Annotated in this window: 84 protein-coding genes and 2 pseudogenes; 23 read left to right on the top strand and 63 right to left on the bottom strand. The window is 48.8% G+C overall.

Features of this window, described 5'->3' with window-relative positions; genetic code table 11:
* Positions 1 to 226: 226 nt before the first annotated feature.
* The 3 genes from QW71_RS17825 to QW71_RS17815 form a co-directional block, all read right to left on the bottom strand.
* Positions 227 to 718, bottom strand: coding sequence for a hypothetical protein (locus QW71_RS17825; protein ID WP_235441490.1), 492 nt, complete (start codon positions 716 to 718; stop codon positions 227 to 229).
* The gene (locus QW71_RS17820) at positions 702 to 1,247 is read right to left on the bottom strand and encodes a PadR family transcriptional regulator (protein WP_039301257.1); all 546 of its coding nucleotides are present in this window, start codon (positions 1,245 to 1,247) and stop codon (positions 702 to 704) included. The genes QW71_RS17825 and QW71_RS17820 overlap by 17 nt, the downstream gene beginning before the upstream one ends.
* 404 nt (positions 1,248 to 1,651) lie before the next feature.
* On the bottom strand, positions 1,652 to 2,701 hold the full coding sequence (locus QW71_RS17815; RefSeq protein WP_039301254.1) for an NAD(P)-dependent alcohol dehydrogenase: 1,050 nt from the start codon (positions 2,699 to 2,701) through the stop codon (positions 1,652 to 1,654).
* 120 nt (positions 2,702 to 2,821) lie between these two features.
* Between QW71_RS17815 and QW71_RS17810 the strand changes: the two genes are divergently transcribed.
* A complete protein-coding gene (locus QW71_RS17810) occupies positions 2,822 to 3,229 on the top strand; it encodes a MerR family transcriptional regulator (protein ID WP_039301251.1) in 408 nt (135 codons plus the stop codon).
* A gap of 129 nt (positions 3,230 to 3,358) precedes the next feature.
* Entirely contained in the window at positions 3,359 to 3,562 is a 204-nt protein-coding gene (locus tag QW71_RS17805) for a hypothetical protein (RefSeq protein ID WP_039301248.1), read from the top strand.
* 64 nt (positions 3,563 to 3,626) lie between these two features.
* Here QW71_RS17805 and QW71_RS17800 read toward each other — a convergent pair whose 3' ends face one another.
* Together QW71_RS17800 and QW71_RS38080 are read right to left on the bottom strand one after the other, a co-directional pair.
* Positions 3,627 to 4,292, bottom strand: a complete 666-nt coding sequence (locus QW71_RS17800; protein WP_047013834.1) for a YitT family protein — start codon at positions 4,290 to 4,292, stop codon at positions 3,627 to 3,629.
* Between the two features lie 5 nt (positions 4,293 to 4,297).
* Positions 4,298 to 6,952 carry a glycoside hydrolase family 28 protein gene (locus tag QW71_RS38080; RefSeq protein WP_052770074.1) on the bottom strand — a complete coding sequence of 885 codons (2,655 nt, stop codon included), beginning with the start codon at positions 6,950 to 6,952 and terminating at the stop codon, positions 4,298 to 4,300.
* A 362-nt stretch (positions 6,953 to 7,314) separates the two neighbouring features.
* Between QW71_RS38080 and QW71_RS17790 the strand changes: the two genes are divergently transcribed.
* Both QW71_RS17790 and QW71_RS17785 read left to right on the top strand, forming a co-directional pair.
* A complete protein-coding gene (locus tag QW71_RS17790) occupies positions 7,315 to 7,641 on the top strand; it encodes a hypothetical protein (protein WP_039301246.1) in 327 nt (108 codons plus the stop codon).
* 221 nt (positions 7,642 to 7,862) lie between these two features.
* Positions 7,863 to 8,933 carry a hypothetical protein gene (locus tag QW71_RS17785; protein ID WP_152679793.1) on the top strand — a complete coding sequence of 357 codons (1,071 nt, stop codon included), beginning with the start codon at positions 7,863 to 7,865 and terminating at the stop codon, positions 8,931 to 8,933.
* 114 nt (positions 8,934 to 9,047) lie between these two features.
* On the opposite strand, the gene QW71_RS17780 is transcribed toward QW71_RS17785, so the two are convergent.
* Entirely contained in the window at positions 9,048 to 9,791 is a 744-nt protein-coding gene (locus QW71_RS17780; RefSeq protein WP_083442602.1) for an S-layer homology domain-containing protein, read from the bottom strand.
* 446 nt (positions 9,792 to 10,237) lie between these two features.
* Between QW71_RS17780 and QW71_RS42235 the strand changes: the two genes are divergently transcribed.
* On the top strand, positions 10,238 to 10,486 hold the full coding sequence (locus QW71_RS42235) for an S-layer homology domain-containing protein (RefSeq protein ID WP_083442601.1): 249 nt from the start codon (positions 10,238 to 10,240) through the stop codon (positions 10,484 to 10,486).
* Positions 10,487 to 10,536: 50 nt separating this feature from the next.
* Here the strand turns inward: QW71_RS42235 and QW71_RS39905 are convergent.
* From QW71_RS39905 to QW71_RS17735, 10 genes and pseudogenes are all read right to left on the bottom strand, one after another.
* Positions 10,537 to 10,657, bottom strand: a pseudogene (locus QW71_RS39905) (sigma factor-like helix-turn-helix DNA-binding protein); the annotation flags it as partial.
* The gene (locus QW71_RS17775; RefSeq protein ID WP_039301237.1) at positions 10,657 to 11,850 is read right to left on the bottom strand and encodes an MFS transporter; all 1,194 of its coding nucleotides are present in this window, start codon (positions 11,848 to 11,850) and stop codon (positions 10,657 to 10,659) included. The gene QW71_RS17775 and the pseudogene QW71_RS39905, both read right to left, overlap by 1 nt.
* A 71-nt stretch (positions 11,851 to 11,921) precedes the next feature.
* Positions 11,922 to 13,136, bottom strand: coding sequence for a Xaa-Pro peptidase family protein (locus tag QW71_RS17770; RefSeq protein ID WP_039301235.1), 1,215 nt, complete (start codon positions 13,134 to 13,136; stop codon positions 11,922 to 11,924).
* A 5-nt stretch (positions 13,137 to 13,141) separates the two neighbouring features.
* Positions 13,142 to 13,975, bottom strand: a complete 834-nt coding sequence (locus tag QW71_RS17765) for an ABC transporter permease (protein WP_039301233.1) — start codon at positions 13,973 to 13,975, stop codon at positions 13,142 to 13,144.
* On the bottom strand, positions 13,968 to 14,885 hold the full coding sequence (locus QW71_RS17760; protein WP_039301229.1) for an ABC transporter permease: 918 nt from the start codon (positions 14,883 to 14,885) through the stop codon (positions 13,968 to 13,970). Before QW71_RS17760 ends, QW71_RS17765 begins: the two co-directional genes overlap by 8 nt.
* The gene (locus QW71_RS17755) at positions 14,882 to 16,009 is read right to left on the bottom strand and encodes an ABC transporter ATP-binding protein (RefSeq protein ID WP_039301227.1); all 1,128 of its coding nucleotides are present in this window, start codon (positions 16,007 to 16,009) and stop codon (positions 14,882 to 14,884) included. The genes QW71_RS17760 and QW71_RS17755 overlap by 4 nt, the downstream gene beginning before the upstream one ends.
* 42 nt (positions 16,010 to 16,051) lie before the next feature.
* The gene (locus QW71_RS17750; RefSeq protein WP_039301224.1) at positions 16,052 to 17,206 is read right to left on the bottom strand and encodes a PotD/PotF family extracellular solute-binding protein; all 1,155 of its coding nucleotides are present in this window, start codon (positions 17,204 to 17,206) and stop codon (positions 16,052 to 16,054) included.
* Between the two features lie 73 nt (positions 17,207 to 17,279).
* On the bottom strand, positions 17,280 to 19,253 hold the full coding sequence (locus QW71_RS17745) for a hydantoinase B/oxoprolinase family protein (protein WP_039301221.1): 1,974 nt from the start codon (positions 19,251 to 19,253) through the stop codon (positions 17,280 to 17,282).
* A complete protein-coding gene (locus QW71_RS17740; RefSeq protein WP_039301218.1) occupies positions 19,253 to 21,295 on the bottom strand; it encodes a hydantoinase/oxoprolinase family protein in 2,043 nt (680 codons plus the stop codon). The genes QW71_RS17745 and QW71_RS17740 overlap by 1 nt, the downstream gene beginning before the upstream one ends.
* 26 nt (positions 21,296 to 21,321) lie before the next feature.
* A complete protein-coding gene (locus tag QW71_RS17735) occupies positions 21,322 to 22,065 on the bottom strand; it encodes an FCD domain-containing protein (protein ID WP_235441489.1) in 744 nt (247 codons plus the stop codon).
* 581 nt (positions 22,066 to 22,646) lie between these two features.
* On the opposite strand from QW71_RS17735, the gene QW71_RS17730 reads away from it, so the two are divergent.
* Positions 22,647 to 25,760: an amidase family protein gene (locus QW71_RS17730; protein WP_047013832.1), complete on the top strand. Its 3,114-nt coding sequence runs from the start codon at positions 22,647 to 22,649 to the stop codon at positions 25,758 to 25,760.
* 113 nt (positions 25,761 to 25,873) lie between these two features.
* On the opposite strand, the gene QW71_RS17725 is transcribed toward QW71_RS17730, so the two are convergent.
* Positions 25,874 to 26,056 (bottom strand): hypothetical protein, encoded by a 183-nt coding sequence (locus QW71_RS17725; RefSeq protein ID WP_052770071.1) that lies wholly within the window; start codon positions 26,054 to 26,056, stop codon positions 25,874 to 25,876.
* Between the two features lie 508 nt (positions 26,057 to 26,564).
* Here QW71_RS17725 and QW71_RS17720 point away from each other — a divergent pair.
* The 4 genes from QW71_RS17720 (at position 26,565) to QW71_RS17705 (ending at position 30,192) form a co-directional block, all read left to right on the top strand.
* Positions 26,565 to 27,260, top strand: a complete 696-nt coding sequence (locus QW71_RS17720) for a response regulator transcription factor (RefSeq protein WP_039301212.1) — start codon at positions 26,565 to 26,567, stop codon at positions 27,258 to 27,260.
* Position 27,261: 1 nt separating this feature from the next.
* Positions 27,262 to 28,317, top strand: a complete 1,056-nt coding sequence (locus QW71_RS17715) for a HAMP domain-containing sensor histidine kinase (protein WP_039301210.1) — start codon at positions 27,262 to 27,264, stop codon at positions 28,315 to 28,317.
* 208 nt (positions 28,318 to 28,525) lie between these two features.
* Positions 28,526 to 29,476 (top strand): ABC transporter ATP-binding protein, encoded by a 951-nt coding sequence (locus tag QW71_RS17710; RefSeq protein ID WP_039301208.1) that lies wholly within the window; start codon positions 28,526 to 28,528, stop codon positions 29,474 to 29,476.
* A complete protein-coding gene (locus tag QW71_RS17705) occupies positions 29,476 to 30,192 on the top strand; it encodes an ABC transporter permease (RefSeq protein WP_039301206.1) in 717 nt (238 codons plus the stop codon). Before QW71_RS17710 ends, QW71_RS17705 begins: the two co-directional genes overlap by 1 nt.
* 282 nt (positions 30,193 to 30,474) lie before the next feature.
* Here QW71_RS17705 and QW71_RS17700 read toward each other — a convergent pair whose 3' ends face one another.
* The gene (locus tag QW71_RS17700) at positions 30,475 to 32,799 is read right to left on the bottom strand and encodes a helix-turn-helix domain-containing protein (protein ID WP_039301204.1); all 2,325 of its coding nucleotides are present in this window, start codon (positions 32,797 to 32,799) and stop codon (positions 30,475 to 30,477) included.
* Positions 32,800 to 33,022: 223 nt separating this feature from the next.
* Here QW71_RS17700 and QW71_RS17695 point away from each other — a divergent pair, with 223 nt between their 5' ends.
* The 5 genes from QW71_RS17695 to QW71_RS17675 are packed head-to-tail and all read left to right on the top strand — an operon-like array spanning position 33,023 to position 38,479.
* The gene (locus tag QW71_RS17695; RefSeq protein WP_039301203.1) at positions 33,023 to 33,958 is read left to right on the top strand and encodes a sugar ABC transporter permease; all 936 of its coding nucleotides are present in this window, start codon (positions 33,023 to 33,025) and stop codon (positions 33,956 to 33,958) included.
* A gap of 16 nt (positions 33,959 to 33,974) precedes the next feature.
* On the top strand, positions 33,975 to 34,847 hold the full coding sequence (locus tag QW71_RS17690) for a carbohydrate ABC transporter permease (RefSeq protein WP_047013831.1): 873 nt from the start codon (positions 33,975 to 33,977) through the stop codon (positions 34,845 to 34,847).
* Positions 34,848 to 34,905: 58 nt separating this feature from the next.
* Positions 34,906 to 36,450, top strand: a complete 1,545-nt coding sequence (locus QW71_RS17685; RefSeq protein WP_052770070.1) for an extracellular solute-binding protein — start codon at positions 34,906 to 34,908, stop codon at positions 36,448 to 36,450.
* Positions 36,451 to 36,480: 30 nt separating this feature from the next.
* Positions 36,481 to 37,434 (top strand): DUF1861 family protein, encoded by a 954-nt coding sequence (locus tag QW71_RS17680; RefSeq protein ID WP_235441488.1) that lies wholly within the window; start codon positions 36,481 to 36,483, stop codon positions 37,432 to 37,434.
* A 34-nt stretch (positions 37,435 to 37,468) separates the two neighbouring features.
* Entirely contained in the window at positions 37,469 to 38,479 is a 1,011-nt protein-coding gene (locus QW71_RS17675; protein ID WP_039301201.1) for a glycoside hydrolase family 130 protein, read from the top strand.
* A gap of 50 nt (positions 38,480 to 38,529) precedes the next feature.
* Here the strand turns inward: QW71_RS17675 and QW71_RS17670 are convergent, their stop codons facing one another.
* On the bottom strand, positions 38,530 to 39,225 hold the full coding sequence (locus QW71_RS17670; RefSeq protein ID WP_152679791.1) for a hypothetical protein: 696 nt from the start codon (positions 39,223 to 39,225) through the stop codon (positions 38,530 to 38,532).
* A gap of 154 nt (positions 39,226 to 39,379) precedes the next feature.
* Between QW71_RS17670 and QW71_RS17665 the strand changes: the two genes are divergently transcribed.
* Positions 39,380 to 40,345, top strand: a complete 966-nt coding sequence (locus QW71_RS17665) for a nitronate monooxygenase family protein (RefSeq protein ID WP_039301197.1) — start codon at positions 39,380 to 39,382, stop codon at positions 40,343 to 40,345.
* 562 nt (positions 40,346 to 40,907) lie between these two features.
* Here QW71_RS17665 and QW71_RS17660 read toward each other — a convergent pair.
* Together QW71_RS17660 and QW71_RS17655 are read right to left on the bottom strand one after the other, a co-directional pair.
* The gene (locus QW71_RS17660) at positions 40,908 to 42,290 is read right to left on the bottom strand and encodes an MFS transporter (RefSeq protein ID WP_047013829.1); all 1,383 of its coding nucleotides are present in this window, start codon (positions 42,288 to 42,290) and stop codon (positions 40,908 to 40,910) included.
* A 3-nt stretch (positions 42,291 to 42,293) separates the two neighbouring features.
* Entirely contained in the window at positions 42,294 to 44,693 is a 2,400-nt protein-coding gene (locus QW71_RS17655) for a hypothetical protein (protein WP_047013828.1), read from the bottom strand.
* 217 nt (positions 44,694 to 44,910) lie between these two features.
* On the opposite strand from QW71_RS17655, the gene QW71_RS17650 reads away from it, so the two are divergent.
* On the top strand, positions 44,911 to 45,786 hold the full coding sequence (locus tag QW71_RS17650; RefSeq protein ID WP_039301195.1) for an AraC family transcriptional regulator: 876 nt from the start codon (positions 44,911 to 44,913) through the stop codon (positions 45,784 to 45,786).
* A gap of 156 nt (positions 45,787 to 45,942) precedes the next feature.
* On the opposite strand, the pseudogene QW71_RS39030 reads toward QW71_RS17650, so the two are convergent.
* The 6 genes and pseudogenes from QW71_RS39030 to QW71_RS17625 form a co-directional block, all read right to left on the bottom strand.
* A pseudogene (locus tag QW71_RS39030) lies at positions 45,943 to 46,059 on the bottom strand (sigma factor-like helix-turn-helix DNA-binding protein); the annotation flags it as partial.
* Between the two features lie 8 nt (positions 46,060 to 46,067).
* On the bottom strand, positions 46,068 to 49,040 hold the full coding sequence (locus QW71_RS17645; protein WP_373604776.1) for a chromosome segregation protein SMC: 2,973 nt from the start codon (positions 49,038 to 49,040) through the stop codon (positions 46,068 to 46,070).
* A 248-nt stretch (positions 49,041 to 49,288) separates the two neighbouring features.
* Entirely contained in the window at positions 49,289 to 49,921 is a 633-nt protein-coding gene (locus tag QW71_RS17640; protein WP_373604777.1) for a hypothetical protein, read from the bottom strand.
* A 25-nt stretch (positions 49,922 to 49,946) separates the two neighbouring features.
* Complete coding sequence (locus QW71_RS17635) at positions 49,947 to 51,392, bottom strand: hypothetical protein (RefSeq protein ID WP_200905935.1); 1,446 nt, start codon at positions 51,390 to 51,392, stop codon at positions 49,947 to 49,949.
* On the bottom strand, positions 51,377 to 52,519 hold the full coding sequence (locus QW71_RS37165) for a DUF2399 domain-containing protein (protein WP_083442599.1): 1,143 nt from the start codon (positions 52,517 to 52,519) through the stop codon (positions 51,377 to 51,379). The genes QW71_RS17635 and QW71_RS37165 overlap by 16 nt, the downstream gene beginning before the upstream one ends.
* Positions 52,520 to 52,866: 347 nt before the next feature.
* A complete protein-coding gene (locus QW71_RS17625; protein ID WP_039301186.1) occupies positions 52,867 to 55,950 on the bottom strand; it encodes a glycoside hydrolase family 2 TIM barrel-domain containing protein in 3,084 nt (1,027 codons plus the stop codon).
* Between the two features lie 139 nt (positions 55,951 to 56,089).
* Here QW71_RS17625 and QW71_RS17620 point away from each other — a divergent pair, with 139 nt between their 5' ends.
* Positions 56,090 to 56,938, top strand: a complete 849-nt coding sequence (locus QW71_RS17620; RefSeq protein WP_039301184.1) for an AraC family transcriptional regulator — start codon at positions 56,090 to 56,092, stop codon at positions 56,936 to 56,938.
* 87 nt (positions 56,939 to 57,025) lie between these two features.
* Here QW71_RS17620 and sigK read toward each other — a convergent pair whose 3' ends face one another.
* From sigK to QW71_RS17585, 7 genes are all read right to left on the bottom strand, one after another.
* Positions 57,026 to 57,727, bottom strand: coding sequence for an RNA polymerase sporulation sigma factor SigK (sigK, locus tag QW71_RS17615; RefSeq protein ID WP_038587424.1), 702 nt, complete (start codon positions 57,725 to 57,727; stop codon positions 57,026 to 57,028).
* Between the two features lie 260 nt (positions 57,728 to 57,987).
* A complete protein-coding gene (locus QW71_RS17610) occupies positions 57,988 to 58,950 on the bottom strand; it encodes a sugar phosphate isomerase/epimerase (protein ID WP_039301180.1) in 963 nt (320 codons plus the stop codon).
* Positions 58,943 to 60,028 carry a sugar phosphate isomerase/epimerase gene (locus QW71_RS17605; protein WP_039301178.1) on the bottom strand — a complete coding sequence of 362 codons (1,086 nt, stop codon included), beginning with the start codon at positions 60,026 to 60,028 and terminating at the stop codon, positions 58,943 to 58,945. The genes QW71_RS17610 and QW71_RS17605 overlap by 8 nt, the downstream gene beginning before the upstream one ends.
* Before the next feature lie 26 nt (positions 60,029 to 60,054).
* Complete coding sequence (locus QW71_RS17600) at positions 60,055 to 61,227, bottom strand: Xaa-Pro peptidase family protein (RefSeq protein WP_160311819.1); 1,173 nt, start codon at positions 61,225 to 61,227, stop codon at positions 60,055 to 60,057.
* A 20-nt stretch (positions 61,228 to 61,247) separates the two neighbouring features.
* Entirely contained in the window at positions 61,248 to 62,819 is a 1,572-nt protein-coding gene (locus tag QW71_RS17595) for an extracellular solute-binding protein (RefSeq protein WP_039301176.1), read from the bottom strand.
* A gap of 40 nt (positions 62,820 to 62,859) precedes the next feature.
* Positions 62,860 to 63,735, bottom strand: coding sequence for a carbohydrate ABC transporter permease (locus QW71_RS17590; protein WP_039301174.1), 876 nt, complete (start codon positions 63,733 to 63,735; stop codon positions 62,860 to 62,862).
* 21 nt (positions 63,736 to 63,756) lie between these two features.
* Positions 63,757 to 64,722 (bottom strand): sugar ABC transporter permease, encoded by a 966-nt coding sequence (locus QW71_RS17585; RefSeq protein WP_200905934.1) that lies wholly within the window; start codon positions 64,720 to 64,722, stop codon positions 63,757 to 63,759.
* 245 nt (positions 64,723 to 64,967) lie between these two features.
* Between QW71_RS17585 and QW71_RS17580 the strand changes: the two genes are divergently transcribed.
* Entirely contained in the window at positions 64,968 to 67,307 is a 2,340-nt protein-coding gene (locus QW71_RS17580; protein WP_039301172.1) for a helix-turn-helix domain-containing protein, read from the top strand.
* A 186-nt stretch (positions 67,308 to 67,493) separates the two neighbouring features.
* Here the strand turns inward: QW71_RS17580 and QW71_RS17575 are convergent, their stop codons facing one another.
* From QW71_RS17575 to QW71_RS17530, 9 genes are all read right to left on the bottom strand, one after another.
* Complete coding sequence (locus tag QW71_RS17575; protein ID WP_039301171.1) at positions 67,494 to 70,742, bottom strand: DEAD/DEAH box helicase; 3,249 nt, start codon at positions 70,740 to 70,742, stop codon at positions 67,494 to 67,496.
* A gap of 44 nt (positions 70,743 to 70,786) precedes the next feature.
* Positions 70,787 to 71,596 carry a protein phosphatase 2C domain-containing protein gene (locus QW71_RS17570; RefSeq protein ID WP_039301168.1) on the bottom strand — a complete coding sequence of 270 codons (810 nt, stop codon included), beginning with the start codon at positions 71,594 to 71,596 and terminating at the stop codon, positions 70,787 to 70,789.
* A gap of 170 nt (positions 71,597 to 71,766) precedes the next feature.
* Positions 71,767 to 73,047, bottom strand: a complete 1,281-nt coding sequence (locus tag QW71_RS17565; RefSeq protein WP_039301166.1) for a glycoside hydrolase family 27 protein — start codon at positions 73,045 to 73,047, stop codon at positions 71,767 to 71,769.
* Positions 73,048 to 73,175: 128 nt separating this feature from the next.
* Positions 73,176 to 73,781, bottom strand: a complete 606-nt coding sequence (locus QW71_RS17560; protein WP_039301165.1) for a pentapeptide repeat-containing protein — start codon at positions 73,779 to 73,781, stop codon at positions 73,176 to 73,178.
* Positions 73,782 to 73,894: 113 nt separating this feature from the next.
* Positions 73,895 to 74,230 carry a hypothetical protein gene (locus tag QW71_RS37160; protein WP_047013827.1) on the bottom strand — a complete coding sequence of 112 codons (336 nt, stop codon included), beginning with the start codon at positions 74,228 to 74,230 and terminating at the stop codon, positions 73,895 to 73,897.
* On the bottom strand, positions 74,227 to 77,094 hold the full coding sequence (gene uvrA / locus QW71_RS17550; protein WP_047013826.1) for an excinuclease ABC subunit UvrA: 2,868 nt from the start codon (positions 77,092 to 77,094) through the stop codon (positions 74,227 to 74,229). Before uvrA ends, QW71_RS37160 begins: the two co-directional genes overlap by 4 nt.
* A 224-nt stretch (positions 77,095 to 77,318) precedes the next feature.
* Positions 77,319 to 78,056 carry a hypothetical protein gene (locus QW71_RS17545; protein WP_039301162.1) on the bottom strand — a complete coding sequence of 246 codons (738 nt, stop codon included), beginning with the start codon at positions 78,054 to 78,056 and terminating at the stop codon, positions 77,319 to 77,321.
* A gap of 380 nt (positions 78,057 to 78,436) precedes the next feature.
* On the bottom strand, positions 78,437 to 78,847 hold the full coding sequence (flgB, locus tag QW71_RS17535) for a flagellar basal body rod protein FlgB (RefSeq protein ID WP_039301158.1): 411 nt from the start codon (positions 78,845 to 78,847) through the stop codon (positions 78,437 to 78,439).
* A gap of 148 nt (positions 78,848 to 78,995) precedes the next feature.
* Entirely contained in the window at positions 78,996 to 79,625 is a 630-nt protein-coding gene (locus tag QW71_RS17530) for a YfbR-like 5'-deoxynucleotidase (RefSeq protein ID WP_039301156.1), read from the bottom strand.
* 300 nt (positions 79,626 to 79,925) lie between these two features.
* Between QW71_RS17530 and QW71_RS17525 the strand changes: the two genes are divergently transcribed.
* Together QW71_RS17525 and QW71_RS17520 are read left to right on the top strand one after the other, a co-directional pair.
* The gene (locus QW71_RS17525; RefSeq protein WP_039301154.1) at positions 79,926 to 80,144 is read left to right on the top strand and encodes a PspC domain-containing protein; all 219 of its coding nucleotides are present in this window, start codon (positions 79,926 to 79,928) and stop codon (positions 80,142 to 80,144) included.
* 38 nt (positions 80,145 to 80,182) lie between these two features.
* On the top strand, positions 80,183 to 80,857 hold the full coding sequence (locus QW71_RS17520; RefSeq protein ID WP_039301152.1) for a PspA/IM30 family protein: 675 nt from the start codon (positions 80,183 to 80,185) through the stop codon (positions 80,855 to 80,857).
* A gap of 80 nt (positions 80,858 to 80,937) precedes the next feature.
* Here the strand turns inward: QW71_RS17520 and QW71_RS17515 are convergent, their stop codons facing one another.
* The 7 genes from QW71_RS17515 to QW71_RS17485 all read right to left on the bottom strand — a co-directional run bounded on the left by QW71_RS17515 (position 80,938) and on the right by QW71_RS17485 (position 91,269).
* A complete protein-coding gene (locus QW71_RS17515; RefSeq protein ID WP_047013825.1) occupies positions 80,938 to 82,566 on the bottom strand; it encodes an alpha-glucosidase in 1,629 nt (542 codons plus the stop codon).
* 5 nt (positions 82,567 to 82,571) lie between these two features.
* Positions 82,572 to 84,293, bottom strand: coding sequence for a glycoside hydrolase family 66 protein (locus tag QW71_RS17510; RefSeq protein ID WP_052770067.1), 1,722 nt, complete (start codon positions 84,291 to 84,293; stop codon positions 82,572 to 82,574).
* A 42-nt stretch (positions 84,294 to 84,335) separates the two neighbouring features.
* A complete protein-coding gene (locus QW71_RS17505; protein ID WP_039301148.1) occupies positions 84,336 to 85,910 on the bottom strand; it encodes an ABC transporter substrate-binding protein in 1,575 nt (524 codons plus the stop codon).
* Positions 85,911 to 85,992: 82 nt separating this feature from the next.
* The gene (locus QW71_RS17500; protein WP_039301146.1) at positions 85,993 to 86,871 is read right to left on the bottom strand and encodes a carbohydrate ABC transporter permease; all 879 of its coding nucleotides are present in this window, start codon (positions 86,869 to 86,871) and stop codon (positions 85,993 to 85,995) included.
* A 12-nt stretch (positions 86,872 to 86,883) separates the two neighbouring features.
* On the bottom strand, positions 86,884 to 87,813 hold the full coding sequence (locus QW71_RS17495; protein ID WP_039301144.1) for a sugar ABC transporter permease: 930 nt from the start codon (positions 87,811 to 87,813) through the stop codon (positions 86,884 to 86,886).
* Between the two features lie 75 nt (positions 87,814 to 87,888).
* The gene (locus QW71_RS17490) at positions 87,889 to 89,514 is read right to left on the bottom strand and encodes a helix-turn-helix domain-containing protein (protein ID WP_039301143.1); all 1,626 of its coding nucleotides are present in this window, start codon (positions 89,512 to 89,514) and stop codon (positions 87,889 to 87,891) included.
* Between the two features lie 3 nt (positions 89,515 to 89,517).
* Positions 89,518 to 91,269 carry a sensor histidine kinase gene (locus QW71_RS17485; protein ID WP_039301142.1) on the bottom strand — a complete coding sequence of 584 codons (1,752 nt, stop codon included), beginning with the start codon at positions 91,267 to 91,269 and terminating at the stop codon, positions 89,518 to 89,520.
* 381 nt (positions 91,270 to 91,650) lie between these two features.
* Between QW71_RS17485 and QW71_RS17480 the strand changes: the two genes are divergently transcribed.
* Positions 91,651 to 92,655 carry a LacI family DNA-binding transcriptional regulator gene (locus tag QW71_RS17480; RefSeq protein ID WP_039301139.1) on the top strand — a complete coding sequence of 335 codons (1,005 nt, stop codon included), beginning with the start codon at positions 91,651 to 91,653 and terminating at the stop codon, positions 92,653 to 92,655.
* Between the two features lie 96 nt (positions 92,656 to 92,751).
* Here QW71_RS17480 and QW71_RS17475 read toward each other — a convergent pair whose 3' ends face one another.
* The 12 genes from QW71_RS17475 to QW71_RS17420 all read right to left on the bottom strand — a co-directional run bounded on the left by QW71_RS17475 (position 92,752) and on the right by QW71_RS17420 (position 103,942).
* A complete protein-coding gene (locus tag QW71_RS17475; RefSeq protein WP_235441487.1) occupies positions 92,752 to 93,999 on the bottom strand; it encodes a M20 family metallopeptidase in 1,248 nt (415 codons plus the stop codon).
* On the bottom strand, positions 93,996 to 95,333 hold the full coding sequence (locus QW71_RS17470) for an LLM class flavin-dependent oxidoreductase (RefSeq protein ID WP_039301137.1): 1,338 nt from the start codon (positions 95,331 to 95,333) through the stop codon (positions 93,996 to 93,998). The genes QW71_RS17475 and QW71_RS17470 overlap by 4 nt, the downstream gene beginning before the upstream one ends.
* Before the next feature lie 29 nt (positions 95,334 to 95,362).
* Positions 95,363 to 95,854, bottom strand: coding sequence for a DinB family protein (locus tag QW71_RS17465; protein WP_039301132.1), 492 nt, complete (start codon positions 95,852 to 95,854; stop codon positions 95,363 to 95,365).
* Positions 95,851 to 97,032 carry an N-methyl-L-tryptophan oxidase gene (gene solA / locus QW71_RS17460; protein ID WP_083442603.1) on the bottom strand — a complete coding sequence of 394 codons (1,182 nt, stop codon included), beginning with the start codon at positions 97,030 to 97,032 and terminating at the stop codon, positions 95,851 to 95,853. Before solA ends, QW71_RS17465 begins: the two co-directional genes overlap by 4 nt.
* Positions 97,025 to 98,224: an amidohydrolase gene (locus QW71_RS17455; RefSeq protein ID WP_039301130.1), complete on the bottom strand. Its 1,200-nt coding sequence runs from the start codon at positions 98,222 to 98,224 to the stop codon at positions 97,025 to 97,027. Before QW71_RS17455 ends, solA begins: the two co-directional genes overlap by 8 nt.
* Complete coding sequence (locus QW71_RS17450) at positions 98,221 to 99,243, bottom strand: LLM class flavin-dependent oxidoreductase (protein WP_039301127.1); 1,023 nt, start codon at positions 99,241 to 99,243, stop codon at positions 98,221 to 98,223. Before QW71_RS17450 ends, QW71_RS17455 begins: the two co-directional genes overlap by 4 nt.
* Positions 99,244 to 99,254: 11 nt before the next feature.
* On the bottom strand, positions 99,255 to 100,007 hold the full coding sequence (locus QW71_RS17445; RefSeq protein WP_039301123.1) for an amino acid ABC transporter ATP-binding protein: 753 nt from the start codon (positions 100,005 to 100,007) through the stop codon (positions 99,255 to 99,257).
* Positions 100,004 to 100,714, bottom strand: a complete 711-nt coding sequence (locus QW71_RS17440; RefSeq protein WP_039301120.1) for an amino acid ABC transporter permease — start codon at positions 100,712 to 100,714, stop codon at positions 100,004 to 100,006. Before QW71_RS17440 ends, QW71_RS17445 begins: the two co-directional genes overlap by 4 nt.
* Positions 100,714 to 101,496, bottom strand: a complete 783-nt coding sequence (locus QW71_RS17435) for an amino acid ABC transporter permease (RefSeq protein ID WP_039301115.1) — start codon at positions 101,494 to 101,496, stop codon at positions 100,714 to 100,716. Before QW71_RS17435 ends, QW71_RS17440 begins: the two co-directional genes overlap by 1 nt.
* A 35-nt stretch (positions 101,497 to 101,531) precedes the next feature.
* Entirely contained in the window at positions 101,532 to 102,413 is an 882-nt protein-coding gene (locus tag QW71_RS17430; protein ID WP_039301112.1) for a transporter substrate-binding domain-containing protein, read from the bottom strand.
* Positions 102,410 to 102,934 carry a GNAT family N-acetyltransferase gene (locus QW71_RS17425; protein WP_039301110.1) on the bottom strand — a complete coding sequence of 175 codons (525 nt, stop codon included), beginning with the start codon at positions 102,932 to 102,934 and terminating at the stop codon, positions 102,410 to 102,412. Before QW71_RS17425 ends, QW71_RS17430 begins: the two co-directional genes overlap by 4 nt.
* Before the next feature lie 111 nt (positions 102,935 to 103,045).
* Positions 103,046 to 103,942, bottom strand: coding sequence for a LysR family transcriptional regulator (locus QW71_RS17420; RefSeq protein WP_039301106.1), 897 nt, complete (start codon positions 103,940 to 103,942; stop codon positions 103,046 to 103,048).
* Between the two features lie 280 nt (positions 103,943 to 104,222).
* Between QW71_RS17420 and QW71_RS17415 the strand changes: the two genes are divergently transcribed.
* On the top strand, positions 104,223 to 104,783 hold the full coding sequence (locus QW71_RS17415; protein WP_039301103.1) for a GNAT family N-acetyltransferase: 561 nt from the start codon (positions 104,223 to 104,225) through the stop codon (positions 104,781 to 104,783).
* A gap of 21 nt (positions 104,784 to 104,804) precedes the next feature.
* Here QW71_RS17415 and QW71_RS41390 read toward each other — a convergent pair.
* A partial coding sequence (locus QW71_RS41390; protein ID WP_039301100.1) for a hypothetical protein occupies positions 104,805 to 105,030 on the bottom strand: 226 nt, incomplete at its 5' end.

Raw genomic sequence — 105,030 nt, 5'->3', positions numbered from 1 at the left:
TGGTTGGACTTGCACCAACTAGATAATGCGTGCCTCTGGGCACGCCCTAAAATAAAGAAGCCCCGCATACACTGGGCTTCTCTGCTTATACCTTTAGATTGATGAAGAGTAGCTTACCTGCGTAAATACTGTTCTATGATAATACCATAAAATAGGGTTCTCAGTCTGGTCATTTGCTCATAGATTGTCGAACATTGTATGTGTATACATGTACTATCTCCCAAGCTCAGCGTGTACTGGCGTTGTTAAACTTCTTTTCAATATTTTCAGCAAATTTCACGCCCTCACCGGCCAAATGTTGTCTCATAAAGAACCCCCCAAGGCCGTTTATCCAAGCTGCCATGGCCAGCAACCGTGAGGGGAAGTCTGCACCAATCGTACAGCTGAATTCACAAGAGTTACGGTCAATAGGCGTAATCTTCATTTCCCATGGCACTCCGACAATGGCGGGTATCCACCGCATGATGTAGGCTTCTGTCCGGTCAGAGTAGAACCGCAAATGATCCTCTGCATGCTCTTTTAACTGATAGTGCTGAACAATCATCTCATTCCCCATATTCTCCACATTAACCATATAGAACTCACCCTCTTCAAAATAACTGCCCATTGCCTTGTGGCCCTTAGAGAATGATTCATATTCACCTGGAGTCATCTCCGTCACCCATTTGTACAAATCCACCTTGTCCGCTGCAATCTGCAATTTAAATTTCTTCGTCATTCTCATTGTTATCTTCCTTCTTTCCTGTAATTTCACTAATGAGTTCCTCATGCCAATTCATAATCATCTGATAATATTCTTTGCCAAACCTCAACGTCGCGTGTTCGTATACACCCATCTCTTGAACGTGCTTCTCTTCTATTAAAATAAGTTTGTTGTATTCACTGGCGACAGTAGTGCGGAAGCTGGCAATCAGCCGGGCAACCTCATGCTCGTCAAGATATTTATAGAAGAACAGCTTATTCAAATACTCATAATTGAACGGGGAAAAAGTACAGGGTGTCTTTAACCATTCCATAAACTCACCCTTCCCCTTTTCCGTGATCCCATAGGCTTTTTTGAATCTGCCCTCCTCTACCCCTTCTTCAGCCTTGATCAACTCCCCCTTTTCCATTTTCTTGAGCATAGGATAGATGCTGCCGAAGCTGGCATCAATAAAGTTGGAGGTGCTGCGCATCATCTTCTGCTTGATTTCATAGCCTGTCATATCCTTTTCAAACAGAAACCCGAGTATTACATATATAAGCATTCATTCCCTCCTTCCTCAGTACGACATATAGCGGGTTTATATATAATATGTTGATATATATCGTTTCGATATATTGAATATATGACTTGTTGGCGGGTTTGTCAATAGCATTTGCTGTGCATTAGTTCTGAGCATTTCAAAAAACAAAAAAATCCAAAAGGATCGTATCCCTTTGGATTTCATAAGCAAATATAACCAGATTGGTCTACACTTACACTGTATAGGCCCAAATGTTGTACGTACTGCAACTTAGCTGCCCAGATACCCGGGTGTTCAGACAGATTGTTGTATGAAATACAACAATTGTTTCGCTGAGCTGCTTGAAGAAGAAATGCTGCCTTTTATACAACAATACTGAATTTTAGCCGAGATTATATGGAAAATGTTGTATTATGTGCAGGATTTTATTCCTTACCCATCGTGCTGATATCAATGACAAACCGGTAACGGACATCGGAAGCGAGCACACGCTCCCAGGCTTCATCAATCTGGTCGGCAGAGATAACCTCGATCTCAGAGGCAATGTTATGTTCAGCGCAGAAATCAAGCATCTCCTGCGTTTCACGAATTCCGCCAATCATCGATCCGGCAAATGAACGGCGGTGGCCGATCAGCGAGAATACGTTAACGGCCAGCGGATCAGCAGGCGCACCAACATTGACCAAGGTACCATCCAGCGCAAGGAGCGATAGATAAGCATCAATATTAATCTGCGCGCTTACCGTATTTATGATCAGGTCGAACGAACCGGCAAGCTGCTTGAATGTCTCCGCATCGCTAGTCGCATAATAATGATCCGCACCTAGTTGCAAACCGTCTTCCTTCTTCTTCAGTGACTGTGACAGAACCGTAACCTCAGCACCCATAGCATGAGCGATCTTCACAGCCATGTGTCCAAGTCCGCCAAGACCAACTACAGCTACATTTTTGCCTGGAGCGGCTCCCCAATGGCGAAGCGGTGAATATGTTGTGATTCCGGCACATAACAGCGGGGCAGCGGCGTCTAGCGGAATAGCGTCTGGAATCCGGACCACGAAGTCTTCTGTCACCACAATATGGGTGGAATACCCGCCCTGTGTATAGTGACCGTACCGGTCGGTAGCTCCATAGGTACCCGTATTTCCATGCAGGCAATACTGCTCCTCGCCTTTATGGCAATTACTGCACTCTCCACAGGAGTCGACCATACAGCCTACCCCTACCCGGTCACCAACGGAATACTTTGTAACTCCGGAACCGACCTGGCTGACAATCCCGGCAATCTCATGGCCTGGAACGAGCGGATACTTGACTGGACCCCACTCCCCGCGGGCGGTATGAATGTCCGAGTGGCAGATCCCGGCGAATTTAATCTCAATCAGAACATCCTGCGGCTGAAGCTCCCGGCGCTCAATGGTCGTTAGCTTGAACGGGCCTTCCTGGCTGAATGTAGCGCGTGCATTAACTTGTATCATGGTGTAACCTCTCTTCTTGTTCATAGTAGAATCCGTAAGGACGACTTTACAAACCATATGATATTACTTAAAGTTAACTCTAAGTCAAGCACAAAATACAATTGAGACTGGAGATTCGTGATGAAGACATACTCTATAACTGAGGCTGCAGAACATTTTAATATGACACCGCATACTCTGCGTTACTATGACAAGGAAGGTCTGATGCCCTTTATCGAAAGGACCTCCAGCGGAAGACGTGTGTTCAAGGAAGCGGATATGGAAGCTCTAAAAGTAATTGAATGCCTGAAATCATCCGGGATGCCGATTAAGGAAATCAAACATTTCATTGAGTGGTGCTCTGAGGGAGATTCCACCCTGCAGCAGAGATATGACATGTTCCTGGAGCGGAAAGCCTCAGTAGAAGCACAGATGGAGGAGCTGAAGAAAACGATGGAAGTCATCGAACATAAATGCTCTTATTATAAGACTGCCTTAGACAGCGGTACGGAAGATATTCATAAAACCAAGAAGGTAACAAGCTTTTAACGGGAGGATGTGAATCGGGAAAAGCAGGATTTGGTGGTTCACCCGGCCGGGCGGCGGTTATCGTTACATAGAACGACTTTTATTGACGCATTCTATCACAGACGCTGCATACAAAAAGGAGATGGACAGATGAAGGACAATAAGGAAGCTCCGCTTGACGGGCGCAGCCCGGGCGTTCACCCTATACCTGAAGCCGATTCAAGCCTGAACGATGAAAAAGGGGCCGCTGGCAAGCTGGACGAAATTGTGGGTGCTCTGATGGGTGATGATCCGGAGGTGTCTGCTCCCGGTATTGCACCGGATCACAAGGATACAAGGGAACCCAAGGACTGAGTATACGACAAAAGGGTAGCCGGGCTTGCAATATTTTGCAGAGTCCGGCTACCCTTGTTTAATGTTAACTCAGCGAAATGGAATCTTCCTTTGCTGGCGGACCTTTTTTTGCCAGAAGCTTGTTCGTAAAACTCACATTAAAGAAATGAATGATCGGGCCAAGGCCCAATGCGGACACCAGCGTCCCCAAACCGATGATGCCTCCGAACAGGAAGCAGATCAAAGCACAAAAAGCGTCTGTAAACATCCGGTGCCAGAAATAAGAGATTGCCGGAAACTTATTCCTCATAATCAGGGACAGGCTGTCATAGGGAGCTATTCCCACATCCGACGTCTGATACATGGATACCCCGAAGCTGCAGATCACCACGCCAATCGCCACTGTAACCACCCGCTGCCACAATAACTGGGGTTCACCGAGCAGCTCCAGCCAGGTACTATGAAAGAAGGTAGCGATGTAACCCAGCAAAATGGCGTTTACGAAAGTTCCGGCTCCAATATACTTCCGTCCGGTAATAAATTCGATTACAAACAATACCAGATTCAGCAGGATTAGAAAATTCGCATAGGCGAGCCCGCTGGAGTCTGCAAGTGCCATCACCATGCCGCTGAAGGGGTCATTCCCCATCCCGGACAGTTTAAAAATGCTGATGCCCATCCCCAGAAACACATTCCCGATAAGCATAATGATCAATCGTTTGGGGTCTACTGAATTCATATATCTTTTCATATAGTTCATCCTACAACCTTAATGCTGACATTCATCTTGACTGGGATTATCCCGTCATCAGCAATAAAAGTGGCAGTGTAAGGTTCATCACGAACCGCAGCAGCGGCAGGAGTCCAGCTAAAGATACAAGCCTGGCCTGGTACAAAAGAGGAGGTGTCAAAAGTTGCCCCCTCAGGCAGATTGCCCGTTGTTAAAGTCATCGGCTCAGCAATCCCCTGTACTGCCGGGTCCTTATCCGGGCTGGTTTCATTATAAATCCTGCCATCCGTCTCCCGGGACGAAGTCTCGAATGCAGGCTGTCTGGCTACAACAGCAAAGGATAGCGTCTCACCTGCCTTCACGCTCTGTGCCGGAACAACTGTGAAGAAAGGCCGGAATACCGTCTGCGGCAAAGGATACACTTCGGTTGCAGACGGATATGTATAGCCGTTTCCGGGAATTGCAACAGTTTCATACGGATACAAGCTGTCCTTCGGCGTGCCTGGAGCAGGTGCCTCCACTTCTATCCTTTTGACGGACAGATTGCTGTCCATTGTCACATTCTCAACTGCTGTCTGCTGATACGGATAATCCTGCACATATTCGAGGCCTGCGGGCCGTTTGAAGCTGCTGCTTACCCGTACGACTTCTTCTACCCCCTGCGCATGGCGGGCATGGATATGCTCAATTGTGCCATTGACAACATCATCAAGCACAATGGGATGCCGGGTATCTTCCGTCATATAGCTCAGCTGAATCTCCTTCAGATACAGATTGTCCACATGTCTGGCATACAGACCGTAAGCCGGCAGGATCCCCCAGTTGCTGGGCTCAGGATACACCTCCGGCAGCTCTGGTACATTGAACGGCGCATCTTTCCACCCTTCTGATTGTGTATCCCATTCGACCCGGGGCAATAACCCTTCATTTTTCAGGAAAAAGGTGTTCACCAGCCACGGCAGCGACTGAATGCTGCGCTTCGGACTGCCGTACTGGGTATATTCCCAGTTCGTATTCAGCTGGCGTTGTTCCACCGCATGCTCCAGACTTAGACCGCCACGGTACTCCACTTGAATATTGGAGATCGAGACATTTTTAATCCGGTTCCCTGTCAGTCCCATCAGTTCAATGGGAAAGCGGGGGTCGACATTCTTAGCAGTAATATTGCGGATAATAATATCATGAACATTAGCCATACGGCCGCTCCCGTTCGCATTGGCATACAGCGGAAGCTCGCTTTCCTGTAATTCCTTAGTGTAGTCAGGCACATACTTCTTCGAGCGCTCATCATACCGCACAGCAAACCATCTGCCACCTTCTTCATGATAATTGGCAGGATTCAACCGGCAAGGCCGCTCAGGGTCTACAATATTAAAAGTGGACAAACCGTCCGCAGAAACTTTGCGCGTCCTGTTATAGGCTGGCAGATAACGTTTGGCTGGATATACCGGATACGGTTCCTTGGCCGGCAGCACCCAGTTAGACTGGTCCAATCTTACATTTGGTGCCGCATCTCCGGCCGCTATCAACTCTTCCCCGGTGCTATTTCCTGTGACAGGGAAACGTCCCCGGTCTCCTGCTTTGATGAAAATAGGCGAGCTGCTGATATCCTCCATCGTGGAGTCCTCAAAAATAATATGGCTTAAGTCCGCCCCGTCGACAGCCTCAAGGGCAAAACCTCTCGACCGTTTGAACGCTACGCGGCGGACCGTAACACAATCATACCCGCAGGTAGATTCCGTACCCAGCTTGACGCGGGCGGTAGGACCGCAGCGGTCTGTTGCAATCAGCTTGTCCTGTGTATACGTTCCCGCATATACGGAGCCTGTGTCGTAGCCGCTAACCACGCAGTCTTCAATCAATACATTGCGGAGCGGCATAAAGTTTCCGCCGCCATAGGAGGCCTTCAGCACAATGGCATCGTCCGTTAATGAATTGAAGGCGGATTGAACAATGGTCACATTCTCGCAGCAGTCCACATCAAACGCATCCCGGTTCGTATCCACGAGAATATGCCCGACATACAGATTCTTCACACAGGTTGCTATAATGGCAAAATGGCCGCCGGCCAGGATAGAAAAGTCGCAGAATGCGACATTCTCGCACCGCACCATCGCAATCGCCTTATTGCCGAACCATTCACCGCGGTGGCCGGGCTCGTCCCGGCGCAATGGCTCATGCGGGTCCCCGCCCATCAGAACCTGCTCCAGTTCTCCCTCATCATTCAAAGAACTTCCATCCAGCAGCCCGGGCCCATAAATCATCACATTCTGGATATCCGCGCCATAAATCAGGCTGTTGGCAAAGTACGTATGACCGTGATCCTGCAGACCAGCATATAGATTAACCTCAGGCTCATCATAGTTCCCGCCTTCCCCCATCTGCTGCTCATAGGAATGGCGGATATCTGTTCTTGCTGCAGAAAGTACGCTGCCTGCCGACAAGTACAAATTGACGCCGCTTAAGAGACGAATCGTGTACACCCTGAAGCTGCCTTCAGGAATTACCACAGTGCCCCCTTCTGCAGACGCAGCCTGAATGGCACTGTTAATTGCCTTGGTATTCTCCACAGGAGCATTCTCCGGACCCGCCCCATAATTGCGGATATCGAATGTATGCGTTTCCTTCATTAAATAGCCTTTGTCAAAAGGACAACCTGTTGCTTCCGTTACTTGAAACATAATAGCCTCCAATGGATTAGGGACCATCCGAACCGGATCATCCTGGCAGTTTTCTCTTATTATATCTTTTTACTACCGGATCTACAGCTTCATTCTTTATAAATATTAATAGAATCTACAACATTAGATACCTCCCTTGAACTGCAGGGGGAGCACAATTCATCGTCTAACAAAGATCATATCCCCCTAGGAGGCAAGACCATGCTGCTCGAAATCCAACAGCTGAATAAGCAATACTTGATTTTTCTGCAGAGGTCAACGACAAACCGATTATTGTCTATTTAGTGTTCTTTTGTAATATAATGGATCAAAGGTTCCTAAAAGGTGGGGGCTACAACTAATCCACAGGGAGGTTATAAATAATGAAACTTACCTTTCACAACAAAAAATCGCTCTTTTTATTGGTCTTATTGATTTTCCTTATGGGAATATACTTTATATTCTTTGGACTTCCGTGGAAGTCTAGCGCTTTAAAAAAGCAATTTGAAGTCTATTTAGAAAATAAATATCAAATCGATTTTAAGCTGGATAAGATGGAATTTGATTTTATTCACCTAACTTATAATTCTCATGCATACCCCGTGAGTGATCCCACTCTTTATTTTTATGTTGGTCAAGATATTGAAACCAAGAAAATTCATGATCTCTATGAATATGTAATCGAGAAACGAGAGGCTGGAAGAAAGTAGCACACTCATATGATTTAAGAGAAGCAAGGAATCATCCTCATTCGGCTGATCCCTTGCTTTTTTTAGCAGAAACTCATCAAGAGTTAGAATAGTCATAATTTTTCCCTATTTTTTATAATATGTTTGTTAAAAAAACAATATTTATGTTGCTAGCCCTCGTTTTTTTGGGTTCTGTTATATTAATTCCCTACCCGGCAAGTGCTAACAGTGAAATTATTCCAGTGGATACCGTTATTCAAGTTATTGAAAGCGATATCAAATCCTTAACTCCTGAACACGAATTCTATGGCCTATGGGATCATGTACAGATTGTTCATCGTGCAGATTTGTATGATATACATGATAATATTATGGGTTATTACTTCCAACTTCTTAATAACGGACAAAGTGTCGGATATTATATTACGGGAGCAAGATATGATATTACCCCCATATTGGAGTACAGCAGTGCACCTGCCAAAGAATCCTTGGAGTTAAGGGAAAACGGCAAGAAGCTATATTATTTCGGAGGTGAAAACCAGGTCTCAGCAGCAAATGCCAATGAACTCATAGCTCAAATTGAATTAGGGGTAAATACATTTAATGAAAAAATACAACAGCAAAAGAATATCTCTGATGTTTCTACACTCACTTTATCGAATGTACTTAAAGATTTGGACCTGAACGTGGACCCTAACTCTCCCCAATTGTGGCAAGAGAGTCTGCCTAATGCCGTTTCTTTAATGGCCTACCCAGATGCCTATTATTTGGCAGTCCCTTCTATGAATCAGTATCAACCAGGAGTAGATCATCCTAAAAGCGCCTGTGGTCCTACTTCACTGGCGATGGCAGTCCAATATCTGCATAGTTTAGGATTACCGGTCCATAATATGCAAACTTACTATAATAATTCACAAAGCGAAATGATTAATGGAATGTATTATTTTCTAGGCACTGGTATTTTTGGTACTTCTGCAGGAAATATGTCTTATTTGACCCCTAACTTGCTGAATAGACATATGAGCGGATGGAGTGCAGAAAATGTCGATGCTAATGAATCTGGAGCTATAGATAAATTTAAGGATCGCATTGTCAGCTCAAGACCTCCACTAGTAATGTGGGATCAACTGGAAATATTCTTTTGGCTTGATCCAAGCGTGACATGGCATTGGCAAACAGGTAATGGATACAGAACAAGTAATGGCGTCTTCCAATTTGGCGTTAAGGACCCTAGTAGTGATTACACCAACTCTAAATATTATAATTGGGTAGCCAATCAAAATTACTTTCAGTTTGTATCATATAGACAATAGTACTTGAAGTAAGAGCCAGATTGAATCATGGTACAGGTTGCTAAGAAAATAAAGAAAGAACGGCATCTCTGCCGTTCTTTCAATCGCCCGATCCAGGCTATAATTTAAATTCATTTATTTCAAGGTATCCAGCATGGTCTTGATTTGGCCGTTCAGGTTCAAGGCGTTCAGGATCATCGTTAATGCTTCCGCACGGGTAGCATTACCATCCGGTGCAAAGGTGCCGCCGCTGAAGCCACTGATGATTCCGGCCTGTGCCGCCTGCTCAATGGCGCTGGCCGCTTTGGCTCCTTGAATATCGCTGAAGCCGCCTTTCGCAGGATCTGTTGCCAGGCTTTCCAGGTTAATCACCCGGCTAAGCACGATCACCATTTCTTCCCGGGTAATCGTCTGGTTTGGCCGGAACTCGCCATTTGCATAACCATTGATGATGCCCGCAGCTGCAAACTGCTCAATTGCCGTTTTGGCCCAGCTGCTGCCCGTTACATCCTTGAACGATACAGCGCTTGTCCCTTCCACATCAAAGATGCGGGACAGGATACCCACAAATTCGGCGCGGGTAATGGCCTGATTCGGTTTCACCATTCCATCTGTGTAGCCTTTAATGATATTAAGCTTGAGGAGCATGTCGATTGTTTTCGCTGCCCAATGTCCCTTCACATCTGCCGGTTCTTGGAAGCTGGCGGCAGGTGTGGCCGAAGATACCAGAGTCTGTGCTTTGCTGACCACCGCTTGAGGACTTACTACCTTTGTGTTAAATACTTCAGTTACTGATGGAGTGGACGGCTGTACAGGCATACTGGTGTTTGCTATGCTGCGGGGGGAGCAGCTGATCCCAATAAAATTCCCATTGTCCATCCAGCGAAACGACCTGTTCTCCTTGAAAATCCCATGCGCTCAAATCTAGCACACCATGCCGAGCGGGAGCGGGGGCCTGGGCTTTAGTATCAGAGGCTTTCACTAGGCCGAATAATAAAGCAAAACATCCGAGGCCCACTATAATCAGGCCCATCAGAATTTTTCTCATCTTGAGGATCTACTCCGTTTCTCAGCCTATCTTTATTCATTTTTTAATGCAGGTTTAGTTCCATCATATCATCTGTACCATTTAGCGGCATGTCCTTTTCTTGCGCATGCTCTATTACGATTCTCTTAGAAACAATTCGTAGAAATTGTGAAGATTATGTAGAATCATGTGAATAATTACTTCTTGATGTAGAATTCTGTTGAAATTATCAAACCATTTAAATATTCAGAGGAGACCGCGAGTAGCCAGGTAATACGACTCGGCTTGGCAATAGGTAATGGTGAAATCAGCCGCGCTGAATTTGCCACGATTCTCTGGAGAATTCTCGGCGAACCAGCCCCAAATCCCTGATGTACAAGCTGACTGGTCTGCTCAAGCGATTGCCCAGCTCACACAACTTGGAATCATCAATGGCTACGGAGACGGGACCTTCCGTCCTGATGCATCCATCTCGCAAGCAGAAATGGTTACATTGCTGATGAGAATGCTTTTAACCCGACCCATAATGCATACAAATAACCAGTAGGATTGAGACTTCACTCTCTCATTCCTGCTGGTTATCTTTTAATTCTCCAGTTAACGCTTCGTCTTATAAAACTCATGATATAGCTTTCATGAGCGCCCTTTTCTCTATCCGCGACACATAACTCCGCGAGCTCCCCTGATCCTTCGTAATCTCCCGCTGTGTCTGGCTCCTCACCGCCGGTGTCCAAGCAGGCTCTTACGCACCAGGAAACTGCATAGCAACAGGCTTAATGCCACATAAGCTGCTATCATACTGATGATGCCTCCCCAGCCGAAATTTCCGTACAGCACTCCGCCACCCGTACCGCTGAAGCTGGAGCCCACGTAATAGAAAAAGAGATAAAGTGCGTTGGCCTGCGATTTATGCTCATCGGCCACCAGGCCTACCCAGCTGCTGGCAATGGAATGTCCTCCAAAGAAACCAAAGGCAAACAGCGCCAGACCGATGATTTTGACCCACAGGAAGGGATGCAGGGTGCAAAGCGCCCCCGTTAAGATAATGGCCAGCGCGAGCATGACCACACCGCTGCGGCCATATCGGTCAGCCAGCCGTCCCATCCAAGTGGAACTGAAGGTTCCCATCAGATAAACGACAAAAATGCTGCCGACCAGTGACTGGCTAAGGTTGTACGGTTCACCTGTCAGTTCGAAGCCAATATAATTGAATAAGGTGACAAAGCTGCCCATCAGCAGAAAACCCAGCCCATACAAGCATAAGAGCCGGGGATTGCGGCATTGTGACCAGAGCAGCGGAATAACCTTGCTTAGCTTGCCTGTCTGCTTCACGAAATGGCGCGAAGGCGGAATCACCAGCCAGAATATCATCGCTGCGGCCAGGCCCAACAAGCCAATCGCACCGACTGCCGCCCGCCACCCGAACCAGTCGGTGAGTAAACCGCTGATGATCCGGCCGGCCATCCCTCCGATGGAATTGCCGCTGATATATAATCCCATCGCATAACCCAGACTGGCAGGGTCAATTTCTTCCACCAGATAGGTCATTGCAATAGCCGGCAATCCGGCCAGTGCAATCCCCTGAAGGATGCGCAGCAGCAGCAGCGTAGGGAAATACGGGCTGAAGGCGGAAATAATGGCGATCACGGAAGCGGCGACAAGCGATGCTGTCATAATAGCTCTGCGGCCAACGGCGTCGGATAGAGAACCTATGAACAGCATGGTCAGTGCCATGGATATGGTGGTGACGGACAGTGTTAAACTGGCTTCTGTCGGCGTGATTCCAAACGCACCGGTAATTTCCGGCATCAACGGCTGCAGGGTGTACAGAAGCGCGAAGGTGACGAACCCTCCGGCAAACAGTGCAAGGCTAACGTTGCGGAACGATTTTGAACCCTGCTGAATCTTCATTGCGTCCAACCTTCTTCGCTGGAGAAGCTCCGGTTGTCGGAACAGGACCGGTTGACCGGAACCTTCCCTTGTTATTTGCGGAACAGCTTGCGTTCCATCTGTGTCAGAAATTCATAACCGTCCGCTGTCACTACAATGGTGTCTTCAATCTGAAACCCTCCAGCGCCCAATTCATAATAAGGAACTTCCACACAGAGTACCATTCCAGGCTCCAGAACGCGGTGATCCCCGGGCGACAGGGTGATATCGTCGTACAATTCCAGGCCGATGGCATGTCCCACATGCTGGCGCCGGTAATGAGGAATCCCTTCCTTCTGAACTCTGGCTACGGCTGCCTGGAAGACATCGGACGCTTTCACACCGGGACGGACCGTTTCAAGTGCCTGCTCCCAGCCGCTGCGTACCGCCTGAAAGTGATGTTCCATCCATGGGGTGGCTTCACCAAGCACAACCGTTCTGCCGGTATCTCCCCAGTAGCCTTCCAATTGGAGACACAGATCAAAACGGATCTGATCCCCCGGCTCGATGACGCGGAAATAATTCTCAATCAGGGGAAGAGCACTGCGCGGCCCTGCACCGACCGCTGTCATTGCGGGGGTGCCGCCTGCTCTCATCACGGCAAGCCGGTAATGGTCGGCCAACTCTTTCTCGTGCACACCTGCGGCGATCAGATCGATTAATTGTTGCTCAATGGCCTCATTCAGAACCGCAGACTGCCGCAGACGTTCGATTTCAAACGGTGTTTTGATCTGGCGGATTTGACGGAACAGTTTATAAGCAGGCATAGCTTGTCCGCCGGGAAGTCCACCGGCAAATTTGGCAAGCAGATCCGGAGCAATTCTCATCTCATCCACGCCGACCGCTTGTCCTTTGAGGCCAAGATGCTCAAGCGCCGCCTCCAAGGCTTCAATCGGCCCCGCATGGGTTGTCGTATTCTGCAGCAAGGAGTAAAAGAGATCAATATCCGGCGTGGATGGCTTGCCTTCGATAGATCCCTCCACAAAAAAGTCGCTATACACATATAAATCCGCGCCGGTAATCCCCATCTGCGCGATTACACCCAGCCGGTTGGTCGGAATAATGACACAGGGACGGGCTTCCGGTTCCTGTGGAAGTACCGCATAGATTTGCATGGTCCAGTTGCTGGCCCGCAGCTGAGAGCCTAGAATATAGTTGATATTCTCCGGTGTGGTTGCTACAAGAGCAGCCAAACTGCTGGCAGCCATCAATTCAGCGGCACGTGTCCGGTTCACTCCGGAAACAGGTATCGAAATTGGCTTGTCCATCAGGTTCAAGACCTCCTTTTATTCGTTCTGCTGCCGAGCATGTTTTCCACGCCCGGTGCGGAACGGATGACCAGTTTTATTGCAAAGAACAAAGCGAGCGCAAAGGCAATCAGTACGACGGAAACAACGGCAACCGTAGGATCCTGCCATTTTTCCATATACAGAAAGAGCTGAATAGGCAAGGTGTAATTTCCCTGACGCAGAATAAGCAATGCTGTCTCAACCTGATCGAAGGTGAAGACAAAGGAAATGGAGCCCGCCAGAAGAAGTGAAAGCCGCAGTTGCGGCAACGTAACCGTGAAAAAAATACGGAATGGACCTGCACCCAAATCTGCAGCAGCTTCGCGGTGTGCCGGATTCAGGTTGGCCAGAGCGCTGCCCACAATAGACAGTACAAACGGCAGAACGATGACCGCCTCCCCCAGAATCAGGGCAAACAGTCCTCCGGCGATATGCATCTTTGAGAACAGAATGAGATACGCCACGCCCAGTGTAATTTTGGGCATTACCATTGGTGACATAAAAAAGGCCCGCAAAAGCCCTCTGCCCGGAAAAGGATAATGAACAATGGCCAGCGCAGCCAGCGTACCTGTAATGAGAGCCAACAAGACCGCACCCGCTGAAGCGAGAATGCTGTTCCGGAAGGCTTCCATGAACTGCTTCTGATCTCCCAGACGGCTGTACCATTCCAGCGTCAGCCCTTCGGGCGGAAACTTGCTGGAGGTTCCGCTGCTTAAGGAAGTCAGCAGGATCATCAACAGCGGAAGCAGCAGGTATAGCCCAACCGCGCCGACACCTACATAGAGAACCCACTTATAATCCCGTGTTTTTTTAGGCATGGCTCTGTCCCCCTGCCCGGGTACGCCGGAACATCAGCCAGTCGGCTCCCTTGTTCACAATCATTGAGACGACGATCGACGAAACAAATAAAAAGAGGCTCGCCACGGCTGCCATCGGCCAGTTCGTATCCAATGTACGCTGATAAATCAATACCGGAAGCGTCATGACGCGCCCGCCTCCGATCAGCTGCGGGGTTGTAAATGCGGTCAGGCAAAGTGTAAAGACAATTTGCACTCCGCTGGCAATCCCCCGCGCGGACAAGGGCAGTGTAATGGTGAGAAACGTACGCCATTTGCCTGCACCCAGATCATGGGCCGCCGCCTTCAGCGTACCGTCAGACTGGGTCAGCACATTCAAGAGCGGAAATACCATAAACGGCAAAAAGATATGTACCAGTGCAACAACTACACCGGTCTCATTGTACATCATCTCAAAACCGTTATCCGTTAGGCCGAGCTCTACAAACAGCCAGTTTATGAAACCCTGTTTGGACAACAGCAGCTGCCATCCGTATGATCTGACAACAGCACTGACCAGAAGCGGAAGAAATGTGAGCAGCAAGAGAGTCTGCTTCAGTACCGCCCGCTTCAGTCCGGCAATACAGTAGGCCAGCGGATAGGCAAGCAGCAGGCTCCATAAAGTAACCTTAGCGGCAACTCTAAAGGTGGTGGCTATCAAGGTCCAATAATAGGGATCTCCAAGGAAAGCACGGTAGGATTCCAAATTCCAATCCCTGATCAGCCGCCCGTTCTCATAGAGATCAAAACTGTACCGGCCGAAGATCAGCAGACCGCCCAGATAGACGACACCCATTAGGACAAGTGCAGGCAGAAGCAGCAGCAGTTGTGCAGCCCAGGTACGGTTCCGATGGGAGAACAACCCTATAAGCTTGCCAGTTGCACGCATCATAAGGAACTCTCCTCGTAGGCAGGTGCCTCTATAGGCAAAAGCAGTCCATCTTCGGGATTGAATCCGATTTGCAGCGAATCTCCTGGAGCATACCGGGCATCTCCCCGCTGATACAGACTGCTGGCCTGCAGCTGGATATGACCGCCCATATCCAGCGTGTACCGGATGCTTGCACCGCCATACACACTCTCGGTGACGGTTCCTTCCAGACGGTTGACGCAGCTATTTGCCTCTGCACCTGTCCTTAGATACTCGTACCGGATAGACAGCGAAGCCTCGCTACCTGCAGAAATCGCCGGAAGTCCTTCCTGCGGCCGCACGGCAAGCTTCAAACCGCCTGCTTGAACCCAGACCCGGCCCTCTTCAGCACCCACTATCTTAACCTGCAGCAGGTTCGTATCGCCGATGAATTTGGCTACAAAGCTGTCAACCGGCCGTTCGTAAATTTCATCGGGCGTCCCGTATTGAAGCAGCTTGCCGCCACGCATGACACCAATGCGGTCCGACATGTTCATCGCCTCATTCTGATCATGGGTAACGAAAATGAACGTGCCTCCGAATTCGCGCTGTATCCTTTTCAGTTCCCGCTGCATATCCAGACGCAGCTGCATATCCAGTGCTGATAACGGCTCGTCCAGCAGGAGAACTTCCGGCTTGTTAATCAAAGCGCGGGCAATGGCAACACGCTGCGCCTGCCCGCCGGACAGCTGGGAAATGGCACGCCGGCTGTAATCACCGAGCTGTACCAGTTCCAGCATCTCCTGAACACGCCGTTTGATTTCGCTTTTCGGCGTTTTTCTGACCTTCAAGCCATAAGCGATATTGTTGAAAACATCCATATGGGGAAACAATGCCAGCTGCTGAAAAATCATATTCGTATTGCGGCCATAAGCCGGAATACCCGAGACATCCTGTCCCGACAGCAGTACTGCACCCTCATCTGGCTGCTCCAAACCGCCGAGAAGCCGGAGCAGCGTGGTTTTCCCGCAGCCGCTGGGCCCGAGGAGAGAGACGAACTCTCCCCGTTTCACCTGTAGCGATACCTGATTAACGGCAGTACTTCCCGCATAACGCTTGACCACGTCCCGCGTCTCGATTGCAATCGGCCCCACTCCGCCGCTCATTGTGCTCATCTCCTATCTATTCGGTTGATCACATCTGCCGGATTATAGCTCTGTTTTGACCAGACGGTCCCATAGATCCTTCCAGGCAGAGCTGTTCTTGGCCAACGTATCCCAGTCCGGATTGATCCCCTTGCCCTGTTCTTCAACGGAGAAGGATGGATCATCCTTGTATTTATCCGGAATCGCTGCAGCTGTACTTGTAACTGGAGTTCCTGTTACCTCGGCATACCGGGACAGCGCTTCTGCGCTAAGAAGCTCATTAATGATCTCGTTGGCCACTTTTTCCTGCTCTGGTGTGGAGCCTTTGACAACCTGCAGGGAATACGGGAAGGAAATCGCACCTTCCTTAGGATAAGCTACAGCCAGTGGGGATCCGCCATCGATCCATGTTTGTGCTACCTGTGCACTGAATGGAGCAATCAGCGCGTCGCCTGAGTCAAGCAGACCCTTAAGCTGATCGTTCGAGGTAACCAGCGTTCCGATTTGATCGCTGTTGTCTGCCCAGAATTGGAAGGCTGGTTCAGGATTGTCATAGGATGCGCCGAGCTCTTCCCCCTTCACAGCCAGAAGCGGGGAGAGATAAGAATAGAACATGTAATCCCACAACGCAGTTTTGCCTTTGAACTCTTCGCTTCCCCACAGATCGTTCCAGCTTGTGGGCGGTGTCTTCACCAGATCCTTGTTGTAGACCAGCGCAAAGCTGGATACTCCCCAGACGATGCCCTTGTTGTCTGTTGTATGGAAGGATTCGGGAATATCCTTCATATTCGTCACAATGGCCGGATCCAGCGGCTCCCACATATCGTCATTGAGGCCCTTCGCCGAAGCATCCGCATTGAAATACCCGAAGTTTACAATCGGATTGTCAGCATCGGCCTGCTTGCCTGCCAGCATTTTCGGATACATTACAGAATTGGAGGATTCTTCGAAGGTCACCTCAACATTCGGATGGTTTTTTACATATTCGGCTACGACTTCCTTAGGAACCACATCCTGATTGGAGCCGGCCCAGATAAACATGGTCAGCTTTACTTTTTCTCCGCTACCGGCTGCCGGGGAATTGTCCGGGCTTCCCGCAGCATTGTTTCCGGCAGCGTTATTCACATTGGTTCCCCCTCCGCAAGCCGAGAGTGCCAGCATCAGGGCAAGCGACACGGCAGGTAAGATATAGGAACGTTTAGGTTTTGGAATACTCATTGGTTTCTCTCCTCCAGGTTGTTTACTATTTGGTGTAATTTAGTTTTCTTGCGATCATCAGCGGCTGTAGTCATCAGCGCAGTCCTATTCCCCCGCGCAATTCTTCCATTATTCCTGGAACTGCTGAAGGTGAGACCGGATGGCCTGAGGCCACCCTACGCTCGGCTTCAGCCATTGTCTGTCGCTTCAAATAATCCCGAAGCGCCAGTGGATAGCTGCTCAAGGCAGCGTTCACGGCGAGCTGCATCTCATCCGTCCACAGGATTTCAAATTCGCTCCGGGCTTCCCCGAAGCTGAAGGCCTCCCCATTATTATGAAGCCCGCCACGCAGCAATCTTGTGAACACTTCATCTATGGTATTGGCATTTATCACTACACCGTAGCATTCACGAGCCTGCTCCACCGACAAAAGCCCTTTCTGCACATCGTTCAGTACAAGTGCCGGGTCCCGTTCATACGGACTTCCATATCCGCCGCCACCCTGGGAGAGGAAAGTCACGGTATCCCCCGGCTGGAGCAAAAGCTCGTCAATCCGGCCAAGGTTACGTTCATCTGCCCGGCCTTCATTCAAAATCGCTTCTCCATGTTCTCCTACACCGCCTCCCAGACGGCCCCAGGGCTGGAATTCCATCCGTTCCATATTTCTTGCGGTCATTACGGTATCCGGACTGAGGATTCTAACGCGCAAGTCAATGCCGCTGCCGCCTCTGAATTTGCCGGCTCCGGCTGAATCCGCCCGCAGGCCGTAACGTTCAATCAGCACCGGCATCTCCGCCTCAACGGTTTCAGCCGGGATGTTCCGCAAATGGCCTACGGCAAAATCCATCCCGTCAATTCCGTCCTTCATCGGTCTGGCCCCCGATCCGCCACAGACCGGCTGGATCACACCGACTTTGCGCTTGCCGTCGGAAGCATCGGTCATCGCCATCATGACAATACAGGCTTGGCCCGCTCCCGCAGCCGGCACTTTACTGCTCTGCGCCTGGCTCAGCGCACCGGTAATGACATCCATCACCCGGATAAAGGTCGCTGCTCTCGCACCTACCGCCGCCAGCGGTTCCGGATTAAGCACCGATGCCGGGGGCGCGTAGTTGCTCACCATCCTTACCATTCCGGAATTCCAGGGAATCGTCGGATCCAGGGTCCGGAAGTAGCGGATCAGCGCAGGCACAAGCATATAGTGACCCTGCTGGTTATGCGTCGGAATATTAAATGAGGCTCTAACCTGCGGGTCGGTTCCGCTAAAGTCCAGATGGATATCCGTTCCGGTAATTGTCATCCGGCAACGCAGCCGGATCGGATAGCCGCCAGGACCCTTTTCCAGGTAGTCCCAGAAGTCATAGGAGCCGTCGGGTATGTCCTGAATGATCGTCCGCGCTTTAAGCTCGGCATATTCAAGCAGATTCTCGATGCCTTGTTCCACTTGCTGTGCACCATATCTGACGATCAGCTCCTTCAAACGCTGCTCCCCTCTATTCAGCGCAGCCATAAGCGCCTTGAGATCTCCAAGGTTCTGCTCAGGAATCCGGCTGTTGTCCAGCAACAGCCGGAGCACCTGCTCATTAAGCTGGCCGGCTTCATACAGTTTGACCGGTGCTATCCGGATGCCTTCCATATGAATGTCATACGCGCTTGGCGACACACTTCCCGGAACCTTGCCGCCGACATCCGAGGAATGCACGAAGCAGAGGCCGAAGGCAATAATCCTGCCGTCATGGAAATAGGGTTTAATCAAGTGGATATCCGGCAGATGGGTAACCATTCCCCCCGTGGTATAAGGGTCGTTGCAGATGACCATATCGCCATCCTGCCAATGGTCGATTGCCCGGATGGTGGTAGCCGCTGGAATTCCCAGCGACAGGTTGTATCCCGTATCCAGCGGGGAACCGAACGTCTCGCCTTCCGGGGATAACAGATAAGTACCGAAATCTCCAGTTTCTTTGACGAAGGCGGTAAAGCCGGTTCGCAGCACGACGTTAGCCATTTCCTCTACGGCAGCCTGAATCCGGTTGTTGAAGATCTCCAGGAAGACTTTATCCGTAATCATTAATCTGCCTCCCCGATAATATTTCCGTAAAGATCACCGTGTATCGTGTAACCGGAAGGAATAAAGACCGTCGTATCATATTCCTCAAGGATAGCCGGACCGGAAACCCGGCTATCTGCTGTCAGATGCTCCCGGCTCAGCACCTTGGCCTGATATTCCTGTCCATCAAACGAGATTCTCCGGGCCTCAATAGGTTTCCCACTGCCTTCTGCCTGTGGAAGAACTGCCATGGTCTTGCCCGGCAGAAGTCCGACGATGCTTGCCCGCAAATTGACGAACATGACTTCCGCCTCGGGCTGGCTGATGCCAAAGACAGACTCATACTGCCCGTGGAACTTATTCTTGGCTTCTTCAGGTTCGGAAATCTCGGATTCGGAAAGCATGACCTCCAGATCAAATGCCTGTCCTTCATACCGCATATCGGCACTGTAAATAACATAGGTACCTTCCAGCTTCACTCCGCCCCGGGCCTCTTCTTCGATCCAGCGGCGGCCTTGCTGCTCCAGCGAGGAGAAACGGGTCTTGAGTTCATCCTCAGCCAGTCCACGGCTGCTCTTGTGGAGCGTGAAAACAAAGTCATTACGCAGGTTCGCAACCGTACAGCCCATTGCACAAAGTGTTCCGGGAGATGGTGGAATCAGCACCCGGCGGATGCCAACCTCGCGCGCCATCAGAAAAGCGTGCATCGGGCCCGCTCCGCCATAAGCCAGCAAAGTGAAGTCGCGGGGATCGACTCCCTTTCGCGCCATCAGCGGTGAGAATTGGGCATACATATTGGCGGTAGCCACATCCAGAATAGCTTGCGCAGTCTGCGTGGCACTCAGCCCAAGCTGGTTGCCCAAATGTGTAAGCGCCCGTTCAGCCAGTTCCGGGAAGAGGCGCATCTGACCGCCAAGAAAGCGGTCTGCCTGCAAAATGCCCAGATGGAGATAGGCATCAGTGGTTGTTGCCTGCTCGCCGCCCCGGTTGTAGCAGGCCGGTCCCGGCTTGGCACCTGCACTGCGCGGCCCTACCTTCAGTACCCCTACCGAATCAACCCAGGCTATGGAACCTCCGCCCGCACCGATAGCGGTCACGTCTATTGCCGGAATAATGACCGGAAAATCACCCACTTGATTCTCCGTAGAGTAGGCAGGTTCTCCGTCAATCAAGGCGACATCTACGCTTGTCCCGCCCATATCGAAGGTAACGACCTGACTGATCCCTGCCTGTTCCGCGATATAGGTTGCACCGATTACACCGGAGGCGGGTCCGGACAGGAGTGTCCTTACCGGTTCAGCTGCAGCACGGGCGGCAGTCATCATTCCTCCGTTCGACATCGTGGACAGCAGCGTCGCCGATACTCCGTATTGTCCAATTCCGGCTTGCAGACGGTTGAAATAAGAACCCATCCGTTCGCCTACATAAGCATTCATCACCGTGGCGAGTGTACGCTCGTATTCACGCTGCTGCGGCCAGATTGCGCTGCTTCTGCAGATGAACAGCTGCGGATGACGCTCACGGATCAGCTGTTCAGCCAGTTGCTCATGTCCAGAATTGGCATAAGAGTGCAGGAAACTGATTGCCAGAGCTGTAACTCCGTCCTTCACCAATTCGTCCACCGCCCGAAGCAGTTCCTCCGGGTCCAGCTCCGTCAGCACTCTGCCGTCTGCAAGCTGCCGTTCATTAATTTCTTTTACAAGCTGGCGGGGGACAAGCGGCTGCGTTTTATCCCCATAAAGGTTGGTGGTATTTTCAAGCCGCAAGCGGCGTATTTCGAGCACATCCCGGAAGCCTTTGGTCACCAGCAGCCCGGTTACAGCACCACTGCGTTCGATCAGCGTGTTTACCCCGAGTGTAGTACCATGCACGAAAAGTTTGATGCTGCGGGTATCTACTCCCTTGGACTGCAGTTGCTCTAATGTATGAAAAATCGCCTGTTCGGGAGCATCAGCTACGGAGGGTGTTTTTAGCGCAGCGACAACCTGCCCATGTCCGTCTGTTACGATGGCATCCGTAAAGGTTCCGCCGATATCGATGCCTAAGCGGTAATTAATTTCCACGAATTCCACTCCTTCATTTAGAGCATTTACAAACTATGCTGTTCCTGATTTTGTATAGCGTAATAACGTTTGACATCCTCAATCATTTGATTAATATGCATCACCATAGCTGCTTCCGCCTGTTCAGCAGAACCTGCAGCAACGGCATCCAGAATTTTACGGTGATCCACGACAAGCTCACTGCCCACCTTACGGCGGATATACGCGGTTTCCAGGAAATCCCTACCCGTCTGCCACACCAGCTGAGCCGCATGGAGCAGTACCTCATTGCGTGCTGCAAGCGCAAGTAAAGTATGAAATTCACGGTCTTCTTCATACGGAATAATATTCTGAGACAACAGTTCTTGCTGGGTGACAATAGAAGCTTCCAGCAGCTTTATTTCTTCTTTTGTCGCCCGCTGTGCAGCCAGTGAAGCAATTTCCCGCTCCAGCGCTCTTCTGGCCACAAGCACATCCAGCAGCGCGGATTCTCCAGAATTATTCAATAGCTGCAGGAGCTGAGAATTCACATTTTTCTGCTGCAGCACCTTTTCCAGATAGGCAACGCGACCGTTTCCCTTGTCCGTCAGAATACGCCCTTTTCGCCCTTCAAGAGCCGTGTAGCCCTCGATATCGAATTCCATCAGCTTGCGTCCGATGGTCGCTTGGCTGAGATTATATTTTTTCCCTAGCGTATGTACCAGGGTACTGGCGCCAAGTGGGGCTTCGGCTTTCCCCAGAGCCTTTAAGAATTCATACTCAAGCTGTAGAAGCTGCGATTCCAATGCCACTCTATTCATCCTTTCAGTGATACCTGGATTTCCGTTGTTACTCATTGATGATTAATAGGATTATAACTGCAAGAGAACAAATTATCAACTATTCACACCATTTTAGTATGAATAAATTTTATAATCTAGCTGACTATAGGCTATCTAGTTTAAAATAACAAATTCCTTTACCGGCCTTGCCTTTCAACTAACAATCTCAATTTCTTGTTTTGAGTAGACTCATACCGCTTAAGTATCCTGCATGGATGTTTTTTCATAACCTTGCATCCAAAATAACTGTATCGCTTTATCTAACACCAGATCCGTAGGCTACAACGATGCCTGCCCGAATCTACTCTATTTATAATGTACCCATGAAACAAAAGAAGAGACCTATCTACTATTAACATAACACTTTATGTCATTTAATACACCTACCAATTACCGTTAACATTACATATTTTAATAAATATAGTATTTATTCTTTGCTTAACCTCTAAAAATATATTAAATTTATAATATTTATTGACTGATAGGATCGTCAATGTTATATTTCCTAACATAAATTATCAACATACATACAGGAAAAGGAGATTGCCGAAATGAATAAGTTCAAACGTCTACGTAAAACTAAAAAGCAAGTGATGGCTACTTCCATTGCGTTATCTGTTCTTGCGTCGGGAGTCATTCCATTTCAAACTGCTGAGGCTTTAACCCGGGTGACTTCAGAAAGCGGCACAGTATGGGAGATTCACGATGTTTTTGCTCCCAGCTTAGACACGGGAAGTTTACGTACAGTTGGCACTACACAAGTACAAGGCTTCGGTAATATCTTTGTGAAAGTGTCATCGCCTTCAGCTTCACTGATGAATGGTCAAATGATGCGCGGGTTTAACTTGAAATACGATGGCGTTAATAAATTCACTTCGACTCAATCTGTAAATCTAGGAAATGTAACAGTTACTCGTGATGTGTACGTTGATACTATAAATAATAGAACGAGATTCTTTGATACTTTTACCAATAAAAATGATATGGCTGTAAAGGTTGATGTATCTTTCGGCGGCTCTTTAGGCTATGGTACAGCGGCAAATGCTTCAGTAGTCAAGGCAACCTACTCAGATGATCTTGAGGTGACAACAGATGATTCATGGATTGTTGTAGACAGCAGTGCCAAAGACAATAAGCCGCTAGGCGTTGCAGTCGGATCTCCCTATCCATTTAATAATGGATTAACTGCTCTGGGTAATCAGCAGCAGAATCCATTCACCACACCATTAGCTAAGTCCGGAAATGATGCGAATTTCTACGGGTTCATTAATACATTAAATATGGAGCCGGGTGAGTCGAAATCCCTGGTACATTATGTACAAGTTGGAGAAGCCGGTGAAGAAGGGTTAAAAAATCTGGTTACTATGCTAAATGGACTTAATAGCCATCTGGATGTAACCGGATTAACCAAAGCACAAATCCGTTCCATTAGTAACTGGGATATATCTGCTATAGAGGGGCTTAATACTGGAGATACCCTGGTTATTCCTGATGCTCCTGCAGCCAAAAAATTCGTAACCTCCTCCCCGTATGATGTTACGAATAAATCCATTGCAGAAATGCAGCAGGACATGATTAGTGGTAAAACTACTTCTGTACAAATTACTCTAGCCTATTTAGATCGAATCAAGGTATACGATGAAGGCCAATTTGGATTCCATGCCTTCCTGCATGTATCTGAAACTGCGCTCAACCAGGCAAAAGCTGCTGACAATGCCCGTGCACAAGGTGCAAAAGGTGATCTGCTCGGTATTCCAATTGCGATAAAAGATATCTATGATACCAAGGATATGCCTACTACAGGCGGCAGCAAAGCGCTTGAAGGCTGGCAGCCTGATTCGGATGCCTTCCAAGTGAATAAGCTGCGGGAAGCCGGAGCTGTCATTATTGGTAAAGTAAACACTTCTGAGTTCGCTAACAGCGGAAGCTTTAGTGAGAGCGGCTGGCAGCAGACATGGAATGCACTGTATCCATCCAAAACATCTTTTGGCTCTAGCGGCGGATCGGCCGTATCTGTTGCAGCTGATTTTGCAGCAGCAGCTATGGGATCGCAAACAGGGGTCTCTCTCTATGCACCTACTACAGGCGCCAGCTTAAAAAGCTTCCGTGGTACAGACGGTATGGCCAGCACTACAGGTGTACTGCCGCTCACTTGGGGACAGGATTATGCAGGTCCCATTGCCAAAACAGTAACGGACCTGGCCATTATGCTGAACGCTACAACGGGTACCGATCCACAGGATATTTTCACAGTGACTGCTGATGCAGATCATAAGCGTCCAGTGGACTGGAAGGCAGCTCTGGATGCTAACGGATTGAAAGGAAAGAAAATCGGATATATTCCTGCATCCTTTGTCTCTAATTATGCTGATGATGATACGGGACAAGCCGTAATGGATAAGTTCTCAGAGCTTCAAGCAGCGGGTGCGACAATGGTTGAGATGTCAAAAATACCATCGGCTCCTACCCGCCCTGCAGGCATCAACGGATCTACTGAAGGCTGGGCGCGCTATATTGAGCTTCATAAGGACTTCCCTTACCCGGATGGGGCAAGTGTACTCGCTTCAGATAAGGTGCTTATCTATAATCAGAGAGGATATACCGAGCCTGTGCGGATGACTGAACAGGCGGTACAAGATTACATCAAATATAGAACTGACTATAAGCAAGTTATTAAAGGCTGGATGGACGAGAATGGTGTGGATGCCTTGGTATATGCAGGTTTTATCAGTGACGTATATAACAATGACGCCTCAGCCTCTCAATTAAGCTCTGACCGCAACACGGGCGTATTAACGTCTACTGTCGGTCTCCCTACGGTAGTAGTTCCTGTAGGAACGAACGACAGCGGATATTCTATCTCTATGCAGCTTGTGGGCAGAGCATGGGACGATGCAACAATCTTAGGTATGGGCTATGCTCTTGAGCAGCAAAGTAAGGCCAGACTGCTTACAGCCTTCGCTCCAGCCCTTCAATATGTCTCTAACCCTGCCAATCCTGATCCGGTAGATAATGGACCAAGCAATCCAAGTCCTGGTGGAGGTTCCGTAACTCCCCCGGCAACAGCAACGCCTACACCAACACCGGCTCCTACAGCAACACCAGCACCAGCAGAAACCGCAACACCAACACCTAAGCCGGAGGTTGTCAGTTTTGCAGATACCCTTAATCATTGGGCCAAAGCAAGCATTGATGTGCTTATTGCCAAGGGGTTACTAACGGGTTATTCCGATGGAACCTTCCGTCCGGGTACAGGCTTGACCCGTGCCGAAGCCATTAAGGTCATTGCAACGTACATGGGACTTGAAGGGCAAGAAAGTAAATTCACCGATGTATCTGGGGCTCACTGGGCGAATAAGTATATTGGTGCAGCTGCCGGATCAGGCTTGATGAACGGATATAGTGATGGAAGCTTCCGTCCAAATGAGAAGATTAGCCGCAGTGAATTAGCGACACTAATCACCAGAGCCTTCAAGCTTACAGGTACAGGAAGCACATCCTTCAAAGATGTTAAAAGAAATGCCTGGTATTATAATTCCATTGATGCACTCGCATCCAATAATATCATCACAGGATACGCAGACAGCACATTTAAGCCTGAAAAAGACATTACAAGAGCAGAGTTTGCAACAGTGGTTTCCAGATTACTGGAGACTGTGAATTAAGAGGTTCAATCAGTAAAGACAAGGGGCTGACCCAAAAGTAAGTTTTCTACGGCGGAAGACAGTTCTCTTCATTCTTAATGCTACAAAAAGTGAGCAGAGCAGCGATTCTCGCGTTATTGGAGAAACGCTGCTCTCTGTTTTTGGTCCATTGCAGCTTGCTTCAATAGATTGTGGGCAAGCGAAAGCCAACCGACCTCAAGGCGCCACTTTCTCGATGCCGCGAAGCAGTAAGCGCCGAACCCCCGGTTGTTCTTCAGTTGTCCAAAAACACTTTCCGGCTCCGTCATAATGTACAAAGAAATCGCTCCTATTGAAATGGTTGGGTGGTACCTCCATTTTACCAAAGGGACGGTTTCTTTTTGTGATTTTAGAAAGATTTGAAGAACCTTTTCCCGCTTAAACAGCGGAGAGGACGGAACGATTGTGGAAAAGCGGAAGCGTTCGCCTTGGTCTCCGGATTTTCACCGCTAAGGGGAATGAAAAAAAATCTGGAGAGCACAGCGATTGGAACAACGGTCCGTTCGCGCAGCGTCCACCCAAGTGCTCACGTTGATCTTACTCCAAAACAAAGGGCTGTTTTCAAGCGCCTTGGTCTCCGGATTTTCACCGCTAAGGGGAATGAAAAAAAATCTGGAGAGCACAGCGATTGGAACAACGGTCCGTTCGCGCAGCGTCCACCCAAGTGCTCACGTTGATCTTACTCCAAAACAAAGGGCTGTTTTCAAGACATCCGGGCAAGCTTGCTCTGAGCGTATCTGGCGTTTAATGTCAGGGTTGCGGTATGATGAGGTTGGGAGGTGCAAAATGTCAAAAACGATATTAGTGGTAGACGATGATCAAGAAATCGTAAAACTCATCACCAAGAGTTTAAGGTACGAGCAATTTGAAGTCATCACAGCCACTTCCGGGGAAGAAGCCTTATCTGCAGTGGATGATAACCACATTGATTTCATCATCCTGGACATAGTCATGCCTGATATGAATGGACTTGACGTCTGCAGAAATATCCGGACTTCCTATAATGTTCCCATCCTTTTTTTAAGTGCGCGTGATCAGGATATTGATAAAATCGTCGGTCTCGAAATAGGGGCTGACGATTACATGACCAAGCCGTTCAGTATTCAGGAGCTGGCCTCCAGGATCAAGGCCCATTTCCGGAAAGTGGACAGGCTGCATAAAGAGTGGGATGAGCTTAGTCCCGGTAAAGAAAAGGCGGATGCTCCGCTTATTTTGAATGATAAAACGTTTGAAGCCTTCCTGCATAACCGGAAGCTCGACTTATCCGCGAAAGAATTTCAAATTCTGTCTATCCTTATGCGTCATCCCAATCAGGTACTCAGCCGTGAGCAGATCTATGAGAAGGTCTGGGGAGACGAGTACGGAGAAATCAATACCGTAACGGTTCATATCAAGAATATCCGTAAGAAGTTGGGGCCTGAACATAACTTCATTAAAACCATTTGGGGTATAGGCTATAAATATACGGAAAGAGAGCAATAGGATGAAACTGAAAATAAAACTTCCCCTCTTATTCCTGCTGATGCTTCTCATTCTTATGTTTTCCATTGGAATCTACCTGAAGTTTATCTTTGCAGTGTATTCTCCTATACGCACCACATTGCTGGACTCACGATATATAGCATTGCTGCTGCCCATCTTTGCCATCGCGGGTTGCATATTTTTCATTCTGATCATCTATATTTATAGAAGCATAGAGAAGCCCATCCGGCTTCTGAATACCCGGCTGGGGGAAGTCAATGTTGTCCATCCCCTGCCTCCGCTGGCTTCGAGAGGTAATGACGAGATCGGAGAGCTGTATAAGCACTTCAATAAGATGGAGCATAAGCTGCAACTCGCCCACAGAGAACAAACCGATATGATTGCAGCCATCGCCCACGATTTGAAGACACCCCTTACCTCTATTAACGGCTTCACCGAACTGCTGGCTACACATGGGGACTTACCCGACACTGAAAAGCAGGAATATTATGAATTGATTCAAAAGAAGTCAGCCTATATGGTTGAGCTCATCAATGATCTCTCCAGCTTCACCAAACAAAAGCTGGAGCTGGAATCCATGGTAGCCGGGCCTGTAAGGGCAACAGAGTTATTTGAAGACATTGCTTTTGAATATGAGGTTGAGCTGGCTGGACTTGACAACGAACTGACTTGCCGCCATTCATTCACGGACAGTATATGGCTAATGGTCAATGAACCGATGATCCGCCGGGTGTTCGGCAACCTCTTCAGCAATGCTGTAAGATATGGGGGGAAGAATAAGCTGAACGTGTATATGACCGGATACCTGAGGGAGCATCATGCCTATTTCCAAATCGAGGACAACGGAATTGGCGTGCCGGATAAGGATTTCTCTTCTCTGTTCCTTAAATTCTTCACGGTGGATAAATCGCGGCAAATCCAAAAGGGCGGCCTTGGGCTGGGTCTGGCAAGCTGTAAATCTATTATTGAGCATCACGAGGGAGAGATTATGGCCTTCCCTTCCGAATATGGCGGTTTGGGGATAAGATTCAGCCTCCCCCTGGCTTCATTTCACTGATTGTATGTAAGCACCTCTTCTTCAACAACCAAAGATTACAGGCTGCTGCCGGGTGTGACACCCAGGCAACAGCCTGTTTGTTTTTTAGCAGTTTATAGTTTTTTATATTCTCTTTATAAACATTTATTTTTCTTTTACAGAAGCTTCATCTCTACATGTGAAAATGACTTGTATATATTAGGGATTATCACAGGAGGAGTTAGCAGCTATGCAAATTTTATCAGAGAAAAAAAGAAGCAGCACGCCCGCTATACAAATTGACGGTGTGCACAAAAAGTTTGGCGACTATACCATATTAAACAATCTTTCGCTGGAGGTGAGCCAAGGAGAGATAATTGGATTCCTGGGGCTGAATGGCGCCGGGAAGACAACGACGATCAAGATGCTCCTGGCGATGCTGAGGCCAAACTCCGGCAAGCTCTATATGTTAGGTGAAAAGGTCGATGCCGGAAACTATGCATTATGGAGTAAGGTTGGATATTTGGAGGAGGCTACCTTTTATCCTGATCTGACTGTAGCTGAGAATCTTGACATCGCAAGGCGCATGCAAGGGGTATCTGACAAGGATGCCGTACATCAGGTGATCTATAAGCTGGGACTTGAGCCGCACCAAAAGAAAAAAGCGAAACATCTCTCTTTGGGTAACAAGCAGCGCCTGGGACTCGCCAAAGCGATGATTCACAATCCGGAAATTCTAATCCTGGACGAGCCGATCAACGGCCTTGATCCCGCAGGCGTGGCGGAGATACGGAATATGTTATATAATCTGGCAACCAATTTCGGCGTAACTATTTTTATATCCAGCCATCTGTTAGAGGAACTATCGAAAGTGTCCACACGCATTGGGATTATTCACGGCGGCCAGCTTGTTAAAGAAGTCGCAATGGATAAGCTGGAGCAATCATTACAGAAAAACCTGGTGGTGAACGGACTGAACAAACCTGCCTTAAAGAAGGTGCTGGAAGAGCATGGCTATACCTTTGAGGATACCTCGGACGGCTATATCAAACTAACCAACGAGCACGCGGCAGATCATCCTGAACGGCTGGCCGAGCTTCTGGTTCAACGCAATCAGCCTCCAACATCGCTCCGGGTGATTACGGAGGATTTGGAAGGGTATTTTCTCCGCACCATTGGGATGACCAGGGGGATTAAATAATGAATATTCTATCTGTGTTACATTGTGAGATTCGCAAGATTATCCGCTCCAATGTGTTCTGGATCATGTTTCTTGTGTTAGGCTTCGGGCCCATCATGATGGGCGTCGGAAATGTATTATCCAGTGACGCCGGCGGTGTCAACTGGGAGCAGTATTTAACCGGATTGCTTGATACACTTGCCCCGCTGGGACTTATCGGATATACCTTTGTTGCGGCATGGGTATTCGGACGGGAGTTTGCGGATAGAACCATCAAGGATTTGCTGGCAAAGCCCGTGTCTAGAGCGAAAATTGTATTGTCCAAATTCCTTGTCATTTTAGCATGGTGCCTGTTACTTTCCGTCTATATGTTTGCCGTAGGTTTTGCCGTAGGGGCGATCATGGGAGCCCAAGGCGGGTCCGCTTCCTTCATTTCGGGCTTGTTCTTTAAGTTCCTGATCACCTCGCTATTGTACATTTTTGTGACCGCACCAACCATTCTTTTGGCTAATGTGACCAAGGGCTACCTGGCACCCCTGGGACTCATCCTGATCATCGTCATTCTTTCCAATGTGCTCGCCTCATTTGGATTTGCACCCTATTTCCCTTGGACCATCCCGTCGGTATTTCAAAGCACCGGTACCTTACAGCTCAGCAGTATATTGATACTTGCGTATACAGGGATAGTCGGGATAGCCGGAACCTTTGCCTGGTGGAGATATGCGGAGCAGTCGTAAACGAACCGGATAGTCTCAGACCATACGATTGGGGCTGTCCCAAAAAGTAGATATTCTACTGACGAGTCAGATTCTCGAAGGTTTGTTGAAAAAAGTGTTTTCGTATCCCGCTTAAACAGCGGAGAGAACGGAACGATTGTGGAAAAGCGAATGCGTTCGCCTTTGTCCCCGGATTTCACCGCTAAGGAGAATCAAAAAAATCTGGGGACAACAGCGATTGGAACAACGGTCCGTTCGCGGAGCGTCCATCCAAGTGCTCACGTTGATCCTGCTCAAAAGCGATCACTCCTCATCATTCACAGTGCTCTTCATCGCCTCCTGTTCGCGGAACGCCGAAGGGGTCAGCCCGTACTTTTTCTTGAACAAGGTGGAGAAGTAAGTGATGTTGTATATCCCTACCGCTTCACTGATCCTGGCCGCAGTCTCAGAGGTAGAAGCAAGCAGATCCTTTGCTTTTTCCAGCCGGGTGTTGTTCAAGTATTCACTGAAGGATTGCCGGGTCGCTCCTTTGAACAGTTTCCCCAGATAGCTGGGTGACAGTCCGGCGATGCTCGACACCAGATCGAGGGATATGTTAGGCTCGGCATAATGTTCATGAATGTAATTCTGTGCTTTTTCAATAAGAATATTATGCTTTTGAGCATTCAGCCAGTGATTTTTGTCTTCAATTAATGTGCAGATGGTGCTGCAATAGCGGTTGAATAGGTTACGTATCTCCGTCAAATCTTCAGCCCGTTCAATATCGCTTACCGCTTGCAGGTAATCATTGAAATTAGAATCCGGCACATGCTGTAAATAGTCAAAATGTTTAAGCAAAGACAACATGAGTTGAGTGCTAAAGGTGATGACCTGATGAACTGAACCGCTGGATATTTTATCTATAAATTCTTCGATTGCGTTAACCATGGGTTCCGGCTTGCCGTCCTGCACAGCATCAATTAGCTTCTTCTCGTAGGCGCCGGGGTAACTCAAGGCTGTCAACACATGATGGCGTGTCGCTATAGCATCCAGAATCGCTTCCTTCCCATAGATGAGCCGGTATTTCACATACTGCTGCGCAGAAGTGTACGAGGACGGAATATTACCCTTTCCGCAGGATATATCTCCTATCCCAATAGATACTGTCACCTTGAAGTAGCGATTCAGGAAGCTTTGAATATTGCGCAAGGCAGGCCCCAGTTCCTCCGGAGGCTGATTGTTCGTGTATTGAAGGATGGCCACGGCTTCACTCCCTCCCATAATGAGAACATCACATGGGCCGATAGGCTCCAGCATCTCTTTGGCGATATTTCCAAGTGCGAAGCGCAGCAGGGACTGCTGTTTCCCCTCCATCCTCTCCCCTAGTGGTTCAAGCTCATTGATTTTGAACACCAGTACGCCAAAATACGGCCCTGCCACCTCCTCGCCGATATCCTTAATAATTTCGTTCGAAACCGAGTGCTCCAGTGAATGACCACGCAGCAAGGCATGCAGGTAATGCTCACGGACGGTCCGGGAAGAGTGGGTAATTACAAACTGCATCGACTTCTCACGTTCATGATAGGAATGGAACACCTCGGTCATCAACTTGTATTCATCAATAGGCGCCAACCCGGAGGCCGGATGGGCCGGGTTAGGCATGACTTTTTCGAGCAGCGCCGATAAGGGTCTATTCATGTTGGAGGTCAAAAGGACAGAGAGCAACAGACCTGCGAGTACAATTCCGGCTGTAACCAGCAGCGTAATCCCCCGGAGCTGGTCGATGTTAGAGATGAGCTCGGAATAAGGTGAAACGCTTACAAAATACCAGTCCAGTTCCTCTGACTTCACATAAGTGACCAGATTCCTTTGGTCTGAAATCGTTGTGGTGAAGCTGTTCTCCTTGTTGTTCTCGATTAATATCTTCCGCACATACTCCTCTTCGGATAAATCCTCCAGAAACAGATTGGAATCGGTATGAGACAGCACCTTACCTTCATTATTGATTACAAAAACATTATTAGCGGCGTCCGCACTGCTGATCTGGCGGATGGTCGTCAGAATGGACTGCTCCTCCACATTGATATAGATCAGCGGATTGCCTGTGGTCCGGGGTGAGAAATTCGGGTACAGCAGGAAGGTCAGGAACTGTAATGACTTGCCGTTGTTGCGGCCCGGAACCTTCAGACTGCGCGGATGGAACTCCATATATTGCTTCGCGCTGAGGGTGGTAAGCGAAGCATCAAACGGAAGCCCGGCTGTATCAATGGTAGTTCCTGTGGAAGGCCGGTGTATCCCGATACTGTGTATATAAGGGTTCACGTTTGTAATTTGTTCGATCTGTTGAAAAATATGATAATTGCTGACCTTGTCCTCCACCGTCTCATTCAGAAATGACAGGATCTCCGGTTGAATCAGCAGTGTATTCCCGATAGTGTTGACCTGATTATAGACTACATCGGAGGCGTAGGTGATCTGGGATAACATCGCCCGGGAATTACGTTCGATCTCCTTAATGGCACTTCTGGAGAATAGCGAGAAGAGTACACCGGATAGCAGGCTTACGGTTAGAAGAACGAGAAGGAAATATGAGATGGTGAGCTTTTGAAATGCCTTGTATCGAACAAGCCGGTTGATGGTTGTCCGCATGCTGAATTCCTCCCAATGCTGCTCGTTATCATTTCTAAACTATAGTACATTTTGGGCCGAAAAGGTACTGAATCAGGCGAAAATGAAAGCCATTCCGTTTTTTTGAAAGCCTTGTGTTTGAATTTGAAAGCGTTTTCCGGGTTTTGAAATAGACACTTTGTGATGCGTTGGCTAATCTGGAATCAAGGCAATCATCATTTATAACAAATGGGGGGAACAGGAATTGACAAAAAAACGGCGTCCGGGATTGAGCATCCTTTCTGACATCCGCAGGAATGGTACATCCTATTTGTTGGTTTTGCCGGCAATGGCATATACTTTTATTTTCGGCTATATGACGTATCCTTATATGATCATTGCTTTCCAGCGTTTCAATTATACCAAGGGAATATTTCATAGCGAATGGGTGGGATTCAAAAACTTTGAGTTTTTCTTCCGGTCCAACAAAGCGCTGACGGTCACCTTTAACACCATTTACTTAAATTTACTCTTTATTATTTTCGGTACGCTGATGGCGCTGGCCATTTCCCTGGTTCTAAACGAACTGCGCAAGAAGCTGTTTGTTAAGATCAGTCAATCCCTGATGTTATTCCCGAATTTCATCTCATGGATTGTCATTAGCTATGTGCTGTATGCGCTCTTCTCCATGGATATGGGAATTGTGAACAAAACGCTGAACCAGCTCGGCATGTCCTCAGTGAACTGGTATACCGATGCACAGTCCTGGCCGGCGATTCTTACCGTCATGCATGTGTGGAAGGGGGCCGGAATGAGTGCCATTATCTACTTGGCAACCATTACCGGCATCGACGAGACGTTGTATGAAGCAGCCGAGATTGACGGGGCTAACCGCCTGCAGATGTGCTTTCGGATTACGCTTCCGCTAATGCTGCCAACGGTTATTATTCTGACGATGCTCTCGGTCGGCAAAATTATGTACGGCGATTTCGGGATGATCTATGCGCTCATCGGTGACAACGGCACCCTATATTCCACTACGGATATCATTGATACGTATGTATTCCGTTCATTGCGTCAGATCGGCGACCCCTCCGAAGCCATGGCTGTTGGACTTTTCCAGTCGGTCATCGGATTCATCCTTGTCTTTGGGACAAATGCCATTACCCGCAGGTTCTTCAAAGATGGCGCATTATACTAAATCCGGAGGAGTAACTATGAAAAAATTGTCAATCAGCAAGACGGTCATGTACACGCTGACTGCGGTGTATTCGGCGCTTTGCCTGCTTCCGATGCTGCTCGTGCTGATGATCTCTATCACGGATGAGGATGCTATTCTTAAGAACGGCTACAGCCTCTTTCCGGAGAAATTCTCTCTATATGCCTATAAGCTGATCTTCACGGGCGGCTCCCAAGTCATTCAGAGCTACGGGATTTCTATCTTTGTCACGGTTGTCGGTACCACACTGGCTCTTCTAATTACTTCTATGGCAGGCTATACACTAGCGAACAAAAATGTGAAAAACCGCAATCTGCTGGCCCTTTACTTCTTTATCACCATGATTTTCTCAGCCGGCATTGTGCCCTGGTATCTGATGAACCGGTCGCTCGGATTAACCAATAATATCTTCGCCCTGATTATTCCGTCGCTCCTGTTCAGCCCGTTCAACCTCTTCCTTGTACGCAATTTCATGAACGGCATTCCCGATTCGCTGCGGGAATCAGCTACCATAGACGGAGCCAGTGATATTGTCATTGCTTTTAGGATTTACCTTCCGTTATGTAAGCCGGTACTCGCGACGATTGCCCTCTTCTATGGACTGGATTACTGGAACAACTGGTGGAATGCGATCATGCTGATTGACACCAAAGATTTGTACCCGCTGCAATTTATGCTTCTTCAGATGCAATCGGAGATCAGTATGCTGAACGATATGGCCATGCTGGCCGGAACAAGCGACGTTACGCTTCCTTCGGAGTCGGTCAAGATGGCGACAGCCATCGTGACAATCGGGCCGATCGTCCTCCTCTATCCGTATCTGCAAAAGTACTTCGTGAAAGGGCTGGTTATAGGTTCAGTTAAAGGCTGATGTCATCCCTTAGGGGTTAACATAAATAAGGCATAAAAAGAGGAGGTCCATATTATCCATGAAAAAACATTACGCAATTCTATGTGCTGTGGTGCTTGCCCTTTCTACACTGATCGGGTGCGGCAAGGCGTCCGACAGCCCTGCTGCAAACGGGGAAAATAATGCTTCATCCCCGAAGTCGGACAATATCGTCCGGATCAAATACGTGGTTCCCGGCACTGAGCCGAAAGACTACCAGAAGGTGTTTGAAAAAGTCAATGAGAAGCTGGCTGCAGATGGTGTCGGCGTTGAAGTGGAGAAAATCTTCATCCCCTGGGATGCGTGGGACCAGAAACTGAACCTGATGCTGTCCACGGGTGAAAATTTCGATCTGTTTCATGTCATGCAGGACCGCACTCCGTTCTCCAACTACTATACCCGGGGTGCGCTTGCAGATATCTCAGATGAAATTGAAAAGGTTGGAGCTAACCTGAAAAAACATATTCCGGAGGATATCTTCAACGGGGCAACCATCGGCGGGAAATATTATATCGTCCCCTCCTACTGGGTTGAAATGGCGAGCGAGGGACAATTCAATATCCGCCGCGACATTCTCCGCGAGAACAATCTGGAAGAGCCGGCAACTCCGGCTGAATTGATTAGCGCTTGGGAGATTGTGATGAAGAACTGGAAGGGCAAAAACAAGCCTTATCTCAGCACCCGGGCCGATTTTGACCCGATCTCCCTGCATACCTCTATCCTACACCGGAGTTATGACAGCTTCCCGTTCACCGTTAAGGATAAGTTCTTTTATGTCAATCAGAACGGAGAGGTCAAATCCTGGATTGAGACGGAAGAATTCAAGAAGGATGCCGCCTTCATGCGCGAGCTGTACACCAAGGAAATTACGAATCCTGATATCTTAGTCATGAAGCAGGAGCAGGTAGATGCTCAGCTCGACAGCGGGGAGTGGTTCGTACGCCTGGGAACCGGCGGAAGCCTGAACGGGCTCCAGAAATACAATCCGGAAGCTACAGTAGACGATATCGGAGTGGTATGGTTTAACCCGGAGAAAGAATATCTGCGTCCCCTCTCCTTCAAGAACGGAAATGCCGTACCGGTGAACAGCAAACATCCGGAGGCAGCCGTTAAATTCATGGATTGGATGCTGGCCAGTCAAGACAATTATGATCTGGTTCAATATGGCATAGAGGGTGAGCACTACACCAAAGATGGCGAAAAGGGCCTAAAGCCGATCAAAGATCCGAATAACAATAACAATCCAAGGTACAGGGGCTCCGACTCGCAGAACGGGAATGTGAACTTTATGCGCTTTGACCTGGAGAGTAGTATTCCTGACAATAACAAAGTCTTATTTGAGCCAAATCCCCAAGCGGTCAATAGTATTGCGGCCAACTTTATTTTTGATCCAACGAATGTGAGAACTGAATATACTAATATTCTCTCGGAAGCTTCAGCCAGCATCACTCCGATCTATATGGGGGTTCTGGACTACGATACAGCATTCACCGAAGCACTGGACAAAATGAAGAAAGCCGGCCTGGACAAGGTAGTTGCGGAATACCAAAAACAGTTTCAGGAATATCAATCTTCTCTGCAATAAAAAGAGCTGATACAATAAAGGAGTGCGGAAATGTTGAGCCTGCATAAGCAAAAAATAGAATTTGAAGCGTCAAAAACCATTTATGAAAGCGCAACCTTATCATTTAAAAACGTGGAAGGGTTTGATGTCTATAATATTTCGATTCCTTTTGAACGGGATGGCAAACGTTACTTGTTCGGCCGGGTAGAACGCCGCGAAGAATGGGCCCGCTCCTGGGTCCGCCTCTTCGAGGAGACCGGTCAGGATGAGTGGACCGTGGTAGATAATAGTATGATCTATACGCTGGAGGACCCGTTTATCAGCGAAATCGGTGATGAGCTGGTCCTGGGCGGAACGCATGTGCAATATCAAAGCGGCAAATACAGCACGTTTTTCGGATATTTTTACCGGGGGACTGACCTCCACAATTTGTACTACTTCACTACCGGTCCTAACAAAATGAAAGATATCCGCCTTGTTGCTCTGGCGGACGGCAGGATTGGCGTCTTCTCGCGTCCGCGGGGCAGCGAGATGAAAGGCCAATACGGCAGCGAATCCATGATCGGCTTCACAGTTATTGACAAGCTGGAAGAGTTGACTGCAGACGTCATTGAGAATGCACCTTACCTTCATGGTATTTTTGGTGCAGGCGAATGGGGAGGCGTCAATCAGGCTTATCTGCTGGACAGCGGCAAGATCGGGATTATCGGCCATATTTGTTATCAGGATAAGAATGAGGATGACAAGCTTCTAAAGGTATATTTGAATATGGCCTTTATCTTCGATCCCATCACCCGGGAATCCCATGACCTGCATCTCATTGGAAGCCGTTCCTGCTACCCGCCGGGACCCGCCAAGTTCCCATATTTGACGGACTGCGTCTTTTCTTCGGGGATCGTGATGCGGGGGGACGGCAAGGCCGATCTGTACAGCGGCGTGGGTGATTGCCAGGCCGGGCGTATTACGATCGACTATCCGTTCGCACCCTATGGAAGCATTGTCTAGAACGCAGTTCAACATCCAAGGAGGATATTTAGCGATGAATAATGCAAATACACCCATCATAGGAGCTTTGACATCCAGCCCGCTCATCCGCCGTCACCCGGCCAATCCTGTGCTGGATGCGGCCCAGGTCCCTTATCCCACCGCACTTGTGTTCAATGCGGGAGTGGTTAAGTTCGGCGGCCGGTATGTGATGGTATTCCGCAATGACTATGGCTCACTAGAGAAGCAGACCCTTGAACCGACTCATACAACGGATCTGGGTATCGCCTTCAGTGAAGACGGGATTCACTGGACGGCAGGGCCCAAGCCGGTGTTCAAGCTGAACGACGAAGAGGTTGTGCGCCCTTACGATCCGCGTCTGACGGTAATTGGCGGCCGTTGCTACATGTGCTTCGCTGTAGATACACGGCATGGTATCCGGGGAGGGGTCGCAGTTACGGATGACTTTGAATCCTTTGAAATATTGAGCTTGTCCACACCGGACCTGCGGAATATGGTGCTGTTCCCGGAGAAGATCAACGGCAACTATGTGCGGCTGGAACGGCCGTTCACCGTATACAGCCGCGGAGGCAAGGACCGGTTCGACACCTGGATCTCGGAGTCGCCGGATCTGATCTATTGGGGACGTTCGGATCTGTTGCTGGCGGTGGAGCAGGTACCGTTCGCCAATGACAAGATCGGTCCGGCAGCGCCGCCAGTGAAGACGGATAAGGGCTGGCTCACCACCTTCCATGCGGTGGATATTGATCCCGCCAGAGGGAAGCACGGCTGGGAGCCGTCCTGGAAGAAGCGGTATACCGCAGGTATTATGCTGCTTGACCTGGACAATCCGAAGAAAATTCTCGGAATGAGCGCATCGCCGCTGCTTGCACCCGAAGCCCCCTACGAAATAGACGGAGGCTTCCGCAATAATGTCATCTTTCCCGGCGGTATGATCCTGGAGGACGATGGAGAAGTGAAAATTTATTACGGGGCCGCCGACACAGTGGAATGCTTGGCTACCGCCCATGTAGATGATCTGATCAGACTTTGTTTGGGACAGTGAGACTGGCATCCTAACTAACAGAAGCGGGCCCGTTTTTTCCCTTGTAAAACTCATGATACAGCTTCAAGAGCTTGCGGTAACGTTCTTTCGTATTCCTTATGTAACACATAACGTTGGACGCCTCTCGAAGCGCTTACTGCTTCCCTCGCATGATTGATAGCAGTTTCACTGTTACCTGCTTTGAGTTCAATTTCTGCGAGCAGAGCTGATCTCATCCATTGCTTCCTGATTGATTCAAGATGTTCCCGCGCCTGAGCACTTTTCCCGTCCTCCAACAGCAGAGCCGTTTCGTAGTACGTCCGGTAATCCGAATAGCGGATATACGGCACGGCTTCCTGAACAGCAGCCAACTCTTTGCGGTAAAGTCCGTAAGCCGCCTTGAATGTTGCCTGTACCGCTACCTGCTTATATTTGCTCATTAGCTTCTCCATAACCGTTCTTGATTCATCGTCAAGTCTATTCGCAAGAACATACTGAATATACAGAGAAGGATTGTTTTTCTGGCTGCGTAAAAAGGACTCCACGCGGTCCATGCGTTTCTCCAAAACAGCAGGATAATAGAATTGGATTATAAAAGCAATGAGACAAGCCACCACAGCCCCAACTACTATCAGGATTGGTGAATAGTCGTTGAATAATACGAATAAGACAAACACGAACAGCACGAAATAAACTGCAATGCTCCAGCGAAAACGTTTCATTATAAATCTCCTTTGAATATCATCATTAACAAGCACAGCTTCCATTTAAAATATTGTATCACAAGTGGAAAGACATGATATTTAACATAGTTTGAGCATGTTTACAGTCACATCCGGGAATGACTTAACTGTGTTACGATATATCTTATTCCTCTAGAGGAGTTCTATAATGTCAACAACTTGCGAAAGAGGTGTGTAATTGAAACTTCCAACAATCCAATTCGGACATATTAAATCGAGAGTTCCTGTTATTCAAGGTGGAATGGGTGTAGGCATATCCTTAAGTGGACTAGCCGCTGCTGTAGCCAACGCAGGCGGGATCGGCACCATCTCTGGTACAGGAATCACTGCTGAAGAGCTGAGAATACATATTCGCAAAACAAGAGAACTCTCTAAAGGGATTGGCTATGTCGGTGTGAATGTACTATTCGCAGTGAAGGATTTTGCCGAAAAAATGAAGGTTGCTTTGGAAGAAAAGGTTGACTTTATTATTTCCGGAGCCGGAATTTCTAGAGATATTTATGCTTGGGGTAGAGAATATGGTACTCCTGTCGTAACTATTGTTTCATCCGCCAAATTAGCCAGAATTTCCGAAAGACTTGGTGCCTCCGCAGTCGTTGTGGAAGGGTTCGAGGCCGGGGGACATTTAGGTACAGACAGACCCATGTTTGATATCCTTCCTGAAGTCTTAGAGGCCGTTTCGATTCCGGTTATTGCTGCGGGCGGGATTCTAACAGGGGATGATATCGCAAAAGCCCTTCGGATGGGCGCATCTGGTGTTCAAATGGGTACCCGTTTTGTGGCTAGCCATGAGTGTGATGCTCCCTTAGCCTTCAAGCAAAAGTATGTAGATGCTCAGCAAGGAGATACAGTCCTAATCAAGTCTACTGTGGGTCTAGAAGGAAGAGCGATTCGAAATGAATTTACGGACCGGATCAGTAATGATGCCAAATTAAAGATAGTCAAATGCTATGATTGTCTAAAGGTTTGTTCACATCGCTTCTGTACAATGGAATCCCTGCTCACTTCCCTTAGGGGAGATGTTAAGAACGGATTGGTTTTTGCTGGGTCCAGAGTTCATGAGATTACAGAGATTTTGTCCGTACAGCAGATTATCGACAATTTAATGAATGAGTATCAAGGGGCATTGAACCCGACAATTTAAGGTTGTTCTAAGATTCAAAAGCACGATTAACCACTTAAGCAAGCTTGGGATTTTCGAGCATAAGTGGTTTTTTTTGCTTGATACTCAAATTTAGTTATATTTAATAAGCTTTTGTGTTGTATTTAACTAAAGATTTCCGTACCTTTCTTCTTAATTGCAGCAACAGCCTCTCCCTTTCTCATGTATTATTATGAAGATCTCAACCCAATTTCCAATCCGAAAGTCATACAGATTAATGTTTAATTTTAAACAATTCTATCGCGTGAAAACGAATATATTATATACATTCTCTTGCTTTATTTACTCACTTATCAAATGAGAAGCAACCTTATAAAATTAATTGTAAGCGTTATTAAGTTAATAAATTCGGCACCTGGAAAATTGAACTATCATCATATCATTGTACTTTATCCTGCTGTTTCTACATCTCGTATACGGGTTCAAATCAAGGTATGTTCTAAAAAACCGATTCCGGACGCTAGCGATTTGCCTGCGCCGAAACCGGTTCTATACGGTATACAATAAGCCGTAATATTTCGGTCATATCGTCCCATCACATCTTTTATTTTCCCAATCTTGCCTGCAGTTCCTGTCTGATCTTGCTTTCATTTTTTTCATATTTAACATATTTAAACATAATAAGTCCGCCAACCGCAAAGAAGATTGCCGGTAGCCAGGTGAAGCAAAACTTAATAGCTGCTAATGATTGAGCCGTCTGTGTCACATTTGCTTCATAACCTGCAGAATCTAAAATGACTGAAGGGATAAAACTGCCTAATCCCGCCCCCAGCTTAATACAGAAAGAAATCCCAACCGCTGTCAAAAATCCACTGGCTCTAATACCACTCTTCCACTCGCCGTAGTCGACTGTATCTGAAAGCATCGCAAAAGGCAAAGTAACTGCTATACCCGTCCCTAATGAAGATACTGTCCATCCAATTATTATCAACGTGAGCTCACTTCCTGCGAATCCAATAATGATTTGACCTAAGGCTGCCAATGACAAGCCAATAATTTGTGTATGAGACTTTATGAAGCGTTTTACTAGAAAAGGTAACAGTGTTATAGAAACCATTTGAACAACCACTAGACCATTTAGTATAGATGCCCAATTCTTATGCCCCAGATTATACTCACTATAATAAATTACTGTTGAAGCTCTAGCCGTATTTCCTAACCAATAAAAAATGAATACTAATACTAATGTAATCCATGGCCAGTTCCCTTTAATCGCACGGAAGCTGTCACGAATAGAAATGGATTTAGCCTTTTGTGAAGTACCAATTTCGTTCGTTCCGCTAAATGCGAAGAGAAGAAGCAGAATGCCTACGACTGCAAAAATCCCTACAGTAACACTAAACCCTAATTTATCATTACCTTTTCCAAAAAAGTCTACCAACGGAAGCGCAAAGGAAGCAGTAATTAGGTATCCGATCATTCCCCCGTTACTTCTCCATGAATTCAAACGGACTCTTTCATCAGAGTCATATGTCAAATTTGGAAGCGCCGACGACATTGATGCACTGATCCCCGTATATATAACACCAGCTAAAATATATGTTATTAATGCATAAATCGTTTTTGCACTTGTTGATATATCAGGAACTAGAAATGCTAAGAAAACGGAAACCCCAAAGGGAATAGAAAGCCATAGCCAATATGGACGGCTTTGCCCCCATCTTGTACGTGTATGATCAATAACAATTCCCCATATTGGAGCATCAAGAGCATCAAAAAATCGCGCTATGAGTAGAATCATTCCAGTTGCTGCTACAGAAATCCCCATTACATCCGTATAAAAATACATGATATAGCTTGTCAAAGTACAGTACAGTAGATTTCCTGCTGTATCAGTACTGGCGAAAGCCAATATTCGCTTTAATGATAGCTTCGAGGACTTTGAATTGTCGTCAACAGTTTTTTCTATATTAATTGCATTTTGCATCTCTTATCTTGCCTCCTGCAGTTTATTTATATTTATAAACCGGCCGTCGGAATAAAGAATTTCTTTCATAATTTCTCCATTCGGAGAAATGAAATGTGAATCAGCCTCATAAAAATGATATTCTGTTGGGTATGGAGCGTAGCTATGAATTAAAAGTCCTTGATCTGTGTATTCAATACACCCATTGATTACTTTGATTTGATTGTCTTCTTCATATAAGAAGGTTTTTTTGCCAAATCCATCAAGATACGCTGTAAGTTCTTCTCCCATATCCCAGTCAGAAGTTTCTTCTTCTTTGTTGAACAACTTCGAAAAGATTCCGCCATCTCTATAAAATGTTGATTGACCAAACCGGTTTCTTGATAAGTCAGGACGGTTGATATTTGGCCCCCCGACACTGTATGTTGATGCTGCTTCTCCGGTATTCAATCTCAGATCAGTAGCTTTCGCATCAGTATCATAACAATATAAAATCCCTACAGTAGCTCTATAAGCAGCCTTCAGATAACGAGTATCATGTAATTCCTCGTATACTTTTAGAGTGGCAGCTGCAGTTAATCCACCCCACAAGGAGTGAATCATATAAGAGAGTGATTCCCACCAGCGGTCCGGATTCTGTGCTCTAAAGTCATTTGAGAAACCTATGTTGGCAAGCAATAACTCTCCATACTTTTTAGCAGCATTACTATGGCCGGAACTTGCTAATGCGCCAGCTGCCGGACCAAATCCAGCGTTATCATAAAAATGTTCAGTAACCGCCGCATTATAAGTTTCACTGTCTTTTGCGACTTTCGCAGCCAGGTCAGACCATAGTGCACATATTTCATTATACTTTTCAGTTAATCCTCGGTTTTTCAATTCATCCAGTAGACCATTGATATATAAGAAGAAAGTCCCCAACATTTGAGCTTCTTCTTTCCCCCTGGCCGTCTGATGCAAATCAGGATTCACACGCAATCTGAATACTTCTGCCGCCCACTCCAAGTAAGTATCAGGATTGTTGTACTTTAATATATTGTGGTCAAACCGCGATAACAAATAGAAAACATGGCCTATATATTCGAAATCCATGCATCGATAGAATTCACCATAAAGGAAAGCAGGCTTTAAAAAATCCCCATTAACAAACCATTTCGGCCGAATGTAGTTAACACAACTTTCTTCTACTTTCTGCACCTCGGAAACGTCAGGGCTGTCAACCAGTAAATTCTTTTTCAAGATAAAGCTCAGTTTCCCTAACGACTCACCTTGATTAGAAATCGGGGAATAAGAGTACGGAATGTCCCCTTCATTACCGCTGTAGAGCACATTGCTGATATAGTGTGCTCTATTGGTAAAAATACTTCGTATTGGCCTCATTACATTAATAATAATGCTGTCAATTTTACTGTTATCCAGTACTATTGAAACTTTATGTTCACCTGGTTCTTCAAAAATCAAAGCGGAGTTATAATTACTTCCATTGTTATTGATATCCGACATTAGGTTCCGTACGTTACAGACATCATTTGAATCTCTGAACTCTATATAAGCATCCTTTAAAACTGTATTGGAAGGTAGACTAAAAGAGAAATCATAAGGTTGATTTGTTATGGCAAGCGGTTCAAAATTATATACAGGATGTCCATATTTCTTACCTATCTGATAAAAATCCTCTTGATCAGCAAATGACTCAAGTATAAATTGCCATTCCTTTGTTGTATCCGCTTTCACTGAAAATCCATCTTTAGAATATATCCAATCGGAATTAGAAGATCCTTCAGGATATCCACCTGCAAAAACTAATTGATGGAACAAAATTCCATCTAGTGAAGGAGAAACGTTTTCATAAAATAGATTTTCATATTCACAATACGTTCCTACTGACTTAGTTTCGCCATCCAACTGATAGATACCCAGATGTGGAGCATTATTGCTTCTTCTCATACATGCCATTTTAGTAAAGTTCTTGGATATGGATGGAAAAACGGCTGTTGAATGTCTTGTTTGCATATTTAAATCGTTAATGCGATACATGACATAAGCAAAGGATGACCATACTCTAAAATCAGAAATGTTGACATCACTATTTGTACGATTGATTAATTGAATCGTCCAATTTAAAGAGTCCTCTGATTGGCTCAAATCATACGTAAAATGAATTTCCACATCATCCAAAATATATGTTACCGTTGCCAATTGTTTTGACAAAATCAATTCCCCATGACTCTTAGTACTGTTATACTTTTTATCGTTTATAGATATACTGAAATTTCCGAACAATTTATCCTTATCATCATAATGTACTTTTTCTAAATAACTTTCATCGACAACCCAATTCATCTTGTGGGGATCATTTTTCAGAATTAGTTTTGATACATTTCCATTTGAACAGAAATCAAGTATAAATCTTTGGTTTTCCACCAAGTAGCCTCCTTTTTTATATGTGAACATAGAGATTAGCACATTTAATAGGTAATTTATTGATTTAAAAACTATTAATGCAATCGCTTACTATTAAGTATAATATAAATCATTAATAATTGAATAAACGATTACAATATCTTTTTACACTTTTTCACTTTTGATGATATTATTTAATTATTACGACAACATACATAAGGGAGGGAACAATCAATATATGAATGATAATTTATTTGTATCTATTGCTATTCCACCTTTTCCTATCTTCATTGAAGGGAACTTAACAGAGTATGGAATAGGCACTTTGCATCCTGACCGAAAGAATCTGGAATATTTCGATATTATCTTTGTTAAAGAAGGGGCTTTGTACATAGGAGAGGAGGGGAGAGATTATACAGTCAGAGCAAATGAAATGTTAGTCTTGTTGCCAAATAAGCATCATTATCCATTAAAACCAACAGATGAAATAACGAAATTTTATTGGATTCACATTTTCACAACCGGAAACTACGAACAGAGTAATCAATCAAGACAACTGGAATCCAATATTCCTATTCCTTCACTTCACTTTCATAATAAATTTCATACTATCCATCTCTCCAAAAAATCCCATCTTATTGATACAGATGATATTTACGAAAAAATTCAAGAATTACTAGTTAATACAACGAAAAAAGATACAAATATAAAATTCTGGGATATTCAACAACGATTTTTTTCTCTGCTAAATCTCTTGGATGGGCAAAATAATGCAAAAGATATAAGCGTTTTAATTGCTGAAAAAGTAGAACAATTTATACGTGCGAATTTTAATAAAGATATTACAAATGACACTTTAGTTGCTAAATTCAATTTACATGAGAATACTCTCGCCAAATATTTGAAACAATATTACGGATATACACCAATGGAATATTTAAAGGAATACCGGTTGAAACAGGCTAGAGGTTTATTGCTTAAAACTGACTATTCTATAGAAAAAATAGCTGAACTTTGTGGGTATAATTGGGTTCCCTACTTCTCCAGATCTTTTAAAAAAAAACATGATATTTCGCCACTTCAATATCGTAAGAAGCATATTGGAAAAAATTAGAATTCCAGGCATCCCCCCCGTCAAGAATACAAGGAGCAGCACGTCCTTTGCAGAAGCTTACCAAAAAATGCTCCCCATACAGCAACAGGTTTTTATTATTTCGCCTGTTTACTGTATGGGGAGCATATCATTTTGAAACCGCCTCTTTCCAATCCCCTAACGCTTCACCTTATAAAACTCATGATACAGCTTCATCAGCGCTCTCTTCTCAATCCGCGACACATAACTCTGTGGGATCCCTAAGTCCTTCGCAATCTCACGCTTCGTCCGCTCTCAAGCTCTCATTCACGCTTTAGAATTAACCCCGTCACTTTACTCCAAGGTACAGTAGGATCATGATGCACAATGTACGCTTTGGAGAAACGATCCAGGTAGGAGTTCTCATGCGACTTCGGAGACAGGATAATTAATTTGCGCTTTAGCTCGCTGGCATAAAGATCAAATACCTTTAACTTTCGCTGCTCATCTAACGCACTATCGAATTCATCCATCACAATAAAGCCGGGGGCCGTTTGCAGATTCTGTAACAAAGCGAGTGCAAACAAAAGTGAACTAAGCGATTCCTCTCCGCCAGAGACACCTTTGCCCACTCTTCCTCCCCGTGCCTTTACACTGACATCCTCTAACGTTCCGCGGTGCCCTTCCTTACGGGCTCGTATGAATAAATGGAACAGTACCCGTCCCTTGCGATCCTCTTGCTGCTTCCAATCAATCTGCCCCTCGAATTGAAAACCGCTCATATAGTTCTTGAATCGCTGCTGAATTTCCAGCACTCTCATATTGATGGTTGTCTCCAATTGATCCCTGAGCGTCTCAGCCCGTTCCTGATTCTCTTCAAACAATAAGCTTGTCCGCTTATACTCATCCTTCAGCCGGAGAACCTCTTCTTCAATGACTTTGTAATTGTCAGGTGCCGCAGGATCAAGACCCGTTTCATATCTGGCATTATTAAACGTAACTTTCCCAGACTCATACTCTTGGCGAAGCTTGACCAGCGACTGCTTTTTTTTTACATTATTAGGTTCTGGTTCAAGCTCGTTAATCAGCTCATCATAAATAAATCGGGCCGTTCCTTTGAAATCCTCAATTTCTTCGATAGCCGTAAGCAGATTTATTTGTGATGCATCAAGCGCCTCATTTGTATCTTTTAATTGAACATTCACTTGCTGTAACGTACGCGTTACCTGTTCAGCATCGTCATGATTCTTGGCCTGCTTGCGGTTAAGCCTGCGTTCATTGTCTGCTATTTGATCAAGCTGTTCTTCAAGTGTGTCAGATTGCTGCTTCATCATATCCTGTTGCGCAGTTAGGCTCTGGCGGTGTTTCGCCTTTTGCTGCAGCATTTCATACTGTTCCTTCTGCTGTCCCAAGCGCACATAAAAATCCGCTTCCTGCTGCAAAATATCCCGCGTATGCTCCAGCTTGACCTGTTTCTCGATACACTTTTTATGCACAACCTTTAGTTCCTGAAGCTGCAGCTTCTGCTCGTCAAGACGCAGCACCTCTGTGGTATATTTCGCGGCCCTGCCTTCACGTTCATGCTTCCTGGTGAGGAAAGCTTCTGATTCACGAACAGATTGAATAATCGCATGCAATTCCTGCATAGTCTGCGTATCACTCTTAATGGAGTCTTCGATATCCGCAAGCACTGTATTTAATTGGCCAATGTTCTTCTGAATTTCCTCTTTACGCTTCTGCAGAGCCTTCTGGCTTAGGATATAGTTCTTCTTCTCCTGTGGCCCGCGAATCCCCCTCGGATCAATCAGCAGACCCTTCTCTACACGTATTTCTCCTGCCTGATAGAATTGCTCTACCCACCATAGAGCTTTAACTGCATGCGGAAACACATCATCTCTGATGCCTTTTTTCACATGAATCTGAAGCTCCTCAATGTCAGTAACCGATCGATCCGGCACGATACTCCGCAGAGGAACATGATACAAATCATTCGGAGCCTGTACATGCATACCATCAAAAAACACTGTATATTTAATAGCTTCGAATTGCTCCTCTGCTGCCGGCCGGGCGGACTCGTCTAATTCAACCAGCTCATTTAAAGTATAAGCACGCACCCCATTCGCTTGAAATAGCGCAAGTGATTCTCTTTGGCGGTCCGACCATAATCTATTATGCTCAAGCTGAAGTCCCTCTTCTGTTAATTCCTGAAGCAGCTTCACTTTCCTGTCCTGCTCATGCTTGAAATCGCCAATTCTTTGCTCTAATGCTGCAATATTCTTATTCACATCATAACTGCTGTGATATTGCCATAACCGACCCTGGTGTTCATACTCCAGTGCCTTATCCTGCTGAATCTGCGCATGCAGAATATAGCTTGAATTCATTAAGTCTTCTATAACAGCCTCAGATCCCTGAATGTCAGCTTCGGCTTTCCCTGTGTCATTATTCAACGCTTGAAGCTGTAAAGTGATGGCCGCGAGCTGCCCCTGTACCTCTTCTTCAGTCCGCGTAATTCCAGACTTTTCTTGATTCAGCTCCTTCAGCTGGTTGTTCAATTCATTAATAACGTTCGTGGTGTCATTTATTTCATTGTTTACAACAGATAGCTTCTCCTGCAATACAATGATTTCCTCATTAATCCGCTCATTTTCTGTTTGGACCTGCGACAGCTCATAATTAATCCGTTCGGCTTGTTCCTGCAATAGGTCAAGGCTATCCTTCGCTGCTTCCTGGTCCACGAGCAATTGTTCTTGCTTCGCTACTAAATGCTGTTGTTCCTGCTTGTAAAAGCTTTCTAATTTCAGCAGTGCTCCAGCGTACATCCGGCCTCCTTCTACAAGGCGCTTGCGATTATCCTCATATCGTTCCAGCGCTACCTTCGCCATCCCAAGCCATTGCTTTTTATTGGCCACGTTTATATCCGCTGTTCTTAGACTCTCCTGTACTTCCTTCAACTTCTCCATACTTTCTTCCCAGTTGTGCTGTACCTGATCAATGCCATGCATTTCAGCAAAAATACGAAACCGCTCCTGCGGGTCCATGACCGCGAATTGATTGACCTCCTGCTGATACCAAATCAGGTAGAACAGATCGGGATCAATTTTGTATTTGTACTGGAGGTCCTTCTTGTACGTAGTGAAATTGTATTGACGGTCACCGGAAGTATACTTAATAGTCTCATCCCATTGCTCCGGATCATCCCCCGATTGAATGATAAATTCCTTCTTCGCGGGCTGTCCCGGTTCCTGCAGAATATAAATCGAGAATTCGATAAAAGCAGGGGCATCAATGCGCATACTTCCCTCGTTCTTAAACAATAGCCGAATATGAGCTTTCCACGTATCATCCGGAAGGAGATTGCGGGATTTCAGACCATCTATATCTACCTTGGAAGAATACAAAACAACCCCCATGCAGTACGTTATGGTAGATTTCCCTGCTCCATTAGGGCCGGTGATCAAGATATGTGATTCTTTTCCTGACAAGTCCATCATCGTTGGCTGATAATCCCGAATGCCAGTAAACCACATTTTCCAAGGTATCATTATTCTTCGTCAGTTCCTTCCTGATACAGATTATATCTTTTGAAAAACTTCAGAACTTCCTCTTTGTTTAATTGATTGGATTGACTAAATTCAACCGTACGCCGCAGAAAGGAATCCGAGAACATATTAGCACCAATTCCAGTGATGGTATACGCCTTCTCATTTGAATTTGTATCATATTCTTCGAGTGCCCCGATTTTTTTTAATTGGTCAATATTTAGAATCAAACGCTGATTTGCCTTTGTTGTCTCATGTCCAAGAGCATTTAGCAACTGATCGAATAGCGTGAACTCATGCTGCAACACTTCTTGCTGATAAAAGATAAACAAGAGAATGGCCAGACTTTCTTTGGACAACGTACTACGTGCCGATCGGGCAGGAACCCGCATCATCACGATCACCTGATCTCTTTTCACATCATAGATTACTTTAAAATACCGGCTTACCGCCTGATTCACCCGTATTAAAAACGAATTGAACTGTTCGCCATCATCAGAGATCTTTAATTGCTTCTCCACCTCGCGCCGGGATAAGCCGAAATTGCCCACACGTATTGTTGCAGAGGATGAGAATAAAAGATTCATAAACACGATCTCTTCCGCCTCGGTCAGCATGCCTTTGATTGCCTGCATGACATTAAGCGGATTTACATTTAATTCATCCGTCAAGCTCATCGTCACTCCTTTTCTGCATGTTCATTGAAGATTTGTTATGTTTAACTACTTGATTAATATCCTCCGGATTCATCCAGTCCCATTCTTTGTCGTATAGCGGGGCCTGGAATTCTGAATTCTCTGCAGCTTCTTCCATCGTCAACTTCTTGCTGCCTACTAACGCAGATAACGCCGTAAGTGCATTAATCGCATCGCCCCACTCCGCAGATGTTGCTTCAATGATTACCGTCTCTAGCGGAGCTTGCTCCACTTCCTGCATGAATAGTTCAATGGCGTCCGTCTCAATCATAGATTTAGTCAGCAACCACTCTGAATCTCCCATCATATCCTCTAATTGTGTAATATCAATTTCCTCATGGATATATTGGGTGTCCTGGATATCTTCCTGCATCCTGTCCACTAGCGGCTCATAGTCCTCCAGATATTGAATAGCTTCACTAATGGCTACACCGGACAGCGAAGCGGCGAATTTAACAGGCATCCACAGACCATCCATGGACTCCCCCTCGTATTCATTCTGCTCCATAAAGCTCATAATCTGATGAGCATTAGGAATATCTGATTCTTGAGGCGGGTCATACATTTGTGTAATGAACATCCTGACTTTTTCCGGATTAATCGAGGACAAGAGCATCGTTTGCTTCATCATCGTAAATTTGAGATATTTATTAATCATTCCCATACTCAGATTCGTGCCATCGGCAAGTGCAGAAGTTCCTGCCTGCATTAAATGACTGAGCACAAGACTGTCCTCTAACGTATGAAATTGACGGAAACGCTCCGTCAGCTTTATTTCAAGCTCCTGCATCAACTGATGGATGATCTCTAACTGAGGCAGTGCATTACGGTCGGCCAGCATTTCTAATTCACGTTCTTTCATCAGTTGTATAGCATTTTCCACATTACGAATCATACTGGCTATTTTGTTGCCGCCGGAAATGCCATGATCATCATAGGCTTCGCTAAGCTCGGCATCCCGTCTGGCCTGGAATAACGATCGGCCAATATCATCATGCATGTAATAGGCTAAAGAATCATTGGCAAGTCGTATGAGCGTATCCATCATCCGCTTCCCTACATCACGCATTTTTAGCTGCCTTGTTTGTTTGGATATCCAGTTATACTTCACCAGGACATTTACAATCTGTTCAACCTTTTTCTTGCTTGGCGGGTCAAGGTCCTTATAGCGGTTCCGGTAACGAAAATACAGTGTATCTACGTTCTCAATCGGTTCATCCAGTCCCAAGGCCTCCTCATTGATCAGTTGAATAATACGTAAGAACCGTAATATTTCGATAGGTGTTTGCAGAAAGTTTTGTGAGTTAAGATCATTCAGCACTCCTGATAATAGTGCAATATCCCTTAAGGCCTGATGCATTTCCGGTTTGGATTCGTTCGTCTGAAATATCGAAATTAATGGTTGATCCATCTTCTCCAATCCTCTGCCTCCCCTAACACAATCTCTTGTTCAGACTTCATATATTGCAGCAAAATCCCCATGTGCTGTTGATAATCCGGCCAACTTGTTATTATGGAGTGATCAGGACAGACCCATTTATGCCGCACATTATGTCCCCTAAGTGACTGATATATTTCCCTTGCAATTTGCAGCCCCGCCTCATCATAATCACTCCACAAGATCACTTGGTCGATTGAGCTACTATTCATTAATTGTCTGATAAAATACCGGTGCACACTCCGCAGATGGCCGTCTACGCATACGATTAAAGAATTAGTCTCCTGCAAGAAAAGAGGTTCTGCTGATATTCGCGTCAAAACAGCCCGGTTCTCAACTAACCATAGCGTTGTTGCTGCGGTTGAATACTGGTCTTGGGAAACTGAAACATTTGTTAAGGCATGAACAGGACCTGCCTGGAAATTTGACCATTTCCCTTCAAGCGTGCCAGCGAAATAGATGGGAGTAATCTGCCCTCCGCTTATCATTCCTAATGCTTCCGCTGGCTGACCGCTTATCGTCTCTAGAATGTTAAGAAACTCTATTTTAGACAGATCAAATGCCTTGGAGCCTCCGATACCCGGATAATACTGCGCGCCAATTTCTTTCCAGTCAAAACTATCTTTGGTACAGGATATCATGCTAAAAGCCAGTAAAAAGTGTAATGAATGGATTCGTTTGGATACACTCCAATTCGCAGGGAAAACAGCCTGATCCTTCAGAGTACTAAGACTCCACGCTAAACTATCCGCTAAGAATACTGTCAAACCCTTTAACTGAAGCAATCGTTCGCCCGGTACACGCATGATTTCTTCCATTCTCCGGGCAGCTTCTGACTGATATAACGTAAATTGATCTATTACATCCCGTTCTGCGTCTTTTTGCTTATTTATCAATTGAACATATAATAAATACCCCATACGGTAATATATCCGGTCTACCGATTTCCCATCTTGCTTGAAACGGACCTCCTTCACAATCCATCCCTTTCTCAGCCAGTCAAAAGTTTGTTGATTGTCTTCTAATAGGCGCGCTTCCCCACTGTCCAGCGTAACAGCAGCTGCTCCGGAGTTTCTTGAGCACTTAAGCCATACTGCCATGCCATTGTAATGATCCCTACTCTTCGTAGCGTACGGGCAGTCCTTTTTACAATATTTATATCAATAAGAGAATCATCACTTATTATTGTTGGCATCTCCAGTTGCTCATCTTTTTTCAAATAATTTCGGCTTATAAACGAAAGGATATCATCTGAAGTTTGCACTTTTGCCTCCTATCTGAAGCTCTTTAATGGCATATTCAAGCTACTTAGATAAGTATAGCGGAAAGTAGAATGCTCTACGATGATACCCAAAATTTGTTCATGATATAGAAACATAAATAACCTGCAGGAATGAGACGTTATTCTCTCATCTCTACAGGCTATTATCCTATATATTAGTTTTTCTTAAGAAATGATTTCTATAGTTACCGTGTAAACATAGATACCTTTCTTAATTTTATATGGATCGTGAATATTTCTGGTCCAGCCGGTATCTCCGCCAAGACCTGCATGTTTGTAATCAATATTAAGAAAAACAGAATCTGAATTTCCCAGCTCGTCTTCATAGGCGGCGTTGTCATATTGCTCAATACTGTGCCCATGAATATCAAAATGGAAATGTCCCGCTGCCGATACTTTTACTTCTTGTTCTTTGGATGACAAATATAAATACCGGACATCCTCCTTACCACCGCATTCTACCGGTAAGATATAGGGTACGTGCTGCTGTTCTACAGTGCTTTCATATACTCCAACGAATGCGGCAGATTTACGATCCGCGTAGTTTTCCCATGGCCCACGACCATACCATTTCACATTCTTCCAAGCATCAGAGAACTTAAAGCTAAGCCCAATTCTCGGGAGGGTGTCGACCTTGGCATTGTTCACAACTGTATTTGTGATTTCTATACCTTTGCCGCCGACGGTATAATTGGTTTTTGTTTCAATGCATCCATGATATATACAATGAACTTGAATGATAACAGCAGCTGGTGCTGCAAATACCCGAATATTCTTGATTTCTTTTTGATTGGAATGGAGCCCGAGTGCTTTCCATTCATCTGCATAATTGGACGATTCAAGATGAATACCTGCATCAATTCCTGTTGGAGGGCGATAGAAGTTATTTGTTCCTCCCGTGAAATAATTCTGGTTATTGTATTTTACAGAAATGAACTCTGCGGTTTCTTTCGAGAAAAGAACCGTTGTATTTTCATTATAAATATGAATTTCATTTGTCGTTTCATCATACTTCAAACTATCATTTTCTATATCTCCGGTATGCACTTTATTAACAGAATCTTTAATCTCTATCTGGCATGCATAAATACAGGCTCCCTTATTAGAATAAAAGGTGTCCTCGTCCAAATAAGCATAGAAATTAAGAAAAGCTTCACCGGAGACTTTAGACGAATCGTATGGCGCTTGAAGCTTATCAACGGATCCGGGTGCTGTGTGATATCTAGGCAAACTACCGCTTTCAATCACATTTCCATCGCAAACCAGCTCCCAAACCATATTCAAATGGCTTAAATCCCGATGCGTGTAATGATTATAAATTCGATAGCCATCATTCCCAGGCATGTAATCCATTTGGATAGGAGATTGAACATTTTTTATTTCATTCGCAGCCGGCTTGAGAGTGAGATCAGGGAAAACAATACCATTCAGGCACATATCAGGAGCAGGATCAGTAACTTCTTCCTGGAATGCCCCGCCATAGACATACTTTTTATTTCCGTCTTTATCATGCTTAACAAGCGCTTTATCCTGAAAATCCCAAATAAATCCTCCTTGAAACCGCGGGAATTTATGAATGAGATCCCAAAATTCCTTAAAGTTTCCGTTACTGTTACTTTTCGCGTACGCATATTCACACATAATAAAAGGACGCAAATCTTCGCTTTCAGCCATGACATCCAGAATCCAATCTTTCTGAGGGTACATAGGCGCCACAATATCGGAGATATTTGCCGGAGGACTCATAGATTCATACTGAACATACCTTGTTTTGTCATACTCCTTAATCCAGCCGTACATCGCAGCATGATTCGCTCCATAACCGGATTCATTACCCAGAGACCAGAGAATAATGGATGGATGATTTTTATCTCTCAGAACCATCCGTGTAGCCCGTTCCATATACGCATGTGTCCATTCGGGGGACGCGCTTAACTGGCCGCCAAGACCGTGTGTTTCAATATTCGCTTCATCTACCAGGTAAATACCCAGTTCATCACACAGGTCATACCATTCGATTGCGTGGGGATAGTGACTTGTTCTTACCGCATTGATATTCAGCGATTTCATGACCTTGATTTGCTCACGCATATATTCTGTTGTTACGGCTCGTCCTGTTTCAGGACAAAAGGCGTGAAGATTGGTTCCCCGTATAATGAGACGCTTCCCATTAATTCTCAGGATGCCTTTTCGATCGATCTTCACTTCACGGAAGCCGACATTCGCGCTCTCAATATCAACTACATTTCCAGAAAAATCAATCATTTCTAACACCAATTTATAGAGATAAGGGTTCTCGTCGCTCCACAAGTGAGGATTTGAAATGGTTTTAGTAACCTTTGCTACATATTTTTCTTGCAGATAGAATCCACAATCCGCAAACTTTGGCGTTTCAAACTCAGTAACCAATTTCTGATCGCTATCATACAGGGACAACCGCACATGGGCCTCACCATAACGATTCGCTTGATTATTAGGTACAACCGTCACGGATAATTCGGCATTGTTGTAATTACCTGAAAAGAGGGTTTCGATCTTATAATCATGGATGCGCATCTGTGGTTTTGCATAAATGAGAACATCTCTGTAGATCCCCGAGAGATGCCAGTAATCCTGATCCTCCAGATAAGTACCGGCTCCAAACCGCATAACCTGAACAGCTATACGGTTTTGTCCCTTTTGAATGTAATCAGTGATATCAAAAGAAGCGTTAAGCTTACTGTCCTGAGAATAACCAACCAGTTTGCCGTTTAACCAAAGATAAAAACACGATTCTACACCTCCAAAATCGATAAATATATCCCTTTCGTTAAAATGTTCGTCAACTTCAAACGTTCGGACGTAACAACCGGTAAGGTTACTATCTGGCACATGAGGCGGATTCAAAATGTATTCATTATTCTTGAGTTGAATTTCGTGATGTGAACCCTCCCCTTTTTGAACAAAGGGATACAACATATTGGTGTATACAGGTTTTCCATACCCCGAAAGCTCCCAATTGGAAGGAACAGGAATATTATCCCAATGGGAAACATCATGTTCAGGACTATAGAATTCATTCGTTACTTCATCGGGAGACCCAAACCATTTAAACTTCCACATTCCATTCAGGCTATTTACGTATTTAGACTTTCTCCGGTCTCCACTTAAAGCCTGTTCAACGGTTTCGTATACTCCGTAGGGCTCATGCATGGGATAACGGTTTTTTTGAGTAACATATTGATTTTCCCAATCTCTGTTCGGCTTCATTGGCTTAAATAACACTCCCATCCATTGTTCTAATTGGTTGATCCTTCAATGTAGATACCCTTATAATATAAGGAAAATCCCTTATATTAAATGTTGAGTATGGTATTTCATTTATCCATTTTGGTAGGAGTGTGAATATATGAATTTTGAAGACATTAATGAAAATGATGTAATCTACCGATGTATCGGCAAAGATTTTAATCAGGGTATTTTATCTTGCGGCTTTATGCGGAAAAGATCAGCAGAGCGTTCTCAATATGATTTTAAGATAGGATATTACAGCTGCTTTGTAGTATTGCAAGGCAGTGGAACGTTTATTTCTACGGACGGTACCGTTACTCATATGCAAGCAGGTGATCTTGTTCAACGTTTACCTGAACGTTTGCACTCTACTGCAATTGAACCAGATGGTAATTGGATCGAGTTTTATATCAGTGTCGGGTATCCTGTCTATTCATACTTAAAGACACTTGGAATTATTAATTCCGATAAGGTAGTTCAATCGACACAGCATACGAATGATTTTTTCTTTGATTTTGTTTCCTTGCTGAAAGCCTTGAAAAGTGCAACAGATGAAAGTCTTCCCTCCCTGCTATTGAAGTCTCAGGATTTGATTATCAGATTACACAGTAGCATTCATAATGCTCATAGCAATGAAAATGAAAGTAAAATAACAAAAGCCTGCGAGCTTATTAGTGTTTCCAATGATATTCACTTTGATATTCAGGAAGTGGCATCTGCCGTGAATATGGGCTACGAGAACTTTCGGAAATTTTTTAAAGATACTACGGGGATTTCCCCTAAGCGATATCACACTGAACATTTAATGAGACAGGCAAAAATGATGCTGCTATCTGGACTTCCCATCAAACACGTAGCCGTTAGTCTTGGTTACGGGGATATATATTCATTCACCAAACAATTTACTAAGTCAGAAGGGGTATCTCCAGGACGATATATTCGTAAAACAAAACCTATTCAAAATTAAGTTTGAAAAACAAAAAGCAACTCATCCGCAGACAAGTTGCTTTATAAATGCTCTATTGTTAACGGATATTACCTTGTGATTATGAGTTTACCTTTTCGCCTTATAAAACTCATGATACAACTTCATGAGCGCCCTTTTCTCTATCCGCGACACATAACTCCGCGAGATCCCCAGATCCTTCGCGATCTCCCGCTGTGTTCGTTCTTCCCCGCCGGTATCTAAACCAAACCGCCCTACCACGACTTCCTTCTCCCTCTCGTCCAGAATGTCGAGATTACGGTAAATTTTGCTCTTCTCGATCTTCAGATCCACCTCTTTAATCACATCATCCGCCTCGGAACCGAGGATATCGATCAGCGTAATCTCGTTGCCTTCCTTGTCTGTCCCAATCGGATCGTGCAGGGACACGTCCTTACGTGTCTTTTTCAACGAACGCAAGTGCATCAGGATTTCGTTTTCAATACATCGGGCCGCAAAAGTGGCGAGTTTCGTTCCTTTGTTAGGGCGATAACTCTCAATCGCTTTGATCAGCCCGATCGTACCAATGGAGATTAGATCCTCCATATCTTCACCCGTGTTATCGAATTTTTTCACTATATGGGCAACGAGCCGCAGATTATGCTCAATTAGCAAATTTCGAGCTTTGGCGTCCCCCTCGGCCATCATCCCTAAGTATTTGCTCTCATCCTGCTCCGATAGAGGCTGGGGAAAAGCATTGTTCCTTACGTAAGATACCAGCAGCGTCAGTTCTTTGATCAGCAGCGCAATCGTGCTTATGATTCCTGGCAACTTGGGACACCTCCCGTACATGTACAATGAAACCGATCTGTAGTTGAGAACTACGGGTTCATGGTCCTTTTATTGTATGTGGGTAGATGCCTAGAAGTGCATGTACGCGAGAAATAGGTACGGGCTAAGGAGCGCTTCCCCTTAAACTCATTTCCAAAGGGAACCCGGCCACGAATACAGCAGTCAGCCTGCAGTAAAGCAAAGCCAGCCACGGTCACCGAATAAAGCGGACCGGAGCTGGCTTACACTCAGTTCATTTATCAGTGATAATCAAGAAATGCCAACAGGGCGTCTACCCGACCGGCTCTTGAGCCGACAAGAGATTCAGGAGCTGCGGTCAGCGGCTGTGCGCCGCCAAGCCAAGACGATACTTCCTCCAGCATGATATCGGGATGGTCAGTGAACCAGCCCGGCGACAGGAAGGGCATCACCAGTTCGGCTTGATGAAGCTCCCCCCAGTACCAGGCATCGGGATCGCTTGCCCGGACCTTCATAATGAGCTCCGGCCAGCGGATGCAGCCGCTTCCTATCGGACACAAGGCCCGGGCCAGCCCGCTTCCCCTCCATTGCAGCCGCGCGTCATCGAGGTGAACCTGGCCTATGCGGCCGGCCAGCCGTTCCGCCGCCGCCAGCGGATTCTCCATCCGCACGATCAGATTCACGGGATCGAATGCGGCTGCGAACAGTTCAGGATCGAGGCTGTCCAGCAGCCGGATCACCTCCCATGATGTGATTTCCTGATGGGTTTTGATCAGAATGCGTGAGCCGAGGGAGCGGACATCCGGGGTGATCCGCCGCAGGAAGCCTACGACCGCCTTGAGCTGCTCCCCCCACTCTACCGAGCGGTTGAAGCGGTCGTATTCCGTGCCGATGACCAGCATCACCTCCCGCTGGCCCAGGCACCGTGCAGCTTCGATCAGCCTGAGCAGCCCCAGGGCCCAATCTCCGCTGCCCGCCGCAAGCGCCTCCTCCGAACGCCCGGGCTGATAAGGATTGAGCATCCCGGCAGAAATGCCCAGGGTCACCCCCCGGCTCCCGGCGAACTGCCCGGCCTCCGCCAGCTCGGCAGGATTCAGCTCCGGGCTGATGCTGCGCGGAGAACCCAGATACAGGCCGCCGATTCCATGGCTTTCTGCTTCCATAACCGCCTCTCTGAACGGAGTGGACGGACCTGGCAACTCTTTGGTGAATATCCCCTTGCGGCCGGAAGGAATCCTAGACATGGGAAGAAACCCCTTCACGCTTGATCCCCAGCTCCCGGCAGAGCCTGTCCATATAAATACGGGAGGAAACCACCGCTTGAACAGCCTCCTCCTCTTCAAACCGTTCCGCATTCAGCGTCTGCCAGCTCTTGAACTCTCCGCTGCGTATCCCCTCCGTATAATTCCTTGCCAGCTCATAATAAGCCGCATAATCCTCCCGCGTCAGATCCGGATGCCCCTGAATCCACTCCGGATCATAGATTTCAATAAGCATCGGTTCTCCGGGTATCCGGCCATTCCGCGAGACCTGGGCCTCGAAGGATAACGTCACATCCGGGTTATAGCGGTTCAGCTCCGTGAGTACTGCGCGGAAATCTACCGCACCGTTCCCTTCGCCCGGCATTGCGCGCTGATACACACCGCCGTCGGTCAATTCAAGGTAAGCATCCTTGATATGCGACTGGCGGACATAGGGAGCGAGGCGTTTGGCCGCGAGTACCGGATGCTCCCCGCGGATCATCACATTGGCTGTGTCAAAAACAACACCCATCACTTCGGACCCGACGGCTTCAATCAGGCGCACAATTTCATAGGAAGTGATTTCTTCATGGGTTTCCATATTCAGATGAAGCCCCAGGTCGAGGGCAATGGGCTTCAGCTTCAGCAGCAGCCGCAGCGTCGCTTCCAATTGCTCCTCCCAGAGCACATCGGTACGGAACCTATCGGTCCCGAATTTCCCCTTATAGGGCTTGGCCCCCCCGGTGGAAATCCACAGCTCCCGGATATCCACCGCCGCTGCGGCCTCCATCATCCGGCGGAAGCCCAGCAGGACATCCCCGTCGCCGGCCGCCCGCAGCTCCGGCGTTTCAGGATTCGTATAGGGGTTCACCCGGCCAAGCCCAGCCTCCAAATACAGGCCGAGCTCCTGCGCTTTCTGCTGCACGGCCCCGATTTGCAGGCGGTCCAGCTTGGGGCTGATATCAAGAATGGTACGGAAGAATAATCCCTCTAGGCCCAGACTATGGGCATATTCAAGCTTCTCTACCGGATTCAGATTTTGCCCTCCCGGCAGATATTTCCCATCGGCACCAATGCGCATATCTTATGTCCCCCTCGGTTATGATTTTATGACAGGCGATAAATGCCCCGCGGCGTCTTCGACAGCCAGGCTCCCCCGTTCTTCCCCACGACGGCTGTATCCCCGTGACAGACATGTCCCAGCTCGGGCATCGTGAAATTGGGATGCACCTCAAAGACCATGTGTTCCCGCACCGGCGGCGAACCGGCATCCAGCGATTTATCCCGGCCCGCATTCAGAAAAGGCGCGACGCCAGGCTCACTGTAGCTGTTGCCCATACCGTGTATCGACTGGAAACGGAAGGGATCGGTTGTCCTTGTATATGAACAGTGGGCATCGATCATCTCTTCGAGCACATCGACAAGCTCATGAACGGGTGTCCCCGGCACCATTTTGGCCAGAGCGGCATCCTGCATTTGGATAATCGCGGCAGAAGTGCTCTGCAGCTCGGGCGAAGGCTCACTGAACATTCCCATCCGCAGCACCTGGGAGTAGTATCCGTCCAGGCATACCGTCGTTCCGATCTGCACCCTGGAATGGGGACCGACCGGCTCGACCAGCTCAAACAGCTCAAAATAGGTTTCCGGCGGACGTTCGCCGATGGCCAGCCAGCAGGAGGACGAGTCCGCCCCCAGCCTTCTCCCAAGATATTCGACCTCTGCCATAATCTCCGCCCCGGTGATTCCCTTCACCGAAGCGATGCCCATGGCATGGGCCACCAGCTTATCGGCGATTTCAGTCGCTTTGCGGTGTTTGCCGGCTTCATACGGCGTGCGTTCAAGCCGCTGGACATTCACAATAGCGTTTCCGTCCAGCCTGTCGTATTCACTCAGCAAGGCAAAGAATTCTGCCGATTGCTTAACCGTAAAGTCGGCGTCCCCAGTATAGGCCACCACTGTGCCGGCAGGAACCAGCCGCGAGAGCACCTCTTGCAGAGAACCGTACAAATCCGTTGTTTTCACAACCTCGCCCGCTGCGCCGAACCGCATCCGGAACGCCCGCGCCCTGTTCTTGTCGGCGGATACAACAACCGCTCTCCCCTTGGCCGGAACCACCAGAAATACCTCAGAATTAAACGGCATCCAACCGGTCAGATACCTCACCGTGCCGGCACCCTCGCGTGTGCCATTGGCAAAAGCAACCAGCGCGCCTATCCCCCGGTTGACCAGAGTTGTCTGGAGAATGGCTATTCTTCGCTCCGTTTCGTTGGCTATCATCATCAGCTCTCCTTTGGGCATTCTTATTCGTGCAGCGAATCGTTGTACATCTTCTTCAGCTTGTCGACTCCCATGGAGTTCATTTCCTTCACATAAGCATTCCAATCACTCTCTATGGATTGGGTGCCATATACGAACTGCTCCGTCATTTTGGCAAAATAGTCATTGACCGAAGCGTAGATCAAATTCTCTTCCTCCCGCTGCGCCGAGGATAGCGAAGGCACTTTGGTCACATCCGCGAACCAGTTCTCGCTGTTGGCGACTTCCGTCATTGTCTCAAAATCCGGATCGCCCAGCACTGCCGCAAACCACTTGTACGGCCAGAGCATCACGTAGGAGCCATTGGCGGCGCCGATTTCCCACAGGGCCCGGTTCAGATTGTCTTTATGCAGCATCTCTTCGGTAAATTGCTTCTCCCCATTGACCGCCGTATATGTCTCCCCTTCGATTCCCCAGGTCAGCAAATCGATACCTTCGTCAGAGTAGAGATAATCAATGAAATTCAACAGCTCATTGAAATACGGCTTGTCCGCTGCCGAGGCCGGAATCACCATCCCGTTCGAAATACGGTCACCGACCAGCATTTTTTTGCCCGCCGGACCAGCGATAGGCTCAAGCATGGAAATTTCGAATTCCGGTCCGCTGTTTTCCTTGCCCAGCAGATTGATCGCGCTCTTGTGCTCGCCATTCCAGTAGAAATAGACAAAGCTCTTGCCTGTCGATACTTTTTGCATCAGCTGATCACTGGTGGATGTGAACATTTCCGGATCAGCCAGCCCTTCATCGATCAGCCGGTTCAGGTAGGTGAGATAAGCCTTGTACTTGTCGCTGGTAAATAAATACTCATATTGCCCCGCAGCTTCGTCAAAGATAAAGCCCTTGTAGTTCGCATCGACTCCCCAGGCCGTGCCGAACATGGTCCGCAGGTCCTCTGCACTGGTTCCGGTCAGAGGATAGCTGTCCGGATAAAGCTCTTTTAATTTTTTCAAAAGCGTGTACAGCTCATCCGTATTCGCCGGCGCCTGAAGCCCGTTCTGCTCCAATAGATCCGAACGGATCAGCGGCGAACGGTTATAGTTGGCATAATCCTTCATGAACGGAAAGACATACAGCTTGCCGTCTGTGCCTCTCCAGTTGTCCAGCTCCTTTTCAATCCGGAACTCTTCAATCCGGCTCTTGAGATGTGGAAGCCTGTCCAGATAATCACTGACCGGGAGCAGCACCCCGGTTTCGCTCATCTCCAGAACTGTAGGCTGCTGCACACTCGTCACCATATCGGGGATTTTGTCCGAGCTTAACACGATCTTGGCTTTGCTCTGATAATCGGAAGGGACCGCCTGGACATCCAGCTTCACATTCGTTCTATTCTCCAGTTCGACCAAGGTCGGCCAATCCTTGCTGAACGGAACTCCGCCGTCTGCCAGCAGCATGGATAATGTTGCCGGCCCCCCGCCCTCGGCCCCCGCCTTCTGATCCTGTGTGCTTGCGGAGTCCCCTCCGTTCGAGCAGGCAGTCAATGCAGACAGAACAACCAGCAACGCGGTCCCTGTTTTCTTCCATCTTCCGAAGCTCTGCACTCCCATGAGTCGTTTCATATGCTTCTCTCCTTTTCCTATGGGCCTTCTCTTGCCGAACTCAACCCTTAACCGCTCCGATTAAGGCTCCTTTTGTAAAGTATCTTTGGGTAAACGGCAGCAGGCAGAAAATCGGCAGCGATGTCACCATAATGGAGGCTGCCTTCAGCGCTGCGGAAGAGAGATATTTGGTCGCTTCCTTCCCTCCTACCCCGCCATTAATCAGCTGCTGCCCCTCCAGAATATTGCGGACAATCAGCATAATGGGATACATGCTCGTCCGGTTCAAATAAATCAGCGAGCTGAACCAGTTATTCCAGTAGAACACCATCATGAACAGGGCCATCGTCACCAGGATCGGTTTCGACAAGGGCAGCACAATCCGAAACAGAATTTGAATCGGATTCAATCCGTCGATAAGGGCCGCCTCCTCAATAGCTTCAGGAAATTGCCGAAAGAAATTCATCATCAGCATTAAGTAATAGGGGGTAATACAGAAGGGCAGAATGACAGCCCAGATAGTATCCAGCAGCCCCAATCCCTTAATCATCATATACGTAGGGATCATGCCGCCATGGAAAAGCATGGTAAGCATAATCAGCCAGACGAAAAAGGGCTGTCCTTCAATCTTTTTGGATAGCGGATAGGCGCACATTGTCATCAAAAGGAGGCTGATCGCCGTTCCGACCGAGGTCTGCAGGATAGAGTTGCGGAATCCGGTAAGAATATCCCGGTGGGTCAGGATAAATTGATAGGCCACTGTATGAAACCCGATCGGACGGAACATTACCTTCCCGCTGGCATTGGCTGCGGAGCTGCTGAACGAGACTGCCAGCAGATGGACAAACGGCAGCAAGACCATACCTGTTACCGTTATGGCGAACAAAGCGATAAACAGCTTGAATATCCGTTCCTCAAGGGATGCAGCATGACGCATAACAGACTCCTTCCTTCCGGATCAGTATAAAGAATACCGGGTATATTTCTTGGAGAGATAATTGGCCGCAACCACGATCAGAAGTCCCAGGAGACCGCTGAATAAGCTGATGGCCGTAGAGTAGCTGTAATTGGTTCCCTGAATGCCGATGCGGTAGACGAGCGTCTCAATGACATCGCTTCGTTCCGAATTGCTTGGCGTATACATGAGGAGGACCTTCTCAAAGGCAACGCTCATCAAATGCCCCAGGGACATAATATACACGACAACAATGGTCGGCATAATCTGCGGCAGGGTCACATGCCATATTTTCTGCAATCTTCCCGCGCCGTCCATATCCGCCGCCTCATACAGCTGCTTGTCGATCGAGGTGATGGCTGCAAAGAATATGATGGAATTCCAGCCTGTGAACTGCCAGATCTCCGAGGAGATATACAAGGTGCGGAACCAATCTGCGTTGTTCAGAAAGAAAATAGGCGAAATGCCGAGCTGGCCGAGCAGCTCGTTGACCAACCCGTAAGTTGGCGACAGCAGCTCTGTCATTAAGCCTACAACGACGACAATCGAGAAGAAATTCGGCAGATAGGAGATTGTCTGCACTATATTTCTCATCCTGACGGAATGGATCTCATTCATAATCAAGGCGAACAGGATCGATACCGGAACGGTGAATACTAAATGGTAAATATTCAGCAGCCAGGTGTTGTGGAAGGCTCTCCAGAAGCTCGCCTCTCCGAGAAACATTTTGAAATAGCGAAGCCCTACCCATTCCTCCCCGTAGATGGAACCTCCCGGAACATACTTGCGAAAGGCTAGGACATTGCCGATAATCGGCCCGTAGCTGAACACCAGAATATATAGAAGCGGTATAAGCAGCAGGATATAATAGTGGATATTTTTCCTGATGATTCTCCTGACTCTGTTCATCCGTCCCTCCCTTCTTATCGTGGCCGTCCGCACCTTGCCCATTGCGATCACCCGATTCATCAAATCACCTCCCCTTGTGGTTTATATGTCATATTAAAGAACATTCATCCTCATCCCGAAAGAGACAAAAGTGAATATATGTAATACTTAATGACATAATTATATTTTATTCGACATACTTTTTTTATAAATGTCTCAATTTTAGCCTTTTATGTTATTATATCTACCACAGATATAGCCTTTCATTGTTTTTTTCTACTATTATTGATCCAAAGATATCCGGAGTCCTGGAGGGGGAGACACAAGTGAGAGGGAGAGTAGCTTCATTTATTAAAGGCAGATTCCGCAGCATCCTGTACCGCTTTTTCTTTTTCTTTCTAATTCTTGCATCCATGACCCAGGTGGTTAATCTGATTAACTACCGGATCAATCTATGGTATCTGGAGACCCGGATGCAGGAGAATTACAACACGGTTCTGAACAATATTGCCGACAGGCTGGACAAGGTATTCACCGAAATTTACAGCTTTAATTATCTTCTGGCGCTGGACGAGGCCACCATGCAGGTCTTTTCCTCGAATTTCACCGTGGATAATCACGCCAAATACTCATATGTCTCCCACAGCATTCGCTCACTCGGACGGATTCGGCTGATGAACGAATATGTGGACAATGTTTTTATATACAAGAAGCGGGATGCTCTAATCATAAGCGACCAGGGAACCTACTCCGCTGCCGATTTTTTCGGCAGAAGCCACCGGCTGGAGCTGTACAGTGAGGATTTCTGGCAGGCTTACGGCTCCCAGCAGCGGCCGTTCCAGATTCTCCCTCCCTCCAGATCGCCTTCACAGAACGGGGCCTATATTCTCCCTATTGTGCAGACGGCCATCGCCGAATATAAATCCAACGATTTATTTGTCATCAATGTAAAGGTCGATTCCATTGTCCAGCTGCTTCTGGACTTCAAGCTTACCCCCAACAGCAAACTGTTTGTTTTGGACGACAACAGGCAGGTGATTTTTTCCACAGAGATGGACAGCCCGGAAGCGGAGACCCGCCAATTCATTAAGAAATTCCAGACCGGGGAAGAATCTAATCTCAAAACGGTAATTAACGGGGAAGAGGTGCTGGCCATCCAGAAGAATACCCGCTTTGTTTTCAAGAATCTGAATATGATTTCCCTTGTGCCCGTAGCGGATATTCAGGACAGCATGAAGGTGATGAAGTTCTGGGGGAATTTGTTAACCATGCTTGCGATGATTCTCTCCATTGTAATATCCTTCCTGCTCAGCAGAAGGCTGTATGCGCCCATTCAGTCTCTGATCGTCAAGCTTCCGCGAACCTCCGGCGGACCTCCCTCCAACGAATACAAGCTGCTGGACAGGGAATTCCACAGGATGCTCGATGATGTCAGCAGTCTGAACGACAAATTGTCGTTCATTTATCCCCTTGCCCTGGAGCGGTGGCTTGTGAACATTCTTCGCTTCAAGCGTCTTCCCGATCAGCAGGAGGTCGAGGATTTTCTGGATAAATGCGGCTTTGCCTTTGAGCATCCGTCCTTTATCGTGGCCTTGATCCGCATCAAGTTCACGGAGTCCTTCCATTCGCAATACAATGCAGCCGAACAAAATGCGGTGCGCAGGCGGATTCTGCAAATGATGAAATCCCATGTGCCGGCGGCAAGACAATGGATCATCGTAGAAATAGAAACCAATGTACTCGGTTTGTTGGCCAATGCTCCGCAGCTTGCCGAACGCCAGAAGGAATTGGAGCCGTATTTTGCATATCTGGAGGCCGGTGTCCGCAGCATTGAAGAGGTTCGGACCTTATCTGTCGGAGTCGGGCAGATTCATAGAGGATTCGAGGGGCTGCAGCAGTCCTATCTGGATGCGATGAAGGCCATGTGGCGAACCTCCCCATCCCAGAAGGAACGAATTCATTATTCAGGGAGCGGGGCAGCACAGACGGCGGCAACGCTGCTCACCCCGGAAGACAGCAGAAAAATATTCAATTTGCTGTGCTCGGCCAAAAAAGAGGAGCTGTTTGTGCTGCTGGGAACGGTCCTTAATGATAAGGCGCCCGGAGGAATTAGCGATATCGGGCTGAAGGAGCTTTTATTACAGCTGTTCGTAATCGGTTCCCAAGTGCTGAAGCATAAGGACGCCGCCTTGTCCGAAGTCGTCTACCGGGATTATATCCGGGTGATCCTGTCGGATGCGGCGCTGTCAATGGATGGAGCAGCGGAGTTCATCGCCCGTTTCTTTACTGCAATCATGGATACCCTGAATCCGGAGGCCAACCGGCAGGAGTACCTCGTCTTCAAGGAATATATCGATACGCATTATCAAGAGGATATTCATCTGGAGCTGCTGGCCGGCAAATTCCATACGACCTCCAATTACATGTCCCGGTTGCTCAAAAAAGAACTGGGGCGTCCGTTTCATCAGTATTTGCAAGAGCTGCGGATTGGAAAAGCGAAGGAGCTGCTGGCCCAATCAAGCATGCCGATCCAGGACATCTGGGCTTCGGTCGGGTTCAACAACCGGAACTCTTTCATCCGTGCGTTCCGCAAGCTGGAAGGGATTTCCCCGACCGATTACCGCAGCCAGTATACGCAAGCGGCGACGCAGGCCAAGCTCCCTTAACAGCTCTTTCCAACATTGAACCGTGCGTTTTCTTCTGCGCTGGAGGCAGAGTTGTTGACCGAGTTTTCAACCATTCTACAGGCTTACGTAAGATACCAGCAGCGTCAGTTCTTGGATCAGCAGCGCAATCGTGCTTATGATCCCAGGCTAGAAGTGCATGTACGGGTAAAATAGATACGGGCTCATCTACATCCTAAGCAGCTCACGGATATCCTCTTCCGACAGCCGGGTGGTCTTGTTCTCTCCAGCTTCGATGACTTCTTCGATGAGATCCTTTTTGCGCTGCTGCAGCTCTAGAATCTTCTCCTCGATGGAGCCTTCTGTGATAAGCCTGATCACCTGCACCACATTCCGTTGCCCCATCCAGTGCGCTCTTCCGATGGCTTGCTCTTCTACTGCCGGATTCCACCACAGGTCATATAAAATAACGGTGTCCGCGCCGGTCAAATTAAGGCCCGTTCCGCCTGCTTTGAGCGAGATCAGGAATACTTCGCCTTCACCTTCATTGAAACGCCTGCACAGCTCCACCCGCTCCCTGGCCGGAGTCGAGCCATCCAGATAAAAGGGCTGAACTCCCGCATCCTCTAAGCTCTGCCGGATCAGCTGCAGCATGCTGGAAAACTGCGAGAACACCAGCATCCTTTTACCAGAATCGCGGCATTCCTGCACGGTTTCCAGCAATTGCTCCAGCTTGCCTGAGCCGCCCGTATAATTCTCGATGAACAATGACGGATGGCAGCAGATCTGCCGCAGACGGGTGATTCCCGCCAGAATCTTCATCCGGCTCTTTTGGTAGCCTTCGGTTAGCAAATCCTGTTCGGTATCGTCACGGAGCCTGGATAAGTATGCGAGATACACTTGCTTCTGCTCATCCAGCAGTTCTGTGCGCTGCACGGTATCGATGCGGTCCGGCAGCTCCTCCAGCACATCTTTTTTGAGCCGCCGCAAAATAAAGGGAGATACGATACTGGCGATGCGTCCGGCAGGCAGCTCCTTAAAGGCCGATCGTCCGGCGAACAGCGACGGGAATACTGTACTGAAGATAGCCTCCAGCTCATCTACCGAGTTCTCAATCGGTGTTCCGGTCAGAGCGAACTTCCGCGCAGCCATAATAGATTTAACGGCCTGGGCCGTTTGGGAAGCTGAATTCTTGATCGCCTGGGCTTCATCCAGAATTAGCGCATGAAAGGTGGTGCCGGAATACAGGTCAATATCTCTCCGAAGCAGGGGGTACGAAGTAATAATCACATCCGCTTCCTCCATGGCTTTACTCTCCAGCAGTCCGCTGCGCTCCTCCTTCTGCCCTGCCGCCACCAGCACTTTAACCTCCGGAGCAAACTTAGCAAACTCATTGCTCCAGTTATAAGTCAAGGATGCCGGACAGAGAATCAGCACCGGAGCTTTCACCTGCATCTCAGTCTCTAGCTCAGCCAGCTCGGAGCAGATATAAGCGATACTCTGAATGGTTTTGCCCAGTCCCATATCATCCGCCAGAATCCCGCCGAATCTGAACTTCGACAACGTCTTCATCCACTGGAAGCCTCTGGCCTGATAGTCACGGAGCACAGGCTTCAGCTCAGCCGGCAGCTCGAACTCCAGACTGTCCGGTTCCCGCAGCTGCTCCAGGAATACCCGGAGAGACTTGCCCCACTTCGTATGCCTGAACCCTTGCCCCCGCTCCGGAAGCTGCAGCGCTTGAACGGAAGGCAGGCGTATCACGGATTGCTTCAGATCTTTCCGCTTTAGATTCAGCCGCTCGGCCACATTGCCGAATTCGCTGAAGCTTTCATCTGCAAGGGACAGAAAGGCCCCGCTGCTCAGCCGGACATATTTCTTTTTCTCCACAATAGCCTGCATGACGCGAACAGTCTCCTGTTCATCCAATCCCTCCAGCTCAAAAGAGATATCCAGCCAGTCCAGGCCCTCATTTAAATTCGCTTTGACTTTGGGATAAGATTTACGCTCAAGCACAAGTCCCTGAACAGCCGGGGTAACCAATAGTTCTGCATAGTCTTCCAGAACTGGAATAACCTCATATAGCGCCTCATAAAGGACCAGCTCACTTACTGAAGCCCAGTGCTGCCGTTCCCGCCTGAGTGGAGAATTATCCAGAACAGCAATGATCTTATTTTCCTGCTGAACATTTCTGATAAGGATCTTCTGCTCGCGGACTGCGTCATCAGGTTTCTCTTCCAGCGGGTTGATAATAATCTCGTCATAATGAAATTCCAGCCGAAACGTCAATGTGCCGTCCACATAATCCAGATACAGCTTTGCCTGCATGTCCGGTTCCACAATTTGCTCGCTTACTGCCTGTTCCACCCTTACTTTCCCTAGCTTTCTTAAGGCTGGTAGTACCTGCTGAACGACCGATTCGATTTGTCCGGGAGCAATCTCAATGTTCTGTGATGCCGTAAACTGCTGCTTTAATAGTGAAAGCATACTTATAACAGTACTGTTTATTGAATATATCTTCCCGTTCATGATCATAGTGGAGTAGTCCGGAAACAGCATCAGATGATCCAGTGCTGAAGCTGACAGAACATAGTCCTGCTTTTTCCCTGGTCCAATCGTAAATTCAAGCGGAGGTGCCTCTTCTGCAAGCTGAGCCCGAATCCCCGGGTTCCCCGATCCCCCCATAATGACATTCACCTCCGGAAAAAGCAGTTTAAGCTTGTCCCAGGCCAGCGGGGTGACGACAATTGTTTTCCCATCCTTTAAGGAGTTATTATAATAGTTGGGGAGATCATTTCTATAAATTTTCTCAGTGTTCTTCATTAGAATCAGCAGTTCAAGGAATTTCATATCCGCAGGATTAATGTGCTGGTTTTCAGAATCAAAGGTAAATATACTCTTGAAGTATAACGGCTTACGCTGCTCGAAATGCTCTAGAAACTCGTTTATTTTGGACACTACATACAGACGTTTGATTCCCACACGCATTTCAACGGAGAATCGCGGATTGCTATTGTAACCACCATGAACGTTAAGCGTGAACTCAAACTGCAGCGGCTCTACATGACCGAATAGCACAGGCTCACTCTCACGGTTAAGAACCGATTTCTGAAAAGAAGAAATAAGCTGCTCGGTCTGGTTGTATTTAGACTTATTTACGCGTCTGGATGCAGCAGCTTGTGTATCGGTAGGCTCCTTCATCTGCTGCATGTGTATAGCAATAAGTGTTGCCGCCACATGTTTACAGCAGCCATAGTTCTCATAGGCAGGACAAGAACAGTCTGCTTTGAAGGTATCGGTACGATCATAAATATAAATATTCACCTCGTATACTTTCCTTCCCTTCACCTGTGCTTCATAGCTGCTATCGTCCGGGTAAAAGGTAAGGCTGCGGACACACCCCTGTTCATAATAAGACTTCCCCCGGTTATAAAAGTCAGTCCCGCAGAAATCTCTAATTGCTCTCATAGTAATCTTCATAATAATCACCTTCTCAATATAAAATTCACCTTCATAATTTACAGCTAATCACTAGGCAGCGCACCATTCCTGCCACTATCATAACTCCAGGCAACAACTGTAGCGCTGTCCCGGCCTAACTGCTGATGCACATCTGTCAATACATCTTGTACACACTTCTCCAGATCCTCTTCACCTGTAAAAGCAACATAAAGCCTGTCCGGGTCCTCAAGTACTCTTGCTCCAACCTCCAAAATACCGTCCGTAGTCATCACGATCACGTTATGGCCCTGCCGCAGCTCACGGATTCCTGAAGAATAGCAGGCAACCGGCTGGTCGAAGGTGTTCACGAATCCGATCCATTCATAGTAATTGCGCTGGTTCAAAACATATTGCCCGCGGGCGGCCAGATCCGGATGAAGCAGATACAGCGAATTATCTCCTACAGAGAACCACCAGATGTAATTCTCCATACGCACGCTAATCAGACACGCGGTCTCCCCTGTAACCTGCCTGCACTTCCTTATGAAATCCTCTGACTTGAAAATAGACAACAGAAATTCCTCCAGCGCATGAAACGCCTGATGTACCGGCAGCGAGAGAAGTCTGATGATTTCACCAGCTCCACTGTCGATTGTGCGGATCATCAGTTCCGCGCTTTCTGCAGTATTATGGGCATCCAGGAGCATGACGAATTCCCAGCTGCCGCCTGGTTCATTTAATACGTAGGCACCATCCTCATTCTTATCAGCACCTGCTGTTGTGTTCCCGCCGTAACGGCCGATCACCGTACTCTTATATGTAACTGTTACCGGATTATCGAGATGCATCTCGTCACTGCCCGTCCAGCTGAACTTAAATATCTCCCGTTCCATCCTGACTCTCCCCGCCCTTCCTAGCAGATTCTATGTTTATATAATTATACACTTTCTGCAATGTCAGCTGACTTAAGGATTCTCCTATTTTCTCTAACCCGGTCACGCCAAAAAAGAGACCAGCACCCTGCTGCGTCTCTTCGTAATGTGAACTCTTTATCTATATAAGCTTACTCAGCCGCAACTCTGAACAACGCTGCTCCATGGGGCGGAATGGCTGCACTCAGTGTATCTGCAAACAGGCCGGTTTGCTTCCCGGTCCACAGCTCCTTGGCCTTAACCCCGCTGCCCATTCCCAGATCGGCAATAGATACAGACACTTCCGCCAGTAGCTCGCCTGTGTTGAACAAAGCTACGAACCGCTCGCCTTCAGGACCTTCGGCTAACCACACAATCTGATCGCCGCGACGGCTGATCTGCCGGGCGCCATAACTGTGACGGTGCATGTTCAGCACATCCTGGTTCGTCAGAAGAGACAGCGTCCATTCATCGTTATCGCGCATCTCACCGCCGAACATGAGCGGGGAACGGAAGAGGGTCCATAATGTCATCATCGTTACTTGCTCGTCCTTCGTGAAGTTGGTCCAGCGGTCATACTGTACACCGCGTATTCCGATACGCCCAAGCGGCAGCATATCACAATCCGGCCAGCAGCCGGGTTTAGGCCGGCCTTCCCAAGTGGAACAGCGGTCGAACATATCCAGCAGGAGCGGCCAGCGGTCCCAGAAATCATCCGTCATTCTCCATACATTCGCGTGGTTCTCCAAGAAGTCAGCATGCTTCACAGGTGCTGGTCCCGGCGACAGGCTAAGTACAATGCTGCGGCGGGTATGGTCAATGGCTTTGCGGATCAGCTCGATCTCAGCCAGATGGGGGCCGCCATGCAGCCAGGAATCTGCGATATCATCCACCTTGATGTAATCGACATCCCATGACGCGTACAGCTCGAACAAAGAATTGTAATATTCCTGGGCACCTTCCTTGGAAGCATCCACACCATACATATCCGTATTCCAGCCGCAGAAGGAACAGGTATGCGCGATATCACGCGCAGTTACCGCCGTTCCCTTGATTGGTGTATTGTCGTGAACCGCCTGACGGGGAATACCGCGCATAATATGAATCCCGAACTTCAGGCCAAGACTATGTACATAATCAGCAAGCGGTTTAAACCCAAGACCGCCTTCTGCCGAAGGAAAACGGTTCACCGCAGGAATCAGCCGGGAATATGCGTCTGTCTCCAGCCGGACAAAAGGACGATACTGGTCTGACACGGCCCCGGGCTCATACCACTGAATATCAACCACTATATATTCCCAGCCATGCTCCTTCAGGTTGCGGGCCATGTATTCAGCATTCCCCCGTACCTCTGCCTCCGTCACCGAAGCACCATAGCAATCCCAGCTGTTCCAGCCCATTGGCGGTGTAGGGGCAAATTCCCAATGATTCATAAGTTATGTGACCTCCATTTGTGAATGAATTGTATTTTATTGTGGATACAGAATCATTGTATTGGCTATTACTGTCTGTTTCCACCGTAAAATTGAATCACAAATAGCACAAAATTGCTGTCCAAGGTTCAATCCACCTTCGCACCATAGGAACGCATAAACAGAGCAGCCTGTTCCAGATCCATCCGCGCGCCTTTCACATCCAGCGCCTTCAGGTCAACCCCCTCCAGGTTCGCCCCCCGCAGGTCGGCCCCTGCAAGCTTGGCCCGGCTCAGTGATACCCGCTCCAGATTGCAGTCCCTTAGATCCGCCTTCGTCAGATCGGTATCGGTAAGGTCAGCCTCGAAGAAGCGCACTCCGCGCAGGTCCTGCTTGCTCAGATTGGCATGCCGCAGATTCGTGTACGACCAGTCTCCCCCGTCAATCGTAATGCCGTCCACCTGGGCGCCAGAGAAGTCCGAGCCGGTCATTTTGCAGGAGATAAATTTGGAGACGAAGAGATTCGCACCGTTAAACTTGCAATTCTCAAACGCAGACTCGTTATGAATCGAGGAATTCAGGCTGACACCCTTAAAGTCGCATTCAATGAACCGGCAGTAGCTGGTATCGATCTCCTCCATAGAAGTGTTCATAAAGGTGCATTTCTCAAAAGTGCAGCTAATCAGCTCACCATAACGCAAATCCTGCCCGTCAAAATGGACATGGGTAAATTCGCGGTCTTTATATTGATACATGGGTTAACCCTCCGGTATATAGTATTTATTGTGTACAAAAAACTTGGCGGCCCTCACCAGAGAACTCCCCGGAAAAGACCGCCGATGCTTATTAAAATTATGTTCCGTCTCTATTATAGAACGCTTTTAGCCTTCCGCCGCGATTTGCTCTTGTCATTTTTTATTCGAAGCTTCTCTTCAGCAAGTCTTGCATGCTCTGCCTCCCGCTGCTGTTCCTGCAGGAGTTGATCTGCTGCCCGCTGCGCAGCTTTCAACTGCACTTCCTTGCCAATCTGAGCCTGCAGCACCGGATCAAGAATGCGCAGATGCTGCTCAAAAGCCTCCGGGTACAAGAAGCTTTTCTCGCCCGTATCTCCGGAGAAATCAATGATAATCCGCTCTTCCACATGACCTACGACAGTTCCCGCTCCATATTTGCTATGCTCAACCTGCATCTGGATTAAGTTCATCTTCTCCCCATCTCTTTGTTCAGATATTTGCCCGTATAGCTCTTCTCATGCACCGCAACCTCTTCAGGAGTTCCTGTACAGACGATCTCTCCCCCGTCCGCGCCGCCCTCCGGGCCGAGATCAATAATGTAATCAGCATTCTTGATCAGCTCCAGATTATGTTCAATGACCACTACGGTGTTGCCGGCATCGGTCAGGGAATGCAGTACATCAATTAACTGGTGCACATCGGCAAAATGCAGTCCAGTCGTCGGCTCATCCATCACATATAGCGTGGAGCCGGTAGCAGGCTTAAGCAGCTCTGCCGCCAGCTTCACCCGCTGCGCCTCCCCGCCTGACAAGGTTGTGGAGGATTGGCCAAGCTTGATATAACCGAGGCCAACGATGCAAAGAGCCTCAAGCTTTTTACGGATCTTCGGAATATTACCAAAGAACTGGACACCTTCCTGAGCGGTCAAGTCCAGCACATCCGCGATGCTTTTACCTTTATAATGCACCTCAAGCGTCTCCCGGCTGTATCTCCGTCCTCTGCAGATGCTGCACTGCACATACACATCCGGCAGAAAATGCATCTCCACCTTGATCAGTCCGTCCCCCGCACAGGCTTCACACCGGCCGCCCTTGATATTGAAGGAGAACCGCCCCGGGCCGTAGGCACGAACCTTGGCCTCATTCGTCAGCGAGAACAGTGTGCGGATATTATCGAATACTCCGGTATAGGTGGCCGGATTGGAACGCGGAGTTCGCCCGATCGGCTTCTGATCAATATTAATAACTTTGTCGAGATGCTCTATCCCATCGATACTCTGGTGCTCTCCGGGAATAGTATGAGCCCGGTTCAGTGTAGAAGCCAGCTTCTTGTACAGGATTTCGTTGACCAGACTGGATTTACCTGAGCCGGAAACCCCGGTCACACAGGTTAACGTGCCTAAGGGAATAGACACCGTGATCCCCTTCAGATTGTTGGCGGCAGCTCGGGTAATGGTCAGATGTTTGCCGTTTCCGCTCCGCCGCTCTTCCGGGACGGATATTTGTTTACTGCGGGACAGGTACTGGCCGGTGATCGAGCGGGATTCGGCCAGTATATCTGCAAGGGAACCCTGCGCTACAACCTCTCCGCCGTGTATTCCGGCATTTGGACCTATATCGACAATCCAGTCCGCCTGGCGGATCGTATCTTCATCATGCTCCACTACAATTAGCGTATTGCCGAGGTCGCGCATCTTCTTCAGAGCCAGCAGCAGTCGGTCATTATCCCGTTGATGCAGGCCGATCGACGGCTCGTCAAGAATATAGAGGACACCCATAAGACCGGAACCGAGCTGTGTGGCTAGACGGATGCGCTGACTTTCACCGCCCGATAACGTTCCGGCAGCTCTCGAGAGCGTCAGATAATTTAGTCCGACATTATTCAGGAACCGGAACCGGGCATCAATCTCCTGCAGGATGGTACCGGCAATCTCCGAATTCGCAGCAGTCAGGCTAAGACCGGCAATAAAGTCTGCTGCAGCCTCCACCGGTAAATGGCAGAACTCTGCAATGCTTTTACCGCCGATCTTCACACCAAGCACAACAGGCGACAGACGGTCACCGTGACAATGGGGGCAAGGCAGAACGGACATGTATTCCTCCAGTTCCTTCTTCATCGCTTCGGATGGAGTTTCCCGGTAACGCCGCTCCAGGTTGTTGACAATACCTTCGAAGGCTTCTTTGACATATTTCCGGAGCGCATCACTGGGATGGTGCACTTCAAGCTTCTCGCCGTTAGTCCCGTACAGCAGCGCGTTCATGGCCTCTGGCGGCAGCTCCTGCAGTGGTGTGCTGAAGTCGAAGCTGTACTTTTTACCCAAGGCCTCATAGTACATTTTGCAAAAAGAGTTGGTCTTTACATTATTCCAGCCGTTCGCGATAATCCCGCCGGATTGGATGGAGCGGCTGGTATCCGGCATGATTTTATCCGGATCCACCTTCAGATGTGAACCCAGACCTGTACAAGCCGGGCAAGCCCCTTCATGGTTATTGAAAGAGAACATGCGGGGGGATAGCTCCGGCAAAGACACTTCACAATGCGGGCAGGCGTAACTCTGCGAATACGTTACCTCTTCACCGCTGGCACTCTGGTGAATGATCACCAAATCCCCTGACAGGGCAAAAGCATGCTCCAGAGAATCGGCCAGCCGCTGAACATCAATGTCTTTCACGATCAGCCGGTCGATAACAATTTCGATGGAGTGCTTTTTATTCTTGTCCAGGGAAATGGGGTCTGTTACATGATGGACCGCACCGTTCACCCGGACACGGACATATCCGCCCAGCTTAGCCTGCTCGAATATATGCTGATGCCCGCCTTTTTTGTTCCGGACCATGGGCGCCAACACCTCATATTTGGTTCCTTCCGGCAGCCCCGCAATCTGCTCTACAATCTGGTCCACGGATTGCCGCTGAATGATCCGCCCGCAGGACGGGCAATGCGGGATTCCGATCTTAGACCATAACAACCGTAAATAGTCATAAATCTCTGTTACTGTTCCTACGGTGGAACGCGGATTGCTCGAGGTGGTTTTCTGTTCAATGGCGATGGCTGGTGACAGCCCGTCAATGGCATCCACATCCGGCTTGCCCATTAGTCCCAGGAATTGCCGGGCGTAGGATGACAAAGATTCAACATAACGCATCTGTCCTTCGGCGTAGAGCGTATCAAAAGCCAGGCTTGATTTACCCGAGCCGCTCACTCCGGTGAACACTACTAACTGATTACGCGGAATGTTAAGGCTGATATTCTTCAGGTTATTTTCTCTTGCTCCGCTTACCGTTATATATTGATGCAATAGTAGTCCTCCAGTATTGACCGGAAACCCGGCCATTTCAGTTCATCTGCTGCTCCCAGGCCATTTGATAATAATCACCTATAAATAAATTGTATCATATGCCTGTCAAGTTATTTTTCCATATAATGTTATAAAATCGATAATTATTTTCTCCCTTCTGTTCTTTCCCTTCTCTGTAATTCCATTGTAATCCAGCACTCGCTTATAAACAGATATGACCACAGCAAAGTGGGGGGGCCACTTTATGTTAGTAGATTGAGTCAACCTTCACTGCCGTCTTTCTCCATGTACTCTATTTTCTCCCGGTTGATCTTGTAAGTCTTGACAGCCTCCAGCGGATTCAAGCTATCGCTAACAAGCAGAAATTGTCTGTCACTATCCCGCAAAAGATGTACCCCGGTTATGATTTCTCCGCCCGTCAGCTTAATACTCACCTTGGAAGCCTTGTAGCGGCTCAGCGCATACCAGGAGTAGAACGGCCGCATGAGCAGTTTGCCGATCACGAAATAGAGAACAACCACAATCAGCAGCAGCGCGTAGACCACCGCCCGGTCCTGCCCGTAGACGAAATAGAGAATATCGAACTGATTCGTCATATTTAGGTTGTAGGTAACAATGAGCTTACCCATCAGCAGCATGCCGAACAGCAGATAGAATAAGACTCCAAGCAGCAGATGAATCAGCAGGATTACGGGGCGGTTAGGCCAGCGCTGCTTATGCATTCCGGAGGTCAGGAAATACGTCACGAGTAGCCCCGCAGCAGTCAGAGAGATTAGCAGTTGATTACTCATCGGATGAAGTACATACAAGAGTAACCCGTTAATTCCTGCAAAAATGAGAAGTTCAGCCATTATACCTTTAATCCGCTCTCTGCCGCTGATTGCCGGGAGCTGAACAAGGGAGCCACTCTGAAGGAAATCTACGACACACACAATTAGCATTAAAACACTAAACCAGGCGACCGTAACGGAGAACGGCACAAGATTCAAATACAGCAACTACTACACCACCCTTATTTTTCCTTAACCATAGCATTCCGGCCGGTCTTCCTGCCGTAACATTCATCTCCTTCATTTTTGTAATAAATGTAATAGATTTCAAACTGCAGAGCTGTAAGAATCAGAAGGAGTTCTGAACACACTTTCACTACTACCGGAGGGTAACCACTTATGCTGTTGCTGGAATCATGCGTTATTGCGTTATTGCTGTCTTTTTCATACAAGATAATCGAGAGAATACTGCGGGTTGTATCTAAACAGCAGGAGCGTTATACAATCTATTATTGGGGGGCGGCGATGGTTGGAGTAAGTGTTCTCTGGAAAAGCAAAAAAAGAGCACAACCGCATCTCGCGCAGCTGACTCTTTTTTGAAGTAACAATTATTTAAGATCCTGCATGAGCGTTCTTATCTTGGAATAATGACCGCTTACCCGATCGGCCAAGTAATTGTACATTAGCTGATTTTCCGCAAGATTCGCCATCTCCATATCCATGTCCACATTATTGCCGTTATTATTCATCGCCGTATGGTTGTTCGTAATAATGCGGTAAGGGATTAAGGGGGCATCAGCATCCTTGATCTGCAGATGTTTGTGATGGGTCTGCTTTATTTCCAGGTCATCCTGAGTGTCATTCTGGATAGCGCGTCTGAGTTCCTCCTGGAACTCAACGGTTTTCTTCTTGTAGTTGGGGGTGTCTGCATTGGCTATATTCTCGGCTATCGCTCTGTGCCTTACATTGAGTACATTTAATAGGGATTCGTTAATTTTTGAAGAGCTGCTCTGAATCAAAGTTGAACCTCCTTCTCCGTCAATTAAGCTGTATAGTTTAAATTTAAAATAACACCCTTTTATCTTACAATACCATGACCCAAATATAAAGCAGCGTCCAGCCGGGCACATAACCATTTATGTATAAGAAAAAAGAGCCACAGCTCATCTACAGAGCCAGCGCCTCTTCCGTAATTCTTTTAATATCAATGGATGACAGTGTTTCTTCATTCACCATATCCGGCAGGATTTCTGCCAGGAAGTAATCCACACATCTCAGCTCAATGTTCTTGATCTTGATCAGGGCATTGCGGTACATCACCACAAATTCCTTCTCCGTGTTCCCTCTTTGCAGCTCGGCAAAAGCTTCATATACCTGATCCATCTTGTCGGCAACCTCCAGAATCAAGCCTTCAATCGACTCGTCCTTGCCCTCGCGCAGCTGATGGTAGAAGATGCTTTTGAACTCATCCGGGATATGCTCCTTGATGAAGTTGTCGATCATGCCCTCCTCAACCTGCTGAATCAGCGACCTTAGCTGGAGTGAGGAGTGCTTCACCGGAGTTTTGATGTCCCCGATAAAAATCTCTCCGTAATCATGGCTGCTCGTAATCTCGTACAGCTTCTTCCAGTCGATCACCGCACCGTGTTTCTCTTCAATATCTGCCAGTGTTTTGGCGTATTGTACGACCTTCCAGGAATGGGCCGCTACGCTGTGCTCCTCGAATTTGAATTTGCCCGGACAGCGGATAATGCGTTCCAGTTCATTCAGTGAGCGAAAATACTTGTGAATTCCCATGAGGCCAGTCCTCCCGTATGTTTGGATATGCTCTAGATTAGAGTGTAATCCTCCAGTGTTATCCCCGGATGAACAACAAGACCTCTTTGTGTAAAGAGTCCGTGTTTTTCCTGGATTAATCCGTGTTTTCCCGGCCTCTCCCCGTCCTATTGCGGTCAGCATCCCCGACTAAGGTCGGGAACAAAGAACAGTCTGCAGGCTGTTTTGCTGCGCGGGATTAATTCGTACAATACATACATAGACAACGCAGTGAACACGCCGCGAACGGGCGATCACCATATAAGAGAGGAAGATATCACTATGACAAAAAAATTAACCCGCTCCGTAACAGACAAGAAGCTCACAGGTTTATGCGGAGGACTGGCACGCTATTTCAACGTTGATACGACACTTGTAAGATTGCTTGTTGTTGCCGCTACGTTTTTCAGCTTCGGTACTGTTATTTTTCTCTATATCATCGGCAGTCTCATTATCCCTCAGGAATCCTACGGCGGATTCGATGACAGCTTCAACTACTAACCAAACCAACTAAACCAACATTAAAGGAGATCATAACCATGAGTATATTCCAAAGAATCACTACGTTAACCAAAGCAGCTATCCACGAGGGACTGAACAAACTTGAAGATCCGATGCTGCTTACCGGCCAGTATCTGCGGGATCTGGAGGATAAAATCTCCGATGCCGAGAGCAAACAGCGTGAATTCAAAGCCGCTGCCAGTGTGCTGGAGCGCCGCATCTATGAATATCAGGTGCTTGCGGAGCGCAGCGAAGCGGAAGCCGTTCAAGCCATGAGCGAAGGCAATGAGCCGGCAGCCCGCGCTGCGGTAATGGCTAAACTGCGCTATACAGAGAGCGGACAGGAATGCACAGCCGGACTGCAGGAGACTCAGGCCACACTCGCCTCACTTGAGGTTCAACTGGCGAATGTGAAGGAAGAACATAAACGCCTCAAAGCCAAAAGAGCAGAGCTGGCGGAACGCGCCCGCAAAGCTGCTGAAATCAAACATTCGGCTCAAGCCAACGCCTCCAGCACCCCCGGTGGATACCGCGGCCAGGTCTTGAACGCCGGCAGCGCATCCCGCGGCTTCGAACGGATGGAGGACAAGATTGCCATGCAGGAAGCCCTCGCTGAGCAATCCGGACTGGCCGCAGCAGCAGCTGCCGCTCCTGAATCTCCGCTGAATAGCGCGGTTGAGGCTGAGCTTGAGCGCCTGCGTAACCGCAAATAAGCTGACGGTCTGAGGTCAGCAAGACAACAAAGACAACAAGGATGCCTCCCTTTCTTAAGGGCGGCATCCTTGTTTGGTGTCTATGCGAGTATGACAGCAAAGGCTTCGTAAGGCTGTAATTGCAATTGCTTAAAGTCCACATCATCTCTGGAATAGTTGCCGATGATGAATCCGGCCTGACCCAGCTCCGGCAATTCCAGCGTGATTGGCTCCCCGCTGAAGTTGGCCGTCACCAGCCAGGTCTGTCCTTCATAGCGGCGGAAGTACATGAACACTTGATCCGGCACGCCGGTCACCAGTTCGAAATCACCCCATACAACAATCGGGTTGTTCTTCCGCAGTTCAATCAGCTTACGGTAGCAATGGAACACAGAATCCGGGTCCTTCAGATTTGCCTCCATATTAATTTCCTTATAATTCGGATGTACAGGCAGCCATGGCTCTCCGGCTGTAAATCCTGCGTTACGGGTGGCATCCCATTGCATCGGGGTCCTGGCGTTATCTCTTCCCTTCGCATTAATGGAATGAATGATAGCTTCCTTGGCATAGCCTTGCCCGATCCGTTCATGATACATATTGATGGCCTCAATATCCTGCGCTTCGCTGATATCCTGAATCGGATAATTGGTCATTCCGAGCTCCTCGCCCTGATAAATGTAAGGCGTGCCCTTCATCAAATGCAGAAGAATGGCGAACATTTTGGCGCTCTGCACACGGTACTGTTTATCATTGCCCCAGCGCGATACAATTCTCGGCAAATCATGATTGTTCCAGAACAGACTGTTCCAGCCCTCGTTCCCCAGCTCGGTCTGCCATTTCGCCAGCACCTGCTTCAATTCGCTTACATCCAGGGGCTTCAGATCCCACTTCTCTCCCCCGTCCTGCTGATCCAGACCGATGTGCTCGAACTGGAACACCATCGACAGCTCCTTGCGGTCCGGATTGGAATAGAGCTTGGCTACTTCCGGAGTCGCCCCCCAGGTCTCTCCCACCGTCAGAACATCATGGGCTCCGAAGGTCTCCCGGTTCATCTCCTGCAGATATTCATGAAGCTTCGGACCATTTCCTGTGATCTCCTGATCAGGAATTTTGCCGACCAGATCAATGACATCCATGCGGAATCCGCCAACACCCTTATCCAGCCAGAAATTCATCATGTCCCATACCTCTTGACGGACCTTGCTGTTCTCCCAGTTCAGATCCGGCTGTCGGCGGCTGAACAAGTGCAGAAAGTATTGGCCGCTCGCTTCGTCAAGCTCCCAGGCCGACCCGCTGAAGGTTGAACGCAGGGAGTTGGGAACGCCGCCGTTGACCGGATCACGCCAGATATAATAGTCACGGTACGGGTTATCCCTTCCTTTACGGGCTTCAATGAACCATGGGTGCTCGTCCGATGTATGGTTGACGACCAGGTCCATAATAATCCGGATATTGCGCTGCTTGGCATTCTCAATCAATTCATCCATGTCATCCATGGTTCCGAATTCGGTCATAATATCCTGGTAATCGCTGATATCATAGCCGTTATCGTCATTGGGTGATTTGTATACGGGACTAAGCCAGATTGCGGTAATGCCAAGCTGCTCCAGATAGTCCAGCCTGCTAATAATCCCCCGGAGATCGCCGATTCCATCCCCGTCGCTGTCTTGATAACTTCTGGGATATATCTGATAAATTACAGCGGTCTGCCACCATTTCGTATTGTTCAACCCATTCACTCCTGTAAGCTAAATTTAACTACAACCATGGACCAGATGCTCAGGGACGGCAAAGTGAATCTGGCCGCAAGTCCTTGCCCGTGCGGAACCACCTCGTAATCCAGGACAATCACTTCCTGGGCCTGATCATCCGGGCTGGCCGTGTAGATGCATTCAATCGGCTGTTCGATTAATAGTGTGCAAACCACACCATTTTGAGCTTCAGGCCGCTGTTTCTTGCCATGCTCCCAATAATCATCCTCAAGCCCGGCAAGATTAATCAGCTGCAGGATCTGATAACCCGGCTTCCGCTTAATGATCGTCCAGACAGAATCAATATCTCCGTTCGGTGCAAAAGGCACATTGCCTTCGAAGGTAATCTCGGTGTTAACCCCGGCGGTATAGGTATAAGACACATCTTCCAATTGCGCATCATGTATCAGCACTCCAAAACGCACGATGAAATCATAGTAACGTCTGACCTCAATGGCAAATTCAGGCCGCATCACTGCATAATCGGGATAGTATGGCATAGTCAGCATTCCATGATCCTCACCCAGCAAGAGGTGATATCCCCCGCTGGCGAATATGGAAGCCATCGTCAGCAGCGCCCCGTTCTCAGCCCATTCCTTGTCATGTCCGGCTTCCGGATAGAAAGAGGGCAGATAGGCGGAGAGGATCACCGGCTTGTGCGGGTCCAGTGAACGCGCATTATCAATCAGTCCTTTAAGCTCACGCAACCGGACTACAGGCGGCCACACTTCAATATAAAGCGCCTCCTGATCCGACGAGGCCGTCTTGTTTATAGGATAATTACCCACATTATTGAAAATAACCCCGGCCTCTGCCTTGATTTCCTTTACGGCCGCATGGGTCCGGTTGATCAGTGCCGGATAACATTCCGCCAAATCGACCTGTTCTTCTTTTCCTGCGATCCGGCGCACGGCTTTCTTGGGAAAGCCGTATTGATCCATATGAATTCCGTCGAATCCGGCCTGTACGGCCTGACGAAACTGTTCAACAATATGATCGGTCCAAGGAGAACCCGGTGTAATATCCATAATATAGAACAGATCTATTAATTGAAACGGATCTCCCTGGCGATTATACAGTCCCCATTCCGGACGTGTCTGCAAGAAGTCCTTAAGACTTGCATATACCGCTCCATAGGCCATGGCAGCCATCCCTTTATCGTGTACGGCTGCGACTTTTTCACGAACCACCTTATAGGACATCGTCCGGCCCATCGGATCAATAAATTCATCCTCTTTTGGAACCAGATCATCATGCCGGTACATCCAGTCATAGAACTGTATGACATTCAAGTGGAATTTGTTCATGCTGTCGACGTCACGGGTGTCTCCGGATTCTTCACTCCGGAAATCGCTTAGAAATCCATACCGCGGCGCCCGGCCCCAATGATCGGCAATATCGTATGAGGTATAGGCGGTTGACACTACAGCTTCATTGCAGATAATTGCAGCCTTGACCCCATAACCCGCCCACTCTGTAGCTTCAGTGAACAAGGGAACAGGTATTCTCTGTCTCAAGCCTGGTTCCGTACTGATGCTAAGTCTTTCTTCAGCAATCTGCTGCTCCAGCTTGTAGAAGCCGACAACCAGCTGCAGAGCCGCTTTCTCCCGGGTCTCCACTTCAATGATAATGCTGCCTGATTGACCGGTCTTGTACTGGGCTTGATCTGGATATATATCTATATGCGTCAATACGCCATTGTCCATATGAATACTCCATTCCATGTAGATTGAGCTTAGCCATTCCGCTTATTTCTTGCCGTTTTCAGCCAGCCAGGCATCCAGCTGCTTTTGCACTTCCGCGAGTACTTTGTCTGCTCCAGCCGCTTTTTGTTTTTCCAGCATTTTAGGAAGAGACTCTTCCGGATCGAGCTGACCGGACTTCAGACCGTCAACAAAGGTTTTGTTGGCGTTGTCGATCGAGATCAATTCATTTTTTACCGGCTCCGGATCGAAGACAAATCCAAAGATCCGCGAAGGATTAGAAGAAACCTGTTCGTTGAACTTCTCGTAGTTCTGGTATTTATTCGGATCCTCGCCTACACGGGTATAGTTGAGCATTTGATTGCCGAGCTGCCACATAATATCGTGATAGTAGCCGACATTATCTGTAGTTTTGCCTTCCGGCAGCGCAATTTGTCCGTCTTTGAGCACATAATGGGTTCCCTCAATCCCGAAGTTGAAGAGGGTCAGCAATTCCTTGTCCTTATAGAAAAGGTTAAGCAGCATCATGGCACGTTCCGGATCTTCAGAGCTTTTTGCAATCGAATACATGGTTGCTGTCATTTTCCCTGTCTGCAAACGGTCAATATTGAGCGGAATTTGCAGCATCTCACGGCCCGCTTTAATCGAACCATTCGGTGATAGGGCTGCTTTGCCGATCTCCATATCCGCGATAATATCCATATCAGAGACAAAGGCGAAGCCTTTACCCGCTTGAATCTTCTTCCAGGCGTCCAGACCAGGTGTCAGTGCATCCTTGTTAATGTATCCTGCCTTGTACCATTTGTTGGTAAGCTTGGCAAGCTCCATATACCGCGGAGTCGTGTAGGAATTGATGACTGTATAATCATCTGCCGCTGTTCCCACGGTGTTAATCGCTGCAATACTCACAATAGAATCCAGGTTCGTGGATGAATAGTACGCTTCGAGAGGAAAGCTCGGTGCCACTAAAGGCGTAATCCCCGGTTCGTTCTCCTTGATGGTTTGAAGCATAGGCTCCAGATCCTCGACTTTACCAGACTTCAGTGCAGTCAGATCAAAGTTATATTTGTCCACAAGCTCTTTGTTCAAGTAGACCCCTTGTGCACCGCCCAGCTCCTGGTGGGTATGAATACCGTATAGCTTGCCGCCGCGTTTAGCCGGCCCGTGATAGTCCTTCTCTACAGCTTCGATGTCCGGGCCGTATTTAGCGAGCAAATCATCCAGCGGCAGCAAGCCCCCTTTGGTCACCTGTTGCTGGAACCCGAGCCAATCCGCTGTAAACAGCAGGTCCATTTTGTCGCCGGAGGCCATCATCAGGTTCGTTTTATCACTCCAGGCACCCCAGTCGATAGGATTCAGCTTGACCGTCATGTTCATTTCCGGATAAGTCTTCTTCAGATAATCATTCATCGCATCCTGTACCCGCTGATTATCATTTTGCGGCGCATCGGGGAATACCATTACAACTTCGTAGGGCTTCAATCCGGAGCTGGCCGCGCCTCCCGGCTGGACTTTGCCCGCCGGTGAATTAGCACCATTATTCCCGCCGCAGCCGGCTGCTACAACTGAAGTCAGCACAAGCGATGTCAATACAACAGAACTCTTTTTCAACCACTTCATAAATAGTAGACCTCCCTGGAATCCTTCTGTATTCTTCCTCATCATTCTGAACTTGCTTATACTAATCCGGTCTTTACCGGGATCAGCCTTTCACAGCGCCTACGGTAAGGCCTTTGACGAAATACTTCTGCAGGAAAGGGAATACCAGCACCAGCGGTCCGATTGCAATCATCGCCATCGCCATCCGGATGGATTCAAGCGGCGTTGTGACCTGTGCGGTTGAACTGTAAGCCTTATTGGCAATTGTCTGCAGGAACGAAGCATTCATTAAGGTTTTGGTCAAAAGATATTGCAGCGAGAACAGCTTCTCATTCTGGATGAAGACCAGGCTTGTAAACCAGTCGTTCCAGTAGGATACGGTGGTGAATAACCCGATTGTGGCCATTACAGGCAAGGACAGCGGCAGAATAATGCTGAAGTATGTCCGGAATTCACCTGCACCATCGATCTGAGAGGAATCAATCAGGGAAGGCGGGATGCTGTTCGTGAAGAAGGTCCGCATGATGATAACGTTGAAGCCGCCGATCAGACCCGGAATGATAAGCGCCATCAGCGTATCCTGAACATGCAGGAACCGGGTGTAGACAAGATACCAGGGCAGCAAGCCGCCCGAGAACAACATCGTGATCAGGATGTAGAAGCTCAGGGCACCTCTGAGCGGGAACTCTTTCCGCGACAATGCATAGGCCATGGCCGAAGTCACAAACAAACTGACGACGACTCCTATGAGCGTTACCGAGGCAGAAACACCATAAGCCCGCAATATTTTTCCGGCATCTTCAAACAGATACTGATAAGCGACAAGACTGAATTTGCCGGGCCAGAAGCTGTATCCATTCGCAGTTACCCAGTCTTCATCAGCAACCGAGATCATAAATACAAGCCAGAACGGGATCAGGCAGGCAAGGCTGAACAAGGACAGGACAATAAGGATCAAGGGATTCGTTCGTTTTTTCTCCATGATGTTCTCCTTCTAGAACAAAGCATTTTCTTTGCTGAATTTACGGACGGCCAGGTTGACGGTAATGACAAGGGTAAAACCAACTACCGATTGCAGCAGCCCTGCCGAGGAGGCGAGCCCCGTATCACCGGTAACCATTAATGCCCTGTAGACATAGGTATCGATAACATCCGTTGTCTCTTTGATCATGCCGGAGGCCATGGTTGCCTGATAGAACAGACCGAAGTCAGCGTTAAATATCCGGCCGATCGCCAGCAGTGTCATGATGATAATGATCGGTGCAATCAGCGGAATCGTAATTTTCGTCATTTGCTTCCAGCGTGTGGCCCCGTCAATGACGGCCGCTTCATAATATTCAGAGTCTATACCGACAATGGCTGCCAGATAGACAACGGCCGAGTAACCCACACCCTTCCAGGTGTTAACAAGGGTCAGGATATAAGGCCAATGCTCTGCTTCCGCATACCAGTTCCTGGGATCGATCCCGAAGGGCTCCAGAATGAATTTGTTGATGAAGCCCAGCTCCGGATTGAGAAATCCATACACGATATAGCCGACAATGACCATGGAGATGAAATTGGGCAGGATTACTGTGCTCTGAAAGAACTTGGAGGCGAATTTATTTTTGACCTCGTTAAGGAGAAGCGCCAGCAGCACTGCGAGTATCGTATTGATGATCAGGAAGCTAAGGTTGTACAGTAAGGTATTCCTGATGATCAGCCAAGCGTCGTTCGAAGCAAACAGAAACTTGAAGTTGTCCAGTCCGATCCATTTGCTGCCCCAGATTCCTGCCGTATAATTCAGGTCCTTGAAGGCCAGGAAAATACCGAACATGGGCAGGTAGTTATTGATCAGCATCAGCAGCACACCGGGCAATGCCAGCACGACCAAGGCCCTGTACTTCCATATACTTTTCCATTTTGAGCTGGTTTCCGAAGCCATAGTTCCACACCTTCTTATTGGGTTATGGCTTTATTATAAGGGGTTGCCTGCAGCTGCTCTGCCGTTTTTGTAACCTTAGTCTATTCGTTTTGTGACATTGCGGTATTCCTGGGGATTGACGTCGAACTGCTTGCGGAACATTTTGGTGAAATGGGAGAAATTGCTGTAGCCCACCTGCTGCGCGATCGCGCTGACCGGCATATCCGTGGTATCCAGAAGCTCGCGGGTGCGGTCCAGCTTCACCGAAATCAGGAAATCAATCAGGTTCTGGCCGGTCTCTTTCTTGAACAGCCTGGAGAGGTAAGCCGGGTTCAAGCCCACATAATCAGCGACACTGGCCCTGGAGATCTCTTCCTCCACATGCTGCCGGATGTAGCGGATGGACCGCTCGATCACTCCGCCCTTCTCCTGCCGCTCGAATTCCGCTTCCATGACCGCCGATACGATCCCTTCCGCCCAATGCCTGTATTGAAGCAGTCCCCGTATCCTAGCGGTTGTCCAGTCTGTAAACAGAACTATGCTTCCCGCATTGATTCCTCTTACCTGCAGGAAGTGGTATATAATCTGCAGGGTATCCTGATGCAAGGCGTCCAGATGTCTTCCCTGAAAGCAAGGATTGGCTTCCAGTTTCGCTGTCAGATTATGAATGAACTGCACAGCGGACTCACGTTTGCCGTTCAGCATATAAGAGATCAAGTCACCCAGCAGGATATCCTCCGAATTAGAATTAGTTGATAGCATCTGGTCCTGCGGTAAGTATAAGAGTACGGATTGGGTCCGGGAGATATTGTCACGCTCCATGATCTTTAGACTTTCGCACATTCCCGGCAGCTCCTGCAGGGGTTTGAACGAGCCGACATAGCAGGTTACGATGCTGTAGAACAACTCCTGGCAAGCTTTGATAAAACGTTTACCTATGGCCGTGAGCTTCTGCATGCTAAGCTTCCTAGTCTCCCTTTCTCCCTCCGCACCTTTGGCATACAGCAGAATGAACAAAACTCCGCTTTTATCCGTAACGGCCTCTCCCGGATGCTCTTCGGTAAAACATTCCTCCGCTGCTTTCTTCACAGCATATTCCATGATTTCCTGATCACGCGGACTGAGCGGTTTGGACCACTCCTCAATGCTGATCAGTATCGGAAGTACCTGATCCTCAGGATTTAACCCTACCCCCGCACCCGCCAGCTCCCTATCAAAGAAATCCCCGAACGACAGGATGCTGCGGGACAGCAAATCCTGCCAGAAACGTTCCACACGCTTCGGCTTTTCCTGTTGCCACAGATTCAGGTACTTATGATACATTTGGTTATAGGACTCATACTCTTCCTTCTCGCGGATAGCAGCCATCATTCCCGATACGGCAGACAACAGCTCATCCGTGTCAACAGGCTTCAGCAAGTAATCAAAGCTCCCGAGGTTAACAGCTTTCTTGGCATAGGAGAATTCGGAATGGCAGGTCAGAAAAATCGATTCCGTCCAGGGAGAGTGCTCCCTCACCCAGCCAACCAGGGAAAGTCCGTCTTCATCCGGCATTTCAATATCGCAAATCAGCAATTCTATTCTGTGATCATTCAGCAGCTCCCTGGCCTTGTCAGCCCTGTTCGCCGTCAAGACCTCTTCAATCCCATACGCCTTCCAGTCGCAGCAGTAGAGCAGCCCCTCCACAGCGAATTGTTCATCATCTACAATCAATAATCGCATCTCTCAATGTTCTCCTTCTGTATATTCAATAGGCAGGCTAAGCCGCACACGGAATCCGGACGGCTGATTACCGCTGAAGTGAATTCCGGCTCTCCCCTGATAGATCATCGCCAGCCTTTGCTTCACATTCCAGATCCCGATATGCCCTTCATCTGTGGCCGGGTTGTAATCCGGCGAATTCAGCTCTCGCAGCTTCTCTGCACTGCTGCCTTTTCCGTTATCCGCGATTTCAATGATCATGGTATCGGCTGCTTCTTCTGAGAGACCAGCCGAAATCTCCAGATGAAAGATCCCGGCTTTCAGGCTTATGCCGTGAAGCATGGCATTTTCTACAAAGGGCTGTACCATCAAGGAGGGTATGGAGGCACAGCTAAGCTCTTCGGCTATGGTGATCTGAAACTCAAACGACTGCTGGTAGCGCAACTTTTGAATTTCAAGGTAATTGCGGAGATGTTCAAGCTCTTGTTCCAAAGTAATGCGGTTATCCTTGACCTGAAGCATAAAGCGGAAATACTGCACCAGATGCCGTACTGTCTTTTTGACCAATTCGAAACGTTTCAGATCGGCAAGCTGAAAAATAATATTGAGCGTGTTCAAGAAGAAGTGCGGATTAATTTGCATTTGCAAATGCTTCATTTCAGCTTTTTGCGCATTAATCCGTTCCTCATAGATATCAATTCTCAGATCTTGAATTTCCACAACCATGTTATTAAATGCCTGATTCAGCGCCTGGAACTCCACGAGGTTAGAATCGGGAAGCTTGGTTTCCATGGCACCATTTCGAATCCGGTGGATGCCGCTCAGCAGATCCAGAATCGGGCGGATGACCATACGGCGGAAATAATATAAGTAAACCAGTAAAATGAGCAAAATAATAAAGGGCAGTACATTAATAATCGTCTGGAAGGTATTGAGTCCCTGGAGCAGCTCGGAAGCGGGGATGACCACAGACAGATTGATTCCCAGGGCGGATGACTGGCTGGACACCACAAACCACTTCAGGCCATCATGTGTAAAAGAAAAGGAAGAATTCAGATTCATCTTCTCACCCGGCAGCTTGAAGTCGTAGCCCATGGATGCCGAAGGACGGGTTAAGATATTCCCTGCATTATCCACAATAAGCACATCACCGCCCGATTGCAGGTTCAGATTGCCCAGCGGTGAACGCATAGAGTCGATTCGGATCAGAGCGCCAATGCAGGCGGTATTGCCCAGATTATTGCTGACGGTCCGGTTTAAATAGTAATCTCCGGCAATTTTAACGATCGTCCATTTGTACTGAAGCGGCTCCAGATGATGTTCATTTTGAACGTTTCTCGTAATCCAATCTCTTATCCGGTCCATATCATCCTCTGTCGTTCCTAATACATTGGATAGTGTCAAGGTATCATTAACGCCGGAGTACAGATAAAACATGTCCACGCTATGGTAATAGGCCTGGTAGGCCTGATTTCTCTGCATAATCCCCATACGGGCAAAATAATATTCTGATTCTGTCAGCCCCGGCTGATTCAATTGAAGAAAATTCACATCATGATCGACAATATCGACCAGATTAATTGTTATGTCCTCCAGACTGCTCTCCATCATCTTAAGATTGGAGTTGACCAGATTCTGATAGGATCTGGATACCTGGTCGAGCACAATTCCCTTGGCATAATATCCCCCGGCAAAAAGAACGGCGAGGAGCGGAACCGTTATTGCAGCAGACAGCTGAATCAGTTTTACACCCAGTGAGTTTTTCCTGTTTTTCATAATGCTCCTTTCTATAACTTAATATAAGAAAGAGTCACCTCAGTGACCCTTATCCTATGACTTTTTTTCTCAAGAACTGTTTTCTTTTTAACGTAAACGTTTACTCAAATATGCAAAAAACATACCTTTATAAGATCTTCCCCACCTCCTCCAAAAAAAATCTATGGTGTGAATTTATACGTTCACTTGAATGTAAGTTATGTATTTTTGTACCTACAATCTTAAATTCCCATTACGTAAACGCTTAACCTAAAAGTTATCTCGTTTATTTTTCCTTGTCAATGCTTATTTTACATAATGTTTAATTCCGGTTGACAAAGAAAAGGCAAGAACTTATATTTTCAGTAAGCGTTTACTGCTAAACGACAGGTAGGAGAGTCTATGAATCCCACAATTAAAGATGTTGCCCAAAAGGCGAACGTATCCATTGCCACCGTCTCAAGGGTTCTGCATAACTTAGGCGGATATTCAGATAAAACGAAGCAAAAGGTAGATCAGACCATCAAAGAGCTTAAATATCAGCCGAACGCTATCGCCCGCGGACTGATTAACAAGCGTACCCAAACCATCGGCGTGTTATTTCCTGATGTGTCGAGCGCCTTCTCCTCCGATCTGCTCCACGGAATCGACGAATTCGTCCATGACCGCAATTACAGTGTGATGGTCTGTAACACCGATCAGGACGGCAAACGTACGCAGAAGTATTTGCAGCTGCTGCGCGAGAAGCAGGTTGACGGGATTATTTTTTCCAGTGAAGTGCTCAAGAAAGAGTATTATGACATGCTGGAGAGCATGAAAGTTCCAGTCGTGCTGGTCTCTTCCCAAACGGATTTTGCCAACGTACCTTATGTGAAGGTCGATGATTATCAGGCGGCCTATGACGCTGTCCATTATCTGAACACCAAAGGCCACCGCAGAATCGGCATGATCAGCGGAACCAAGGGCGATCCCATCGCTGGAACTCCACGGATCGAAGGATACCGCAAAGCGCTGGAAGCACAAGGTATCGCCTTTGATAGCCGTTACCTCGTATATGGAGACTTTTCATACGAAAGCGGCTGTAGAGCCATGGAAGCCATATTACGGAGAACACCGGAGGTTACTGCTGTCTTCGCGGCCAGTGACGAAATGGCGATTGGTGCCCTTTCCACCGTTACGAAGCATGGAATGAATGTGCCTGAAGATATCTCCATCATGGGATACGACGATCTCCGGTTAGCCCGGATGGTCAATCCGCCATTGACTACCGTGCGCCAGCCGCTATATGACATTGGAATGATCGCTTCCGAGAAGCTGATCGGTATGATTGAAACGGGGGAGCCTGCGAAGAGTCAAATCTGTACCCACTCCATTGTGGAAAGGCAATCCGTTCGGGCAATTACCTGACCAAGGACATGTAACCCGTTCTTTCGGAAAAATAAAAAGACTGCCCCTAACGCCGTATTGGCGAAAGGAGCAGCCTTTTTCCTGTATATACCTGATTTAATCTCTCTCAGCAGCAAGCCTCACCAATACTCTGGCGCCCTGTACCAGCACAGCCTCATCAATGTTGAACCGGGGCTGGTGTAGCGCATGGGTTATCCCCCGTTCCGCATTGCCGCAGCCGATAAAAGCAAACGCCCCGGGCACCTGATCGAGATACCAGCCGAAATCTTCCCCGGCCAGGCTCGGCTGCTCCAGCAGATACGCCTGCTCATCTCCCAGCACCTTGCGCGCTGCGCCGAGCATCCGCTGAACGGCCAAGCCGTCGTTCACCACAGCGATACCTTCGCGCAGCTCCAGGCTGCTGCTGCCGCCATAAGCCGAGGCTATCGCTGCAGCGTGGCGCTTCAGTCCTTCCGTAATCCGGCTGACGGTTGATTTCGTGAAGGCTCTGAAGGTGCCGGTCAGCTCACTGTGCTCAGCAATGACATTGATTGCTGTTCCAGCACGCAGTGTGCCGAAGGCCAGCACCGCCGCTTCCGACGGATTAATCCCATTCGCCATCAGCCCGTTCACCTCGGTAACAAACCGTGCCGCCATCTGGATAGCATCGACCGCTTCATGCGGTGCGCTGTGATGTCCGGCGGTGCCCCGGAATTTCACGGTGAAATGGCTGGAGGCCGCCATGGCATACCGGGGATGAATGCCCAGCGTACCAACGGCAAGCTCCGGCATCACATGCAGGGCATAACACTGGTCCACGCCTTCCAGAATGCCGTCTTCGATCATATCCCTGCCGCCGGAGAGCAGGCGCCCGTCCAGCGGACTGCGGCTTGCGCCTTCTTCCGCCGGCTGAAAGACGAAGATCACCGTGCCGCTCAGCTGATGGCGGAATGCCGCCAGTGTCTGCGCGGCCCCGAGCAGCATCGCCGTATGGGCATCATGCCCGCAGGCGTGCATAACACCAGGATTCCTGGACTTATAGTCCACCTCATTCAGCTCAGCAACCGGCAGCGCGTCCATATCCGCCCGCAGCAGAATTACCGGCCCGCTCCCTGCCGTTCCCCGCAGCGTCCCGGTGACTCCCCTCCCGAAATGCCGGCCCACATTCCGCCGCACCTCAATGCCCCATGATTCGAGGAGTTCGGCAACCTTGCCTGAAGTGCGTGCCACATCGTAGAGCAGCTCCGGATGGCTGTGCAGATCACGGCGGATCGCGATCAGCTCCGCCTCCAGCCCGCCGGCATACTTCATCATGGCTTCAAGATCCGGTTTCAGACGGTCTGCACCGGACTGCGGATGCGTCACACCTGCCCTGCCGGTTCAGAAGCCTTAGAATAACGGTTCTCCGGCACTGGCAGTCCGAGATTGCCCCGCAGCGTATCGCTTTCGTATTCGGTGCGGAACAGGCCGCGTTCCTGCAGAATCGGAACGACCAGATCCACAAATTCCTCCAGCCCGTTCGGTACGGCGGCTGCCAGCATGAAGCCGTCGGCTGCTCCGGCCTCGAACCAGGTCTGAATCTGATCGGCCACCTGCTCCGGCGTACCGATGAAGCTGCTGCGCGGCGTAGCAGACTGCAAGGCCACCTGCCGCAGAGTTAAGCCCTGTTCTTTAGCATCCTTTTTGATTTTGTCCGTGCCGCTCTGGAAGCTGTTCCGGCCCAGATCACCGACATCCGGGAATGGCTCATCCAGCGGATACTGCGAGAAATCATGATGCTCGAAGAATCTGCCCAGATAGTTCAGCGCATTCTCGATCGTCACCAGACCGGCAACCTCCTGGTATTTGCGTTCCGCCTCCTCAGGGGTAGCTCCCAGAATCGGTGCTATTCCAGGGAAGATCAGCACTTCTTCGGGATTGCGCCCAAACGAAGCTACGCGGGTTTTCACATCCTTATAGAATTCCTGGGCAGACTCCAGCGTGTCATGACCCGTGAAGACGGCATCCGCTACGCTCGAGGCATAATCTTTGCCGACCTCTGAGGACCCTGCCTGGAAAATAACCGGCTGCCCCTGCTTCGAGCGGGCGATATTCAGTGGCCCCTTCACTGAGAAGAATTCACCCTGGTGATCAAGCGTGTGCACTTTCTCCGGATCGAAGAAGACGCCCGTCTCCTTATTGCGGACAAACGCATCATCCTCCCAGGAATCCCACAGCCCGCGCGCTACCTCCAGATATTCGGCGGCAATGCGGTACCGCTTGCCATGATCGGGATGCTCCTTCTTGCTGTAGTTAAGAGCTGAGCCTTCAAGCGGTGAGGTCACCACATTCCAGCCGGCCCGTCCGCCGCTGATGACATCCAGCGAGCCAAATTGCCGGGCCACAGTAAACGGTTCGCTGTAGGAGGTAGACAAGGTACCTACCAGACCAATGCGGCTGCTGACCGCCGCCAGTGCACTAAGAATCGTTAGCGGCTCGAAGCGGTTGAGGAAATGAGGGATCGACTTCTCATTGATGAACAGACCATCTGCAATGAAGATCAGATCCAGCTTGCCTTCCTCTGCTTTGCGCACCCATTCCTTGTATAACTCAAAGTTCACACTGGCATCAGGCTTCGCATCGGGATGACGCCACATGGAGGTGCTTCCTCCAACCCCGTGCAGCAGTGCCCCCAGCTTCAATTGTCTCGGTTTAGTCATGTTCATTCCTCCTCAAGGTTGTGTATTCATTACAAAGTGGCTTGCTGTGCAGAGAGACCGGCTTCCGCTCCCTGCCTGATCCGTTGGATCTGGGCCAGATGGGTCTGCACATGGGCGGTGAAGCTGCGGACAATATCAGCAATCCGGATGGTGTCTCCCTTGACATTAATCCCGCTTTTCTCCCATTCTGCGGCACTCAGTCTTCCCAGCAGGAGACTATTGTAATGCAGCAGGCTGCGGAACAGCTCCAGGCTGTCTGTCGCCTTACCCTGATTGCTGTGCTGCCCGCTGACCCAGGCATCCTGATTGAATGCCGGAAGCTGCACCTTCGTATCCGCCAGAATATCACGGATACGGAAGGAGACCACGATGCTGTGATCAGCCAGATGTGACAGCACCTCGGTTACGCTCCAGCTGGCCGGCTCCGCCTTCCACTTCAGCTGCTCATCTGATAAGCCTTCCAGTGCCTGCACCAATTGCCCGTGCGTATTCAAGTACTCTGTTAGCTCCACACTGCTCATTCGATCTCCTCCAATATAAGTTTCGGTTGCGGCTGGTCAGGCCCGGCAGGGAAGCGTGACAGCGCAAATGGCGCAATATTCAGCTTCGTATGTCCTTGCACGGCCAAATCCGCGAGGATCTCCCCGACCACGCTGGAGAATTTGAAGCCATGTCCCGAGAAGCCTCCGGCCAGCAGCACATTGCTGTAGGCCGGGTGGCGGTCAATAATGAAATCCTCATCCGGTGTATGCTCATATTTACAGACGGACCCTTTAAGGAGCTTCCCGGCTGCGCCGGGCATATAAGCCTCCAGCACGCGGCGAAGGTCGCCTTCATCGCTCTCCAGACTGCCGAACGGTGCCAGCGGTTCGCCGGGCCTCCATTCCTCGCCTGTATCATGGCGGCCGATCTTCAGTCCCGCACCGCCGATGCTGGGGAAGCCGTAGAACCCGCCTTCCTCAGCCCCCAGCGTGAAGCCGGGGAACTTCCCGGCCTCGAAGTCCGGCGTACTCCCAAACCAGCCTACTACCTTACGGACCGCTTTAATCGGCAGGCTGACAAAGGGTGATAATGACTTAAACCAGGCGCCAGCACTGAGAACAGCAGCCGCTCCATGGTACTCACCGTTCTTCGTATGAACGGTGACCCTCCCTTCGCGGGCCGTCACATTCAGCACGGGGGTATTCGTCAGCAGCTCTGCACCATGAGCCAGTGCCAGCTGCCGGTAGGCCGTTATGCACCGTTCACTGTAGAGGTAACCCGCATCCGGCTCATACATCGCCTCGAAGGATTCCGGGAGGTTCAGCGCCGGCCAGCGGTGGCGGATTTCGTCCGCATCCAGCTGCTCGGCCCGGACCTTCCGCTTCCGGGCTTCCACCAGGCGGCCGGCGAAGGAATAGACGCCGCTGTCTGCCAGATTGAGCACGCCAGAAGGGACAAGCAGCTCCGTCCCGCTCTCCGCCTCGGCCTCTTCCCATAGCACCTGGGCACGGAGCGCCAGGTCAATATAGGCCGGATCTCCGCTATAGGCATGCCGGATCAGCCGGGTATCCCCGTGATGGCTTCCTTCGGTATGCGGCGGATCAAAGGCATCGATCAGCAGCGTCCTCACGCCGCGCCGGGCCAGATGATAACCCGCGCTCATTCCCATCGAGCCTGCGCCGACAATAATTACATCATATACGGGATGCTCAGCTATGATCCGCACCCCCTTCAGCCGCGAAATGCTCCAGCACCCGTACCGCCAGACTGCTGAAGAATCCGGCACCTACAGGCAGCGCCGCTTCGTCCAGATCGAACTCAGGGTGATGCCATTCCCGGCTTCCGGCCGTGCCGGTAAAGACAAATAAACCGGGAACCGCCTGCTGGTAGAAGGCGAAGTCCTCCCCGGCCGGTGATGGAACCGGCTTCACGGAGGTATAGCCCAGGTTCGCGGCTGTTTCTTCTCCTAGGCGGGCCAGCAGCGCATCATTGATAACCGGTGGCGGTCCGCCGATCCAGCGCACGCTGGCTTCCGCCCCCAGTGCGGCTGCAACGCCTGCCACCACCTCTTCGAACCGTTTCAGCACCCTGCCGCGCACCGCTTCATCGAATGAACGTATCGTCCCTTCCAGCACCGCCATTTCCGGGATGATATTCCACGAGTTCCCGCTGTGAATCTGCGTAACGCTGATGACAGCACTGTTCAGGCTGCTCACATTCCGGCTGACGATGGACTGCAGCGCCGTAACGATATGGGAAGCTGCTACGATGGGGTCTATACCGGCTTCCGGCACTGCCGCATGGGTTCCGAACCCGCGGACCTCCGCTATGAAGCCGTCAGCAGCTGCCATCAGCGGACCTTCCTTAATACCGATGGTCCCTACCGGCAGATCCGGCTTATTATGCATCCCGATGACCGCGCGGACATTATCCAGCCCTCCGGCAGCGATGATCTGCTGCGCGCCTTTTGCCTTCTCCTCGGCAGGCTGGAACAAGAAGCGGACCGTTCCCTTCAGGCTGCTCTCCTGCTGCTTCAGCTGATAAACTGCCCCCAGCAGCGCCGCCGTATGGAAGTCATGCCCGCAGGCATGCATTCTGCCCGGAACCAGCGAGGCATACGGCAGCCCGGTTTCTTCCTGAATCGGCAATGCATCAATGTCGGCCCGCAGGGCAATCACCGGACCGCCCTGCAAGCCGCCGATCTCGGCAATCACTCCAGTCTTCAGCCCGTAATCCACTATCTTCACTCCTGCCTGCTTGAGCAGGGAGGTAATATATTTCGTAGTTTCATATTCTTCATTGGAGAGTTCAGGATACCGGTGCAGATGACGGCGGATCTGGTCCAGCCGCTCATTGAACGATAACCTGTTAACCGCCTGGGCAGCGGATTCTGCAGCTGTGCTTGTCATGATGATGCCTCCGCCGGAACCCCGGCGAGCGCTTCAGCCAGCAGCTCGAAAGAACGCAGACGCTTATCGAAGGGCTGCACGTTGGTCGTTACAATGAACTCCTCTACCCCGGACGCCTCAGCCAACGCCTGCAGCTGTCCGCGGACCGATTCCTTCGTTCCTTTCGTAACCTCAGGCTCCCGCTCTTCCAGGGTGTAAGGCTCCGCGCTCTGGCGGGTGAACTCCTCCGCCTGCTCGCGGGTGGCCACCGTCAGCTTCTTCCCGCTGGCGAGTTGAATGCGGATCAGCTTATGCGCTCCGCCTAACTCTTTGGCCTCCTCTTCCGTATCGGCCACGATTACAGCCAGCGCGATAATCACTTGCGGCTCCTTCCCGCTGCTGGTATTGAAGCCGCTGCGGTAAGCACGCACCGCTTCCAGGGCAACGGCCTGATCGCCGCCGATGAACAAAGAGAATACATACGGCAGCCCCAATTCCGCAGCGATTTCGGCGCTGGCGACACTGGCACCCAGTACATACAGCTGCGGCGGAGTTCCCGGCAGCGGGCCAGCCTTCAGCCCGGTGAGCGGATGATCCTCCTCCAGCCGGTTATGTACATATTTCTCCAGCTCTATGATTTTATCGGTCAGTGAAGGAGCCTCGCCGCCTCCCTGCTGCAGCGCCTGCGTACTGCGCGGCATTCCGCCGGGAGCGCGCCCGACGCCCAGGTCTACACGGCCCGGCGCCAGCGAAGCCAGCACGTTGAAGTTCTCCGCCACCTTGTACGGGCTATAATGCTGCAGCATAATCCCTCCGGAGCCAATCCGGATGCTCTCCGTCTTGGCCAGCAGATGCGAGATCAGCACCTCCGGGGAAGAACCGGCCACCTGCTCGGAATCATGATGCTCGGATACCCAGAACCGGCGGAAGCCGAGACGCTCCGACAGCTGCGCCAGCTGGACTGTATGCTGGAAGGCCTCTTCGGACGTCTCGCCGGGATAAATCGGGCTTTGGTCCAATACGCTGATTGTAATTGCCATAGATATGCCTCCTAGATGGAATAGTTCAGCTCCGGCGTAATCCGCTTCAGGAACTGTTTCGTTCTTTCTTCACGTGGATGGTTGAACACCTCGGTGGGTGTGCCTTCTTCGACAATCACGCCGCCGTCCATGAACACCACATGGTTCGCCACATCGCGGGCAAAACCCATCTCATGCGTCACCACAATCATCGTTATCCCTTCCTTGGCAATCTTGCGGATCACCGCAAGCACTTCGCCAACCAGCTCCGGGTCCAGCGCCGAGGTCGGCTCGTCGAACAGAATCACTTCCGGCTCCAGCGCCAGCGCCCGGGCAATGCCGACCCGCTGCTGCTGCCCGCCGGACAGCTGGCTTGGATAGGCATCCAGCTTGCTTCCTAAGCCGACCTTTTCCAGCAGTGCGATGCTTCTCTTCCGTGCTTCCTCCTTCGGAAGCTTCTTGACGATCAGCAGCCCTTCCATCACATTCTCCAGCGCCGTTTTGTGGCGGAACAGATTGTATTGCTGGAAGACCATGGCCGTTTTTTGCCGCAGCTGGTGAATATCCTTTTTGCGGGCATGCCGGCAGTCCAGCTTGAACTCACCGATCGAGATTTCGCCGCCGCTTGGCTTCTCCAGATAATTCACACAGCGCAGCAGGGTTGTTTTGCCGGAACCGCTGGGGCCAAGAATGACGACAACTTCCCCTTTGGACACCTTCAGATCAATATTGTTCAGCACCTGATGGCGCCCGAAAGACTTCGATATACGTTCCAGCTTAATCATGCGACTCCACCCCGGTTATACAGATTTATCCGTTTTTCGATCAAGGCGGTGGCCCGCTCAATGAGGAAGGTCAGCCCCCAGAAGATCAGCGCCGCCGCCAGATACGCCTCGAAGAATTTCCAGTTTGTCGAAGCTACGATTTGCGCCTGGGCATTGATATCCACGACCGATACGGTAAAAGCAAGCGTAGACCCGTGCAGCATTCCGATCACGGAATTCGACAGATTGGGCAGGCTCGCCGCCAGCGCCTGGGGGAATACGATCCGCCGGAGCGCCTGGGGAGTACTCATCCCTATGGAATGGGCAGCTTCGATCTGACCGCGGTCCACCGCCAGCAGGCCGGAACGGACCACCTCGGACATATAGGCTCCTGCTGTAATGGAGAAGGAGATGTAGGCGAAGCCGATCATCGGAATCGACACCGAGCGGAAGCTCCATCCGAACTGTACAGCAAGCCCGTCGATAATCATCGGCAGCCCGAAATAGATCAGCAGCAGATGCGTCAGCATCGGGGTACCGCGGATGAAGGTGACATACCCCACCGCCAGCGGATACAGGACAGGTACTTTATAAATCCGGACCAGTGCCACCACAATTCCGATCGCGAAACCGGCCAGTACCGAGACCACCGTGATATACAGCGTTGTAGGAATGGCTCCCAGAATCTGCAGGAACGCCGTCCAGATAAACGATGGGTCCAGCTTCATTACGCGCCGCCTCCTTTACCCGGTCCCATGTCCGCAATGATATGGCGGTAGGACGCTTTTTTCTGCAGACTGAATTTCCGCTTCACCGGACTGCCCTGGTCTTCATGCCGGAGTAACCGGCGTTCCGCCACCAGCAGCAGCTTCTCAATCGTAAAGCTAATCACGAGATAGATGAGTGCAAGTGCAATATAGGTTTCGATAAAATGCTGGGTCACGCTGCCCAAAGTCTGTGCCTTACCCGTCATCTCCATCACGCCCAGCGTGAACGCAAGCGAAGTATCCTTCAGCAGCGCAATGACCAGGTTCGAGAATACGGGAATCGCAATCCCCAGTGCCTGGGGCAATACAATCCGGGTAAAAGCCTGATAAGAGGTCATCCCCGTAGCATAAGCCGCTTCCACCTGGCCTTTATCGACAGCCGTTACCGAGGCGCGGATCATCTCCGACATGAAAGCCCCCGTATGCAGGCCGTAGGTCAGAATTACGAATACCAGCACCGGCGTCCGCGTCATATCGAGATTGACCAGCTTCAGCACCTCGGGCAGACCGTAATAGAACAGGAACAATTGAATCAGAATCGGCGTTCCCCGGAAGAATGAGATGTACACCTCGGCTAAGGTCTTCAGGACCGGCACCTTGTAGAGGCGGGGAAGGGCAATTATAAATCCGACAATCACACCTGCCAGCAGCGAACAGGCTACGATTAGCAATGTTGTGCTCAGCGTAGTCAGCAGCTTAGGCAGAAAAGAGAATACAAAACTAAGATCAAACGGTGCACCCATCCTGCCCCTCCTTCTCCGCTATAACGGCAGCCTCATCATTGAACCGTGGATGTGGTGACGTCAGCCCCCAGCCACTGCGTACTTATTTTGCCCAGCGTGCCGTCTGTCTTCAGCTCTGCGACCACTCCGTCGATGGCATCCGACAGCTTCTGCGACGGGGCATCATCCTTGCGGAACACATACAGAATGTCAGCGGAGGATAGCTCAGCACCTACTGCCTGCAGCTTGCTCTGCGGATCAATAATCGGCAGTACGAAATCCGCCGCGAGCGTGGCATCCACACGGCCCGAGTCAATCTGGCTCACCGTATCGTTAGCCGCACCGTTCTGATAGACAATTTTGATCGAATCCGCGCCGTGCTCCTTGTTGTAATTCTCGAGGATTTGCGCTTGTGCGCTGGTTGCGCCTGTCAGCACCTTTTTACCTTGCAGATCGTCCAGCGTCTGGATCGAATCATTGCCTTTGGCTACAATAATGCGGTTTCTCCAGTGGGCATAAGCTTCTTTGTTAAAAGAATACTTCTGCTCCCGCTCCGGGTTCTTCTCCATAACATGGGCTACCAGATCAATCTTCTTGGTCTCCAGGCTCAGCAGCAGATTGCTGAAGTCCATCGTCTGGAATTCGAACTCATACTCCGGCAGACGGCTGTCAATTTCCTTGAGCAGCTCTACATCGAACCCGGTCAGCTTGCCGTTCTCGTCAATGAAGCAGACATTCGGAAAAGCGGTGCCTGTGCCCACCACGATCTTGGTCACCTCTGCCGGTTCTGCAGCTGCAGTCGTTGCCTCCGCACTGGTCTGCGGTGCTGCTTCCGCCACATTCCCGCTGCTACTGCTGTTCGCACTGTTATTGTTGCCGCAGCCGGCGATCACCAGCGTCAATGCCAATGCAGTTGTGAGCGAAATGGTCTTCTTCATCTCTCTATCCCCTTTAGGTTGTAGTATGGTTGAGCGGTAAGTGTCTTTCTCATCAAATACATAATGCCGTCACCATTCTGCGCATCCAGCTCCAGAATCCGTTCATACCCCCGGCGTTCATACATGGCAACCAGCCAGGGATGCTTCTGTGCCGTAGCCAGGGTTACAGCGGGAGCACCCAGCTTGCCGTGAATAATATGCTCCTCCACCCAGTCGAGCAGCTTGCCGCCGTAACCTTTGCCGCTGCGCTCGGGATTCACTGCGAACCATTTCACAAAAGGCAGATCGGTTACCGCCTTGACCTCTCCGCTCTTCGAGAGAGTGATCGTCGCCTCCACGTTGCCGTCGATCTCCAGCACATAACACTCATTGGTGGCGATGTTATCCTGAATTAGAGCCAAATCGGCGTTTGCCGCCGGCCAGTGCAGTCCAAGCTCGCGGATCAGCTGATAGGCACGATAGGTCACATCCAGCAGCTGCTGGGCATCCTTCTCTCCGGCCTGCCGGTATACCTCGCTCATTTCGTGCCCCCGTTTCTCAATTTAGATAATCCCTATGTGTTTAGTGGTGATTATATGCAATTAACTTTATCACTGCATGTAGCCATGCGCTAATAGAGTTTTTTAATACTGTTATACAAGAAGTCGATCCGGCTTGCTGCGGCCCACCGCCAGTTCCAGCAGCGACTCAATGAATTCCGCATTCTCCCCGTTCAGCGAGATCAGGCTGGTCCGCAGGGAAATCCCTTCCGTCTCGGCGACATCCACCCTAATCAGCGTTCCCGCCTCCACTTCCTCCTGCACACTGAGAGCCGGAAGGAAGCAAATCCCCGCTTGCCTCAGCACGAGCTTCTTGGCTGTCTCCAGATTATCCACCTGATACACTATGTCCGGCGGCTGCTCCATGCTCTCGAATACCCGGTGCAGGCGCATCCAGTCCAGCGAGCCGCACTCGAAGAATACGAGAGTCTCCTCACGGATCTCCTGGATGGAGGCACGGCCCTGACGGGCCAGCGGATGGTTCTTGTATACGTATAGCGATATCGGATCTTCACAGAAAGGGAACGACTGAATGGCCGGATTAACCACTTTGCGGATAAAAGCGAGATCAATCTCCTTGGCCTTCAGCTTCTCAATTAATGAATCGGTGGATGAGGTCGTCAGTTTAAAGTGGACCTGCGGATATTTCCGCTTCAGATGCAGCAGGAGCTGCGGCATCAGATAATTGGAGACCGATACCGTGCTGCCGATTCTCAGTTCATCCGGAATTTGGCCTTTCGACTGGATCTGATGTTTACCGTTCTGGTAGACCTGCAGAATCTGCTGCGCGTAAGGAAGGAACTGGCGGCCTTTATCCGTAAGGTTAATCTGCTTGCCCAGCCGGTCGAACACTCTGCAGTCCAGCTCCCGTTCAAGCGACTGGATGCGGGCCGTCACGGTCGGCTGGGAGATGTAGAGTACATCTGCCGCTTTGTTGAAGCTTCCGTAGTGGTTGATGTAGACAAAGGCTTCAATATTCTCGATGTTCAAGCGTAGTCCTCCTCCACAACTTTATTTAAATTAACTATTCCAATTGATTAACAAGGAATTAATGCCGTACGGGTGTATAGATTTTGTTTATATCTTAGTCATCGGCCCTTTTTTTGTCAACTGACTTATCGTGTAATATACAGCAAAAACCATTACATAGATCACAAAAACAGATAGAACTTTTCTATCTGTTAATCGGTTTTGTTAAATTCCTCTTATATTCATCGGAATTGTGGATTATAATAAGCGTCACATCCCATTTCTGAACAGGAGGTACCCGATGAATCGATCAGCACAAATTGTAATCCGTGAAGCCGCAGAGGCTGACCGCGAGGCTATCGCAGGAGTTCTGCTTGAGGCTTACAGTGAATATTCAGCCGTGTTGCCCGAACCTTTTTGGGCGCAGTACCGCGACTCCATTCTTGATTCCGTCCATGGCAATGCTCCGGTCTCGCGGATTGTAGCGGAGCTGGATGGGCAGATCATAGGCAGTGTGCTGCTGTTCACCTCTTCAGAGGCCGCTTACGGCAGGCCGGAGCTGGGTATCCACACGCCAATCATCCGTCTGCTCGCTGTTTCTCCGGCCGTCCGTGGACGCGGGGTTGCCAGGCTGCTGATCAGCGAGGCCGCCAGACAATCTGCGCTGCTTGGAGCAGCCAGCCTGAATCTCCACACTTCGGACATGATGGCATCCGCAATCAGGCTGTACGAGAAGCTCGGCTTCCAGCGTGCTTATGAAACGGATATTAAGAACGGGGACACGCTGGTCAAAGGGTACCGTCTGGAGCTGCCCGTCTCCGCTGGCGTGCAGACGCAACAAACCTCCACCTCCACAGCCTGAGCGGAAACGTCTCGCAGTCCTTTAGGGGACGGTAACCGTTCCATCGGGAATATAAGGATAAAGTATGCGGAGGTTGTGCTGAAAGAAACCCGCCTGCAGGATAAAACCCGAGCAGGAGTGTGTAGGTGCGCTGATTGGTGGCGGTGCTGATAGGCGCAGCGCTGACAGGCGGCGGCGCTGATTGGCGGCGGTGCTGACAGGCGCGGCGCTGATTGGCGGCGGTGCTGATTGGCGGCGGTGCTGATAG

This window comes from Paenibacillus sp. IHB B 3415 (assembly GCF_000802655.2).
Lineage (GTDB): Bacteria > Bacillota > Bacilli > Paenibacillales > Paenibacillaceae > Paenibacillus_AQ > Paenibacillus_AQ phytohabitans.
Note: the sequence above shows the minus strand (reverse complement) of the source record. Positions and strands in the feature narration are given on the sequence as shown.

What these genes read in the sequence shown, in the direction of transcription:
- QW71_RS17825 (WP_235441490.1), bottom strand. Translation starts at nt 718, where the DNA reads ATGACGAAGAAATTTAAATTGCAGATTGCAGCGGACAAGGTGGATTTG.
- QW71_RS17820 (WP_039301257.1), bottom strand. Translation starts at nt 1,247, where the DNA reads ATGCTTATATATGTAATACTCGGGTTTCTGTTTGAAAAGGATATGACA.
- QW71_RS17815 (WP_039301254.1), bottom strand. Translation starts at nt 2,701, where the DNA reads ATGATACAAGTTAATGCACGCGCTACATTCAGCCAGGAAGGCCCGTTC.
- QW71_RS17810 (WP_039301251.1), top strand. Translation starts at nt 2,822, where the DNA reads ATGAAGACATACTCTATAACTGAGGCTGCAGAACATTTTAATATGACA.
- QW71_RS17805 (WP_039301248.1), top strand. Translation starts at nt 3,359, where the DNA reads ATGAAGGACAATAAGGAAGCTCCGCTTGACGGGCGCAGCCCGGGCGTT.
- QW71_RS17800 (WP_047013834.1), bottom strand. Translation starts at nt 4,292, where the DNA reads ATGAAAAGATATATGAATTCAGTAGACCCCAAACGATTGATCATTATG.
- QW71_RS38080 (WP_052770074.1), bottom strand. Translation starts at nt 6,952, where the DNA reads ATGTTTCAAGTAACGGAAGCAACAGGTTGTCCTTTTGACAAAGGCTAT.
- QW71_RS17790 (WP_039301246.1), top strand. Translation starts at nt 7,315, where the DNA reads ATGAAACTTACCTTTCACAACAAAAAATCGCTCTTTTTATTGGTCTTA.
- QW71_RS17780 (WP_083442602.1), bottom strand. Translation starts at nt 9,791, where the DNA reads ATGGACAATGGGAATTTTATTGGGATCAGCTGCTCCCCCCGCAGCATA.
- QW71_RS42235 (WP_083442601.1), top strand. Translation starts at nt 10,238, where the DNA reads ATGGTGAAATCAGCCGCGCTGAATTTGCCACGATTCTCTGGAGAATTC.
- QW71_RS17775 (WP_039301237.1), bottom strand. Translation starts at nt 11,850, where the DNA reads ATGAAGATTCAGCAGGGTTCAAAATCGTTCCGCAACGTTAGCCTTGCA.
- QW71_RS17770 (WP_039301235.1), bottom strand. Translation starts at nt 13,136, where the DNA reads ATGGACAAGCCAATTTCGATACCTGTTTCCGGAGTGAACCGGACACGT.
- QW71_RS17765 (WP_039301233.1), bottom strand. Translation starts at nt 13,975, where the DNA reads ATGCCTAAAAAAACACGGGATTATAAGTGGGTTCTCTATGTAGGTGTC.
- QW71_RS17760 (WP_039301229.1), bottom strand. Translation starts at nt 14,885, where the DNA reads ATGATGCGTGCAACTGGCAAGCTTATAGGGTTGTTCTCCCATCGGAAC.
- QW71_RS17755 (WP_039301227.1), bottom strand. Translation starts at nt 16,009, where the DNA reads ATGAGCGGCGGAGTGGGGCCGATTGCAATCGAGACGCGGGACGTGGTC.
- QW71_RS17750 (WP_039301224.1), bottom strand. Translation starts at nt 17,206, where the DNA reads ATGAGTATTCCAAAACCTAAACGTTCCTATATCTTACCTGCCGTGTCG.
- QW71_RS17745 (WP_039301221.1), bottom strand. Translation starts at nt 19,253, where the DNA reads ATGATTACGGATAAAGTCTTCCTGGAGATCTTCAACAACCGGATTCAG.
- QW71_RS17730 (WP_047013832.1), top strand. Translation starts at nt 22,647, where the DNA reads ATGAATAAGTTCAAACGTCTACGTAAAACTAAAAAGCAAGTGATGGCT.
- QW71_RS17720 (WP_039301212.1), top strand. Translation starts at nt 26,565, where the DNA reads ATGTCAAAAACGATATTAGTGGTAGACGATGATCAAGAAATCGTAAAA.
- QW71_RS17715 (WP_039301210.1), top strand. Translation starts at nt 27,262, where the DNA reads ATGAAACTGAAAATAAAACTTCCCCTCTTATTCCTGCTGATGCTTCTC.
- QW71_RS17710 (WP_039301208.1), top strand. Translation starts at nt 28,526, where the DNA reads ATGCAAATTTTATCAGAGAAAAAAAGAAGCAGCACGCCCGCTATACAA.
- QW71_RS17705 (WP_039301206.1), top strand. Translation starts at nt 29,476, where the DNA reads ATGAATATTCTATCTGTGTTACATTGTGAGATTCGCAAGATTATCCGC.
- QW71_RS17700 (WP_039301204.1), bottom strand. Translation starts at nt 32,799, where the DNA reads ATGCGGACAACCATCAACCGGCTTGTTCGATACAAGGCATTTCAAAAG.
- QW71_RS17690 (WP_047013831.1), top strand. Translation starts at nt 33,975, where the DNA reads ATGAAAAAATTGTCAATCAGCAAGACGGTCATGTACACGCTGACTGCG.
- QW71_RS17685 (WP_052770070.1), top strand. Translation starts at nt 34,906, where the DNA reads ATGAAAAAACATTACGCAATTCTATGTGCTGTGGTGCTTGCCCTTTCT.
- QW71_RS17680 (WP_235441488.1), top strand. Translation starts at nt 36,481, where the DNA reads ATGTTGAGCCTGCATAAGCAAAAAATAGAATTTGAAGCGTCAAAAACC.
- QW71_RS17675 (WP_039301201.1), top strand. Translation starts at nt 37,469, where the DNA reads ATGAATAATGCAAATACACCCATCATAGGAGCTTTGACATCCAGCCCG.
- QW71_RS17670 (WP_152679791.1), bottom strand. Translation starts at nt 39,225, where the DNA reads ATGGAAGCTGTGCTTGTTAATGATGATATTCAAAGGAGATTTATAATG.
- QW71_RS17660 (WP_047013829.1), bottom strand. Translation starts at nt 42,290, where the DNA reads ATGCAAAATGCAATTAATATAGAAAAAACTGTTGACGACAATTCAAAG.
- QW71_RS17650 (WP_039301195.1), top strand. Translation starts at nt 44,911, where the DNA reads ATGAATGATAATTTATTTGTATCTATTGCTATTCCACCTTTTCCTATC.
- QW71_RS17645 (WP_373604776.1), bottom strand. Translation starts at nt 49,040, where the DNA reads ATGCGCATTGATGCCCCTGCTTTTATCGAATTCTCGATTTATATTCTG.
- QW71_RS17640 (WP_373604777.1), bottom strand. Translation starts at nt 49,921, where the DNA reads ATGCAGGCAATCAAAGGCATGCTGACCGAGGCGGAAGAGATCGTGTTT.
- QW71_RS17635 (WP_200905935.1), bottom strand. Translation starts at nt 51,392, where the DNA reads ATGGATCAACCATTAATTTCGATATTTCAGACGAACGAATCCAAACCG.
- QW71_RS37165 (WP_083442599.1), bottom strand. Translation starts at nt 52,519, where the DNA reads ATGGCAGTATGGCTTAAGTGCTCAAGAAACTCCGGAGCAGCTGCTGTT.
- QW71_RS17625 (WP_039301186.1), bottom strand. Translation starts at nt 55,950, where the DNA reads ATGAAGCCGAACAGAGATTGGGAAAATCAATATGTTACTCAAAAAAAC.
- QW71_RS17620 (WP_039301184.1), top strand. Translation starts at nt 56,090, where the DNA reads ATGAATTTTGAAGACATTAATGAAAATGATGTAATCTACCGATGTATC.
- QW71_RS17610 (WP_039301180.1), bottom strand. Translation starts at nt 58,950, where the DNA reads ATGTCTAGGATTCCTTCCGGCCGCAAGGGGATATTCACCAAAGAGTTG.
- QW71_RS17605 (WP_039301178.1), bottom strand. Translation starts at nt 60,028, where the DNA reads ATGCGCATTGGTGCCGATGGGAAATATCTGCCGGGAGGGCAAAATCTG.
- QW71_RS17600 (WP_160311819.1), bottom strand. Translation starts at nt 61,227, where the DNA reads ATGATGATAGCCAACGAAACGGAGCGAAGAATAGCCATTCTCCAGACA.
- QW71_RS17595 (WP_039301176.1), bottom strand. Translation starts at nt 62,819, where the DNA reads ATGAAACGACTCATGGGAGTGCAGAGCTTCGGAAGATGGAAGAAAACA.
- QW71_RS17590 (WP_039301174.1), bottom strand. Translation starts at nt 63,735, where the DNA reads ATGCGTCATGCTGCATCCCTTGAGGAACGGATATTCAAGCTGTTTATC.
- QW71_RS17585 (WP_200905934.1), bottom strand. Translation starts at nt 64,722, where the DNA reads ATGAATCGGGTGATCGCAATGGGCAAGGTGCGGACGGCCACGATAAGA.
- QW71_RS17575 (WP_039301171.1), bottom strand. Translation starts at nt 70,742, where the DNA reads ATGAAGATTACTATGAGAGCAATTAGAGATTTCTGCGGGACTGACTTT.
- QW71_RS17570 (WP_039301168.1), bottom strand. Translation starts at nt 71,596, where the DNA reads ATGGAACGGGAGATATTTAAGTTCAGCTGGACGGGCAGTGACGAGATG.
- QW71_RS17565 (WP_039301166.1), bottom strand. Translation starts at nt 73,047, where the DNA reads ATGAATCATTGGGAATTTGCCCCTACACCGCCAATGGGCTGGAACAGC.
- QW71_RS17560 (WP_039301165.1), bottom strand. Translation starts at nt 73,781, where the DNA reads ATGTATCAATATAAAGACCGCGAATTTACCCATGTCCATTTTGACGGG.
- QW71_RS37160 (WP_047013827.1), bottom strand. Translation starts at nt 74,230, where the DNA reads ATGAACTTAATCCAGATGCAGGTTGAGCATAGCAAATATGGAGCGGGA.
- uvrA (WP_047013826.1), bottom strand. Translation starts at nt 77,094, where the DNA reads ATGGCCGGGTTTCCGGTCAATACTGGAGGACTACTATTGCATCAATAT.
- QW71_RS17530 (WP_039301156.1), bottom strand. Translation starts at nt 79,625, where the DNA reads ATGGGAATTCACAAGTATTTTCGCTCACTGAATGAACTGGAACGCATT.
- QW71_RS17525 (WP_039301154.1), top strand. Translation starts at nt 79,926, where the DNA reads ATGACAAAAAAATTAACCCGCTCCGTAACAGACAAGAAGCTCACAGGT.
- QW71_RS17520 (WP_039301152.1), top strand. Translation starts at nt 80,183, where the DNA reads ATGAGTATATTCCAAAGAATCACTACGTTAACCAAAGCAGCTATCCAC.
- QW71_RS17510 (WP_052770067.1), bottom strand. Translation starts at nt 84,293, where the DNA reads ATGGACAATGGCGTATTGACGCATATAGATATATATCCAGATCAAGCC.
- QW71_RS17505 (WP_039301148.1), bottom strand. Translation starts at nt 85,910, where the DNA reads ATGAAGTGGTTGAAAAAGAGTTCTGTTGTATTGACATCGCTTGTGCTG.
- QW71_RS17500 (WP_039301146.1), bottom strand. Translation starts at nt 86,871, where the DNA reads ATGGAGAAAAAACGAACGAATCCCTTGATCCTTATTGTCCTGTCCTTG.
- QW71_RS17495 (WP_039301144.1), bottom strand. Translation starts at nt 87,813, where the DNA reads ATGGCTTCGGAAACCAGCTCAAAATGGAAAAGTATATGGAAGTACAGG.
- QW71_RS17490 (WP_039301143.1), bottom strand. Translation starts at nt 89,514, where the DNA reads ATGCGATTATTGATTGTAGATGATGAACAATTCGCTGTGGAGGGGCTG.
- QW71_RS17485 (WP_039301142.1), bottom strand. Translation starts at nt 91,269, where the DNA reads ATGAAAAACAGGAAAAACTCACTGGGTGTAAAACTGATTCAGCTGTCT.
- QW71_RS17480 (WP_039301139.1), top strand. Translation starts at nt 91,651, where the DNA reads ATGAATCCCACAATTAAAGATGTTGCCCAAAAGGCGAACGTATCCATT.
- QW71_RS17470 (WP_039301137.1), bottom strand. Translation starts at nt 95,333, where the DNA reads ATGACTAAACCGAGACAATTGAAGCTGGGGGCACTGCTGCACGGGGTT.
- QW71_RS17465 (WP_039301132.1), bottom strand. Translation starts at nt 95,854, where the DNA reads ATGAGCAGTGTGGAGCTAACAGAGTACTTGAATACGCACGGGCAATTG.
- QW71_RS17455 (WP_039301130.1), bottom strand. Translation starts at nt 98,224, where the DNA reads ATGACAAGCACAGCTGCAGAATCCGCTGCCCAGGCGGTTAACAGGTTA.
- QW71_RS17450 (WP_039301127.1), bottom strand. Translation starts at nt 99,243, where the DNA reads ATGGCAATTACAATCAGCGTATTGGACCAAAGCCCGATTTATCCCGGC.
- QW71_RS17445 (WP_039301123.1), bottom strand. Translation starts at nt 100,007, where the DNA reads ATGATTAAGCTGGAACGTATATCGAAGTCTTTCGGGCGCCATCAGGTG.
- QW71_RS17440 (WP_039301120.1), bottom strand. Translation starts at nt 100,714, where the DNA reads ATGAAGCTGGACCCATCGTTTATCTGGACGGCGTTCCTGCAGATTCTG.
- QW71_RS17435 (WP_039301115.1), bottom strand. Translation starts at nt 101,496, where the DNA reads ATGGGTGCACCGTTTGATCTTAGTTTTGTATTCTCTTTTCTGCCTAAG.
- QW71_RS17430 (WP_039301112.1), bottom strand. Translation starts at nt 102,413, where the DNA reads ATGAAGAAGACCATTTCGCTCACAACTGCATTGGCATTGACGCTGGTG.
- QW71_RS17425 (WP_039301110.1), bottom strand. Translation starts at nt 102,934, where the DNA reads ATGAGCGAGGTATACCGGCAGGCCGGAGAGAAGGATGCCCAGCAGCTG.
- QW71_RS17415 (WP_039301103.1), top strand. Translation starts at nt 104,223, where the DNA reads ATGAATCGATCAGCACAAATTGTAATCCGTGAAGCCGCAGAGGCTGAC.